This is a genomic window from Amycolatopsis sp. NPDC003731 (genome assembly GCF_053586895.1).
Genome location: NZ_JBSFNC010000005.1, coordinates 1 through 113,145, shown reverse-complemented (window position 1 = coordinate 113,145; position 113,145 = coordinate 1). Strand labels below are relative to the sequence as shown.

The following is a 113,145-nucleotide window of genomic DNA, read 5'->3' as shown; positions in this document are numbered from 1 at the left end:
GGGGATGCCAGAACTGTCGGACCCCTGTGCCAAGCTCGGCGGGTGGACGAATCACGTGGGCAGCGGCTGCTGAGGCGGGTGACCGCCGGCATCCCGTCGCGCGAGCACCCGGTCACGCACGTCGCGGACCTGCCGGGCCGCGCCGCGCGCTACGCAGAGTGGCCGTCGTGGGCGGATCCGGCGGTCGTCGCTGCGCTGCGTGACTGCGGCGTCTCGGCGCCCTGGGCGCACCAGGCGGAGGCGGCGGCGCACGCGTACGAGGGCCGGCACGTAGTGATTTCGACCGGAACGGCATCGGGGAAGTCGCTCGCCTACCAGCTGCCGGTGCTGTCGCGGCTGGCCGCGGGCGAGAAGGCGAACGCCCTGTACCTGTCGCCGACGAAGGCGCTGGGCGCGGACCAGCTGCGTTCGGTGTCCTCTTTGGACGTGCCGGGGGTGCGGGCGGCGTCGTTCGACGGGGACACGCCGATGGCCGAGCGCGACTGGGTGCGCGCGCACGCGAACTGGGTGTTCACCAACCCGGACATGCTGCACCGCGGGATCCTCTCGGCGCACGGCCGGTGGGCCACGTTCTTCCGGCGGCTCAGCTGCGTGGTCGTCGACGAGTGCCACAGCTATCGCGGCGTCTTCGGCTCGCACGTCGCCCTGCTGCTTCGCCGGCTTCGGCGGGTGGCCGAGCACTACGGCGCTTCGCCGGTCTTCGTGCTCGCTTCGGCGACGACGGCTTCGCCGGCTTCGTTCGCCTCGCGGCTGACGGGCGTGTCTTGTGTCGCCGTGACGGAGGACGCTTCGCCGCGCGGCGCCCGGACGGTCGCGCTGTGGGAGCCGCCGCTGCTGGAGGAGCTGACCGGGGAGAACGGGGCGCCGGTCCGGCGTTCGGCCGGGGCGGAGACGTCGCGGATCCTCGCCGACCTGGTGCTGGAAGGCGCGCGGTCGCTGGCGTTCATCCGGTCGCGGCGGGGCGCGGAACTGGCGGCGCTGGGGGCGCGCCGCATTCTGTCCGAAGTGGACCCGGTGTTGTCGGAAACCGTTGCGGCGTACCGGTCTGGTTACCTGCCGGAAGAGCGTCGCGCGCTGGAGGCGGCACTGTTGTCGGGCCGGCTGCTGGGCGTCGCGACGACGAACGCGCTGGAGCTGGGCGTCGACATCGCGGGCCTGGACGCGGTGGTGCTGGCCGGATACCCGGGCACGCTCGCCTCGTTCTGGCAGCAGGCCGGCCGGGCGGGTCGCTCCGGCGATTCGGCGCTGGTGGTGTTCGTCGCGCGGGACGACCCGCTCGACACCTACCTGGTGCACCACCCGGCGGCGCTGCTCTCGCGGCCGGTGGAGACGGCGGTGCTCGACCCCGCGAACCCGTACGTGCTGGCGCCGCAGCTCGCGTGCGCCGTCGCCGAACTGCCGCTGACGCTGCCCGAGCTGGAGGTCTTCGGCGGCGCGGCCGCCCAGGAGGTGCTGGCCGAGCTGGCGGAGCAGAAGCTGGTGCGGCGCCGGTCGAGCGGCTGGTACTGGACGTCGCGGGACCGGCCGCACGCCGAAGTCGGCATCCGCGGCACCGGCGGGGAGCAGATCGCGGTGGTCGAGGCGGACTCCGGCCGGATGCTCGGAACGGTCGACCCGGGGTCGGCCTGCTTCGCCGTGCACCCCGGCGCGGTGTACCTGCACCAGGGGTCGTCGTACGTCGTCGACGAGCTGGACCTGGACCAGGGGCTGGCACTGGTCCACGCGGAGAACCCGGACTGGACGACGACGCCGCGCGAGATCGTGGACATCTCGGTGCTGGGCACCCAGGAAAAGCAGGACTTCGGCGGGGTGAGCGTCTGCCTCGGCGAGGTGGCCGTGACGTCGCAAGTGGTCGGGTACCTGCGACGACGGCCGTCCGGGGAGGTCCTGGACCACACGCCGCTCGATCTGCCGGAGCAGAGCCTGCGGACCCGTGCGGTCTGGTACACGGTGTCGTCTTCGCTGCTCGGTTCCGGCGACTCGGCTGGTTCGGTTGGTTCCGCTGGTTCGGATGGCGAGGTGGGGACCGGGGGCCATCGGGTGGGGACCGAATCTGCGGGGCCGGTGGGGACCGGGGAGGAGACCCAGGCGAACGGTCGGGGGCCCGTTCGCGAGGGTGGCAGGACACCGGGGGGTGCCGGATTGGTTCCGGCACGGGTCCCCGGTGCCCTGCATGCCGCCGAGCACGCGGCGATCGGCCTGCTACCGCTGTTCGCTACGTGCGACCGGTGGGACATCGGCGGGGTGAGTACCGCGTGGCACGAAGACACCGGGGAGGCGACGGTGTTCGTGCATGACGGGCATCCCGGGGGTGCGGGATTTGCCGAACGCGGTTATGCCGCGATTGTCCCGTGGCTGGCCGCAACGCGGGAGGCGATCGTCTCCTGCGAGTGCCCGACGGGATGCCCGTCCTGCGTCCAGTCGCCGAAGTGCGGGAACGGCAACGAGCCGCTGGACAAGGCGGGGGCAGTGGCTGTGCTGGGCACCGTGCTCGGGGCGTTGCGTCAACACGGTGCCTAGAACGGCCACTTGGTGGTCCATGGAGTTGTGTCCTGCTCCGCCTCGGCCGGGCTGGGACCGGCCGGCGGCGGTGGTCCGGTTTCAGGCCGCGGTGGTCTGGACCAGCTGCGAGGCTTCGGCGCCGGCCAGCGCACGGACGAGCACGTCGTGCACCTCGGCGGCGTCCGGCAGCTGCCAGCCGCAGACCTCGGGCTTGACGCGCCAGTGCACGACACCGTGCTGGAACGGCGACGGCGGCAGCGGGATGTAGCTGTCCTTGCCGTGCCACTGGATCCCGGCGCGCGAGGCCAGCTCGGCCGGCACGTGGTCGGCGACGGTGGTCAGGAAGAGCCAGCGACCGTTCGGCAGCGCGATGATCGGCGCGGGGTGGCCGATGGCGCGGAGGAGGCGGCAGGCGCGCTTGCCGATTTCGTCGTCGACCTCGATGGCGTCGAGCACGGTGCCGGTGGCGACGAGCAGGCTGTGGGTGCGGTCGGAGAACCAGGTGGCGACTTCGTGGGCGTGGGTGCCGATCTGCTCACGCCAGGCGTCGATGGCCGGAACCGGACGGCGCCAGGTGAGGTCGTCGCCACCGGTGAGCGGGGCGGGGTCGACACCCGGGAGCACCGGCCAGCCGCGCCAAGCGAGACCGATCGCCTCCGCCCGCAGTTCGATGCGGAAGGCACCGCGCCAGCTGTCCGGCCAATTCGCGTCCAACATCAGTGTTTCCTGCCTTCAAGTTCCGGTTCTCCGCGACCCCGTGGTGTCGCACATCTCACTTAACGGCAAGTTGCACATTGCCCGGAACCCCCGCGCGACAACCGGTGGTTACGAGGCGATGAACGCCCAGTGATCCGTACGGCCCGACCGAACCCCCGGGCGCGGATGGACGGCGAACGGCGACCGCACACGGACCGTTCGTCGCGGCAAACCCCGGGATCCGCGGGGTTTGCCGCCGCTCGTCCGGGGCGGTGGAGACGCCGCTTCGGCCCAGGTGAGCAGCCGATTCGACCGCTCGCCGTGCACCAACGACCGCTGCCCGTGACAATCAGCCGCTCATCGCCCGCCCGCGCGGATCAGCCGGTCACCGCCCCATACCGACCGGTCGGCGTCCGCCGGGCGGCTCGGGTCGGGAGTGATTGCGCTGTCGCCGAGGTGCGACGGGGCTGAGGGGTGGGTACCTCGGTGAGCGGGGCTCGCGGGTGGGATCCGCTGTCGCGGGTGTCGCGGACGGGCGACAAGCGTCACCCGTGCGCGAGAGTTGTCGCGGGTGCGCGACGGGTGTCACGGATGGGCGACAGGCATCGCCGAGCACGGCAGGTGTCGCGGGTGTGCGACAGGCATCGCCGAGCACGGCAGGTGTCGCGGTTGCGCGACGGAAGTCGCGGACGGGCGACGGGTGTCGCAGGTGCGCGATGACGGGCTGCGTGCGGCAGCTCCCCCTGGGGTGGCGGATGGAGCGTGCCGCCGAGGCCGCGCGTCGGTTCAGCCGCGCACGAGGCGGAGGGCATGCCGCCGCGGCGCGCGTCGGGTTCAGCCGTGGGGTGGGCGGATGGGCGTGCTGCCGAGGTTGTCCGTCGAGATTGCCGGGGCTGAACGTGCTGGTTCGGCCGCCGGGCCTGCGCGGGCGTGGGCGGAGGGTCTTGGCAAGCCCGCGATCGCCGGGGTGCTTGCCTCGACCTCGACCAGTGCGTCGAGCTGTTGCCAGCGGCAGGTCCGGAGCGTCACTCGCATCCGGTCGGCCACCCATCTTGCGCGCTCGCATGCCCGGACCGGGCCTTCGCTCGCGTGGGAGGCCGCCGCCAGGGCACCCAGGTCGGCCGCTGACTCCGCTCGGTGGCGCGCCATCACCGTCGCCCCTAGCCACATCGCCAGCGTTGCCACGACGGTCAGGGCCGCCACCGCCATGGCCGTCCAGATGGTGGCCGCTCCTCTGTCGGGGGCCTGGCTGTCAGCCATTCGTCACCTCCGTGCCCGGTTCGGCCACCGCGTAGGCCGTTGCGTCGAGGTGGATGTCCGGGAGGAAGCCGGCCGCCGGGTGGGCCGTCACCTTGGCCGTTATCTCGTCGCCGATTTGCTCGAACGCCAGGTCCGCGCCCGGTGGGCCGATCCGGTGGACCGCGGCCGTTGCCTCCTGCGGCTGGCCTCTGGCCAGCAGGCGCGCCGCCTCGCGGGCCGCGTCCGTGCAGCGCAGCTGGCTTGTCAGCACGGCCAGCGCCGCGACCAGGAGGACCGTCACCACCGTCAGGCCGGCCAAGCCGAGTGCTGCCTCGACCGTCACCGAGCCCTCGTCCCTGTGCCTCATGACGGCACCGCCAAGGCCTTCATGACCAGGTTCGTCAGCCACGAGACGACCGAGTCCCCGGTCAGCAAGGAATAGAGGACGGCGGCGAAGGCCGCGACGGCGACCGTGACGATGGCGTACTCGACCGTCGTGGAACCGTCGTCCGAGCGGAAGCGGCGGCGGAACGCGCGCATGGGGTTTCCCTTCCTATGGGTTCGTGGTCAGAACAGCGGGCCGAGCCGTCCCGCGAGGCCGAGGACGACCGGCAGCACGCCCAGGCAGAAGAAGGCCGGCAGGAAACACAGACCGACCGGCAGGGCCAGCGTCACCCCGGCCTTCTCGGCCCGCTCCTCGGCTTCGGTGGCCAGCTCGTCGCGGAACCGCCCGGCGAGGTCGCCGGCCGCCGTGGCGAAGGCCGCGCCCGACCGGGACGTCCGGATCGCCGTGGCGGCCAGCTCGCCGAGACCCGGGACGGCCCGCACCGGCGCCCATGCCTCGTCCGGCCGGGAGCCGAGGGCGAGCAGGCCGGCCGTCGAGCTCAGCGCCGCCCTCGCCGCCGCGGGCGCCGCACCGGCCACGGCCTCCAGCGCCGAAGGCACCGGCAGCCCGGCGCGCAGGCAGGCGGCGAGGAGGTCGAGCGTTCCCGCCAGCCGCAGCTTGGCGGCGATGTCGACGGCCGGTGATCGTGGCCGCCGGCTGCGGCGGATCGCCCACCACCCGGTTGCCGTCACGATCGTGCCTGCCACCACTCCGGTGACCCCGCCGACCAGCACCGCTGTCGAGACTCCGCCCACTGCCACCGCGATGGGCGGTAGCGCGCGGTGCCCCTTGCGGACGGGCTTCGGGCCGTCGGTCAGCCGGGCGAAGCGCCGCGCGATGGTTTCGTCAGGCCAGCTCAGCAGGGCCCCGGCGAAGAAGAGGAGCGCGATCGCGGTCATCGGATTCGCACCCGTCCGGTCAGGGCCCGGCACCAGGCCGTGCCCGCCCAGAGCAGGAGGCACCCGGCGACCAGCAGCACCTGGCCCGGCGTGCTGCCGGTCAGCACGGGCAGCGGCGCCGCGCCCATGGCCTCCCCCAGCAGCACGCACAGGACCGGCAGCCCGGTGAGCACCGCCGCGCTCGCGCGGGGCCCGGCGAGCTTCGCGCGCATCCGTCGGGCGAACGCCACGCCCGCCTCGGCGTCGCGGCGGGCCGCGTCGAGGACGTCGGCCATCGGGAGGCCGTGGCGTTTGCCTAACGTCCAGGCCGCGGCCAGCTGCGGCAGCACCGGTGCGTGCAGCTCGGTGTCGAGCCGGGCCGCCGTCGCCAGGGCGCGGAGGTCGCCTGTTAGCGCCGGAACCACGTCCGCGGCGGCTTCTGCCGCCGTGACCGGGTGGGCGCCGGACCGGAGCTCGGCCACCATCGTCCGCAACGCGGTCGCGGTGTGGGTGGCCATCGCCAGGTCCGCGGTGGCCCGGCGGTGGGCTCGCCACTCTTGGCTCCACGCCAGCGTCAGCACGCCGGCGGCGATCGCGCCGCCCGCTCCCGCCAGCAAGCCGGCGAGGGCAGTCGGCAGCAGCCAGCGGACGGCGCGCCACCCGTGGAGCTTCCGGATGGTGGCCGCCGGCTCGATCATGACCTGGAACCGGCTCGGCGCCGCGGGCCAGCACACCAGAGCCGCTCCCACGCACAGCGGCAGCCACGGGGTGATCATCGCCGTCTCCTTCGATTGCGCGGGAAAGGGTTCAGCAGCAAGGAAATCCGCACCAGCAGAAGACTCAGCACGCGATCGCCCCCGATGTCGGAAAGAGGTGCCGATCGACTGTCCACCGCCCCGCGCGCCACACCGGCACGACCCGGGCCCGGCCGTGTTCGGCACGAAGGACACCGACCTCGGCGAGGCGACGGCGGCCACCCGGTTCGCGCCGCATGTGCAGCACCACGCGGATCGCGGCGACGAGCTGGCTGTGCACGGCGTCGCGGCCGAGGCCACCGAGCGCCGCCAGTGCCTCGATGCGGGCGGGCACCTCCGCCGGGGAGTTGGCGTGGATGGTGCAGGCGCCGCCGTCGTGGCCGGTGTTGAGCGCGGTGAGCAGTGCGCCGACTTCGGCGCCGCGGACTTCGCCGACCACGAGCCGGTCAGGGCGCATGCGCAGCGCCTGGCGCACGAGCTCGGGCAGGCCGACCGCGCCCGCACCCTCCACATTGGGCGGACGGGCGACGAGGCTGACGAACTGCGGGTGCGCGGGCTGCAGCTCGCCGGCGTCCTCGACGCAGACGATGCGTTCGCCCGGGTCGACGGCGCCGAGCAAGGCGGCCAGGAGCGTGGTTTTGCCCGCGCCCGTGCCGCCGGTGACGAGGAACGCCGCGCGCCTCGAGACGACGTTGCGGAGCAGCTTGGCTCCGGCCTCGTCGAACGCGCCGAGTTCGCCGAGGGCGGTGAGGTCGTGCGTCGCCGGGCGAAGGACGCGGAGGGACAGGCAGGTGCCGGCAGCCGCGATCGGTGGGAGCACGGCGTGCACGCGGATGCGGCCGTGGGGGCCAGTACCCGGAAGCCAGCCGTCCACGTAGGGCTGCGCGTCGTCGAGGCGGCGTCCGGCTGCGAGGGCGAGGCGCTGGGCCAAGCGGCGGACGGATTCTTCGCCTTTGAAGCGGATCCCGGTGCGGGTGAGGCCTTGCGGGCCGTCGGTCCAGACCTCGGCCGGGCCGGTGACGAGCACGTCGGTGGTCGCCGGGTCGTCGAGGAGCGGGGCGAGCGGGCCGGCCCCGACGAACTCGTCGCGGGCTTGGCGGGCCGCGTCGAGCACGGCGCTGTGGCCGAGGGCGCCGCCCGCTTCGGCGCGGACGGCGGTCGCGACGGCGACCGGATCGGCTCGGCGGCGGTCGCCCGCGAGGCGGTTGCGGACGCGGTCCACGAAGTCGGTGGTCATGGGGTTGCCCGTCTTGGTCGGTGCGTGGGTTGTGGGGTGGCCGGCGGGTGGTCGCGTGCTGCGGTGACGTGGGTACCGGGCGGTGGGTCGGCGCGCGGGGTGAGGCGCGGTGGTATGGCAGGGCGCCGGATCGCCGAGTGGCCGCCACGCGATGCGGTGACGCGGGTACCGGGCGGTGGGTCGGCGCGCAGGGTGAGGCGCGGTGGTGTGGAAGGGCGCCGGATCGCCGACTCGCCGCCGCGCAATGCGGTGACACGAGTGCCAGGCGGTGGGTCGGCGCGCGGTGGTGTCGCAGCGTGGTCCCCGCGCGCTGCGGTGACGCGGGTGCCTGGCGACAAGCGTGAGCAAGCCGGAGGCTTGGGCTCGGGCTGTAGCAGTGCTGAGAACGCTTCCGCTCTTGCCGGGGCTCGGGTCAGGAGGCTGATGACCGTTGGCAGCAACAGGTCCGACACCCTCGTCGGGGCGGTTTTGGTGCGGAGACCGGCCGCTGTGGGGGTCATCGGGCGGCCGCCTGGGCTTCGCGGCGGGCTGTCTGAAGGATCTGCGCGGCCGTTGTCGCCAGTGGGCCTCTTGGTTTCGTGGGGAACTCCGCGCGCTCCACGGCTCCCCAGAGGTTGCGCTCCGGGGGCATTGAGGCCATCAGGGGTGGGCCGATCAGGGTTTCCGTGGTCACGGACGGGTCCTTCGAGTGTCCACATGCCACGATGCCGATGCGTGCCGTCAGTTTCGACAGGCGTCCCAGGACCTTCTTCGCCGCCAGGCAGGCTCGGAACTCCATCGGCACCATCAGCAGGACCAGGTCGGCTCTCAGCGCCACCTCCTCGGCCGCCTCGTCGAGACTGCGCGGGAGGTCGCACACCACCGTCCGGCCCGCGCGTCGGCCTGCGGTCAGGATCGCCGACAACGACTCGACGTCCGGGCCTTTGCCTTCGAGGCCGGAGGCGAGCACCGGGAGGCTGCTGCCGCGGTGGCTTCGCTGTGGGAGGGCCGCCGCCAGTGAGGAGACCGATGCCCGGCCGCTCAGCTGGACGTCCGGCCAGCGTGTTCCGGGCGTCTTTTCCAAGCCGAGCAACACATCCAGGCCGCCGCTGAGGGGGTCGCAGTCCAGCAGCAACGCGCCTCCCGGGTCGCGGGCGGCCGTCAGGGCCAGGGTGGCCGCGAACACCGACGCACCCGCGCCGCCGCGGCCGCCAACCACGCCGAGGACCAGGCCGGGTTGCTCCGCCGGTGTTTCGACGACGTCCGCGAACGCGCCGACCAACGCGGTTTCCTCGTCGGGCAACGAGATCACGCGCTCCACGCCGCCGCGGAACGCGTGCTCCCACGTCTCCGGACCCGGGCTGCCCTTGCAGACCAGCAGGACCCCGCCGCGCGGGGGCAGGGCCGGTGGGTGCCGCACGGCTTCTTCGTCGAGGACCACCAGCGGCGCTCGGGCCCAGCGCCCGCTCGCCGCTGTCAGGTCCGGTGCGCTGTCGAGCTCGCAGCCCGCGACCGCGGCCACGCGCAGTATCTCGTCGAGCACGGTTTCGTCCGCGGCGATCACCAGCGGTCGTTCCCCCGTCATGCGTTCCTCCCCCGTCGTCGGTGCGGGCCGTGGGTGGCCCGGGTTCCACCGTCGCGGGCGGGGGTGGGGCGGCACAACGGGTCGGGCGGCCGGCTGTGGACAACCGGGGTGTTGTGGACAACTGCCGCCCTTGCGCCCCTTTCGAACCGGTTCCGTGGGTGGCGCGTGGCAGGATCGACGCATCTGCGGTGGAAATCAGCACGGATATCCGCACGCGAAGATTCCGTGCGCTTCGCGATCGATGATTCACAAGGCGATGGGAAATGCCGAAGGTAAGCGGAAGGCAAAAAGGTCTCGGCGCGAAAAGCGGAAACCGAACCGGGAAAGGCAATCGGGAGGTAAGAGGGCGGCCCCCGCCAGGGGGGAGGGACGGGGGCCGCCGTGGGTTCAGCCCCGGGGGGTCGGACTGAACCGGCCCGGTTGGACACCGGGCTCCCTCACTGTAACTCCGCCCGGCGCAGGTTCGCGCATCGGATGAGGCACACAGTTCGATAACGGCACAGCGCGCCCGAAGTGCCTGCCTGTCATGGATTTTCCGCCCGGCGCGACGCGCGCGTGGTGGATCAACGGGACGCCCCGCGATCAAGCTCCTATCCTGGGCGGGTGGCCGAACCGAGCAGCGCGCCGTCGCGCATCCGGAAGCCGGGCCCGGAGCACGCGGTGGCCGCGTTCTTCGACCTGGACAAGACGATCATCGCTTCGTCGAGCGCGCTGGCGTTCAGCAAGCCCCTCCTCAAAGAAGGGTTGATCAACCGTCGCGCGGCGTTGCGAAGCGCATACGCGCAGCTTGTGTTCTCACTCGCGGGTGCCGACGAGAACAAAACCGAGCGGCTGCGCGCCGAAGTTTCCGCGCTGTGCGCCGGCTGGGACGTCGCCCAGGTCTCGGCGATCGTGCGCGAGACGCTGCACGACGTCGTCGACCCGCTCGTGTACGCGGAGGCGGCGGAGCTGATCGCGCGTCACCGCGAAGACGGGCACGACGTGATCGTGCTGTCGGCGACCGGCGAAGAGGTCGTCGCGCCGGTGGCGGAGATGCTCGGCGCGACCCGGAGCGTGGCCACGCGGATGCAGATCGTCGACGGTCGCTACTCCGGCGAAGTCGACTTCTACTGCTACGGGGCCAACAAGGCCGTCGCCGCGAAGCAGCTCGCCGCTACGTACGGCTACGACCTCGCCGAGTGCTTCGCCTATACCGACTCGAGCACCGACATCCCGCTGCTCGAGGTCGTCGGGCACCCGCACGCGGTCAACCCGGACAAGCTCCTGCGGCGGGAGGCCCTCGAGCGCGGCTGGCCGATCCTGGCCTTCGACCGGCCGATGTCGCTGCGCACCCGGATCCCGACGCGATCGGCCGGAATGGTGGCCCTCGGCGTCGGCGCGGTGGCCGCCGGAGCGACCTGGTACGGCCTCAGCCGTCGCCGTCGGTCGCGCTAGCCGGACACCCGCCACCCACACGGCCGTACGGCCTCCACTTTGCTTGGCCCAGCCCCGAATTGTCCGTCGCGGAGGGTGTCCGTGTCACCCGATCCAGCCTCTGTACCGGTGCACCCGTCCGCGCACTTGAAGTGACCGGGCTCACGGCGTAGAAAGTAGGTGCGGACGTTCGGTCGGCCAGGGAACAGGTAGAAGAGAAGCCTGTTCCACCCCGGCAAACCTCCGTGCGCGGACTCCGGGTACCCACGCGCAGCGCGCCGCGGGAGGCTCGTCGTCTAGGGACTGCGTAGTGGGACGCCACACGCCGAGTCCATGTAGGTACGACCAGAGTTGCACGCTTGGTCGCCCGAGAAGTTCGCGCTTGCAGGCGGCGCCCGTGGCTTCGGCTACGGGCGCCGCCTCGTCTATTTGGGGGGGTCGGCCGGCGCAAGAGACGGGCGGGCCGGGGCATCACGCGTGATTGGGGAGTCGACACGCGTGATTGGGGGGTCGACACGCGTGATTGAAGGGTCGACACGGGCGGTGGGTTTGCTACCGATCCGGGTACGACTGGCGCGTTCGTGCGGTCGGCCGATGGACATCGCCGGATTCGGTGAGTAGCTTCCCGATACTGGCGCCTCCGAGTGGACTTCTCACGTCCGACGGCGCCCGCTACTTTCTGGGAGGCTGAGTCGTGACGACCCGAAATCGGAGGTTCCATGCGCTCGCCCTGCCCGTCGTGGGGGTGCTCGCCTTCACCGGTGTGGGTGTCGCGACCGCGGCGAGTGCACCGAGCGTGAGCGTGGACGCGCAGGCCGAGGCCGCGGCGACGCAGGCCCTGCGCGGGCTGACGCTCGAGCAGAAGGTCGGGCAGCTGTTCGTCACCTGGGTGAACGGCAAGACCGCCGACGAGGTCAACCCGAAGAACCAGGCCGACTTCGGCGTCGACACCCCCGCGCAGGTCGTCGCGAAGTACCACCTCGGCGGGGTCATCTACTTCAACAACGACTCGCGCGACAACTTCGACGATCCCGTGCAGGTCGCCAAGCTGTCCAACGGGCTCCAGAAGGCCGCCGTCACGAGCGGGGCGCACATCCCGCTGCAGATCGCCGCCGACCAGGAAGGCGGCACCGTCACGCGGATGGGCGCGCCGGCCACCGAGTTCCCGAACGCCATGGCCATCTCCGCCGGGCGGGACACGAACCGGGCGACGCAGGCCGCCACGATCCTCGGCCGGGAGCTGCGGGCCGTCGGCATCAACCAGGACTTCGCGCCCGATTCGGACGTCAACTCCAACCCCGTCAACCCGGTCATCGGCGTCCGGTCCTTCTCCGGGCAGCCCGGCCTGGCCGGAGACTTCGTCACGGCCGAGGTCAAGGGCTTCGAGAAGTCCGTCGCGGCGACGGCCAAGCACTTCCCCGGCCACGGCGCCGCGCCGACCGACAGCCACACCGGGCTGCCGCGCATCGACAGCACCGAGGCGCAGTGGCGGGCCACCGACGTGCCGCCGTTCAAGGCCGCCATCAAGGCCGGCGTCGACTCGATCATGACCGCGCACATCCAGTTCCCCAGCCTCGACCCGTCGCTCGAACCCGCGACGCTGTCGAAGCCGATCGTCACCGGGAAGCTGCGCGGCGAACTCGGCTACGACGGCGTCGTCATCACCGACTCGCTCGAAATGCAGGGCGTGCGCGAGCTGCACAGCGACGCCGAGATCCCCGTCCTCGCCTTGAAGGCCGGTGTCGACCAGCTGCTCATGCCGGTGCACCTCGACGTCGCCATCGACTCGGTCCTGGCCGCGGTGAAGTCCGGTGACATCCCGATGCGGCGGATCGACCAGAGCGTGCTGCGCGTGCTCAAGCTCAAGTTCAAGAGCGGCATCCTCTTCTCGCCGTTCGTCGACCCGAACCGGGTGATGAAGACCGTCGGCACGCCGTCGAACCTCGCGACCGCCCAGGACATCGCCGACCGCGGCATCACGGCCGTCGCGAACGACGCCGGTCTCCTGCCCCTGAAGCAGAAGCCCGCGACCACGCTCGTCACCGGCTGGGGCGTCTCCACGACCACGACCCTCGCGCAGAAGCTGACCGCACACGGCACGGCCGCGACGGCCTACCAGACCGGTCAGACGCCGACGGACGCCCAAATCGCGCAGGCCGTCGCCAAGGCACAGACCGCCGACCTCGTGGTCGTGCTGACGAACAACATCGCCACCTACCCCCTGCAGACCAAGCTGCTCGACGCGCTGCAGGCCACCGGGAAGCCGGTCGTCGCGGTCGCCGCGCAGATCCCGTACGACGCCGGCTACCCGAGCGCGGTGAAGACGTGGCTGGCCACCTACGGCTACATCGGGCCGACCCTGGAGGCGCTGGCCAAGGTCATCCTCGGCGAGACGGAACCGGTCGGGAAGCTGCCGGTCGACATCCCGGCGGGCGCCGACGTGCAGACCGTGAAGTACCCCTTCGGCCACGGGCTGACCTGGTGAACCTCAACCGGCGGCACTTCCTCGGCGCGAGCGCGCTCGCCGTCCCCGTGCTGGCGGGCGGCTCGGCCGTCGCCGGAGCCCAACCCGAAGCAGCGGAGACGGCCGGCCGGGTCCTCACCGGCGCGGAGCAGCTGGCCGCGCAGGGCTGGCGTCCCCTCAAGGGCCGCAAGCTGGGCGTGCTGTCGAACCCGACCGGCGTCCTGCTGAACGGCGACCACATCGTCGACTCGATGGTCGCCGCCGGCGTGAAACCGGTGGCGGCCTTCGGCCCGGAACACGGCTTCCGCGGCAGCGCGCAAGCCGGCGGCTCCGAAGGCGACTACACCGACCCTCGCACCGGCGTCCCGGTCTACGACGCGTACGGCGTCGACGCGGCGAAGCTGGCTTCGCTGTTCACCAAGGCGGGCGTCGACACGGTCGTCTTCGACATCGCCGACGTCGGCGCGCGCTTCTACACCTACATCTGGTCGCTCTACACCGCGATGGTGGCCGCGGCGCAGGTCAAAGCCGCCTTCGTCGTGCTCGACCGGCCGAACCCGCTCGGTGGCCGCGCGGCCGGGCCGGTGCTCGACCCGAAGTTCGCCTCCGGGATCGGGCGGCAGCCGATCGCGCAGCAGCACGGCATGACCGTCGGCGAGCTCGCCCGCTTCTTCGCCGGGGAGTTCCTGCCGGGTGAAGAGCTCAAGCTCGACGTCGTCCAGGTCCGCGGCTGGCAGCGCGACACGCTCTTCGCCCAAACCCGGCTGAACTGGGTGCTGCCGAGCCCGAACATGCCGACGCCGGACACCGCGTTCGTCTACCCGGGCACCGGGATGTTCGAGGGCACGGTGTTCTCCGAGGGCCGCGGCACGACCCGGCCGTTCGAGATCATCGGCGCGCCCGGGCTCGACTGGCGCTGGCGCGAGAAGCTCGAAGACGAGCAGCTGCCCGGAGCGAAGTTCCGCGAGACCTACTTCGTCCCGACGTTCAGCAAGTTCGTCAACCAGACGTGCGGCGGCGTGCAGCTGTCCGTCAGCGACCCACGTGCCTTCGACGCGATCCGGACCGCGGTCGCCATGCTCGTCACGGCGAAGGCCCTACACCCGGACGTGTTCGCCTGGCGGCCCGACAACTACATCGACAAGCTGTCCGGGTCCGACCGGCTCCGGACCATGATCGACGCCGGCGCGGGCGTCGACGAGGTCACCGGTGCCTGGCGGGCCGAGCTGGCCGGGTTCGACCGGAGACGCCGCCACTACCTGCTCTACCGCTGAGGGGGAGACTCGTGCGTGCTAGGAAGGTGCTCGTCGCGGCCACCGGCGTGCTGGTCGCGCTGACCACTCTGACCTCGGGAGCCAGCGCCATCACCAGCCACGATCCGGCGGCCGGCCGCTTCGACCGGCCGCAGCAGGGGTTCGCCCCGCCGTGGACGACGCTGCGCGACGGACGGCCCCAGGACGTCGGCCTCGACCCGGCGCCGGTGAAGGCCGCCGAGGACTTCCTGGCGAGCTGGACGAGGCCGGACGCGTCCGGGCACCCGCACTTCTCCGGGGCGGTCGGCCTCCTCGCGCACGACGGCGTCGTCGTCGACCGGTACGCGGTCGGCGGCGCGCTGCGGTACGCCGACGCGGCAGGCACCGAACTGCCCGCGGACCAGCAGGTCCCGATGAAGAACGACACGATCTTCGACATGGCGTCGATCTCGAAGCTGTTCACTTCGATCGCCGTCATGCAGCTGGTCGAACGCGGGCAGTTCACCATCGACACGCCGGTCAGCCGGTTCTTCCCGGAGTTCGCCACCGGCGACAAGGCCGCCATCACGGTCAAGATGCTGCTCACGCACGTCTCCGGGTTCGACGCCGACCCGATCCCGTCGCTCTGGGCGGGCTACCCGGACATCCCGTCACGCCGGCAGGCGGTGCTCGACAGCCCGCTGAAGAACAAGCCGGGCACGACGTACCTCTACTCGGACATCAACCTGCTCACGCTCGGCTTCATCGTCGAGAAGCTGACCGGGCAATCGCTCGACAAGGTCGTCCACGACCGGATCACCGCGCCGCTCGGCATGACCGACACCGGGTACAACCCGCCCGCCGCCAAGCTGGCCCGGATCGCCGCGACGGAGTTCCAGGCGAACCCGCCGCGCGGGATGGTGCGCGGCAGCGTGCACGACGAGAACGCGTGGTCGCTCGGCGGCGTCGCCGGGCACGCCGGCGTGTTCAGCACCGCCGGCGACATGGCCACGCTCGCCCAGGCGATCCTCAACGGCGGCAGCTACCGCGGGCACCGGATCCTGCGGCAGGACACCGTCCGGCAGCTGCTCACGAACTACAACCAGCAGTTCCCGGACGACTCGCACGGACTCGGCTTCGAGCTCGACCAGCCCTGGTACATGGGCGCGCTGGCGTCGCCGGTCACCGCCGGGCACACCGGCTACACGGGAACGACGCTGGTCATCGACCCGGAATCCCGGTCGTTCGCGATCCTGCTGACCAACCGGGTGCACCCGAGCCGGAACTGGGGCTCGATCAACACCGCCCGCCAGGTCTGGGCGACGTCGCTGGCCAGGGCCATGGCGGTGCGGCCGGTGGCCGGGAAGGACGCCTGGACGAGCACGCTCGGTAACGCCGCCGTCGCTACGCTCAGTACCCGGCCTTTCACCACGCATAGTGATCAAGCGCGCGTCTCGTTCGCTGCCTTCGTGGACACCGAAGGCGAGGGAGATCCACTTCAGCTGCAAGCGAGCACCGACGGCGTTAACTGGCAACCGATCGCCCTATCGGTTTCGGGACCGGGCGCACCCTCCGGAATCGTGACGTCGCTCTCCGGACACGGACACCGCGCCTGGTGGAAGGCGGTGGGCACACTGCCGCAGGGCGCGTCGGTGAGCCTCCGCTGGCGTTACAGCACCGACCCGAGTTACACGGGACGAGGAGTTTCGGTGGACGGTGTGAAAGTCACCGAGAGCGGCCGATCACTCCTCGACGGTGAACGAGACCCGGCCGTTTTCACTGCGGAGGGTTGGCAGTTGACCTCTCGGTGACCGGCCGGTCGCCGAACGTCCACCACAAGCCGGATTTTACCGTCCCCTTGCCGCTTGCACCGCGACACTAAGTTGCCAAGTCGTTAGCTTGACCTCGTTAACAAGGTCGACCTGGTTGGCGACTTTCTGGTCAGTGATTAATCGCAAATCCAGATCCGCAGACACGGACGGGTTGCGATCCGACCGAAGGGTGTGGGTAGCCTTGTCGCAGATGCCAACGGTTAGTAACTTTCCGACGGTGAGTGATACCGAATCCGTAGTCGGCACGGCACCGTCCGAGCCCGTATCGGTCCAGACGGCCGTGCGGGACGCCGACTCCAGCCCGCTGGTGCGGATCCGGTCCCTGCTCCCCGGCCTGGCCCGCGCCGAACAGCGCGTGGCCAAGGTGGTGCTGGAAGACCCCGCCTCGGTGGCGCGGCGCAGCATCACCGAGGTGGCCCTGGCCGCCAACACGAGCGAGACCACGGTGACCCGGTTCTGCAAGGCCGTCGGGGTCGGCGGGTACCCGCAGCTGCGCATCGCGCTGGCCGCGGACACCGCGCGCACCGAGGCGCGCACCACGCGCAACCTCGGCGGCGAGATCGGCCCGGAGGACGACCTGGCCGCCGTGATCGGCAAGGTCAGCTTCGCCGACGCCCGTGCCGTCGAGGAGACGGCCGACCAGCTCGAGGTCGCCACCCTCGAGCGGGTGATCGAGGTCGTCGCGAACGCCGGCCGCGTGGACGTCTACGGCGTGGGCGCCAGCGCCTTCGTCGCCGCCGACCTGCAGCAGAAGCTGCACCGCATCGGCCGCGTGTGCTTCGCGTGGTCGGACACGCACATCATGCTCACCTCGGCCGCGGTGCTGAGCCCCGGTGACGTCGCGATCGGCGTCTCGCACACCGGCGCGACCACCGACACCGTCGAGGCGCTGCGCGTGGCGCGCGAGCACGGCGCGATCACCATCGCCGTGACGAACTTCCCCCGCTCCCCGATCACCGAGGTCGCCGATCATGTTTTGACGACCGCGGCCCGGGAAACCACGTTCCGTTCGGGAGCGACGGCGAGCCGGATCGCCCAGCTCACCGTCATCGACTGCCTGTTCATCGGGGTCGCGCAGCGGCACATGGACGCGTCGGTCAGCGCACTGGACGCGACCAGGGACGCAGTCGGCTCGCACCGCTTGGGGGTCAGGCCGGACGGTCGTCGCCGTCCGCGGGAAACCGGCAAGTAATGACCGGAGAAACTGTGAGGCGCATGATGACCGTCCCCGTGCAGGCGGTGCACGTCGATTCGCCGACCGAGACCCGCAATCCCCGCACCAAGGACATCGACCTGATGTCCACCGCGGGGATCCTGGGCGCGATCAACGCCGAGGACCGCACGGTCCCCGGTGCCGTGGCCGCGGTGCTGCCCCAGGTGGCGCGCGCGGTGGACTACGCGGTGGACGCCCTGCGGGCCGGGGGCCGGGTGCACTACGTCGGCGCGGGCACGTCCGGGCGGCTGGCCACCTTGGACGCGGCCGAGCTGGTGCCGACGTTCAACGTGCCGGGCGACTGGTTCATCGCGCACCACGCCGGCGGTGAGCGCGCGCTGCGGCACGCCGTCGAAAACGCGGAGGACGACTCGGCGGCGGGGGCCGCCGAGATGGCCGCGATGGTGCAGCCCGGCGACTTCGTGCTGGGCCTGACGGCGTCGGGCAGGACGCCGTACGTGCTGGGTGCGCTGCTGGCGGCGTCCCGCCAGGGTGCCCGGACCGGGCTGGTCTCGGGCAACGCCAAGGCCGCGAAGCCGGCCGGGGTGGACGTGCTCATCGCCGTCGACACCGGTCCGGAGGCGATCGCCGGCTCGACCCGGATGAAGGCGGGCACGGCGCAGAAGATGATCCTGACGTCGTTCTCCACGGCGACGATGATCAAGCTGGGCCGGACCTACTCCAACCTGATGGTCAGCATGCGGGCGACGAACGCGAAGCTGCGCGGCCGGACCATCCGGATCCTGCAGGAAGCCACCGGCATGACGATGGCGGACTGCTCGGACGCGCTCACCGAGGCCGGGGGCGACCTCAAGGTGGCGCTGGTGCACGTGCTGTCCGGCGAGGACGTCAAGAGCGCCGCGAAGGCTTTGCACGCGTCCGGCGGGCACGTGCGCAAGGCGTTGGACAACTTGAGGGTGCGAGCGAGCTAGATCTTCACCTGTTCATCTGTCTAACCTCTCAGATGAGGAAGGGCAGGTGGCGATGGCGGGCACGGACGAGGACTCGCGGCGCAGGCTGTCGCGTCGCGAGTGGGTGTCGATCGGCGGGATGGGCGGAGTCATCCTGCTGCTGAACGTCGTGGGCTGGGGCGTGCTCACGGCGTTCGTCGCGCCGCACCACTACGCGCTGGGCACGTCCGGCGTGTTCGGGATCGGGCTGGGCGTCACGGCGTTCACGCTGGGCATGCGGCACGCGTTCGACGCCGACCACATCGCCGCGATCGACAACACGACCCGCAAGCTGATGAGCGACGGCCAGCGGCCGCTGTCGGTCGGGTTCTGGTTCTCCCTCGGGCACTCGACGATCGTGTTCGTGCTGTGCCTGCTGCTGTCGCTGGGCGTCCGCGCGCTGGCCGGGCAGGTCGAGGACGACTCGTCGGCGTTGCACCAGGCGACCGGCGTGATCGGGACGTCGGTGTCCGGCGTGTTCCTGTACGTGATCGCGATCCTCAACCTGGTGGTGCTCGTCGGGATCCTGCGGGTGTTCCGGCAGATGCGCCGCGGCGAGTTCGACGAGGCCGCGCTGGAGCACCAGCTGGACAACCGCGGTGTCATGAACCGCCTGCTGCGCGGGGCGACGAAGGCCGTGCGCAAGCCGTGGCACATCTACCCGGTCGGGCTGCTGTTCGGGCTGGGCTTCGACACGGCGACCGAAATCGGGCTGCTCGTGCTGGCCGCGGGCGCGGCGACGTTCGCGCTGCCCTGGTACGCGATCCTCGTGCTGCCGATCCTGTTCGCGGCCGGGATGAGCCTGTTCGACACCGTGGACGGCTGTTTCATGAACTTCGCCTACGGCTGGGCGTTCGCGAAGCCGGTGCGCAAGATCTTCTACAACATCACGGTGACGGCGTTGTCGGTCGCGGTGGCGCTGCTCATCGGGACGATCGAGCTGGTGTCGATCCTCGCCGAGAAGCTGGACATCACGTCCGGGCCGCTCGCCGCGATCGCCTCGGTGAACCTGGACTACGTCGGGTTCGGGATCGTCGGGCTGTTCGTGCTGACGTGGGCCGTCGCGCTGGCGGTGTGGCGGTTCGGGCGGATCGAAGAGAAGTGGTCGGCGAAGCTGTCCGGTTAGGAAGCGGCGTCCGAGATGCTCTTCGCTTCCCTCGCACCGGCTTCGAACGCTTCGCAGCAGAAGAGCAGCCATCCGCGTACGCCGTCGGGCGTCCCGCTCGCGAATCCCTCCGCCGCTTCGAGGTAACGCGGGACCCGGCGGAAGAACGCCACTTCGGGCACGCTCAACGACTTCGGGTCCAGGCCCGTCGCCACCATCGTCAGCCGGGCGGCGGCTCGCGCGACGACGCCGTCCGCGCTGCCGAACGGCTTGAGCGCCAGCAGTTCCCCGTGGACGACCGCCGTCAGGACCGGGCCTGGCACCGACGTCGCCCCGGTCACCAGCTGGGCCAGCAGCTCCAGCCGGCCGCCGCCGGAGTGCGGGCGCCCCAACGCGTCCAGGTCGTCGACGAGGTCCGCCGCGGCCAGGACGTGCAGGCGTGCCAAGGCTTGCAGCGGCGCCCGGCGCCACGTCGGCAGCAGCGACTCCAGGGTCTCCGCGACGCGCAGGGCACCGGCCAGCACCGGGTCGGCGACCGCGCCGTCGAGGGGCAGTTCCGGGTTCGCGCCTTCGATGCCGGCCGATGCGCGAGCTGCGCGCACGGACGCCTCCGCCGCCGTCGCCGCGCCGCCGCGGAGGTTCGCGGGCAGGCGGTGGACCGCGAACACCGCGTCCTGCGCGGACTTCGCCGCCGCCGCGACGCCTTCGAGGTCGAGGAGGGGCTTCAGGGGGTCGCTCATGCGTCGAGCACCTGTCCTTCGCGGGTGACCACGGGCGGCAGGACCGACCACGGGAAGTTGATCCAGCGGTCGGTGTGCCGCCAGACGTACTCGCACTTCACCGTCGAATGCGGCTTCTCGTAGACGACGGCCGAGCGGACCTCGGCGACGTGCTCGAGGCAGAAGTCGCGGACCAGCTTGAGCGTGGCGCCGGTGTCGGCGACGTCGTCGGCGATCAGCACCTTCTTGCTCGTCAGGTCGACGACGTTGGGCACCGGCGGCAGCATCACCGGCAGGTCGAGGCGCTGGTCGACGCCGGTGTAGAACTCGACGTTCATCACGTGGAGGTTCTTGACGTCGAGCGCGTAGCCGAGCGCGCCGGCCACGAACAGGCCGCCGCGGGCGATGGAGAGGATGAGGTCCGGCGCGAAGCCGTCTTCGGCGATGGTGTGAGCCAGTTCACGGCTCGCCGTGCCGAACAGCTCCCAGCTCAGCTCTTCCCGCTCTTCGCCCATCGAGCCCGTCCTTCCGTCGTGGTCCGCCGAGCATAGGCAACCCGGAAGTGGCCTCTGAAAATGATCAGAAATTGGCTATCCGGAGCAGCCACTGACCGATCTACCGTTTTCACGTGAGCGACTGGAACACCCGACCGACCCTGTCCGGCGAGCACGTCCGCCTGGAGCCGCTGTCCCCCGAGCACGCCAAGGGCCTCCTGGAAGCCGGCGCCGACCCGGGCATCTGGGCCTGGCTGAGCAGCCGGCAGCCGCAGGACCTCCCCGCGGCCGAGCGGCTGGTCGAGCAGGCGCTCGCCGACCCCGATCGCCGGGCGTTCGCGCAGATCGACGTCACCTCCGGCCGGGTCGCCGGGACGACGTCGTACTACCAGGTCGTCGAGCAGCACCGGATCCTGTCGATCGGCCACACGTGGATCGGCGCGGACTGGCAGCGCACCGGGCTGAACACCGAGTCGAAGCTGCTCCTGCTCACGCACGCGTTCGAAACCCTTGACGCACAACGGGTCGCGTGGGAGACGGACATACGGAACCTTCGCTCGCAACGCGCCATCGAACGGCTTGGCGCGCTTCGCGAAGGCGTCTTGCGCGCGCACCGGATCCGGCCCGACGGGTCGTCGCGCGACACCGTCCTCTACTCGATGCTCGCGCCGGAGTGGCCGGCCGCGAAGGCCCGGCTGAACGAACGCTTAGTCACCGCGGCTCGCCTGGCACGGTGAACCGGCCGGCCAACGTGGGTGCAACCTTTTACAAGGCGGACTAACGTCGCTAGCGTGCCGCTAGCCGTCATGTCGGCGCACTACAGGAGGCCTTGCAACCATGACCGAGCAGTCCCCAGCCCTGGACAACCTGCTCACCGAGAGCCGCACCTTCCCGCCCAGTGACGAATTCGCTGGCCAGGCCAATGCGAAGGCCGATCTCTACGCCGAGGCGGACGCCGACCGCGAAGCGTTCTGGGCCAAGCAGGCCGAGCGGCTCACGTGGGACACGAAGTGGACCACGGTACTGGACTGGACCAATGCGCCCTTCGCGAAGTGGTTCGTCGGCGGCAAGCTGAACGTCGCCTACAACTGCGTCGACCGGCACGTCGAGTCCGGCCACGGCGACCAGGTCGCGATCCACTGGGTCGGCGAGCCGGGCGACACCCGGGACATCACCTACGCCGAGCTGAAAACCGAAGTTTCCAAGGCTGCCAACGCACTCGCGTCGCTGGGCGTCACGGCCGGCGACGTCGTGGCGATCCAGCTGCAGATGGTGCCCGAGGCCATCTTCGCGATGCTCGCGTGCGCGAGGATCGGCGCGCTGCACAACGTCGTCTTCGGCGGCTTCTCGCCGACGGCGCTGCGGGCCCGCGTCGACGACGCCGCCGCGAAGATCGTGATCACCTCCGACGGCCAGTTCCGCCGCGGCAAGGCCGCGCCGATGAAGGCCAACGTCGACGAAGCGCTCGACGGCGCCGAGACCGTCGAGAAGGTCATCGTCGTCAAGCGCACCGGCGACAAGCTCGAGGGCGACGTTCCGTGGACCGACGGCCGCGACCTCTGGTGGCACGAGCTCGTCGACGGACAGTCCGAAGAGCACACTCCCGAGGCCTTCGACAGCGAGCACCCGCTGTTCATCCTCTACACGTCCGGGACGACCGGGAAGCCGAAGGGCATCCTGCACACCTCCGGCGGCTACCTGACGCAGACCGCGTACACGCACCACAACGTCTTCGACCACAAGGCCGGCGAGGACGTCTACTGGTGCACCGCGGACATCGGCTGGATCACCGGCCACAGCTACATCGTCTACGGCCCGCTTGCCAACCGCGTCACGCAGGTCGTCTACGAAGGCACGCCGAACACCCCGCACGAGGGCCGGCACTGGGAGATCGTCCAGAAGTACAAGGTCTCCCTCTACTACACCGCCCCGACGCTGATCCGCACGTTCATGAAGTGGGGCGCGGAGATCCCGGAGAAGTACGACCTATCGTCGCTGCGGGTGCTGGGTTCGGTCGGCGAGCCGATCAACCCGGAGGCGTGGATCTGGTACCGCGAGAACATCGGCGCGGGCAAGACGCCGATCGTCGACACGTGGTGGCAGACCGAAACCGGCGCGATCATGATCTCGCCGCTGCCGGGCGTCACCTCGACCAAGCCGGGCTCGGCGCAGAAGGCGCTACCGGGCATCTCCGCGAAGGTCGTCGACGACCAGGGCAACGAGGTCGGGCCCGGCGGTGGTGGGTACCTGGTGCTCGACAAGCCGTGGCCGTCGATGCTGCGGGGTGTCTGGGGTGACGAAGAGCGCTTCAAGGACACCTACTGGTCGCGCTTCAAGGAGCAGGGCTTCTACTTCGCCGGCGACGGCGCGAAGTACGACAACGACGGTGACGTCTGGCTGCTGGGGCGCGTCGACGACGTGATGAACGTGTCCGGCCACCGCATCTCGACCACCGAGGTCGAGTCGGCGCTGGTCTCGCACCCGACGGTGGCCGAGGCCGCGGTCGTCGGCGCGACCGACCCGACGACCGGCCAGGGCATCGTGGCGTTCGTGATCCTGCGCGGCAACGCCGTCGACGGCGGCGAGGAGGCCATCCAGGCGCTGCGCAACCACGTCGCGAAGGAGATCGGGCCGATCGCGAAGCCGCGGCAGATCATGGTCGTGCCGGAGCTGCCGAAGACGCGCTCGGGCAAGATCATGCGCCGCCTGCTGCGCGACGTCGCCGAGAACCGGCAGGTCGGTGACGTCACCACGCTGGCCGACTCGTCGGTGATGGACCTGATCTCGTCGGGCCTGAAGTCGGGCAAGTCGGAGGAGTGAGCTAGCGTTCTCGCCGTCAGAGCCCTTCCGGCTTCGCGCCGGGAGGGCTCTGTCATGACACCCCGTGTGGCACGAGTCGAACGCATGTTCTACGCTGTGCCGCGAACCACACCCCCTTCCCGGGCAAGGAGACGACACGACGATGACCGTGGATGTCCTGACGCACGACGAGGAAATGACTTCGGCTTCGGCCGAGGCTCCGGCTGCTCCGGCCGCTCCGGCTTCGGAGGTTTCCACCGACGAGGCGGCCGTCACCGAGTCCGCGTCCCCGGCCCCCTCGGAGGACTCGCCCGAGCCCGCCGCCGAGGAGGCCCCGAAGCCGAAGCGCGGCCGCCCGAAGGGCGCGGCGACGGCGTCGACGGCGAAGAAGACCCGCACGGTCGAACTGACCCTCACGGTCACCGGCACCGCCGACGGCGAGTGGCAGGCCGAGCTGAAGAACGGCTCGAAGTGGGTCGCGAAAGGCCTCGAGATCCCGGCCGCAGCGGTCTCGCGGGCGGCGAAGGAGCTGCACAGCGACCTGTCCGGCCCGATCGACGAGGTGATCAACCAGGCCCGCGAGGCGCAGGCCGCGAAGGTCGCCGCGCTGGAGGCCGAGCTCGAGAAGGCCAAGCAGGCCCTCGCCGAGCTGGACGCCTGAGCTTCACTCCAGGAGACGCCCGGTCCGCCTCGCGCGGGCCGGGCGTTTCCGCTTTCACGCACTCAACGCGCGTGATTGGAGGGACGACACGCGTGATTGAGGGGGCGACACGCGTGATTGGAGGGACGACACGGGCTCAGGCGATCGGCGGGCGGCCGGGCAGCGGGGACTTGAACTCGACCCACATCGCGTCCGTCAGCGCCTCGACGTGGTGGGTCACCCCGCGTGGGTGCACGACCGAATCACCCGGCTCGAGGACGGCCTCCACGCCCTCCACCGCACCTCGCAGGCGGCCCGAAAGGACGTAGACGATCGAGTCGTGGTCGTGCGCGTGTGGCGGTGAAGCAACCCCCGCCGGGTAGTGGATCAAGTAGGCCAGGCCGGTCGCCGCTCGCTCCAGCAGCCGGAAGCGGCCCTCGCCGCCCAGCAAGGGCAAGCCCTCCACCGTGACCAGCGGCTGCCACACCTGCTCTTCCATGCGCCCATCATGACCCAGCGCAGCTGAGAGTCCACACTGGACCGGCTTAGGTAAGGCATGTGTTATTTAGGCGGACCTGACAAAAAAGGCAAGTCTCGCCACGATTCCGCGTTCGTGTTTCACTGTTCTCGTGACCGAAACGATCGACGGTGACGCCGTGGAACACACGCACGAACCGCACCAGGGCGTGGGCGGGAAACTGAACTGGCTGCGGGCCGGGGTGCTCGGGGCGAACGACGGCATCGTGTCCGTCGCCGGCATCGTCGTCGGCGTGGCCGGGGCGACCACGGAAAGCACGACGATCCTCACCGCCGGAATCGCCGGGCTCGTCGCCGGCGCCTTTTCCATGGCCGGCGGGGAATACGTTTCCGTCAGCACCCAGCGCGACACCGAACAGGCGCTGCTCCGGCTCGAAAAGCAGGAACTCAAGACGATGCCGGAGGCCGAGGAACGCGAGCTCGCCGAGATCTACCAGGAAAAGGGGCTCTCGCCGGACCTCGCGAGCCAGGTCGCCCGCGAACTGACCGAAAAGGACGCCCTGCAGGCGCACGCGGAAGCCGAGCTCGGCATCGACCCGGACAACCTGACCAGCCCCTGGCAGGCCGCGTGGGCGTCGCTGCTCGCCTTCTCCATCGGCGCGCTGCTGCCGATCCTGTCCATCGCCTGGGCCGGCGTCTCCCTGCGGGTGTGGGCGTGCGCGGCCGCGGTCGTCGTCGGCCTGACGCTGACGGGGTACGTCAGCGCCAGGCTCGGCGACGCGAACGTGGGGCGCGCGATCGTCCGCAACGTCGGCGTCGGCGCCCTCACCATGGTCGTGACCTACTTCGTCGGCGTCGTCTTCGGGGTCACCGTGGGCTAGTGCACGCCCTTCATCAGCTTGCGGATGAACGGGATGCCCAGGAACAGCAGCACGCCGACCCCGATGGCGACCAAGCCGACCGTGCTGAAGTACGGCGCTTCGTCGTCGACCGAGTAGTACTCGGCCAGCTTGCCGGACATCGCCGTGCCGAACGAGATCGACAGGAAGTTCAGCGCCACCATCTGCGTCCGGAACGCCTCCGGCGCGAGCTTCGTCGACAGCGACAGCCCGACCGGGGACAGGCACAGCTCGGCGATCGTGAACACGAACAGGATGCCGACCATCGCGAGGATCGGGCTCGCGTTCTTGCCGCTGCCCACCATCGGCAGGAACAGCAGGAACGCCGCGCCCATCAGCACCGTGCCGAGGACGAACTTCATCGGCGTCGACGGCTGCCGCTCGCCGAGCTTCGTCCACAGGGCCGCCAGCACCGGGGCGAAGACGATGATGAACACCGGGTTGATCGAGTTTACCCAGGACACCGGCATCACCCAGCCGAACAGGTCCCGGTCCAGCCGCTGGTCGGTGTAGGCCGCGACGACCGTGAACTGCTGCTGGTACAGCGAGAAGAACACCGCGCTGGCGATGAACATCGGGATGAAGGAGAACACCCGGCTGCGCTCGACGGCGGTGATCTTGCCGCTGGTCAGGATGACCAGGAAGTAGATCACCGAGATCACGCCGACCACCCACACGACGACGTCGGCGAGGTTGCCCGGGTTGACGACACCGGTGACGACCAGGGTCACCACCGCGGCCACCAGCAGGACGGCGGCACCGACGGCCAGCGCGCGCTGCGACGACGGCAGCGGGTTCGGCACCTCCTTCGCCTTGTCACCGAGGTTCTTGCGGCCGAACGTGTACTGCGTCAGGCCGAGCGCCATGCCGATCGCGGCGAGGCCGAACCCGAGGTGGAAGCCGACCTCCGTCTGCGCCAGGCCGGTCAGCAGCGGGCCGACGAAGCCGCCGAGGTTGACGCCCATGTAGAAGATCGTGAAGCCCGCGTCGCGCCGTTCGTCGCCTTCGGCGTAGAGCGTGCCGACGATCGCCGTCGCGTTCGACTTCAGCCCGCCGCTGCCGACCGCGACGCACACAAGGCCGACGCCGATGCCGGCCAGTCCCGGCAGCAGCGCCAGGCTGATGTGCCCGATCATGATCAGCACGGCGCTGTAGAACAGCGTCCGCTCGGAGCCGAGGAGGCGGTCGGCCACCCACGCGCCGATGACGGCCGACAGGTAGACCAGGCCGCCGTACGCGCCGACGATGCCGAGCGCGGACTCCTGCGCCAGGCCCAGACCGCCCTGCTCGACCCGGTAGTAGAGGTAGATCGGCAGGATGCCGAGCATCCCGTAGTAGGAGAACCGCTCCCACATCTCGACGCCGAAGAGGTTCGCCAGTCCTCGTGGGTGCCCGAAGAACCTCGTGTCCTGCTGGACCTCGGTGGAGGTGCTCACAACTCGTCTTCCTTTGTCTAGGGACTTCGTTGTCGTTTCGCATGCTAAGAGCCCGGCTGGTTACCCACCACCGGCACCACGTGTGACAGCGGTCATGACAATGGGTGACAAAGGCTTGGTAAAGTTCGATCGAGGTGCGCCGGGAAGCCTGGTCGGCAACAGTGATCAGCGACCCCTGGAGCCGCCCCGATGACCCGCCCGTTCAGCGAATTCGCCCGGTACCTGCGCACGGAGACGACCGGCGGGCTGATCCTGCTCGGCGCGACGGCGGTCGCGCTGCTCTGGGCCAACTCGCCGCTGCGGGACAGCTACCACGCGCTGCGGGAGTTCCGGCTCGGTCCGGAATTCCTGCACCTCGACCTGACGATCGGCGACTGGGCCAAGGACGGCCTGCTCGCCCTGTTCTTCTTCGTCGCCGGGCTGGAGCTCAAGCGCGAGCTCGTCATCGGTGAGCTGTCCCGGTTCAAGCAGGCGATCCTGCCGGTCGTCGCCGCGCTCGGCGGCATGGTCGTGCCCGCGCTCGTCGCCCTGTCCGTCGGCTGGGGGACGCCGGGGATCGAACGGGCCTGGGCGATCCCGGTCGCCACGGACATCGCCTTCGCCCTCGGCGTGCTCGCGCTGACGGCGTCGAACCTGCCGTCGAGCGCGCGGGTCTTCCTGCTTTCCCTGGCCGTGGTGGACGACCTCGGCGCGATCATCGTCATCGCCGTGCTGTTCACGACGGGCTTCGACCTGGTCGCCGTGGCCGTGGCCGTCCTCGCGCTCGCCCTGTATGCGTTCCTGCAGCACCGCCGCGTCCGGACGCCGTGGCTGTACGTCCCGCTGGCGCTGATCACCTGGGTCGCGGTGCACTCGGCGGGTATCCACGCCACGATCGCCGGCGTCGCGCTGGGCCTGCTCACCCGCGTCCGCGCCGACGAGGGCGAGGCCGAAGCCCCCGCGCTGCGCCTCGAACACCGGCTCCAGCCGTGGTCGGCGGCCGTCGCCGTACCGGTGTTCGCGTTGTTCGCGGCCGGGATCTCGGTCAACGCCGACGCGCTCGGCGCGGTGTTCACCACGGCGTTGCCGCTCGCGGTGCTCGCCGGGCTGCTCGGCGGCAAGGTCGTCGGCATCCTCGGGGCCAGCCTGCTCGCCGTGAAGCTGCGGTTGGCGGAGAAGCCGCGCGGGATGGGCTGGCGGGACCTGGCCGCGTTGTCGGTGCTCGGCGGGGTCGGGTTCACGGTGAGCCTGCTGATCGCGGAGCTCGCGTTGCCGGGTGAGACGAGCGAGCTGGCGAAGGCGGCGGTGCTGATCGCGTCGGCGACGGCGTCCCTGCTGGCGGCGGCCTTGCTACTCCGCCGTAGCAAGGTTCACGCCGAAAACGCCGACACACTGTGACTCCGCCGCGCCCGGTTTCGGGACACATGGCACGATGACCCGGTGAGCAGCCCCAAACACGAACGCACCCCCGACGGCGTGGGGGCCGTGCCTTACCTCCCGCTGTCCTCCGCCTCCGACGTCCCCGGCGACCAGTCGATCGGCCGGCTGGTCGGCGACGCGACCCAGCACATCTCCACCCTGGTCAGGGCCGAGATGGAGCTCGCGAAGTCCGAGCTGGTCGGCGAGGTGAAGAAGGGCCTCAAGGGGGCCGTCTTCTTCCTGATCGCGCTGACGGTCTTCCTGTACAGCACGTTCTTCCTGTTCTTCTTCGCGGCCGAGGGGCTGGCCGAGTGGGTGCGGTACCGCTGGATCGCGTTCGGCATCGTGTTCGTCCTGATGCTGCTCGTCGCGGGCGCGGCCGGCTTCCTGGGCTACCGCAAGGTGAAGAAGTTCAAGGCACCGGAGCGGACCATCGCCAGCGTCAAGGAGACCGCCGCCGCGCTCAAGCCGCAGCGCGCGCCCGAAGCCGGCGTGACCACGCGCGACTGAGTCGTTGCACGCGTCCCCCGACCCGTCGATCGTCCGGCTCGACGGCCCGTGGGTCCACCGCGACGTGTCCGCGAACGGCATCCGCCTGCACGTCGCCGAACTCGGCGACGGGCCGGTCGTGGTGCTGCTGCACGGGTTCGCCGAGTTCTGGTGGACCTGGCACCACCAGCTGAGCGCCCTGGCCGACGCCGGGTTCCGCGCGGTCGCCGTCGACCTGCGCGGCTACGGCGACTCGGACAAGCCACCCCGCGGCTACGACGCCTGGACGCTGGCCGGTGACGTCGGCGGCCTGATCAAGTCGCTCGGGGCGCGCCGCGCCCACCTCGTCGGGCACGCCTGGGGCGGCATGCTGGCCTGGACGGTCGCGGCGCTGCACCCGCGGCTGGTGTCCTCGGTGACGGCGATCGGCGCGGCCCACCCGCTCGCCCTGCGCTCGGGCGCGGCCCGCCCGTGGCGCGGCCAGGGCCGGGCGGCCGGGCACCTCTTCCGCTTCCAGGTGCCGATGGCGCCGGAGAAGTGGCTGGTGAAGGACGACGCCCAGGCCGTCGCGGACCTGTTCAGCGGCTGGGCCGGCCGCCGCTGGCGGTCCACTTCGGACTTCACCGGCAGCGTCGAGGCGTTCCGGCAGGCGATGCTCGTGCCCGGGGTCGCGCACAGCGCGCTCGAGTACTACCGGTGGGCCTTCCGCGCCCAGTTCCGCGGCGAAGGCCGCCGGTTCACCGACGCGGTCGGCACCCGGATCGCGGTGCCGACGCTGCAGCTGCACGGCGCCGACGACACCTGCATCCTCCCTGAAACGGCGATGTCGTCGACGCGCTGGGCGGGCCCGCACGCCGAGCCGGAAATCTGGCCGGACGTCGGGCACTTCCCGCACCTCGAGGTGCCCGACCGCACGTCGGCGGCCCTGGCGGGCTTCCTCAAGCGAGACTGATGGCGTTCTTCGCCCGCTCCACCGACTCCTCCGAGGCCGGTCCTTCGGGGTTCTCGGTGGCCAGTGCCTGGTTCACCGCGACGAACGGCCGCATCCGCCGTTCGTAAGCCGCGAAGGCCTCTTCGCGAGTGGCCCGGCCGAGTTCCTGCGCGAGGACGTACGCGCCGACCAGGGCGAGGCTCGTCCCCTGTCCGGACAGCGCCGACGCGCAATATCCGGCGTCGCCGAGCAGCACGACCCGGTCCGAAAACCAGCGGTCGAGGTGGATCTGGGCCATGGCGTCGAAGTAGAAGACGTCCGCGGCGGCCATCGCTTCGAGGAGCTTCGGCACCTCCCAGCCGACCCCGCCGAGCCGCTCGGCGACCAGCCGCTTCTGCTCCGGAACGGTCATGCGCGGCAGTGGTTCCGAGCCGAAGCCGAGCGTGACGCGCAGTTCGGTGTTCTCCCGGACCGGGTAGACCACGCCCCCGGTGTGCTCGTGCCGGAACCAGATCTGCCAGTCCTCGAGACCGAGGAAGTTGGCCGTCGGGAAGATCGCCAGGTACTGCCCGAGGTGCCGGGTGAAGTCCGCTTCCGGGCCGAAGGCGAGCCGCCGCACCGCCGAGTGCAGGCCGTCCGCCCCGACGACCAGGTCGAACGTCCGGAAGCCGCCGCGCTCGAACTCGACGCGCACGCCGTGCGCCTCTTCGGTCAGGGCGGTGATCGAGTCGCCGAAGACGTACTCGACGCCGGGTGCCTCCATCAGCAGCGCTACGACGTCGTCGCGCAGGATCTCGAAGTCGGCGCTGTCGAGCCGTCCGCTGCTGAAGGTGTGCTCCTCGGAGCGGAGCAGCTCGTGGCCGTCGCCGTCCACCACGGACATGCCCCGCATCCGGGTCCGCAGCGCGCGCATCCGGTCGCCGAGACCCAGCTCGTCGACGACGTCGAGGGCGACCCCGCGCACGTCGATCGCCTGGCCGCCGGTGCGCGGGCCGGGTGCCCGCTCCACCACGGTCACCGACCAGCCGTCGCGGGCCAGGAACCGGGCCAGGGCACCGCCGGCGATCCCGCCACCCGAGATCAGGATGTTCCGCATGGTTTCCTCCAGAGTCGTACGCTTGTACGCTCCACTGTGGAGAAAGAGCAGTTCAAAGGCTATTTCTGTACTAGTACAGATGGCCGTCTGTACTAGTACAGGGGTCAGTCGTGAAGTACGTGGCCATCGCCGACGAACTTCGGGCGCGGATCGCCCGCGGCGAGCTCCCGCCGGGCGCGCGGGTGCCCTCGACCCGGCGGCTCGCGGCCGACCACGGCGTCGCGCTCGCGACCGCCGCGAAAGCCCTGGACCTGCTGAGCCAGGAGGGCGTGGTCCGCGCCGAGCCGCGGTCCGGCACGGTCGTCGCCGACCGCGACCGCCGCGGCGGTCAGCGCGGGCTGACGCGCGAGCAGCTCGTGCGGACCGCGATCACCATCGCCGACACCGAAGGCCTCGGCGCGCTGTCCATGCGCGGTGTCGCGGCCCGCCTCGGGGTCGCGGCGATGGCGCCGTACCGGTACGTGCGGGGCAAGGACGAGCTGGTGCTGCTGATGGCCGACGCGGCGTTCGGCGAGCGCGGCTACCCGGCCGAGCCGTCCGGCGACTGGCGTGAGCGGCTGCTGCTCGGCGGCCGCACCCTCTGGTCGCTGTTCAAGCGGCACCCGTGGCTGGCGCAGCTCGGGCCGATCACCCGGCCGCTGCCCCTGCGCAACCTCGCCGTGCACGGCGAATGGACCCTCGCGGCGCTGTCCGAGCTGGGCGTCGACGCCGCGACGCTGTGCAACCTGCACGTCCTGGTCTTCGGCCACGTCCAGGGCATGGCGGTCCACCTCGAGCGCGAGCAGAGCGCGCTGGCGTCGTCCGGCCTGACCGAGGACGACTGGATTGACCACCAGGGCCCGGCCGTGGCGGCGATGGCCGCCGGGCACCCGACGTTCGCCAGGATGCTCGCCGACCTCACCGAGACCGGTTACGACCTCGTCCTGGACGACATCTTCGAGCTGGGCATGCGGGCCCTGCTCGACGGCCTGGCGCTGCGCTTCGGGCGTTAGGCGGCGCAGGAGCCGGTGGACACGTTCGCCGACTGCGACGAAGCCGCGTCGACCTCGGCGCGGACCTGCTCGGCCGTCAGCGTGAAGCCGGTCTCCGGGTCCTCCACCGCCGCGCCGAAGACGACGCCGATGACCTTGCCGTCCGGGGTCACCATCGGGCCGCCGGAGTTGCCGCTGCGGATCTCGGCGCGGACGGTGAAGACGTCCCGCTGGACGGTGTTGGCCTCGTAGATGTCCGGGCCGCGCAGGTTGATCCGGCCGCGCACGCGGGCCGGCGTCGCCCGGTACGGGCCGTCGAGCGGGTAGCCGAGCACGATCGCGCTGTCGCCCGCCCGCGCCGTCTCCGGCGCGAACTGCAGCGGCTCGGCCTTCAGCCGCGGCACCGCGAGCACCGCGATGTCGACCTCCGGGTCGAAGTAGACGACGCGGGCCGGGTAATCGCCCTGGGTGGTCTCGATGCCGACGGTGTCGGTGCCGGCCACGACGTGCGCGTTCGTCATCACCCGCTGCGGCGCGACCACGAACCCGCTGCCTTCCAGCGACCGCGAGCACGAGCCGGCGGTGCCGCGGATCTTGACCACGCTGCCGTGCAGGTCCTGGACGATCCCGCTGCGCTGCAGGGCGGGATCCGGCGGCGAGGTGTCCGCCGTCGGGGCCTTCTGGAACGGGTCCACGATGGACGGGAAGCCGGACGCGTCGAGCAGCTTGCGCAGCTGGCTCGGGAAGCCCTGGGCGGCCTCCGGCATGGCCTCGTTGACCTTGCCGAGCACGACCGAGTTGTTGATCGCCTTGGCCAGCCCGGGCAGGCCGGACACGGTCGTCAGCGGGGTCGCGATCAACCACGCCACCACGAAGACGACGAGGGCCTGCACGACCGCGCCGAGCGTCTTGTCGATGCCGGAGAGCTTGTCCGGGTTGATCTTCTGCCGCAGCCGCCGGCCCACGTAGACGCCGATCGCCTCGCCGAAGGCGACCAGGAACACGACCGTGGCGACGGCGAAGGCGACCTTCCAGACGGGGTCGTCGAAGAACGAGACCACGACCGGTGCGAGCTTGATCCCGGCGACCGCCCCGAGCACGACGCCGACGAGCGACGGCAGCGCGATGATCACGCCCTGGAACGCACCGGACACGGCGGCCAGCAGGGCCAGCAGCAGCACCAGCACATCGACCCAGTTCACCGCGTCACTCCCCTGCCACCTGCTTTTTGGGGGTCCGGGTGGCGGAGCCCCCGGCCCGGGGCGGAGCCCCGGTAAGACGCTGCGCGTGGTACGCGGCCAGCGCCTCGTCGAGGTCCCGGACGTCGCCCGCGTCCCATTCGCGTTCCCAGCCCCCCAGGCTCAGGAGGACCGACAGCAGCCCGGCGGTGAACCCCCAGACGAACAAGCCGTTGACCTCGAAGGCCGGCCCCTTCCAGGGCATGCCCTTCTTCCGCACGGTGAACCGGTTGGCCGGGTCGACCAGGTCGGCGATGGCCACCCGCGCGACGGACGCCGTCTCGGCCGGGTCGACCGCGTGCACCGGCGACGGCTCGGCCCAGTGGGCCAGCACCGGCGTCACGGCGAACCCGGACACCGGGACGAACAGTTCCGGCAGCACCGCGACCGGCCGGACGCCCGAGGGGACCACGCCGGTTTCTTCTTCGGCCTCGCGCAGCGCGGTGCCGATCGGGCCGCCGTCGCCGTCCTCCGCGCCGCCGCCGGGGAAGGCGACCTGGCCGGCGTGCGAGCCCAGCGTGTCGGCGCGGCGTTGCAGGAGGACGTCCGGCTCGCCGTCGGCTTCGCGCTCGCCGAAGAGGATGAGCACCGCGGCCGCGCGCGTGTAGGTGTCCTCGGGCGGGCTGAACCGGGTGAACGTCTTCGAGTCGACCTCGGCGCTCACCTTGACCAGCGGCCGGAGCCACTCGGGAACCGACTCGGGTTCGACCAGTGGTCCGATCACGATGCCCCCTCGACTGCCACGCGCACCTGGTCAGTGTTCCCGAAGGTCGGTGGGTTCGCGATGAACCGGACCTCGCCGGTCGCGGTGACCAAGTAGGACGCCGGAAGCCGCGGCGGCACCTTCAGGGCGGTCCGGACCGGGCCGGTCTGCCCGTTCCCGTCGTACACCGACGGCAGGTGCACGCCGAGCTTCGCCAGCAGCTCCAGGCCGTCCTTCGCCGGGCTCTGCACCTGGACGCCGAGGACGCGCACGGCACCCGGCTGCTTCGCGTACTCCTGGAGCACGGGCAGCTCGGTCCGGCACGGCTCGCACCACGACGCCCACACGTTGACCAGTACCGGAGCCCCGGCGAGGGCCTTCCCGACGTCGACGCGCGCGCCGTCGCCCAGGCAGTCCGCCGTGACGCCGTCGAGCTGCTTCACCGGCTGTGCCGCCCCGGGCGCCGGGCACGGCTGGAGCGCCGCCGCGGACCGGGCGGGCCCGAGGTCCCCCGCCGGCTTCGCGGCGGTGTCGGCACCCCCGCGCGGCAGCAGCGCGACGAGCAAGGCCACCGCCAGGACGGCGGCGGCCAGTGCCCACTTGGTGACGCTCGTCACCGGGGCGCCGCCATGGCCAGGATGTGGTCCTTTTCTTCGCCTTTGACCAGCTTCGCGGCTTCCTCGAACCCGGTCGGCCCGGTGCCGTAGGACGGGCAGTCCTTGACCAGCGGGCAGGCGCCGCAGGCCGGCTTCTTGGCGTGGCAGACGCGCCGGCCGTGGAAGATCACCCGGTGCGAGAGCATCGTCCACTCCTTGCGGGGGATCAGCTCGCCGACCGCGTGCTCGACCTTGACCGGGTCCTCCTCCGCCGTCCAGCCCCAGCGCCGGACCAGCCGGCCGAAGTGGGTGTCGACGGTGATCCCCGGCACGTCGAAGGCGTTGCCGAGGACGACGTTGGCGGTCTTGCGGCCGACGCCGGGCAGGGTGACCAGGTCTTCGAGCTTGCCGGGGACCTCGCCGCCGAAGCGCTCGACCAGCGCCGCGCCGAGGCCCATCACGGAGTTGGCCTTCGCCCGGTAGAAGCCGGTGCTCCGGAGGTACTCCTCGAGCTCGGTGCGGTCGGCACCGGCGTAGTCGGCGGCGGTCCGGTAGCGCTTGAACAGCGCGGGCGTGACGAGGTTCACCCGGACGTCGGTGGTCTGCGCGGACAACACGACCGCGACCAGCAGTTCCAGTGGCGTGGTGAAGTCGAGCTCGCAGTGGGCGCCCGGATACACGTCGTCGAGGCAACGCTTCATCCGCCTGGCGCGTCTCACCAGAGCCAATCGGCTTTCACCAGCGCCCTCACGGGGGGCGTTCGTGGTGGCAGGTGGCACCCCGATAGCCTACGGGCGCCGTCGGACGAGCCGGTGACTGCACCGGTGGACGACCGACACGCCAGAGCACCACCTCGGCGCGTTTTCCGGCCGCCATGAGCGAGGATCTGGAGTAGATGCTTTCCATCGAGTGTTTCGGGGTCCGGTCATGACTGTCTGGTTCGTCATCCTGGTCCCCCTGGTGATCATGTTCTTCGCGCTGGGCATGGAGCGCGTCGAGAGCAGGCTGAAGCACGTCGCGGTGCAGGAGAACGAGGTCGAAGAGTTCCTCGAGCAGGCGCAGCCCAACGAGGTCAGGGCGCTCTACGGGCACGGCATCGGCCGTGCGCTGGAGCTGTTCCGGCTGCGTAGGCTGGGCGGACGGGCAGCCAGGCTACGCGCGCGCCGCGTGCGGAGTTAGGCTCCACGTTCGAACGAGATCGTTTCCGCCGTGCGCGAGTCCGGCGGGCGATCTCGCGAGTACGCCCTAGACTGACGCGCAAGTGATCGGCGTCACGCTCCTCCAGCCCAGGGGGAGCGTGATCGTTTCTCGACGAGGAGGCACCCGAGGTGGACGAAACCCTGGCCCGTGCGGGCATTTTCCAGGGTGTGGAGCCGGCAGCGGCGGAGGCGCTGGCCCAGACCTTGGAATCCGTGGAGTTCCCCCGCGGCCATGTCATCTTCAACGAGGGCGAACCCGGCGACAAGCTGTACATCATCCAGTCCGGCAAGGTGAAGATCGGCCGCAAGTCCCCGGACGGCCGCGAGAACCTGCTGGGCATCTTCGGCCCGTCCGACATGTTCGGCGAGCTGTCCATCTTCGACCCCGGCCCCCGGACGTCGAGCGCGACCACGGTCACCGAGGTCCGCGCGGTCACCATGGACCGCCCGGCCCTGCGCCAGTGGATCTCGACCCGCCCGGAGATCGCCGAGCAGCTGCTGCGCGTGGTCGCGCGCCGCCTGCGCCGGACGAACAACATGGTCGCGGAACTGATCTTCACCGACGTCCCCGGCCGCGTGGCGCGGGCGCTGCTGCAGCTCGCGCAGCGCTTCGGCAGCCAGGAGGCGGGCCTGCTGCGGGTCACGCACGACCTGACGCAGGAAGAGATCGCCCAGTACGTCGGCGCCTCGCGCGAGACCGTCAACAAGGCGCTCGCCGACTTCGCCCACCGCGGCTGGCTGCGGCTCGAGGGCAAGAGCGTGCTGATCCTGGACCCGGAGCGGCTGGCCCGCCGGGCTCGCTGAGCCACGCACGTCGAAGGCCCCTCGGTGCACCCGAGGGGCCTTCTGCGTTCACAACAAAGAGCCGGGCGCCACCCCCGACGTGGCGCACCGGCTCTTCGTTGTTTGCGCGGACCATCCCCCGACGATCCGCGCTCCCCGCCCTCCGGGCCAGGCCCCGACCCGAGTGCCGGAGGGAGCTGGGTTTTCTGTGCTGTTGTTCAACCATCACGGCCCATACCCACGAATTCAAGGCCATTCACTCTCAAGGACGCCGTCCGGGCCGTTTCGTTGCAGGAGTCCACGGAGAATATCGTGAGTGTTACCTGATCGAGACCTCTCGCGCCGGTCCCGGGATCCGGCGGTGACGAACCTGACCGTCAAATAACTGGTACCGACGTACCACTCTGCGGCATACTTGTACGCGTGTCCCAGTCTGTCTCGAACCACGAAAGCCGCACGTCCCTCGCCGACTACCGCACCGCGCTGACGACCCGGGCGGTCCGGTGGCCCGCCGTCGCGTCCGTGCTCGCCCGCCTGCCGATCGCGATGATCGGCATCTCGGCGCTGCTCTACGTCCAGCGCGAGACCGGTTCCTTCGCCGTCGCCGGGCTCGTCTCGGCCGGTTCACTCGTCGGGGTTTCGGTCGGTGCGGTCGTGCAGGGCAGGCTGATCGACCGGTTCGGGCCGACGCGGCCGCTGCTGACCGTCGCGGTCCTGCTGGCGCTGTCGATGAGCGGGCTGGTCACGGCGATCGAGTCGCACGCCGCGACGGCCGTGCTGGTCGCGCTGGGCGCCCTCACCGGGCTGACCGAGCCGATGGTCGGGTCGGCGTCGCGGGCGCTGTGGGGCCGGCTGCTCCCGCCGGGCGGCCCGCGCAACGCGGCCTTCTCGTACGAGGCGATCAGCATGGAGGTCTTCTTCATCCTCGGCCCCGGCGTCGCCGGGCTGCTGGTCATGGCGCCGTGGGCGGGCACCGGCCTGGTGCTCGGCGTCGCGCTGCAGTTCACCGGCGCGGTGCTGTTCGCCCTGAGCCCGGCCGTGCGCGCGTGGGGGCCCTCCTCGGGTTCGTCGGGGTCGCTGCTGGGCGCGCTGGCCAGCCCGGGCATGCGGACGCTGGCCATCGCCGCGCTCGGCTTCGGCGTGGTGATCGGGTTCGTCGAGGTCGCCGTGCCGGCCGCGGCCACCGAAGCGGGCCAGGCGTCCGTGGGCGGTCTGCTGCTTTCGGCGTGGTCGCTGAGCTCGGTCGCGTTCGGCGTCGCCTACAGCCTGCGGCCGTGGCCGCGGCAGCTCGGCCTGCGGCTGCCGGTGCTGCTCGGCGGGTTCGGTGCGCTGGTCGCGTTGCTCGCGTGGCCGTCCTCGCTGTGGGGCCTGGCGTTGATGATGCTGCTGGCGGGGGCGCTGATCACCCCGCAGTCGACGGCCCACTCGACGACGATCGAGGTGGTGGCGCCGTCCGGCACGGCGGCGGAGGCGTTCGGCTGGGTGCTCACGGCGGTGACGCTCGGGCTGGCGGCCGGCCAGTCGATCAGCGGGTACGTCGTCGAGCACGCCGGCCCGGGCGCGGCCTTCCTGGCGGCGAGCGTGGCGGGGCTGGCGCTCGCGCTGGTCGTGTGGCTGCTGCGCGGCACGGTCCGATCGGCCCGGCCCGCGCCGGTTCCGGCGCTGGTCAACGCGTAGTTCCGCCGTTTTTGTCGGTGCCCGCCGCTAGCTTGTGGGCATGGACGTCACCGCGCCTGCCCACCGCCTCTCGGCGGCCGTCTCGGCCGCGTCACGCCTCCTGCCGTCCCGCACCGGGCTGCGGCTGGAGGCGGACGCGGCCGGCCTGACGGTCGCCGGCGCGGCAGCGGACCTCGCCGTGCGCTTCGGCTGCCCGGCGACCACGCACACCGACGGCGCGGTCGTGGTCCCGGCCGCCCCGCTGGTGGAGACGCTGAAGGTGCTCGACGCGGAGCTGGTCCGCTTGGTCGTCGAGGGCACGCGCCTGGCGTTGCGGCTGGACAACGCCCGGTTCGCGCTACCCCTGCTGCCGTCGTCCGGTCCTGCTTCGGACCCACCCGCCCAGGTGTCCGAAGTGGACGGAGCAGCGTTCGCGTCGGCGTTGCGGATCGTCGCGGGCACGGCGGCGAAGGACGACCCGCTCCCGCTGTTCACCGGCGTCCGCGTGCAGGCGGCCGGGTCCGGCCTGACGTTGACGGCGTCGGACCGCTACCGGATGGCGGTGGCCCGGCTGCCACTGCGGTCGCCGGGCACCCTGGACGTCCTGGTCCCGGCGGCCCTTCTGGCGGAGGCGGCCCGGCAGGCCCGCGGGAGGGTGGGGCTGCACGTGAGCCCGGGCCGGTTCGGGGTGAGCTGGCCGGGAGGCCTGGTCGCGACGGCGGTCCTGGACGCGGGCTTCCTGTCGGAGGACTCGATCCCCTCGGGCGCGGTGGACACCACGGTGACGGTGGCGGCGGACGCCCTGGCGGCGGCGGTCCGCCGGGTGGGGGTGTACGCGGAGGACAGGCGGGTGCTGACGCTGGAGGTGGGCGACGCCCAGGTCCGGCTGGCGAGCGCACGGCAGGACACGGGCGAGGCGGAGGAGGTCCTGAAGGCGGAGGTCAGCGGCGGGCGGACGGCACCCTCCTTCCAGGCCCGCTACCTGCTGGACGCACTGGCGGCGTTCGGCAGCGAGCGGGTGGTGCTGTCGATCCAGCCGGGGATGCGGGCGTGCGTCCTGCGGGCCGCGGAGGCCGGGGAGGTGGAACTGACGTATTACCTGATGCCGATGCTCAGCCGATGAGTCCGGTCAGGTCGCGGAGGACGACGTCCGCCGCCGGCCCGGCGGTGAACTGGCCGATCGTCAGCACGGCGCTGCCGAAGCGCTGTTCGTAGGCCTGCCGCAGGTGCGGTGACGAGCGGCCGAGTGCCCACTCGACCGTCGAGGTGCTGGTGCGCAGGAAGTCGAGCGGCGAGGAGCCGAGCACGTACAGTTCGGCGCGGCGATCACCGCGTTCGAGGACGAGACCGACCAGGTCGGCGACGAGCATGCGCTTGCGCATCGTGTCGCGGCCCTTCCACTGGGCGGCCTTGAACTCGGCCACGCGGCGGTCCGTCTCGAGGTCGAATTTGCGGCCGCCGTCGTTGCCCGAGGCCAGCGACGGGCGCCGGACGATGCGTTCGCCCGGTTCGAGGATCTTCGGCAGCGCTCGGACGATCATCGCCGCGTGGATGAGGTCGTTGACGCGGCCGGCGTGCCGCCGCACCAGCAGCGCGCCCTCGAGCAGGTCGGCGGTGAAGCCCTCGGGGGCCAGCCGCTCCTCGACGGTGTCGCGGTCGGCGCCCTCCAGGCGGTCTTCGAGCCGGCTCACCCGGCGGGAAAGATCTTCCTGCCCGAAGAACTCGTGCAGGTCGATGAAGGACTTGATCGCCGGCCCGAGGTCGCTTTCGGGCGCGGGCCGTTCGCGTTCGGGGATCCCCGGTTCGTGCGGCAGCGGGCTCGTCGGGAAGCCGAGCCGCCGGAGCTGGCGGATCGCGTAGTGCGAGATGAAGTCCGTCCGCGGCACCCCGAGCGCACGCTCGAAGATCTGCCGCGGCGGCCACCGCTGCTCGCCGATGCCGACCCAGTGCGTGCGGATGGGCTCCGGCCCACCGCGGGCCGCCGCGCTCAGTACCTGGGCGCGGCTCAACCGGTACTGCTCGCCGTTGAGCACGAAGTCGATCGCACGGTCGTCGTCCACAGGCAGTGAGTCGCCCGGATGGCCGCTCCCGCTACAACCGGGGGCGGCCCGCCGCGCTCAGCTCGCCGATGCGGCCTTGACCGCCGCCTCCACCTCGGCGAACGACGGGTTCACCATCGCCTTCGAGCCCACGATCACCGTCGGGACCGTCTCGTTGCCGTTCGCCACCTCGCGGACCCGGGCGGCCGCCGACGGGTCCTCCCAGATGTTGATCGCGCGGACGTTGAAGCCGCTCTTCGACAGCGGCCGCTCCAGGGCCGCGCAGAAGCCGCAGCCCGGGCGCCAATAGAACTCGACCTCGACGTTGCTCATCCGTTCTCCTCCGACCGCAAGTAGTCCAGCTGCGCCTGCACGCTCCACTCGGCAGGCGCCCACAGCGCTTTGTCGACATCCGCGTACACGACCTCGACGACCTGGCGCGGCGTGGCGTCCGGCCCGAGCGTCTTCAAGGCCGAACGCACCTGGTCGAGCCGCTGTTCCCGGTGGGCGAGGTACTCGCGCGCGGTGGCCGGCAGGTCGGGCAGTTCCGGACCGTGCCCGGGCAGGCCGACCGTCCCGGCCGGCAGCTCGATCAGCTTGCGCAGCGAACGCAGGTAGTCGCCGAGGTCGTGCAGCACCGTCGTGCCGCGGCCGAGGATCGTGTCGCCGGTCAGGACCTGGCCGTCGAGGACCAGGGACACCGAGTCGTCGGTGTGCCCGGGCGTGTGCAGGACCCGGAGAGTGAGCCCGCCCGCCTCGAGCACCGAACCGTCCACAAAGGACGAAGCGCCGACGCACAACGCGGGGTCGAACGCCCGCACCGGGGCGCCGACGCGCTCGGCGAACCACGGCGCGCCCTCGGCGTGGTCCGGGTGGTGGTGCGTGAGCACGATCAGCTCCACCGGACCGACCGCGGCCAGCAGCTCGAGGTGCTCGAGGTCGCGGTAGCCCGGGTCGACGACCACGGCCGGGCTCGACGGCGTCGCGCGCAGCACCCAGCTGTTGGTGCCTTCGAGCGTCATCGACGACGGGTTGTTCTCCAGCAGCACGGAAGCCGTCTCGGAGACCTGGCGCAGCACGCCGTAGGCCGGGGCGCTCATCGCGGCTCCAGGACGACTCGGACGTGATCGTTCTCGCGGACCAGCGTCGGCGCGATCCGGACGATCTCGCGCGGCGCGTTCAGCACGTCATCGGCCGTGGCGAACTCCGCCAGCTCGCTCAGCGTCAGCCAGGTCGGCGGCATCAGCATCCGGCGGCCTTCGCGGGCGTCGGCGATGGCCTCTTCGGGACGCTGCCAGCCGGAGCTCGACGCCTCCGACGTCGCCCCGTCGGCCTCCTGGCCTTGGGGCAGCTTCGCGACGTAGAACCGGGTGTCGTAGCGGCGCGGCTCTTGCTCCGGCGTGATCCAGTGCGCCCACGGGCGCAGCAGGTCGGCCCGCAGCGTCAGGCCCGCGTCGGCGAGGAACCCGGCCAGCGACACTTCCCGCGTCTCGAGGGCCTGGCGGGCCGCCGCGTACGGCGTGACGTCGGTGAGCGCCTCCTCCGCGCCGCCCGCTAGGAGCACGCCGGACTCCTCGAACGTCTCGCGCACCGCCGCGCAGGTCAGCGCCCGCGCGAGGGCTTCGTCGCAGCCGAACCGCGAGGCCCACCACGACGGCTCGGGCCCGGCCCACGCCACCGACGTGTCGGCGTCGCGCCGGTCGACCCCGCCGCCGGGGAACACGGTCATCCCGCCCGCGAACGGCATGCCCTTGACCCGGTGCTGGAGGAAGACCTCGACGCCGTCGGCGCCGTCCCGGACCAGGATCACCGTGGCCGCGTCCTTCGGCGTCGCCGGCGGGCCGTCGGCGTTGGCGCGGGTGGCCACCCCCGCACCGACCGGGATGTCGAAGACAAACTCCTTTGGCTGCTCCACCTCGGCAACATACCTCCGCACCCCGACGTCCCGTCGCGCAGTTGTGGCACGCCGGACACGGAAAAGGCGGCACCTCCCATACGGGAAGTGCCGCCTTCTCGCGAACAGAGTCCTACGGGGCGGTCCAGCCGCGCTGGTCGCCGCCGGAGCGGGACGCGCCGTTGAGCCGCATCTTCGCCGCCTCGGCCCGCTCACGCTCGGCCAGCTCGGCGTGCAACTCGCGCAGCAGCGCGCGGTCGCGCTCGCTCAGGCTCGGGTCGTCCAGATCCAGTGCCGGCAGCTCGACGACCTCGTGCATCGACGGCTTGCCCGCGGCGATCTCGCGGCCCTTCTCCGGGTCCTCGGCCAGCGCCTGCCGCAGCTGCGCCACCTCGGCCGGGGTCAGGTCGGCGGTGCGTTCCGCCCGCGTCTCCGACCGCGCCTTGCGGGGCGGCTCGGGGGCGGGCGGCGACACGATCGGCACCACCGGGGCGACCGGCTCGGCCGGCGCCGTCGTGGTGGTGCTGCTCGACCGCATGCTGTGCCGGCTGCCCGACTCCGCGACCGGCTCCGACGTCACCGGGGCCGGCGGCTTCGCGGGCTCCGAGCGGTACGACGACGAGCTCGACGTCGTGCTCCCGGTCACCCACGCCGGCGACGCGGCCGCCGAAGCGGCCTGGTGGTACTCGGAGTGCGCGACGCCCGGACCGCTGACTTCGACGACCGAGTGGATCCCGGCCCGGCGCAGCGCCGTGTCGACGCGGAACGCGACGGCCGGCGGGTTGCCCTCCGGCCCCAGCTCCACGAGCACCACGCGCTGGGGCAACGCGCCCGGCACGCTGCCGGCCGGGGTGTTGCGCCACACCGCGTGCACCGAGCGGACGTCCGGCAGCACCTGCAGCGTCCGGTCGAGCGCCTCGGCGATGCCGAACTCCGGCGCGTTCTCGCCGGTGAACCGGTGCGTGTTGACCGGCTCGGCCTCATCGACCAGCAGGTCGTTCGCCAGCGTCGCGTCCGACCGGCTCATCTCGAGGACCAGCGCCAGTTCGCGCTGCTCGGCGGAGCTGACCGGGATCCGGCCCGCGATGAGCGTGCCGGTGGTCAGCTCGACCGCCTCGTCGATGTGGGCCCGGGCGATCAGCTCACGCGCTTCGGTGAGCGCGCTGTCGTCGATCCGGCCCGCCAGGGCCAGCAACAGGTTGTGCAGGCGCAGGGGCACCGAGAACCCGTCCATGGGCGGGCCGTCGTGGACCTCCACCATTGCCTTGCTCCCTCCCAGCTCGCTGGCGGGCGAGCGTTATGCGGCTACTAGCCGGGTCCCCGCCACGGCGCCCACGCAGACCAGCTCTGAGTCGGCCAGCGCGGCCCGGTGGTACCCCGGCAGGTCGAAGCGCGGCGGGATGACTTCGACGCTGGGCTCTTCGTCGCCCAGGACCCGCAGCACGCGCTGCAGTTCGCCGGTCAACCTCGGCAACCCCGACAGCGCGTTGATCAGCAGGACGCGCTTGGCGGTGCCCTGTCCGACCACACCGACGTGCCGCCAGCTCTGCCGCACTTCCCCCACGTCCGGGCGACCGCGCAACGTTGCGTGGATCAACACGGACACGGAGTCGACCGAGTTAACCCATTCGGGCGCACTCGACGTGAATGTGTACCGGTTCTCGGTGACGTCGTCTACCCCCAGCGTCGAACTGACCTGGTGCCAGTCGGCGCCGTGCGGGATGAGACCGGCCACGAGCAGCCGGTACTCCGTTTGGTCGAGGTCGATCCTGTGCTTAAGCAAAGACCTCGGCAGGGTCCGGGCGAGGGTGCCCATGGCGCCCTCGCCGAGCCAGTCGCGGAACCGCCACAGCAGCTGGTCGGGCAGCCGCCCGGCCAGCCGGAGCAGCAGTTCGTGGGTGGACTGCTCGATGTCCGGGTCCATCACTGCACCTCCACGATCAGTTCGACCTCCACCGGCGAGCCGATGGGCAGCTCCGCGACGCCGACGGCCGAGCGGGCGTGGATGCCCGCGTCGCCGAAGACCTCGCCGAGCAGTTCGGACGCGCCGTTGACGACCGCGGGCTGACCGGTGAAGCCCTCCGCGGAAGCCACGAAGCCGACAACCTTGACGATCCGCGCGACGTTGTCAATGCCGACCAGTGCGTGCACGGCCGCGAGCGCGTTGAGCGCCGACGTGCGGGCGTGGCCCTTCGCCTCTTCGGGGCTGATCTCCGCGCCGACCTTGCCGGTCGCGGCGAGCACGCCGTCGACGAAGGGCAGCTGGCCGGAGGTGTAGACGTGCTGCCCACTCCGGACGGCGGGCACGTACGCGGCCAGCGGGGCCGCGACGCCGGGCAGCTCGATGCCGAGCTCCTTCAGCCGTTCGCTCCAGCTCACCGGGTCAGCCCTTCGGACGCTTCAGGTAGGCGACGTGCTGCTCGCCGCTCGGGTTCGGCAGCACGGTGACCAGCTCCCAGCCGTCCTCGCCCCACTGGTCGAGGATCTGCTTCGTCGCGTGGATCAGCAGAGGGACGGTGGCGTACTCCCACTTGGTGGCGCTCATAGCCGGGAGCGTAGCCAAGCGGGCAACCGCACCGCGGGCCACCGCCGAATTAACGCCCGCGACGCGCCGGACTGTGGCCCATCTCACGCTCCGTGCCGCCGGCCCGGATGCCGCGAATGACTCATTCGCGACCTCGGAGGTCCCGAATGAGTCATTCGCGACGCTCGGGGGCGCGCGTCGCTAGCGTGGCGGGGTGGAGACGTGGCGGGTGATCGCGACGGCGCTGCTCGCGGCGGTCGGGCTGCCGCTGGTGCTCGTCGTGATGGCGAAGGTGCGCGACCGGACGCAGAGCTCCGGCCAGGTCGCGCTCGGCGGGGTGATCACCTTCACCCTGCTGGTGGTCGTGGGCGTGCTCACCCTGACCGTGCTGCCCGGCCTCCTGAGCTGGGCACTCGTCGCCGCCGTCGCCGCTGCGGCCGGCGTCATGCTGCTGGCCGGTTGAGCGCTGAATTAGGGTGCAGAAGTGACCATTTCCCATGCCGGCTGGACCGACGAGCTTGCCCGCGCCCGGCTGCACTTCGTCACCGGCAAGGGCGGGACGGGCAAGACGACGCTCGCCGCCGCGCTCGGCCTCGCGCTCGCCCGCGAAGGCCGTCGGGTGCTGCTCATCGAGGTCGAGGGCCGGCAGGGCATCGCCCAGCTCTTCGACACCGAGCCGTTGCCGTACGCCGAGCAGCGCATCGCGTCCGTCCCGGGTGGCGGCGAGCTGCGCGCGCTGCACATCGACGTCGAGGCCGCGCTGCTCGAATACTTCGAAATGTTCTACAACCTGGGCTTCGCCGGCCGGACGCTGCGGCGGATGGGCGCGATCGAGTTCGCCACCACCCTCGCCCCGGGCCTGCGGGACGTCCTGCTCACCGGGAAGATCAAGGAGTGCGTCGGCCGCACGGAGTCCGACGGGCGGCACACCTACGACGCCGTCGTCGTCGACTCGCCGCCGACCGGCCGGGTCGTCAAATTCCTCGACGTCACCAAGGCCCTGACCGACCTCGCGAAGACCGGCCCGATCCGCGGCCAGGCCGAGGGCGTGGTGCGGCTGCTGCACTCCGGCGAGACCGCGGTCCACCTGGCCACGCTGCTGGAGGAGATGCCGGTCCGCGAGACCGTCGAGGCCGTGGCCGAGCTGGACGGCGCCGACCTGCGCCCCGGCGCGGTGCTGGTCAACCGGGTCCGGCCGCCGCGGCTGCCCGCCCGGTCGGTGACCGCCGCCGCCGACGGGCGCGTCGACGCCTCCCGCGTCCGCGACGGGCTCGCTTCGGCCGGCCTGAAGCTGCCGGAAGACACTTTGGACGCGCTCGTGGAAGAGACTGTCGAACACGCCGTGCGGGTGGCCGCCGAGCAGCGGGCGCGCGAGCAGCTCGCCGAGGCCGACCTGCCGACCCTGGAGCTGCCGGACCTGACCGAAGGCGTCGACGTCGCGGCCCTCTACGACCTGGCCGAAGCCCTGACCGACCAGGGGGTGCGGTTGTGACCACCATCGACATCGACGCGCTGCTCGACGACCCGGAAAGCCGCGTGATCGTCTGCTGCGGCTCCGGCGGCGTCGGCAAGACGACCACGGCCGCGGCGCTCGCCCTGCGCGCGGCCGAGCGCGGCCGCCAGACCGTGGTGCTGACGATCGACCCCGCGCGGCGGCTGGCGCAGGCGCTCGGCCTGCGCGAACTCGGCAACCACCCGAAGCGGGTGCAGGTCGGGGGGTTCGAGCCGAAGGGCGAGCTCTGGGCGATGATGCTCGACATGCGCCGCACCTTCGACGACATGGTGCGCGTGCACGCCGGCCCGGAACGCGCCGAGCAGCTGCTCCAGAACCCCTTCTACCAGACGATTTCCACGTCGTTCTCCGGCACGCAGGAGTACATGGCGATGGAGAAGCTGGGCCAGCTCGCGGCCACCGGCGAGTGGGACCTGATCATCGTCGACACCCCGCCGAGCCGGTCGGCTCTGGACTTCCTCGACGCGCCGACCCGGCTCTCGAGCGCGCTGGACGGCCGGATGATCCGGCTGCTCACCGCTCCGGCGAAGGCGGGCGGCTGGGGTCTGCGCAAGGTCGTCAACGCCGGGTTCTCGATGTTCGCCAAGGCCGTGTCGACGATCATCGGCGGCCAGCTGCTCACCGACGCGTCGGCGTTCATGCAGGCCTTCGACAGCATGTTCGGCGGCTTCCGCGAGCGCGCCCGCAAGACGGCGGAGCTGCTGCGTTCGTCCGGGACGTCGTTCCTCGTCGTCGCCGCGCCGGAGCCGGACGCGCTGCGCGAGGCGTCCTACTTCGTGGAGCGGCTGTCCTCGGAGTCGATGCCGCTGGCCGGGCTGATCGCGAACCGGACGCACCCGGTGCTCGCGAAGCTGTCCGGCACGGAGGCACTGGCCGCGGCCGAGTCGCTGCAGAACGCCCCCTTGGCCGAGGCGGTGCTGCGGCTGCACGCCGACCGGGTCGGGCTGGCGGCCCGCGAGGAGCGGCTGCTGGCCCGGTTCACCCGGGCGCACCCGGAGGTGGCGCTGGCGAAGGTGCCGGCCCTGGCCGGCGACGTCCACGACCTCGACGGCCTGCGCGACATCGGCGTGAAGCTCGCGGGCTGAGCGGTACGGGCGGCGCGGCAGCAGGACCGCGCCACCCGCAGCCCGGCTCAGCCGACCGAGACGCGTTCCTCCGCGTCCCGCTTGGCCGCTTCGAGCAGGTCGGCCCAGCTCTCCACGTCGGGACGGCGGCGCAGCAGGGCCCGCCGTTCCCGTTCGGTCATGCCACCCCAGACGCCGAAGTTGATCCGGCCGTCGAGCGCTTCGGCGAGGCATTCCGTGCGGACCGGGCAGCCCATGCAGACGGCTTTCGCCCGGTTCTGCTCCGCACCCCGGACGAACAGGCCGTCCGGATCGGCGTCCCGGCAGGACGCGTTGATTCGCCAGCTCGACTGGTTGGTTTCCATACCCCCAGCTCCCTACCCTGGTGATCGACGCACCAGCGGGGAAAGGCACTGCGCTCCCTTGCCCCCGCGAGCGTGTCTCCCTCAGCTCACGTCGGTTACCCGGGCACCTCCCCGGTGCCGGTGCCGCCGTTCGGACCAGGCGAGCTCCCACCCGCGTTGATCCATCCGACGGCTTGTCTTCGTGAGACGTTGACGGACTGTAGGGGCCGTCGGTTCCCCCCGTCGAGACCCAGAATGCCTTCCGTTACCAGTTGTCACCGAAGGGGGGCTGTTTTGTCACTGATTTCACACCTTCGGAGACACGGCGTCACCGGCGCCTGATCCGTTCCGGGTAGCCTGGCCCTCGTGCGAAAAGCGGATGGTTTGTTCAAGCTCATCGGCCTCTGTCTGCTCGCGGGGGTGCTCGTCGCCGGCATGCTCTTCCCCGTCGTGGGGGCGGCCGGCGTCATGTCGAACCAGGCGAGCGAGACGGTGGAGAAGACTTCCTCCGACCTCGCGGACATCCCGCCGCCGCTGGTGACGACGGTCACCGACAGCACCGGCAAGCCCATCGCGACCCTCTATAGCCAGTACCGGCTGCCGATCACCGAGAACCAGATCAACGAGGCCATGAAGTGGGCCCTGGTTTCGGTCGAGGACAAGCGGTTCTACGAGCACCACGGGGTCGACTGGCAGGGCACGCTGCGCGCGGCCGTCAGCAACAGCACCGGCGCCGACACCCAGGGCGCCTCGACGCTGACCCAGCAGCTCACCAAGAACTACCTGATCAACGTCGTCTACCGGAACGACCCGATCGGCCAGAAGAAGGCCCAGGAGCAGTCGATCTCGCGCAAGCTCAAGGAAGCGCGGATCGCGATCAACCTCGAGACGAAGCTGAGCAAGCAGCAGATCCTGGCCAACTACCTCAACATCGTCGAATTCTCCCGGCAGATCTTCGGGATCGGCGCGGCGGCGCACGCGTACTTCGACACGACGCCGGAGAAGCTCACCGTGCCGCAGGCCGCACTGCTGGCCGGCCTGGTGAACAACCCGATCAACAACGACCCGTGGAACCACCCGGACAAGGCCACCGCGCGCCGCAACCTGGTGCTCGACCGGATGGTCGACAACAAGAAGCTGGCGAAGGCCGACGCGGACCGCTTCAAGGGTGAGCCGCTGGGCGTGGTCGCGGACGGCCCGAAGAAGCCGCCGGCCAACTGCATCGGCGCCGGCCCGGAGGCCGGGTTCTTCTGCCAGTACGTCGAGGACTACCTCCTCAAGGCCGGCGGGATGACGAAGGACCAGCTCTACTCCGGCGGCTACACGATCAAGAGCACGCTGGACGAGCGCGCCAACCACGAGGCGAAGGTCTCGGCGGAGGCGCAGGTCAAGAAGACCCAGCCGTACATCGCGAACACGCTGTCGCTGATCAAACCGGGCAAGGACCGGCACGAAGTGGTGGCGCTGGCGGCGAACCGCGACTACGGGCAGAACCAGGACGCCGGGCAGACGACGTATGCGCTGCCCGCGGGTGTCTACAACACCGGTGGTGCGGGGTCGACGTACAAGATCTTCACCACGGCGGCGGCGCTGGAGAAGGGCGTCGCCGGCATCTTCACACCGGTGCAGGTGCCCGAAAACTACATCTCGCACGTGTTCACCGGTGGCGCGAAGACCTGTCCGAAGACCGGCCCGCCGGCCAATTCGAACTGGTACTGCGTCGGCAACGCCGGTGACTACAGCCGCATCGCCGAGGGCGCGACGATCCAGACCGCGCTGGCGACGTCGCCGAACACCACGTTCGTCGAGCTCGAAGACCGGCTCGGCAGCACGGCCCCCGGCATCGACATGGCCAGGCGGCTGGGCATGCGCGACACGATGGCGAGCAACATCGGCGGCGGCACCGTCGACCCGAAGGCCGAATCGGAAGCGAAGCGGCTGAGCCAGGCCGAGTACTACGGCCCGCGCGGGGCCAACCCCGGCTTCGGCGCGTTCACGCTGGGCTTCAGCCCGCTGAGCGGCCTGGAGCTCGGCAACGTGGCGGCGACGATCCTCTCCGGCGGCGTCTGGTGCCCGCCGACGCCGATCAGCGCGGTCACCGACCGCAACGGGAAACCGGTGCCGATCAAGGAAGCGCCGTGCGAGCAGGCCGTGCCCGAGCCACTGGCGAACACGCTCGCGGTGGGCATGAGCAAGGACGACCAGCCGGGCGGCACGTCGTTCCAGGCGGCCAGCGGCGTCGGCTGGAACCGCCCGATGATCGGCAAGACGGGCACCACCCAGGGCAACGTCTCGGCGACGTTCGTCGGCGGCACCCCGCAGCTGGCGGGCGCGGCGATGACGTTCAAGTTCGGCGGCGGCCAGGGCGGTATCTGCGACGCCGGCCCGGGCAACGTCCGCGTGTGCCCGACCGGCACCATCTTCGGTGGCCGGTCACCGGCCCGGACGTGGTTCGGCGCGATGAAGAACATCATGGAGGGGCAGCCGACGATGGACCTGCCCCAACCGGATCCGAAGTACATGGGCGGCGGCGCCCGCTGAAAGCCGGAAGGCCCCGCGGACGTCGCGGGGCCCTCCGGCTTTCAGCTCTGCGGCATCTCCGACAGGATTTCCGTGTTCCACCACTGGTAGAGCTTGTCGAGGTCGTCGTTCGTGGTGACCTTCGTGGACAGCAGGATGCCCGCCACGAGGTTCTTCTTCTCCGTCCACACCAACTGGGCCGGGTCGCCCAGGAAGCAGGTCAGGTACTCGCCCGGGACCGGGTTGGGGACCTCCGCCCGGTAGTACGTGCCCCAGATCTTGGGGTACTTCTCCGGGCGGCACGCGCCTTGGGCGTCGTTGCGGGTGAGACCTTGGGTCTTCACGATGTTCTGAAAGAACGCGTCCATCGCCGCGGCGTCGGCGAAGCGGAGGAAGCGCGCACCGGTCGGCTCCGCGAACCAGACGTTGCCGATCCGGACGTCGCCGACCGTCGAACCGCCGCATTCGACCGCCGCCACCGCTCCGGCGGGCGCCGCCGCGTCGGTGCACGTCCGGTAGATCGGCGGCACCGCGGCGGCCAGGCGGTCGTCGTGCGCCGGCTTCGCTTCCGAAGACTTCGGGGATTCCGAAGTGGACGATTGCCCGGTCGAGGTTTCCGACGGCGGTGCCGACGTTTCGCCGGTGGTCGGGGGATCCGTCGGGCCGGGACCGCCCGTCTGGGTCGTCCGGTCCCGCGTGACGACGTACGTGATCACCAGCGCCACCACGACGACGCCCGCCAGCACCGCGCACAGCGCGATCCACCGGTTCCGCTGCGGCTTCGGGAGCTTCGCGGCCGGCCCGGTCACCCGCGGAGGCCCGGTGAACGGGCCCGGGCCCGGGTGCGGCGCGGTCGGGAGCGGCATCGGCCGTGGCGGGGTCGTCGGCGCCGGGGCGGCGTGCGCCACGAAGCCCGGCAACGTCTTCTGCCACGTCGGGATCGGCGGGGCCGGTGCGGTGAGGGCCGTTCGGACGGCGTCGGCGAACGCCCCCGCCGTCGGGTACCGGTCGGCCGGGTTCTTCGCCATGCCGCGCGCCAGCACGGCGTCGAGGGCCGGCGGGAGCCCCGGCCGCGCCCGCGAAAGCACCGGCGGCGGCGCGGTCAGGTGCGCGCCCATCTGCGCGGCCGCGCCCTCCGCCGGGAACGGGCGGTGGCCGGTGAGGCACTCGAAGAACACGCACGCCAGCGCGTAGACGTCGACGAGACCGGTGATCGGCGCGTCGCCGAAGCGTTCCGGCGCCATGTAGTCGAGGGTGCCGATCACGTTGCCGGTGCCGGTGATCGACGTCCCTTCCGCCGTCATCGACCGGGCGATGCCGAAGTCCACCAGGTACACGAAGTCCGCGCTCGTCACGAGCACGTTCGACGGCTTGACGTCGCGGTGCACGAGGCCGTCCACGTGAGCGGCGTCGAGCGCCCCCGCGACCTGCGTCACGATCCCGGCGGCCCGCGCGGGGTCGAGCGGCCCATCGGCCAGCACTTCCTTCAGGTCACGGCCTTCGACGAGCCGCATGTCGAGGTACAGGCGGCCGTCGATCTCGCCGTACGCGTGGATCGGGATCACGTGCGGCTCCCGCAGCCGCGCGACGATCTGCGACTCGCGCCGGAACCGCGCGCGGAAGGCTTCGTCGGTGACGAAGGGCTCGGACAACAGCTTCAGCGCGACGACGCGGTCGTGCGCGGTGTCGTACGCGCGGTGGACCTCGCCCATGCCGCCGCGGCCGAGCAGGCCTTCGATCCGGTACGGCCCGAACTGCTCCATCGTTCTCCCCAAGCCCCCCGGCCTGTTTCCCGTCTTCGGGCCGACGCAAATGCTAAGCGCCAGGTTCCCCGTAACGGCGGCGAAGTCATCCAACTGTTGAGCACGTATCCTGGAGTTTGTGAGCACGCTCAGTAACACACGCACGTCGGGGGCGACGGTGGCGCGCCTCGCCGCGGGGACGGTGGCGCTCGGCGCCGCGACCCTCGGTTACGCCGTCGGGATCGAACGGCGCCGCTGGACCCTCCGCACCGCCGAACTGCCGGTGCTGGCGCCCGGCTCGCGGCCGTTCACCATCCTGCACGTCTCGGACCTGCACATGCTGCCCGGTCACCACAGCAAGCAGCGCTGGGTCGCCGCGCTCGACGAGCTGAACCCGGACCTGGTCGTCAACACCGGCGACAACCTGTCGCACCGGACGGCCGTCCCGGCGGTGCTGCGCGCGCTGGGCCCGCTGCTCGACCGGCCGGGTGTGTTCGTCTTCGGCAGCAACGACTACTACGCGCCCAAGCCGAAGAACCCGGCCCGCTACCTGATGCCGCAGGGCAAGAAGAAGCGCATCCACGGCGTCCAGCTGCCGTGGCGCGACCTGCGCGCGGCGTTCGTCGAGCACGGCTGGACCGACCTCACGCACGTCCGCCGCACGATCGACGTCGGCGGGCAGCGGGTGTTCGCGGCCGGCGTCGACGACCCGCACCTGCGCCGCGACCGCTACGCCGACATCGCGGGCCCGGCCGACAGCGGCGCGGCCGTCCGCCTGGGCGTGACGCACTCGCCGGAGCCGCGGGTGCTCGACACGTTCGCCACGGACGGTTACGACCTCGTCCTGGCCGGCCACACCCACGGCGGCCAGCTCCGGCTGCCGGGTTACGGCGCGATCGTCACCAACTGTGACCTGGATCGCAGCCGGGCCCGCGGCGCCTCCCGGTGGGGGGCGCACATGTGGCTGCACGTCTCGGCCGGCTTGGGGACGTCGCCGTGGGCGCCGGCCCGGTTCGCCTGCCCGCCGGAGGCGAGCCTGTTGACGCTGGTCCCGCGCGGATCGGGGTCGTCCGAGCCGCATAAGTCGGCCCCCCGTAAAGCCCGCGACAGCGTCCGCTAGACTTCTCCACGACCCGTTAAGCAGTACCTCGGGGTGTGGCGCAGCTTGGTAGCGTGCCTCGTTCGGGTCGAGGAGGTCGTGGGTTCAAATCCCGCCACCCCGACGAGATGGTCCTTGGGGGCCGCGTGTTCGCGAATTGCGCGAACCTACGCGGCCCCCTCGGTATTTTCTGGGGGTCGAACCCCCAGACCCCCGCCAGGGGGCTTCGCCGCCCTGGACCCCCTGCGCGGCCGCGCGTTCTCGTTCACTTTCGCGTGGCCGTCACCTCGACCCAGCATTGGCTGAAATCCCCGTCACCGCCGCGCGTCCACATCCACGCCGAACGGGCCGCGCTGGCCAGCTGGTCGCGGTCGCGCGCGTACGCCGGGTCCGCGATCGCCGCGTCCAGCCGCGACTCCACGTACTTCGCCAGGTCGCGATAGCTCATGTCCTCGCGGTACTTCGCCCGCGAAGCCACCTCCGTGAACCCCGCCCGGACGCACTCCTCCGCGATGTGGCGGCCCGCGAACGGGTTGCCGCCCGCGCGGCGGCGCAGGAGGTAGTGGCCTCTCAGCGCGGCGTCGACGTTCGCCGTCTTCGGCCGCAGGCGTGCCTTGCTCCAGTCCGATGTGGACAACGCCAGCCTGCCGCCGGGGCGGAGTACCCGGCGCAACTCGGCCAGCGCGTCCGCCGGAGCGGCGAGGTGCTCGAACAGCGCGTGCGAGAACGCCACGTCCACGCTGCCGGAAGCGAACGGCAGGTCGTACGCCGACCCGACCACGAAGTCCACTGTGGACCTTCCGGCCCGGCGGGCCGCCTCCCGGGCGAGCACCACCTGGCCCGCGTCGCGGTCGACGCCGGTCACCCGGGACTCCGCGGCCAGGCCCAGGGTGATCGAGCCGGGACCGCAGCCCAGGTCGACCACCCACATGCCCGGCCGGAACAGGGGCTGGGCGAACGTCGCGCGCTCCGCCGCCGTGCGCGCCGCCATCATCGACACCGCGTCTCGCCCGTAGCCCGGCGCGTAACCCTCCAGCACCTCGCACACAGTACGGCCAGAAGGTGGCAGGATCGAGGGGTGAGCACGCAGTCAGCCAACCAATATCCGCCCGCGGTGGTCCCGGACCGGCTGTTCGACGACGCCGAAGCCGAAGCCCGCTGGCGGGCCCGCTTCCACGCCCCGCGCATCTCCGTGCCCGAGTGGGCCCGCGACGCCCCCGACGCATGCGTCTACGTCTCCAACGCCAGCGGCGTCTGGGAGGTCTACGCCTGGAACCGCGCGACGGACGAGCACCGCCGCGTCACCGACCGGCCCAACGGCACCCTGCACTCGACGCCGTCCCCGGACGGCGAGTGGATCTGGTGGTTCGACGACACCGACGGCGACGAGTTCGGCTCCTGGGTCCGCGAGCCGTTCGCGGCGACCGAGGGCAGCAAGCCGGAGAAGGCCGTCCCGGACGTCCACGACGGCTATCCGGCCGGCCTCGAGATCGGCACCCGGCTCGTCGCGGTCGGCGTCTCGACCGACGACGGCAGCGAGCTGTTCGCCCGGATCGGCGGCGAGACGCGCCGGTTCTACAGCCACCCGGACGACGCCGGCATCGCCTCCCTTTCCCGCGACGAGAGCCTGATCGCGATCTCGCACTCCGAGCACGGCGACTCGCGCCACCCCGCGCTGCGGGTGCTCGCGACCGACGGGTTCGAGGCCGTCGCGGAGAAGTGGGACGGCGAAGGCAAGGGCCTCTCCGCCCTCGAATTCTCGCCACTGCCCGGCGACCAGCGGCTGCTGGTGCTGCACGAGCGCCGCGGCCGCGAGGAGCTGCTCGTCTGGGACGTCCGGGCCGACACCGAGACGGAGATCGAACTGGACCTGCCCGGCGAGGTCGTCGCGGGCTGGTACCCGGACGCACGCGCCCTGCTCGTCGTCCACTTCCACGAGGGCCGCAGTTCGTTGTACCGCTACGACCTCGACACGGCCGAATTGTCCTCAGTGGACACTCCGGCCGGCCGGATCGGCGGCGCGGGCGTCCGCCCGGACGGCACGGTCGAGTACTCGTGGTCCAGTGCCGCCGAGCCGACCGCGGTCCGGGCCCGGACCACCGACGGCACCGACGCGATCCTCCTGGAACCGCCGGGTGAGCGGGCGCCGGGCTCGGAGCCGGTGACCGACGCGTTCGTCGAAGGCGTCGGCGGGCGGATCCACGCGCTCGTCTCCCGGCCTTCGGGCGCGCCGGACGGGCCGCTGCCCACGGTGTTCTCCCTGCACGGCGGCCCGCACGCGGCGGACGAGGACCGCTTCTCCGCCTACCGCGCGACCTGGCTCGACGCCGGGTTCGCCGTGGTCGAGGTCAACTACCGCGGCTCGACCGGCTACGGCTCGGCCTGGCGCGACGCCATCGAAGGCCGCCCTGGGCTGACCGAGCTCGAGGACGTCGCCGCGGTCCACGACTGGGCCGTCCAAACCGGACTCAGCGACCCGGCGAAGTGCGTCGTGAACGGCGCTTCGTGGGGCGGCTACCTGTCCCTGCTCGCGCTCGGCACGCAGCCGACGCGGTGGGCGGCGGGCGTCGCCGGGGTGCCGGTGGCGGACTACGTCGCCGCGTACGAGGACGAGATGGAGCAGCTGCGCTCGTTCGACCGGGCGCTCTTCGGCGGTTCGCCGGAGGACGTGCCCGCGGTGTACCGCGAGTGCTCGCCGATCACGTACGTCGACGCCGTGACGGCGCCGGTGCTCGTGCTGGCCGGCGACAACGACCCGCGCTGCCCGATCCGCCAGATCGAGAACTACCTCGACCGCCTCGGCGGCCGCGAGCTGCACCACGAGTTCTACCGCTACGACGCGGGCCACGGCTCGCTGGTGATCGCGGAGACGATCAAGCAGACCGCGATCGAGGTCCACTTCGCGCTGCGGGCCCTCGGCCTGCGCTGACGTCCTCGCCGGGAGGCCGGTCCGGTCTCCCGGCGAGGTCAGCGTTCGGAGTACAGGACGCCGCCGGAAGCCCAGTGGTCGGCGCCGATCTCGACCAGCGTCACCTGGACACCCTCGGGCTTGCCGCCGCAGGTGCGGACGAAGGCGTCGGTCAGCTCGCGGACCAAGGCGCTCTTCTGGGCCGGCGTGCGACCGGGGAACATGGCAACGCTGATCATCGGCATGAGTGGCAGCTTAAAGCCCCCGGTTCACCGCCTGAAGCTTGGTGACGGCGGCCGCGTCACCCTCGAAGACCAGGTGAACGGCGTCGCGGCCGAAGACGAACAGCAGCAGGTCGACCGGCTCCCCGACGACGGTCACCGGATCGGGCCCGGTCTTGACGGCGGCTTCGCGGCCGTCCTTCGTGCGCAGCGTCACGCCGACGGGTGACTTGCGGAGGTTCAGCTTGGCGGCCTGCTTCGCCGACTTCCAGGCGGCGGCGTCCCGGGTGGGGTCCGCGGGCCGCGGCGCCCAGCCGTCCTGCGCGCGCCGGACGTCCTCGTGGTGGACGAGGAATTCGGCGGTGTTGGTGAGCTCGTCGAGCGGGCCGATCGCGGTGGGCCAGAACTTCGACGGCCCCCGCCGCACCTGCTCGACCAGGTTCGCCCACGGCTTGGCGGCGTAGCGGTCCTGGACCTTCTGCGTGTACCCGGCGAGCGCGGGCACGACGATCCCGGGAGCGGCATCGGGCCGGTGCTCCCGCACGACGAGGTGCGCGGCGAGGTCCCGCGTGGTCCAGCCGTCGCACAAGGTCGGCGCGTCGGGCCCGAGTTCATCGAAGAGGGCGCTCAAGGCCCGGCGTTCGTCAGCAGCGACACCCATGTGGTCGACGTTACCCGCCGGTAGACGCCGTGGCGACGGGAAGAGACGCCTGGCACGTGTCGTTGCTCTTGAGGTGAGCCGACTCTTCAGCCCGATCACCGTCCGGGGACTGACGCTGCCCAACCGCGCTTGGGTGTCGCCGATGTGCCAGTACTCCGCCACCGACGGCCTGCCCGGCGACTGGCACCTCGTGCACCTCGGCCAGTTCGCCGCCGGCGGCGCGGGGCTGGTTCTGACCGAGGCGACCGCGGTGACGCCCGAAGGCCGGATCAGCCCGCAGGACACCGGGATCTGGACCGGCGCGCATACCGAGGCGTGGCGCCGGATCGTGGGCTTCGTCCACGGCCAGGACACCGCCATCGGCATCCAGCTCGCCCACGCCGGCCGCAAGGGCTCGACCCGGCGGCCGTGGGAAGGGCAGGGCAGCGTCCCGCCCGAAGAGGGCGGCTGGCAGAGCGTCGGAGCGGACGCTCAGCCCTTCGGGGGTTACGCTCCGGCGCGGCCGCTGAGCACCGACGAGGTCGCTGCGCTGCCGGAAGCCTTCGCGCAGGCGGCCCGGCGAGCCGTCGACGCCGGCTTCGACCTCATCGAGCTGCACTTCGCGCACGGGTATCTGGTGCACCAGTTCCTGTCGCCGCTGTCGAACACCCGCACCGACCGCTACGGCGGCGACTTCGACGGCCGCACCCGGCTCGCGCTGGAGATCGCGGACGCGGTGCGCGCGACCACGGACGTCCCGCTGTTCGCCCGCCTTTCGGCGACGGACTGGACCGAGGGCGGCTGGACCGTCGACGACTCCGTCCGCCTCGCGAAGCTGCTCGCCGAACGCGGCGTCGACTTCATCGACGCGTCGAGCGGCGGCAACACCCCGCACCCGGACATCCCGGTCGGCCCGGGCTACCAGGTGCCGTTCGCCGAGCGCATCCGCACCGACGCCGGCCTGCCGACCGGCGCGGTCGGCATGATCACCGACCCACACCAGGCGGAGCAGATCATCGCCGGCGACCAGGCGGACGCGGTGTTCCTCGCCCGAGCCCTGCTGCGCGACCCGCACTGGCCACTGCGCGCGGCGAACACACTCGGCGCGGACGTGCGGTGGCCTGTGCAATACGCCCGCGCCAAGTCCTGGCACTAGTGGTGGAAGGCGGTCGCCTTCGCCGGGTCCTTCGGGCGGCCGCCCAGCTCCTCCAGCTCCGGCAACACCCGCTTCAGGTCCGCCAGCAGCAGGTCCGCCAGGTCGTGCGTGAAGCCGTTGCGGACCACGATCCGCAGCACCGCCAGGTCCGTGCGGTTCTCCGGGAACGTATACGCCGGCACCAGCCAGCCGCGCTCGCGCAGCCTTCGGGACACGTCGAAGACGTCGAACCCCGTGTCCGGGCGGGTCGTGAATGCGAACACCGGCAGCTGGTCGCCGCGCGTCAGCAGCGAAAACGGGCCCAGTGACTCGATCCCCGAAGACAGGTGCAGGGCGACGTCACGGGAAGCCTGCTGGACCGCCTGGAAGCCGGAGCGACCCAGCCGGACGAACGTGTAGTACTGGGCCGCGACCTCGGCGCCCGGGCGGGAGAAGTTCAGCGCGAACGTCGGCATGTCGCCACCGAGGTAGTTCACGTTGAACACCAGCTCGGACGGCAGCGCGGCCTTGTCGCGCCAGAGCACCCAGCCGACGCCCGGGTACACCAGGCCGTACTTGTGGCCCGACGTGTTGATCGACGCCACGCGCGGCAGGCGGAAGTCCCACTCCAGGTCCGGGTCGAGGAACGGGGCGATCATCGCGCCCGAGGCGCCGTCGACGTGCACCGGGATGTCCCAGCCCGTGCGGTCGGCAAGGGCGTCCAGCGCCGCCGCGATCTCCGCGACCGGCTCGTAGCTGCCGTCGAACGTCGAGCCGAGGATGGCGACCACGCCGATCGTGTTCTCGTCACAGCGCGCCACCGCCTCGTCGGCCGTCAGGTGGTACCGGTCGCCCTCCATCGGGACCAGTCGTGGCTCGACTTCCCAGTACTCACAGAACTTTTCCCAGCAGACCTGGACGTTCGCCCCCATCACCAGGTTCGGCTTCCCGCTCCGGCCGAGGCGGGCCCAGCGCCGCTTCAGCGCCATCCCGGCGAGCATGCAGGCCTCCGACGAACCGGTCGTCGAGCAGCCCATGACGACCGCGGGATCCGGCGCGTGCCACAGGTCGGCGAGGATGTTCACGCAGCGCCGCTCGAGCTCGGCCGTCTGCGGGTACTCGTCCTTGTCGATCATGTTCTTGTCGACGCACTCGGCCATCAGCTCGCGCGCCTGCGGCTCCATCCACGTCGTGACGAACGTGGCGAGGTTGAGCCGCGCGTTGCCGTCCAGCATCAGCTCGTCGCGCACCAGCTGCAGCGCGGTGTCCGGCGGCAGCGGGTCTTCGCGCAGCTTGTCGTGCGGCATGACGAAACCCGCCGCCAGTGCCGGGTTCGTCCCGGCGTAGAACGGATTCGTCCCGCCCGCGCGGTCCGGGCGATCGGCGTTCCCCTGATGCAAGACCATGCCACCGAACGTACTGGCCCGCACCGACGAAAAAGGGCCGCTCCGTCCGGAACGGCCCTTTCGTGGCGGAAAATCAGGCCTGCTGGGCCTGCCACATCCAGTGCGCCTCTTCCAGCGCCCGGGTGATCTCGATCAGCAGGTCCTGCGTGACGAGGTCGCTCTTGTCGGTCTCGTCGATGCGCTGGCGCAGCCGCTCGATCAGCGCCGCGAGGATGTCGACGATCGCGGCGACCGTGGACTCGACCGACTGCCAGTTGTCCGGGTACTCGGGCACGCCCGAGCTCTCGACGACGGTCTTCGCCTTGCCGTTCGGCGAGATGCCGATGGCGTTGGCGCGCTCGGCGACCTCGTCGACGTACTGGCGCGCGGTGTTCACGAGCTCGTCGAGCTGCAGGTGCGCACTGCGGAAGTTCGACCCGACGACGTTCCAGTGCGCCTGCTTGGCGATGAGGGACAGGTCGACCAGGTCGACCAGCGTCGCCTGCAGGGCGTTGCCGGTGATCTCCTTGTCGGCCTCGGAAAGCGGGCTCTTGATCGGAGACTTGCTCATCTCTGGTTATCCCTTCCTCGGACTCGTGCGGGCTTGAGTGGTCAGACGGTGGCGGAGAGCGCGACCTCGATGTTGCCGCGGGTCGCGTTCGAGTACGGGCACACCTGGTGCGCCTGCTCGACCAGCTGGTCGGCCTGGGCCTGGTCGAGACCCGGCAGCGAGACGTTCAGCGCGACGCCGAGGCCGAACCCGACCTCCTGCTTGAGCACGCTGACCTCCGCGGTCACGGTCGAGCCGGTCAGCGGGACCTTGGCCTGGCGCGCGACCAGCTGCAGGGCGCTGTGGAAGCAGGCCGAGTAGCCGGCGGCGAAGAGCTGCTCGGGGTTGGTCTTGTCCCCGCCGGGGCCGCCCATCTCCTTCGGGATGGCCAGCGACTCGTCGATGACGCCGTCCGACGACGTCACTTCGCCGTTGCGGCCGTCGCCGCGCGCCGTCGCCACCGCGGTGTAGATCGCCTGACCCATGCTCAGCCTGCCTTCTGTCGCGGACGCTCCTCAGCGAGCGTCTCACTGGGCACAACATCCCGCATCCGCGGAACGGTGCCCCCACATGGCAGGCATCACGTCGTTTTATTACCCGGCCGCCACCGGGCGAAACGTCATGCGGTACGCGTCACGGCGAACTCGGCGACCTGCCGCCCGATCAGGCGAAGGGTGCGGACGCTCTTCTCGTCCGACGCGCCGCCGGCCTCGTCGAACTTGGTCTCGGCCGAGTTGATCGAGCCGCCCAGCGGGGTGGCCCAGCCGCGCAGGGCGTGCGTGATCGTGCGGAGCTGCTCGAGCGTGGTCACCGCGGCCTGCCAGCCGTAGGCGACGGCGGCGAGGCCGACCGCGCGGCCGTCCAGGTAGGGGCGGCGGTCCTCACGCAGGTCCTCGACGTAGTCCAGGGCGTTCTTGACCAGGCCGGACAGCGCGCCGTGGTAGCCCGGCGAGACGACGATGAGGCCGTCGGCCTCCCGAATGGCTTCCACCAGCCGGGTGGCGCGCTCGTCGCGTTCGGGGACGCCGGCGTCGTAGAACGGCAGCACCAGTTCCGGGCCGGTGAGCAGCCGGGTCCGGACGCCCGCCTCCGCCGCGCCGTCGAGCGCGATCTGCAGCGCACGTTCGGACTGCGAGCCCTCACGCAGAGAGCCGCCGATCCCGAGCACGTTGATCGTCCTGGCTGAAGTCACGTTTTCCAGGCTAACCCCTCCAGTTAACTGGAGGACCAGACTCTGGGACCGAGGTGCTGGTCACAACTGGACCGGCTACCTACTGGCAAGTAACGTCACCTCCAGCCCCGACGCTGATGGAGGAACCATGGCGATCCCGCTCCCGGTCCGCGCCCAGGCGGCCGCGTCCCAGCTCGCGTTCTGGCTGCCCGCACCGGTGCGGCGGGCGGTCGCGGGCCGGCCCGTCCGCATCGACGGCCAGGAGCTCGCGCTCGACGCCCGGCTCCTCCTCCGGCTCCAGAAGATCGCCAGGGCCGAGCTGGTGCGCGGGTCGGTCGAGCAGTCGCGGGCCCTGCTGGACGCGGGCCGGCACCTGGTCAGCGGCAAGCCGATCGAGCCGGTCTCGGTGCGTGAGATCGCCGTGCCGACGCCAGATACGAATCGATCAGCGGAGCGCAGCTCCTCCGTTGAGGGTGGCGGTGGGGGCATGGGCGGACTGCCGGCGACGTTGTACACGCCGGTCGGGCTGCCCGAGAAGTCACCGCTGCTGGTGTTCTTCCACGGCGGCGGCTGGGTGATCGGCACCCGCTCGAGCCACGACAACGCCGTCCGCTTCCTGGCCAAGCACGCCGGGGTCAGGGTGCTGTCGATCGAGTACCGCCTGGCCCCGGAGTTCCCGTTCCCGGCGGCGACGGAGGACGCGCTGGCGGCGTTCGAGTACGCGGTGGCGAAGGCGAGCGACCTGGGCGCGGACCCGGCCCGCGTCGCGGTGGGCGGCGACAGCGCGGGCGGCAACCTCGCGGCGGTGACGGCCCAGCAGGCGGTGCGCCGCGGCGGCCCGGTCCCGGCGTTCCAGCTGCTGATCTACCCGGCGACGGACTTCGCGCAGCGGTACCGCTCGCAGGACTTGTTCGCCGAGGACCTGTTCCTGACCGACGTGCACATGAAGTGGTTCGAGGGGCATTACGTGCCATCGGGCACGGATTTGACGGACCCGCGGTTGTCGCCGCTGCGCGCGGAGGATTTGAGCGGCCTGCCGCCGGCTCTCGTGGTGACGGCGGGGTTCGATCCGCTGCGCGACGAGGGTGAGGCGTACGCGGAGAAGCTGCGCGAGGCCGGGGTCGAGGTGGCGTTGCGGCGGCACGAGGACCTGATCCACGGGTTCATCAACTTCACCGGGGTGGGCACGCGGTTCCGGGAGGCGCTCGCGGAGACGGCCGGCGCGCTGCGGCAGGGACTGTCCAAAGTGCACTGACGCGGGGCCGCCGGCGGCGAGGGTTTCGCGCGGGCGGCGGGCCGGCTGGGCGCGGCGGGGCGACCGCACCGAGCTCAGCGGCGAACGGGCGGGCGTCGCGAATGAGTCATTGGGGACACCGCACGCCCCGAATGAGTCATTCGCAGCACCGGCGGCGAGGGTTTCGCGCGAGCGGTGGGCGGGCTGGGCGCGGCGAACAACCGCATCGAGCTCAGCGGCGAACGGGCGGGCGTCGCGAATGAGCCATTGGGGACACCGCACGCCCCGAATGAGTCATTCGCAGCACCGGCGGCGAGGGTTCCGCGCAGGCGGCGAGCGGGCCGGGCGCGGCGGGCAACCACAGCGAGCTCAGCGGCGAACGGGCGAACGTCGCGAATGAGCCATTGGGGACACCGCACGCCCCGAATGAGTCATTCGCAGCACCGGCGGCGAGGGTTCCGCGCGAGCGGCGGGCAGGCGGGGCGCGGCGAACAACCGCACCGAGCTCAGCGGCGGGCGGGCGAACGTCGCGAATGACTCATTGGCGACGTCGCACGCCCCGAATGAGTCATTCGCGGCACCGGCGGCGGGGGTTCCGCGCAGGCGGCGAGCGGGCGGGGCGCGGCGGGCAACCACAGCGAGCGAGCCGCGGCGGTGGAAACGACCCGGAGCCCGGCGCGGAGGAATGTCCGCGGCCGGGCTCCGGGCCCCCCTGTTTCCTGCGGTGGCTACGAACCCGGTACCGGCAGCGGTGGCAACGGCAGCGGCGGCACCGGCAGGCCGCCGAGCAGTCCGCCCAAGATCCCGGTGACGGCCGCCAGCAGGGCCTTGACCAGGTCGCTGACGATCTTCAGCGGTCCGGGCAGGTCCGGCAGCGAGGGGATCGGCAGCGGCAACGGGGGGAGCTGGCGCGCCTTCGCCGTCGGGTCGGCCAGGAGCCTGGTGGACTCGTCGGCGCGGCCCTTGGCGAGGCCCGCGAGCTGCCCCGTCTCGGTCTGGACCGTGTAGCGCTTGCCGGCCGCGATGTCCGCGAGGACCGGGCTCAGCCGGCCCAGGTCCGCCCGCGTGGCGCCGACGTCGCCCGCGTAAGCCACCTTGGTGAGGTCGTCACGCATCTGGAGCACCTGCGCGGCGAGGGCCTGGGTGCTGGAGGAACCCTTGCCCCCTTCCGGGCTCGCCGACGCGATCCCCGCCGTCGCGACCGCCAGCAGACTGCCGGCGGCTACCAGGGCGATGGATCGCCCGAACTTGGCTTTCATTCCTTACCTCCTGGCGTCGAGACCTGACGGGGTAAATCGATACCCCCCGTGTCGGAGATAAGCCACCCGATCACCGGTTCGGAAGGTTTAACACCCTTACGTGCCGGATCTGAATGGTGCGAACTGGCCCGCATTGGATTAACCGCGAAATCTTGCTTTTCCCCCTGAAGATCATCATGACCGATTCCGATGATCACCGCTGGTAGCGTCCGCCCACTATGGAACGGCCCGGTAACCCACCCGAGTGTAAACAGTGATCATTTAGCTTCATCACTCCGTCGGACCGCGTGTCTCGACTGCTCCAGACGGGGCGTCCCCCACGCTCGCATCGCCACCCACACGGTTTCCCTCCGAGGTGGACGCGGAAATGCGAAATCAATTCCGGAATTCAGAGCGGCAGGCCGGCGTCCAGGTGGGCGACGGCCCGATCGATGACCACGAGCGTGTCGGCCTCCGGGTCCGCCGCGGCGCCGAGGAACGCGGCCAGCACCACGCCGACCACCGCGCCGGCCCAGTTGCGGACCTCGAAGTCGTCCACGGCCCGGCCGGTGCGCCGCGCGGCCAGCCCGGCCAGCAGGTCGATGCCCTCGGCGAACTTGTCCATCACCGCGCTGCGCAGCTCCGGCTCGCGGAACACGAGCCGCTGCCGCTGGCGTTCCCGCTCCCACTCCCCGGCCGGCAGCTGCTCGCGGATGAAGCTCATCGTCGCCCGCAGCGCGCCGATCGGGCTCAGCTCCGGCGCCTGCGCGACCGCGGCCTCGATGAGCACCGGGTCGAACGGGTCGTAGAGCACGGTCGCCTCCTTCGTCGGGAAGTACCGGAAGAAGGTGCTGGGCGAAATCTCCGCCGCGGCCGCGATCTGGTCCACCGTCGTGGCGCTGTACCCCTGCTCCTCGAACAGCCGCAACGCGTGCCGTTGGATCGCGGCACGCGTCTTGGCCTTCTTCCGCTCGCGCAGTCCTACGGGCTCAGCCGGCGACGACGTCATGCTCCGATTCTCGCGGCTGCACTCCGGTCGCCGTCCGCCCGGGCAGGAACACCAGCGCGAGCAGCGCCCCGGCGAGCGTCAGGCCGGCACACACCCACAGCGTCGCGGCCATCCCGTCGGTGAACGCGGCGCGGGCGGACGCGGCCAGGCCGGGCTGGTGCAGCTGCTCCGCCACGGCGACCGCGCCCGAGGCACTGCCGCGCACCGCGTCGGCGACCGGCACCGGCAGGCCCGTGACGTCGACGCCGTCGCGGTAACCGCCGTTGAGCACCGTGCCCAGCACCGCGACCCCGATGGTGCCGCCGACCTGGCGCAACGCCTGGATCAGCGCCGAACCGGCGCCCGAGCGGCCTTCGGTGAGCGCGCCCATCGCCATCGTCATCAGCGGCGGCAGCGTGGCGCCGGTGCCCAGCCCGATGACGACTTCCCAGCCCGCGGTGGCGCCGTAGCCACCCGACGGCGTCGTCGTCGAACCCCAGGCCAGCCCACCCGCGAGCAGCGCGAACCCGCCCGCGACGACCGCGCGCACGCCCAGGACGGCGACCAGCCGCTCGGCGATCTTCGCCGCCACCAGCATCCCGCCGATCAGCGGCAGCAGCCGGACGCCGGTCTGCAGCGCGTCGGCCCCCTGCACCGCCTGGAACAGCTGCGGCAGCACGAACAACAGGCCCATCAGCGCGAAGGACGCCACGGTGGCCAGCACCGCACCCCAGACGAACCGCGGCTCGCGGAACAACGCGAGGTCGGTGAGCGGCGCGGCCACCCGCGTCTGCACCCGGCAGAACACCGCCAGCAGCGCGGCGCCCAGCGCGATCAGGCCGTACGTCACCGGGTTCGCCCAGCCGTGCTCGCCGGCGTGGACGAAGCCGTAGGTGAGCGCGACCAGCCCGGCCGTCGAGAGCGCGATGCCGGTGAAGTCGATCCGGCCGCCGCCGTCGCCCGGCGTGAGCGGCACGAGGAACAGCACCGCGGCGACGCCGACCGCGGTCAGCGGGACGTTGATGAGGAACACCGAGCCCCACGCGAAGTGGTCGAGCAGCCAGCCGCCGAGCAACGGCCCGAGCGGGATGCCGGCGAACATCGCCAGCACCCACGTCGTCAGCGCCTTCGCCCGCTCCTCCGGCGCGAACAGGATGTTCAGCAGCGAGAGCGAGAGCGGGATGAGGAAGGCGGCACCGACGCCGAGCCCGACGCGGGCGGCGATCAGCTCGCCCGGCGAACCCGCGTAGGCGCACCACAGCGAAGCCAGCCCGAACACCGCGAGCGCGCCGAGCAGCAGTTTCTTCGGCCCGAACCGGTCGCCGAGCAGGCCGGCCGGCAGCAGCAACGCGGCCAGCGCCAGCGTGTAGGCGTTGCCGAACCACTGCAGCTGCGTGGTCGTGGCGCCGAGGTCGACGGCCAGCGTGGGCACGGCCACGTTGAGCACGGTCAGGTCGAGTCCGATGGTCAGCAGGCTCACCGCGAGCGCGCCGAGCGCCCACCACCTGCGGGGATGTACGTGAGTCATAGTGACCCCCAATTGATAGTTGCTACCAAGTGAAAGTAGCTCTCATAATTTTCCGGCGCCAGGGGGCGCGGCGGCGGAAATATGTTGCACGCGCGTACCACCTTGGGTTCTCATCGAGGACGTGCCTCTGCAGCCCTACCGCCGGGTGCTCTCCGTCCCCCGCGTCCCCTCGACGATGGCCCTGATGTTCCTGGCGCGCCTCCCGATGACCATGAACGGCGTGCTGATGACGCTGTACATCGTCACCGGGCTCGGCCGCGGCTACGGCGCCGCCGGGCTGGTCGGCGGCTGCGTCACCCTGGGGATGGCCCTCGGCGCGCCGCTGCTCGGCCGCTGCTTCGACCGGTACGGGCTGCGTCCGGTCGTCGCGGTGTGCGGGATCGGCACCACGGTGTTCTGGGTCGCCGCGCCGCACCTGCCGTTCGAGGCGCTCGCCGTGGTCGCGGTCGCGGCCGGGATGCTTTCGGTGCCCGCCGGCTCACTGGCCCGGCAGGTGCTGGCCACGCTCGTACCGCTCGAGGAGCGCCGCGCGGCCTACTCGCTGGACACGATCTCGATCGAAGCGACGTTCATGATCGGCCCGGCGGCCGGCATCGCGGCCATCACGGCGTTCTCCCCGACCTGGACGCTGACCGCGCTCGGCCTCCTGTTCGGCGGCACGGCGTTCCTGATCTGGCTGGTCAACCCGCCGATCCGCGAGGGCGCCGGCCAGGCGGAGGAGCTCGGCCCGCGGCCGCCGCTCCGGAGCTGGCTCACCGGCCGGCTGGTGGGGACGCTCCTGATCGCGGGCGGCGCGCTGTTCGTGCTGGTCGGCACCGAATTGGCGACGCTGGCGGCCCTGCGCGCGAACGGCGAACTCGGCGTCACCGGGCTGGTCATCGCGGTGATGTGCGTGGCATCGATCGCCGGCGGCATCGTGCACGGCGTCGTGAAGCGGTCGCTCTCGCAGGGCGTGCTGATGCTCCTGCTCGCGCTGCTGGTGGTGCCGGTCGGCCTGGCGGACCACCCGTGGTGGCTGCTGATGCTGGCGCTGATCCCGACGAACCTGCTGTGCGCGCCGACGCTGGCGGCCACGACCGAGACGGTCTCCCGCCTCGCCCCGGCCCAGGTCCGCGGCGAGGCGATGGGCCTGCAGGACGCGTTCACCCGGCTCGGCCTGGCGGTGGGCGGCCCGGTGGTCGGCTTCGCGATCGACCATTCGAGCGCTGAGTGGGGCTTCGTGGCGGCGGGCGTCGGCGGCCTGGTGATCGCCTCGGGCGGCCTGCTGCGCCGCCGCGTCCCGGCCCCGGCCGCGGAACCGGAACTGGCCGAAAGCCGCCGCTAGCGAGCCTGCCGCGGTCAGCTGCAGGCGGCGCGGAGGGCGTCGAGCTTCTTGACGTTGCGTTGCACCCAGTTGGCCACGACGCCGGCGTCCTCGATGCGTTCCTTCTGCACCTCGACGTAGGACCCGGCCATGCCGAGCAGCGCGTTCTTGACGTTCTGGTCCTGAACGTCCGCAGCGAGCTCGCGCAGCCGCCTCTCCTTGTCCGCGGCCCGCGCCTTGAGCTTGTCCGGGTCGACCAGCGGGTTCAGGTCCGCGAGGCCGAGTGCCTCGGTGCAGACGCCCACCTTGCCGACGGTCTTCGACCCCTGGTCGACCGCGTTGCCGACCTCGGCGCACCCGCTCAACAGCAGTGCGCTCGCGGCCAGCAACGCGGCCGTCGTTCCACCCCTCGTCATGGCGCCAAGGTACCGTCAGCCCTTGACGCAGACCACCTGCTTGAGGTGCGCCACGACCTCGACCAGGTCCGTCTGCGCGCGGATCACCGTTTCGATGTCCTTGTACGCCGCCGGGATCTCGTCGACCACGCCGGAGTCCTTGCGGCACTCGACGCCGGCCGTCTGCGCCGCCAGGTCGTCCGCGGTGAACAGCTTCTTGGCCTTGTTGCGCGACATCCGCCGCCCGGCGCCGTGCGAAGCCGACTGGAACGACGAGTCGTTGCCCAGCCCGCGGACGATGTACGAACCGGTCCCCATGCTGCCCGGGATGATCCCGAGGTCACCCGATCCGGCGCGGATCGCGCCCTTCCGGGTGACGAGCAGCTCGACGCCGTCGTAGGTTTCCTCGGCGACGTAGTTGTGGTGGCACGAAATCGCGTCGTCGAAGGTCACCTGTGGGAGCTCGTCGCGCACCGCCTGCTTCACCAGCGCGACCATCGTGGCGCGGTTGCGCGCCGCGTAGTCCTGCGCCCAGAACAGGTCACGCCGGTAGGCCTGCATCTCCGGCGTGCCGGCGACGAACACCGCGAGGTCGGGGTCGGGCAGGTCGGCGTTGTGCGGCAGCTTCCGCGCGACGGCCATGTGCCGCTCGGCCAGCTCCTTGCCGATGTTGCGCGAACCCGAGTGCAGCATCAGCCAGACGCGGCCGTCGTCGTCGAGGCAGACCTCGATGAAGTGGTTGCCGCCGCCGAGGCTGCCGATCTGCCGCGCGGCGCGGTCGTGCAGGTCCTGGACGCCGGTGTGCAGCTCGCCGAACTGCTTCCAGAACGCGTCCCAGCCACCGACGCCGTGCACCTTCGCCGGGTTCACCGGCGTCTTGTGCAGCCCGAACCCGACCGGCACGGCGGATTCGATGCGGCGGCGCAGCTTCCCGAGGTCGTCGGGCAGGTCGGCGGCGGTGAGCGACGTCCGGACGGCGCTCATCCCGCACCCGATGTCGACGCCGACGGCGGCGGGCGAGACGGCGTCGCGCATGGCGATGACGCTGCCGACGGTGGCGCCCTTGCCGTAGTGGACGTCGGGCATCACGGCGACGCCGTGCACCCACGGCAGGTTCGCGACGTTGTGCAGCTGCCGCATGGCCTGGTCTTCGACCGACGCGGGGTCCGCCCACATCCGGATCGGGACGCGGGACCCAACGACCGCGGTGTACATGGTTCCTCCCCTTGAAAAGCGTTTCGCGGCGCTCAGGATCCCCCGAGCGCCGCGAAACGGCCAAGCGATTATTCAGCTGTCCACTGTGGTCAGATCTGCTGGGCCACCAGCTCCGCGATCTGCACGGCGTTGAGCGCCGCGCCCTTGCGCAGGTTGTCGTTCGAGATGAACAGCGCCAGCCCGCGGCCGCCCTCGACGCCCTGGTCCACCCGGATGCGGCCGACGTAGCTCGGGTCGTTGCCCGCCGCCTGCAGGGGGGTGGGGATCTCCGACAGCTCGACCCCGGCCGCGTGGGTCAGCAGCTCCGTCGCGCGCTCGACCGACAGCGGCCGCTCGAACTCCGCGTTCACCGAGATCGAGTGCCCCGAGAACACCGGCACGCGGACACAGGTGCACGAGACGCCGAGGCCCGGGATGCTCAGGATCTTGCGGCTCTCGTTGCGGAACTTCTTCTCCTCGTCCGTTTCCAGCTCGCCGTCGTCCACAATGGACCCGGCCATCGGGAGGACGTTGAACGCGATCGGGCGGACGTACTTCTCCGGCTGCGGGAACTCGATGGCCGCGCCGTCGTGGGTCAGCAGCGAAGCGTGCTCGGCCGCCGCCTTCACCTGGCCGGCGAGCTCGTCGACGCCGGCCAGGCCGCTGCCGGACACCGCCTGGTACGTCGACGCGACCAGCCGGACCAGCCCGGCCTCGTCGTGCAGCGGCTTCAGCACCGGCATCGCGGCCATCGTGGTGCAGTTGGGGTTCGCGATGATCCCCTTCCGCGCCTCCTTGATGGCTTCGGGGTTGACTTCGCTGACGACCAGCGGCACGTCCGGGTCCATCCGGAACGCCGAGGAGTTGTCGATCACCGTGACACCCGCCGCGGCGAACCGCGGGGCCTGCGCCTTCGACGTCGAGCCGCCCGCCGAGAACAGCGCGATGTCCAAACCGGACGGATCGGCCGTCTCGGCGTCCTCGACCGTGATTTCGGTGTCGCGCCAGGGAAGCTTCGAACCCGCCGAGCGCGCCGAAGCGAAGTAGCGCAGCTCGGCGATCGGGAACTCCCGCTCCGCCAGCAGCTTGCGCATCACCGCGCCGACCTGGCCGGTCGCGCCGACCACCCCGACCCGCAGCCCGTCCGCCATCAGCGACCACTCCCCGCGTAGACGACGGCTTCTTCGTCGCCGCCGAGTTCGAACGCCTCGTGGATCGCGCGCACGGCGTCGTCGAGCTGCGCGTCCCGGATCAGCACCGAGATGCGGATCTCCGAGGTGTTGATGATTTCGATGTTGACGCCGGCCTCGGCCAGCGCCTCGCAGAACGTCGCCGTGACACCGGGGTGCGAGCGCATCCCGGCGCCGACCAGCGACACCTTGCCGACGTGGTCGTCGTAGAGGACCGACTCGAAGCCGATCTCCTCCTTGACCTTCTCGAGTTCCTTGACGGCCTTGGCGCCGTTGGCCTTCGACAGCGTGAAGGTGATGTCGGTGCGGCCGGAGACGGTGCTGGACACGTTCTGCAGCACCATGTCGATGTCGATCTCGGCGTCGGCGATCACGCGGAAGATCCGGGCCGCGGCACCGGTGGTGTCCGGCACCCCGGTGACCGTGATCTTGGCTTCGGAGCGGTCGTGCGCCACACCGGTGATCAGGGCTTGTTCCACGGGGATCTCCTCGATAGAACCGGTCACCGTCGTGCCCGGCTTGTCGCTGTAGGAAGAACGGACTCGGATGGGGACGCCGTAGCGGCGGGCGTACTCGACCGACCGCAGGTGCAGGATCTTGGACCCGCTCGCGGCGAGCTCGAGCATTTCTTCGTAGGTGACGGTGTCGAGCTTCTTCGCGTCCGGCACCACCCGCGGGTCGGCGGTGTACACACCGTCCACATCGGAGTAGATCTCGCAGACGTCGGCGTTCAGCGCGGCGGCCAGCGCGACGGCGGTGGTGTCCGAGCCGCCGCGGCCCAGCGTGGTGATGTCCTTGGTGTCCTGCGCGACGCCCTGGAAGCCGGCGACCAGCGCGATGTAGCCCTGGTCCAGGGCTTCGGTGACGCGGCTCGGGGTGACGTCGATGATGCGCGCGTTGCCGTGCACCGACGTCGTGACGACGCCGGCCTGCGAACCGGTGAACGACCAGGCCTCGGCACCCTGGGCCGCGATCGCCATCGCGACCAGCGAGTTCGAGATGCGCTCACCGGCGGTGAGCAGCATGTCCATCTCCCGCTCCGGCGGCGCCGGGTTGACCTGCTGCGCCAGGTCGAGCAGCTCGTCGGTGGTGTCACCCATCGCCGAGCAGACGACGACGACGTCGTTGCCCGCCTTCTTCGTCGCGACGATCCGCTCCGCCACGCGCTTGATCCGGTCGGCACTTTCCAGCGACGATCCGCCGTACTTCTGGACCACGAGGGCCACGCCCGAACCTCCTCGCGGGCCGGGCGGCTCCCTGGTGGGCACCGGAGAGCCCCCGCGTCCCATGATTTGACCAGGAGCCTACCGGGGCTCGGGCGGCCCGCCACCCTCTTGACGTGGGGCGCACCCGTCCGGCGGCGGTCCGGGAAGTAAATCTTCCGCAACACCAACGAAATGTGCGGAGCCCTTCCGCCCGAGTGACGCACAGCACTCGTGGGTAGTGTCGTCGGCGTGCGGAAACCAGCTGTGACGAGCGTCCCGATCGCAACCCTGATGGCGGAACGGTGGAGCCCGCGGGCCTACGACTCCTCCGCGTCGGTCACCGACGAGCAGGTGCGGGCGCTGCTGGAGGCGGCCCGCTGGGCGCCGTCGTTCGGCAACACCCAGCCGGCCCGCTACCTAGTGGGCGTCCGCGGCACCCCCTCGTTCGACGCGATCTTGGGGGCGTTGAACTCGGGCAACCAGGCGTGGGCCCACCGGGCCGGCCTGCTGCTGATCGGCGTGATGGTGACGACGAACGAGAAGGGCGCGGTGCCGTACGCCGAGTACGGGCTGGGGCTGGCGTCGGAGAACCTGGTACTGCAGGCGGTGGAACTGGGGTTGATCGCGCACCAGATGGCGGGCTTCTCGCCGGAGGCCGTGCGGTCTTCGTTCGGCCTGCCGGAGGACGCCGTACCGAAGGTGGCGATCGCGGTGGGGTCGCCGGCGGCACCGGACGTCCTGGAGGAGGACTGGCGGATCGAGCGCGAGAAGGCGGACCGCGTGCGGCTGCCGCTGGAGGAGTTCGCGTTCACCGGCCAGTGGGGCGAGCCGGCGCTAGGGAGCTAGCAACCGACCGGAGTTTTAAAGGATCGACCCGATGTCTTGCATTCGGGGCTTCGGACTGCAAGAACCATCAGATCCCGGCAGTGAAACTAACACTCCTTGCGCTAACCTTTAAAAGTGCAGGTAGACGCGTTCCAGAAGTCCCCGGTCGGCCAGCTGATGCCAGTCAGCGGCGTCGATGGCCGAACCAAGCAGCCCTACCGCCACTTCGCGTTCGTACCCGCTCCGCTTCCCAGCGTAGTCGACCTCTCGCCAGGCACGTACAAGCTCATCAGCGAAGCCGACCGCGCGCTCGGCGCGCTGGACGCGCTCACTGACCGGCTGCCCAATCCCGATCTCCTGGTGAGGCCGTCGCTGACCAGGGAAGCCGTCAGCACCTCGGCGCTCGAAGGAACGTACGCGCCCTACGCCGACGTACTGGAAGCCCAGTACGTCGACAGCCACCAGCCAACGGCAGAAGTGCGGGAGGTGCGGAACTACGTCCAAGCGGCATTCGCCGGCCTCGACCTCATCAAGAAACTGCCGATCTGCCTGCAGGTGGTGTCCAGGCTCCAGCAGATCCTCGTGACCGGAACACGCGGCGACGCATACGACGCCGGGAGACTCCGCGAAAGACTCGTTTGCATCGGAGACCGGGGCCGGGGAATCGAACAGTCCAGGTTCGTCCCACCCCCCAACGGAGATCCGCTCCGCGACGGCGTGAGCGACTGGGAAAAATGGATAAACGCCGACCAGGAGATGCCGGTAATGGTCAAAGTGGCCCTCGGCCATTACCAGTTCGAAACGCTGCACCCGTTCAGCGACGGCAACGGCCGGATCGGCCGCCTGGTCATCACCTTGCAGCTCATCGAAGAGAACGTGCTCAAGCATCCCGTGCTGAACCTGTCCCCGTGGCTGGAACCCCGGCGCGAGGACTACATCGACCATCTGCTCACCGTGAGCAAAACGGGGAACTTCGATCCGTGGGTGCGCTTCTTCGCCGAAGCTGTGAAAGCGCGGGCACAGGCCGCCGCGGAAACCATCCGGAGCCTGATGGCGTTCTCCCGAGAGGTCATCGAAACGATGAAGGGGATCGGCGCCCGCGGCACCGTCCTCGAACTCGCCGTGAACCTCATCGGTTACCCGATGATGACCATTCCCAAAGTGCAGGCGGACTTGGGCGTGTCCTACCCGACCGCCGCCAACGCCATCGGAAAACTGGAGGAGGCAGGCTTCCTGCGCGAGATCACCGGAGGAAGCTACGGACGCCGGTACATCTGCGACCGCGTGTACGACGAACTCGCCGAGAGCTGAGCCGGCGCTATGACGCCCCGCCCACGCGGCGGATGACCTTGGCCAGGATCCCCGACACGACCATCCAGAAGATCGCCGCGATGCCGTAGTTCACCAGTACGCGCAGCTTCTCGTCACTCGGCGTGAACAGGTCGCTGAAGCCCAGCGCGAGGCTGTCCGCCCAGGACTTCACGAACGACACGATGCCGTTGTCCGGGTTGGCCGAGCCGACCGTGAAGATCACGTGGATCACCAGGAACGCGGCGAAGACCAGCCCGACCCAGCGGACGATCGAGGCCACCAGCGAGGCGACCTTGCCCCGGGTCTGGCGCCAGTCGACGGCCGCGCGGCGGGAGACGCGGGTCTCCTCCGACGACGACTCTGCGTGCTCACCCATGCCCGCAGTTTCGCACGGCACCCGGCCGATTGCTACCCACAAGTAACCGTGTGGGTAACAGTTCCACCACGGCCCGGCTTCCCTCCGCGCACGTTCGCTGGTTATGGTGGGGCCGTGGCGCGTGCTCTCCTGCTTCGCTGCCGCGACGGGGCCTGACCGGACCGGCTCCCCGTCGCGGGGCTTCGTGGTGCCGGTCGCACCCGTCGAGCTGGAGACACCCCAAATCCCATGAGCAAGATCCGCAAACCTTCTCGTCCCGCGCCCGCCGGCCAGCCCGCCTGGAACACCCAGCGCGGCACGTCCATGCCGGTGCACCGCTACCGCCCCTGGTACGACCTGGTCGAGAACATCGACCTGCCCGACCGCACCTGGCCCGAAAAGCGCATCGACCGCGCGCCGCTGTGGTGCGCGGTCGACCTGCGTGACGGCAACCAGGCCCTGATCGACCCGATGTCGCCCGCGCGGAAGCGCAAGTTCTTCGACCTGCTGGTCCGCATGGGCTACAAGGAGATCGAGGTCGGCTTCCCGGCCGCGTCCCAGACGGACTTCGACTTCGTCCGCGAGATCATCGAAGACCACGCCATCCCGGACGACGTCAGCATCCAGGTGCTGACCCAGTGCCGCCACGAGCTGATCGAGCGGACCTTCCAGGCCCTCGAAGGCGCGCCGCGCGCGATCGTCCACATCTACAACTCGACGTCGATCCTGCAGCGCCGCGTGGTCTTCCGCGAAGAGCGCGAAGGCATCAAGAAGATCGCCACGCAGGCCGCCGAACTGGTCGTCGAGCTGGCCGCGAAGCAGCCGGACACCGACTTCCGGTTCCAGTACTCGCCGGAGTCCTACACCGGCACCGAGCTGTCCTACGCGCTCGAGGTCTGCAACGCCGTCACCGAGATCTGGCAGCCGACGCCGGAGAAGCCGGTGATCCTGAACCTGCCGGCCACCGTCGAGATGGCCACCCCGAACGTCTACGCCGACTCGATCGAGTGGATGAGCCGGAACCTGGCCCGCCGCGACTCGGTGATCCTGTCGCTGCACCCGCACAACGACCGCGGCACCGGCATCGCCGCCGCCGAGCTGGGCTACCAGGCCGGCGCGGACCGGATCGAAGGCTGCCTCTTCGGCAACGGCGAGCGCACCGGCAACGTCGACCTGGTCGCGCTGGGCATGAACCTCTACAGCCAGGGCATCGACCCGCAGATCGACTTCTCCGACATGGACGAGATCAAGCGGACGGTCGAGTACTGCAACCAGCTGCCGGTGCCCGAGCGCTCGCCGTGGGGCGGCGACCTGGTGTTCACCGCGTTCTCCGGCAGCCACCAGGACGCGATCAACAAGGGCCTCGACGCGCTGAAGGACGCCGCGGACAAGGCGGGCGTACCGGTCGACGAGCACCCGTGGGAGGTCCCGTACCTGCCGATCGACCCGAAGGACGTCGGCCGCACGTACGAGGCCGTGATCCGGGTGAACTCGCAGTCCGGCAAGGGCGGCGTCGCTTACATCATGAAGGCCGAGCACCAGCTCGACCTGCCGCGCCGGCTGCAGATCGAGTTCTCGAAGGTCATCCAGCGCTACACCGACTCCGAGGGCGGCGAGGTCGACCCGACCACGATGTACAACGCCTTCTCGGCCGAGTACCTGGAGCTGAAGACGCCGCTGGAGCTGGTCCGCCAGCACGTCCGCGACAACGGCGACGGCGAGTACGACATCACCGCGACGGTCCGCGTGGAAGGTGACGAGCACGAGGTCACCGGCCGCGGCAACGGCCCGATCGCGGCGTTCTTCGACGCGCTGTCGACGGTCGGGTACGACCTGCGCCTCCTGGACTACAGCGAGCACACGCTCTCCCCGGGCGACGACGCGCGTGCGGCGTCGTACATCGAGTGCGCGATCTCCGACCGCGTGTTCTGGGGCATCGGCATCGACCCGTCGATCGTCACGGCGTCGCTGCGCGCGGTCGTCTCGGCGGTGAACCGCGCCAACCGGTGAAAGCCGAGCGGCTGGTCGCGCTGCTGTTCACGCTGCAACGGCGACGCAGCGCGACCGCCGCCGAGCTCGCTGCGGAGCTGGGTGTTTCGGAGCGGACGATGCACCGCGATCTGGCGGCGCTGCGCGAAGCGGGCGTTCCGCTGTGGACGGAGCAAGGGCGGCACGGCGGCTTCCGCCTGGTCGACGGCTGGCGCTCCGGGCTCGACGGCCTCACCGCGCGCGAGGCCGTCGCGCTCTTCGCGCTGGGAGTGCCTTCCGCGCTGGCGGGACTCGGCCTGGACACGGCGAGCAGCGCGGCGCGGGCCAAGGTGTCCGCGGGCATGCCGGCCGAGCTACAGGAACACGCGGCGTTGGTGGCGGGGCGGTTCCACCTGGACGCGCCGGGCTGGTTCGGTGCCGCCGACGAGCCGCCCGCCCTGGCCTCGGTCGTCGAGGCGGTCTGGGCGCAGCGCCGGCTCTCGATCACCTACCGGCGTAGCGACAAGGTGGCCGCCCGGGAGCTCGAGCCGCTGGGGCTCGTGCTGAAGGCGGGCGTTTGGTACCTGGTCGCACGGGTGGTCCCGGACGACGCGCTGCGGACGTACCGGGTCTCCCGGATCCTTCGCGCGGCCGCGGAGGGAACCACGTTCGACCGGCCACCGGACTTCGACCTGGCGGCCTGGTGGCGGGCGTCGTCGGCCACGTTCGAGCAGGTCGCACGGCCGTTGCGGGTGCGCGCCCGGCTGAACCGGACGGCGGTGCGCGAGCTGCGCCGCGTGTTCGGCGGCGAGCACCTCGCGGACACGGTGGTTTCCCTGGGCACGCCGGACGCCGACGGCTGGGCCGACGCCGAGCTCGCCCTGGAGGGGGCCGAGATCGGCGTCGGCCAGCTGGTCGCGCTCAGCCCGGGTGTCGAGGTCCTCGAGCCGGCGGAGGTGCGGGCGGCCCTGGCGGCGATCGGTGCGGAACTGGCCACCCGCAACGGTCAGCGATAGCCGGTGGTGTCCGCGGGCTTTCCGGCGTCCGCCACCTCCGTCATGTACCGCCACGCGTCCGGGCGGCTGCCGTCGATGTCGTCGACGCCGTACTCCTTCGCCAGCTGGCCGCTGTTCACCGTCTGGCCGCTCCACCGGTCCCGCGCCGGGTCCGCCGCCAGGGCCGCCACCGTTCGGCCGCAGAACGTCGGTGTCTCCGAGATCGCGAAGTGCGGCACCCGCGAGCAGGCGTCGCGCCAGTTCTCCTCCGTCACCCCGTAGTGCTCCAGCATCGCCTCCGACCGCAGGTAGCCCGGCGTGAAGCCGACCGCGGTCGCCCCGAAGGACGCCAGCTCGGCCGCCTCGCCGATTGCCAGCAGGTGCGCCGACGCCTTCGCCAGGTAGAACGGCAGCGACGTCCCCTCGCGGTACTTCGCGTTGTACTCCGCCGTCCCGTCGGTCAGCTCGACGACCAGCCCGCCCGGGCGGCCGATCAGCAGCGGGAGCAGGAAGTGGCTGGTGATCAGGTGCGCGTCGATGCCGAGGCGGATCATGCGCAGGCCCGCCGTCAGGTCGTGCTCCCACACCGGCTTGCCCCAGCCGAGGTGCTGGTCGCCGCCCCAGAGGCCGTCGACCAGGATGTCGAGGCGCTCGATCCGCTTGGCCAGCGCCTCGACCTCCTCCGGCACCAGGTGGTCGACGCGGATCGCTTCCGCCTCGCCACCCGCCCGCTCGACCAGCTCGGCCGTCTCCTCGATCGTTTCCGGGCGGTCCACTTCGGACCGTCCGGCGCGGGTCGTCCGGCCGGTCACGTACACGAAAGCGCCCGCGCGGCCGAGTTCGACGGCGATCGCCCGGCTCGCGCCGCGCGTCCCGCCCGCCACCAGGGCGACTTTTCCGGAAAGTGTGTTCATGCGCCCAGCCTCACGGCGAACCATGACAACTCCTGGCATGGTTTCCCCGAGTCTGTGGCGGAGCTGTCGGGTTGCTGTGAGTCCCCGTTGATCGGGAGTGCCCGGGGGCGGGCCGGCGGTTAATGGAGGTGTGGACGGATCGACGGCGGGACTGCTGGTGCTGTTCGTCGTCGCGCTCGTGCCGCTGCTGCCCACCGAGGTGACCATCCTCGGCATGGGCATCTCGGCGGCGCAGGGCGGGACGTCGCTGGCGCTGGTGATCGCCGTGGCGAGTGCCGGGTGCCTGGCGTCCGACCAGGCGCTCTACGCCCTCGGCCGGTTCGGTGGCCGGGCGGCGCTGGACCGGCTGAGCAGGCGGAAGAAGATCGCCGCCGGCCTCGGCCGGCTCGACGGGCGGCTGCAGCGCCATCCCCGGCCGGTGCTGGTGGTCGCCCGCTGGCTGCCGTCGGGCGGGACGCTGGGCGCCCTCCTCGCCGGATCACTCCGATGGCCGCCGGCGGAGTTCTTCGCCGCATCGGCCATCGGCGTCACACTCTGGACGTCTTACGTGGCCTTCCTCGGCTACGCCGGCGGCCGGATCGTCACCGAACCCGGGATCAGCCTGCTGCTCTCCCTGGCCGTGGCCCTGATCCTGGGTTCGGTGATCACCTACGGCGTGAAACGGTCGGCTAGAGCGCTTTGAGGATGTCCGCCGGTTCGGTCCGCGTGACGAAGTCCGGGTGGACGTCGATGTACCGGATCACCCGGTCGCGGCCGACCACGACGACCGCGGGGTGGACCAGCTCCCAGCTGCCGTTGACCTGCTCGAGGTCCGTCCCCAGCGTCTTCATCGCTTCGCGGACGACATCGGAAACCGGGTAGCTCAGCCCGAGCCCGCGCGCGACGGTGCTCCCGACGTCGGAAAGCACCGGGAACCCCAACCCGGGCACCGGGCCGTCCGGCCTCTGCGGGCTGATCGCCGCCAGGGCCGCACCACGCTTCTCCAGCTCGGGCAGCAGTTCCTCCTGGTAGGTGCGCAGCGTCAGGTTGCAGTACGGGCACCACTGGCCGCGGTAGAACACGAGCACCGCCGGCCCCTCGGCCACGAGCCCCGCCAAGCCGATCGGCGCGCCGTCGGCTCCCGGCAGGGTGAAGTCCTCGATCTTGGCGCCCACCTCGGCGAAGTCCGTCGCCACACGGCGGCGGTCCGCATCGAGGACCTCGGCGAGCTCCGGCGGCAGGGCACTCCGGAGCTGGTCGTTGAGCCCGGTCAGGGCCTGGTCGAGCGTCATGGATCCCCCTAATTAGTTGTACTGATCGGTACAGTGAGCCAAACTGTACTATTCGGTACATGGAGGCGCAAGCGGCTTCGACCCCGCGCGGCAAGCGCACGCGTGACGCGATCGTCGACGCGGCGGCGGGCCTGATGTACGTCGACGGCGTCGCGGGCACGAGCGTCGACAAGGTGCTGGCCGCGAGCGGCGCCGGGAAATCGCAGATGTACCACTACTTCAAGAACAAGGAACAGCTGGTCGCGGCCGTGATCGACCGGTACCTCGAGCAGATCCTCGGCAACCAGCCGGCCATCTTCACGCTGGCGTCCTGGGCCGACCTCGAGACGTGGACCGAGCAGCTGCTCGACGTCCACCGCCGCGCGGGCGGGCCGATCGCCTGCCCGCTGGGCAACCTCGCGGGCGAGGTGGGCGACAACCCGAAGCTGGCCCCGCTGGTCGACCAGGCCTACCGGACCTGGGAGTCCCATCTGGCGCGCGGGCTGAAAGCCTTGCAGGACAACGGAGAACTGGCCGCGGACGCCGACCCGGCGCGGCTGGCGCAGGCGGCGATGACGTCCGTCCAAGGTGGACTGCTGCTGGCCCACATCCGCCACGACCTCACGGCGCTGCAGGACGCGCTCGGCATCGCGCTCGCCTACCTGCGGGGCTTCAAGCGGTGAGCTGGGCGATCTCCGCGCGGAGTTCGTCGATCACCTTGGCCACCGCCGGACGCTGCAGCGCGCCCGTCCGGCACACCGCCTCCACCAGCCGGGCCGCGCGGATCCCGGCCAGCGGCCGGCTGACCAGGCCGCTGCCCCGGCGGGTGTCGATCGTGTACCGCGGCACCAGCGCGATGCCGTGCCCGGCCGCGACCAGCCGCTCGGTGATCCGGAAGTCGTTGATCCGCTGGACGACGACCGGCCGCACGCCGGTGCGGACGGTCAGCGAGCGCAGCACGTCGTCCACCGGGAAGCCGTGGTCGACGCCGATCCAGCGCTCGTCCGCCAGCTCGGCCAGTTCGACGCGGCGCCGGTTCGCCAGCCGGTGCCCCGTCGGCAGCGCGACGTCGAGCGGTTCGCGCAGCAACGGCACCACCTCGAGGCGGCTCGAGTCGAACTCCGGCGCGTGCTCGTCGCGGTGCGCCACGACGATGTCGTAGTCCGCGACCAGGCCGGGCACCTCCGGCGGCGTCATGTCGACGTCCCGGACGTCGACCTCCAGGCCGTCGTACCCGGCGACGCGCGACAGCAGCCCCGGCAGCAGCATCAGGCCGGCCGACTGGAAGATGGCGATCCGCACCCGCCCGCGCGGCGCGCTGCGGTAGGTGTCCAGTTCGGATTCGGCCCGTTCGAGCGCGGCGAGCACCTCATCGGCGCGGGCGACCAGCGCGCGGCCGGCGTCGGTCAGCCGCAGGCCCCGGCCCGCGGGCTCGGTGAGCGGCAGGCCGACTTCGCCCTGCAACGCGCGCAGCTGCTGCGAAACCGCGGACGGCGTGCAGTGCAAGGCACGCGCGGCCGCCGTCACGCTCCCGCGGTCGGCGAACTCCCGCAGCGTGCGCAACCGGCCCAGATCCACGCCGTCACTGTACTTGAAGCTCCGCTACAAGGTTCCTGCAGATATTCTCGCTGGTCCTTCACGGTCGGCGTTGACACAGTGGAGGCATGCCCGCTCGTGACCGTCTGCTCGCCGTGCTCGTCGCCGTCCTGTGGGGCCTGAACTTCCTGGCCATCCACGCGACGCTCGGGCAGTTCCCGCCGGTGTTCGCGGGCGCGCTGCGGTTCGCCGTGATCGCCGTGCCGACCATCCTGTTCGTGCCGTGGCCGAAGGTGAAGGTGCGGCACCTGCTCGGCTACGGCCTCGGGTTCGGCACCGGCCAGTTCGCGTTCCTGTTCATCGCGATGGACACCGGGATGCCGACCGGGCTCGCGTCGCTGGTGCTGCAGGCGTCGGCGCCGTTCACGGTGCTGCTCGGCGCGGTCTTCCTGCGCGAACGCGTCACCCCGCACCAGCTGGCGGGCATCGCGCTGGCGGTGGCGGGGATGGCCGCGATCGCGTGGCAGCAGTCCGGGCACGCGGCGCTGCTGCCGATGGTCCTGACTCTGCTGGCCGCGCTGAGCTGGGCATTCGGCAACCTGAGCACGCGCAAGGCCGAGCCGGACAACCCGCTGCACTTCACGCTGTGGATGTCGGTGGTGCCGCCGCTGCCGATGTTCGCGCTGTCGCTGGTCATGGAGGGCCCGGCCGCGCAGTGGCGTTCACTGACGACGCTCGGCACCCCGACCGGCCTGACCGCGCTCGCCGGGCTGACGTACGTGGTGCTGATCGGCACGGTCGTCGGCTCGGGCCTGTGGACGACGCTGATGCGCCGCAACCCGGCGGGCGTGGTGTCGCCGTTCTCGCTGCTGGTGCCGGTGGTCGGGCTGACGGCGTCGTTCCTGATCCTGGGCGAGCGCCCGACCTGGCTGGAGGTCGGTGCGGCGGCCGTCGTGATCGCCGGGGTGCTGCTGGGCTCGTTGCGGTTCGCGCCCAAGCGAGAACTCGTCGCGGTCTAGGCGGCGGTCTCTTCCTGCTTTTCCTCTTCCGGGTGGTTCCGGCCGAGACGCTTCTTCATGACGAAGAAGACGACCACGCCGATGAGGACGGCGGCCACCAGGCCGAACTTGGAGAACCGGCCGAGCCACTCTTCGGCCACCACACCGAGGTAGTAGACGGCGGCGGTGGTGCCCCCGGCCCAGACGATGCCCCCGGCGGCGTTCGCCAGCAGGAATTTCGGGTAGTGCATCCGCAGCGAACCGGCGAGCGGCCCGGCGAGGATCCGCAGGAACGCGATGAACCGCCCCAGGAAGACGGCCCACACACCGCGTTTGTTGAAGATCCGTTCGGCGTTGGCCAAGTGCGCGGGACCGAAATGCTTCGGGAATTTCCGGCCGGCCCAGGCGAACAGCCGTTGCCCACCGGTTTTCCCGATGAAGTACCCGATGCTGTCGCCGATGATGGCGCCGGCACTGGCCAGAATCCCGATCCAGAGCGGGCTCAGGTTGCTGTGCTGCGACGCGAGCAGGGCCGCGCTGACCAGCACGATCTCGCCGGGCAGCGGAATCCCGAGGCTCTCGATCATGATCACCGCACCGACGATCAGGTACACCGAGAGCGGCGGGATCGCCTCCAGCCATTGGTCGATGTGCACAGCTGTACCCCCTGGTACCCACGTCCGGATTTCGGTGTTCGCTTTCCGAAGGGTACCGGGGGCGTTCCGCAGAGCGCGGCATCCTCAGGTATGGCCGGGGGTACGACTTTGGTCGGGTCCTGCTTGCGGTCGAGGGGCGGCTTTGGCCGGGGTTGGCTTCGGTCGGGCTGGCTTCGATCGGGGTCCGCTTGGGCCGCAGGTCCAGCTTCGGCCGGGGCTGGCTTCGGCCGGGGCTGGCTTCGGCCGGGGCCGCCTGGGCCGCAGGCCCAGCCTGGGCCGCAGGCCCGGCTTCGACCGAGGGCTCGGCCCCCGTCCCGCCAAGCCCCACCGGCCACATCCCCCTGCCGAGCCGATACGCAGCCGCCTCAGCGGCCGTCACGCCGGGTCAAGCCACGCTTTCCCGCCTTGACGCGGCGTGACGGCCGTTGAACAATCCGGCGTCCGGGTCGGTGGAGGGGGCACAACGGGGCATCTCACGCAGCCGGAGTTGTCCACAGGCTCCACCCCCATGTGGACAACTCCGGTGGACAACCCGTGCAGGCACAGGAGACTCCAGTGAAATACGTGGTCCTCATCTACGGCAACCCCGCGTCACGCCAAGCGTGGGAAGGCATGACCGACGAGCAGCGGGCCGCCGGGCTGGCCTACTACCAGCAGCTCAACGACGACCTCGATGCCTCCGGCGAGCGGATCGTCTCCGAACGGCTCGCCTATCCGGAGCTGACCAAGCAGGTGGGTGTCACCGACGGGCCCTTCGCCGAGGCCAAGGAGTTCCTCGCCGGCTTCTACCTGCTCGACTGCGAGAGCGAAGAGCGCGCCCTCGAGATCGCCGCGAAGGTCCCGGAAGCGTCCTTCGGCAAGGTCGAGGTGCGGCCGGTGATGGGACTCCACGGACCGGAGCTGTGACCGACGTCGAACTCCTGCTCCGCGAGCTCGCGCCGCAGGTCCTCGCCGCGCTGGTCCGGCGGTACGGCGGGTTCGACACCTGTGAGGACGCCGTCCAGGAAGCCCTGCTCGCCGCGTCGCAGCAATGGCCGGCCGAGGGGATTCCGGATCACCCGAAGGGGTGGCTGATCACCGCCGCGTCCCGGCGGCGGATCGAGCAGTGGCGCAGCGACACCGCGCGGCGACGGCGTGAGGAGGCCGTCGCCCAGGCCGAGCCGCCCGGTCAGGAACCCGCCGGCGGGGTCGACGACACGCTGACCTTGCTGCTGCTCTGCTGCCACCCGTCGCTGAAACCGCCGTCGCAGGTCGCGCTCACCCTGCGGGCCGTCGGCGGGCTCAGCACCGCCGAGATCGCGCGGGCCTTCCTCGTTCCCGAGGCCACCATCGGCCAGCGGATCAGCCGCGCGAAACAGAAGCTGAAAGGCGAACGGCTCACCCACGACCAGCGCCCCGAGCGGCTGGCCGCCGTGCTGCAGGTGCTCTACCTGATCTTCACCGAGGGCCACACCGCCAGCTCGGGGGACACGCTGAGCCGCGTCGAGCTGACCACCGAGGCGATCCGGCTGGTCCGGCAGCTGCACGCGGAACTGCCGGACGACGGCGAAGTCACCGGGCTGCTGGCCCTGATGCTGCTCACCGAAGCCCGCCGGCCCGCGCGGGTCGACGCCACCGGCGCGCTCGTCCCGCTGGCCGAGCAGGATCGGTCGCGCTGGAACCGGGCGTTCATCGACGAAGGCGTCGCGCTGATCACCCAAGCGCTGGCCACCGCACCGGTCGGCCCCTACCAGCTGCAGGCCGCGATCGCCGCGGTCCACGACGAGGCCGCGACCAGCGAAGACACCGATTGGGCCGAGATCCTCACGCTGTACGACCTGCTGCGGGTCGTCGCGCCCGGTCCGATGGTGACGTTGAACCGGGTGGTCGCGTTCGCGCAGGTCCACGGCCCCGAGAAGGGGCTGGCCGAGCTGGGCGAAGCCGCGAAGCACCTCACGCGGCACCACCGGGTCGACGCCATCCGCGCCCACCTGCTCGAAACCGCCGGTGACCCGGCCGGAGCCCGCGAGGCCTACCTGGCCGCCGCCCGGCGGACGCTGAGCCTGCCGGAACAGGCGTACCTGCAGTCGCGGGCCAACAGGCTGGAGACGTGAGAACGGCCGGCCGGGACAAGGCCCGGCCGGCCGTTCGGCACGTCAGAGGATCTCGGCCGCGGTGCCGACGTCCGGCGGGCCCAGGTCGGGGTTGAGCGCCCCGGTGAGCTCCACCAGCTCCGGCTCCACCTCGTGCGGCTGGATGCGCCCGTCGCGGATGTCCTCCGCGTAGTGGCACGCCACCCGGTGCCCGCCGCCGATCTCGCGCAGCTGCGGGCGGTCGGTGTCGCACAGGCTCGCCTGCCGCCACGGGCAGCGCGTGTGGAACCGGCAGCCCGACGGCGGGTTGGCCGGCGACGGCAGGTCACCGGCGAGCAGGATCTGCTCGCGGGTGTCCTCGACCTGCGGGTCCGGCACCGGGATGGCCGACAGCAGCGCCCGCGTGTACGGGTGCAGCGGGTCCCGGTACAGCGAGTCCGCGTCGGTCTCCTCGACCAGCGCACCCAGGTACATCACGCCGATGCGGTCGGAGATGTGCCGCACCACCGCGAGGTCGTGCGCGATCACGACGTAGGTCAGGCCGAGCTGCTGCTGCAGGTCCTCCAGCAGGTTCACCACCTGGGCCTGCACCGAAACGTCCAATGCGGACACCGGCTCGTCGGCGACGATCAGGTCCGGCTCCACCGCCAGCGCCCGGGCGATGCCGATGCGCTGGCGCTGCCCGCCCGAAAACTCGTGCGGGTACTTCCGCAGCGACGTCTCCGGGAGGCCGACCGCGGCCAGCAGCTGCCGCAGCCGCCGCTGGGTGGCTTCCTTGTCCTTGTCGAGGCCGTGCGCGTGCATGCCCTCGAGCAGGATGGACTCGACCGACTGGCGCGGGTCCAAACTGGACATCGGGTCCTGGAAGATCATCTGCATCCGGCGCCGGGCCTTCCGCAGTTCCTCCCCCTTCAAGGCCGCGACGTCGGTGCCGTCGAACTTCACGGAACCGGCGGTGGGCTCGTTGAGCCGCAGGATCGCCCGGCCCAAAGTGGACTTGCCGCAGCCGGATTCGCCCACCAGACCGTAGGTTTCGCCGCGGCGGATGGCCAGGTCGACACCGTCGACCGCGAACACGTGCCCGACCGTCCGGTCGATCACGATGCCGCGCTTGATCGGGAAGTGCACCTTGAGGTCGGTCACCTCGAGCAGCACGTCACCAGCAGGACGGGTCATCGGGTTCCTCCTCCCGCGGCGACCGCGGGCCGCACGGGGTTGTGACAGCGCAGCAGCCCGCCCTGGTCGGGCACCAGCTGCGGCTGGACCTCGCGGCAGACCGGCAGCGCGTTGGGGCACCGCGGCGCGAACGCGCACCCGTGGTCCCACGGGATGTTGTCGGCCACCGAACCCCGGATGGGGATCAGCTTCTCGCCGCGGCCCGCGTCGAGCCGCGGGATCGAGGCGAGCAGGCCGTGCGTGTACGGGTGCCGAGGCTCGGCGAAGAGCTGGTGCCGCTGCGCCCGCTCGACGATCTTGCCGCCGTAGAGCACGTTGACCTCGTCGCACAGCCCGGCGACGACACCGAGGTCGTGCGTGATCATGATGAGCGCGGTGCCGGTGTCCTGCACCAGTTCCCGCAGCAGCGCCAGGATCTGCGCCTGGATGGTGACGTCGAGCGCGGTGGTCGGCTCGTCGGCGATGAGCAGCCGCGGCCGGCACGCCAGCGCGATCGCGATCAGCGCGCGCTGCCGCATTCCGCCGGAAAGCTGGTGCGGGTACTCGGAAAGCCGGCGCGACGGGTCGGGGATGCCGACCTTGTCGAGCAGGTCCACCGCTTCGACGGACGCCGCCTTGCGCGACATCCCGCGGTGGCGCTCCAGCACCTCGGTGATCTGCAGCCCGATCGGGATGACCGGGTTCAGCGAGGACAGCGGGTCCTGGAAGACCATGCCGAGGTCGCGGCCGCGGCGGTCGCGCATTTCCCGGTCGGACAGGGAAAGCAGGTCGGTGCCTTCGAAGCGCACCGAGCCGGTGACCTTGTTGCCGCGCTTGGCCAGCAGCCGCATGATCGCCAGCGACGTCACGGACTTGCCGCAGCCGGACTCGCCGACCAGGCCGACCGTCTGGCCCGGCTCGACGTCGAAGCTGACGCCTTCCACCGCGGTGAACGGCTGTTCGCCGCGCCGCTGGAACACGACCGAAAGGTCGCGGACTTCAAGGAGTGCCATGGGATCTCACCGCCTGTTCTTCGGGTCGAGGGCTTCGCGGAGGGACTCGCCGAGCAGCGTGAACCCGAGCGCGACGATGATGATCGCGATCGCCGGGTAGTACGCGAGCTCGGGCCGGACGTCGAGGAACTGCCGGGCACCCTTGCTCAGCATGATGCCCCACTCCGCCCGGTTCGGGTCCGGGTCGCCCAGACCGAGGAACGACAGCGCCGCGGCCTCCAGGATCGCGGTCGCCAGGGTCAGCGTGGCCTGCACGATGACCGGGCCCAGCGAGTTCGGCAGCATGTGCCGGAACACGATGGTGCCGCGCTTGACGCCCAGCGACGTCGCCGCGAGGACGTGGTCGCTGCCGCGCTGCACCAGCATCGAACCGCGCAGCAGCCGCGCGAAGATCGGCACCCCGATCAGCGAGACGGCGAGGATCACCGTCCACTGGCTCGGCTTGGCGAACAGGGCCGCGACCGAAATCGCCAGCAGCAGCGACGGCACCGACAGCATGACGTCGACCAGTCGCATGAGGACGGTGTCGACCCAGCCGCCGAACGCGCCGGCGAGCCCGCCGATGATGATGCCGAGGAGCACGCCGATCACCGTGGCCAGCACCCCGACGAGGAGGGTGTTCTGCGCGCCTACGATCAGCCGCGACAGCTCGTCGCGGCCGAAGTCGTCCACGCCGAGCGGGAAGCCCGGCTGGGAGCCGGGGATGATCCCCTGGCCGAGGGCGACCTTGTCCTGCAGGTAGCGCTCGAACGGGTCCTTGGGCGCGATGAGCGGCGCGAACACCGCCAGCAGCACGAACAGGCCGGTGATCACGCCACCGGTGATGGCGACCGGGCTGCGCAGCATCCGCCGCAGTGCTTCGCGGCCGAGGCTGTTCCCGCTCGCCGCGGCGAGCTTGTCGATCGGCTCTTTCTTCTTGTTCAGCAGAGTGTTCATCGCACACGCACCCTCGGGTCGATGATCCCGTACGAGACGTCGACCAGCATGTTCACCAGGACGTACACCAGCGCGCCGAAGAGCAGCAGCGCCTGGAGCCGCGGGTAGTCACGCCGTTCGATGCCTTCGGCCAGCAGGAATCCGAGGCCGCGGAAGTTGAACACCCGCTCGGTCAGCACCGCGCCGCCGAGCAGCGCGCCGGTCTGCAGGCCGATGGTGGTGACCACCGGGAGCAGGCCGTTGCGCAGCACGTGCCGCCGCCGGACGACGGGCTGCGTGAGGCCCTTGGAGTTGGCCGTGCGGATGAAGTCCTCGTTGAGCACTTCGAGCACCGACGCGCGGGTGATCCGGGTGACCACCGCGAGCGGGATGGTGGCGAGCGCGAACGCCGGGAGGATCAGGTGCCTGATCGCGTCCCAGACGGCGTCCCATTCGCTCGTCATGATGCCGTCGAGGACGGCGAAGTTGGTGACGGCGGTGGCGTCGAGCCCCGCGGTCTGCCGGCCCTGCGACGGCAGGCCCAGCGGCCCGGCCAGCAGGTCCTGCATCATGTAGCCGAGGAAGAACACCGGCACCGCGACGCCGACCAGCGTCAGCACGATGATCACGTTGTCAGCGACGCCACCGCGGTAGCGGGCCGAGAGGTAGCCGGCCGGGATGCCGATGACCACCGCGACGATCATCGCGGACAGGCCCAGCTCGATGGTGGCCGGCAGGAACGTGCCGATCTCCGACATCACCGGCTGGGTGGAGACCAGCGAGGCGCCGAAGTCGCCGGTGATGGCGCGGCCGAGGAACTTGAAGTACTGGATGATGACCGGCTGGTCGAGCCCCAGCACGTGGTTGAGGTTGGCGATCTTCTCCGGCGTTGCCTTGTCGCCGAGGAGGGCGGCCGCGGGCCCTCCGGGCAGCGACCGCAGCCAGGCGAAGACCAGGATGGACAGGATGAGCAGCGTCGGGATCGCTTGTAGCAGCCGACGCACGAGAAAACGGAGCACTTGCAGTCCTTAGGTGGCAGCCCGCTGAGTACGGAACATGGGGTGGGCGCGGTAGCACCCACCCCATGCCTCGCGGCGTTGAGCCGTCAGTTCACGGTGACGGTGTTGAACCGCTCGTCGGTCAGCGGACTGGCGACCAGACCCTTGACCTTCGGGCCGACCACGATGGCGGGCGGGCCGTAGGAGATCGGGATGGCCGGCAGGTAGTCCATGATCTGCTTGTTGACTTCCTGGTACGCCTTGGCGTGCGCGTCACCGGCGGGCGAAGCGTCCGCGGCGGCCAGCGCGTCGAACAGCTGCTGGTTCTCGAACCCGAACTCCGGCTTCTTGCGGCCGAAGAAGGTGCCGACGAAGTTCCCGGCGTCGTTGTAGTCACCGGTCCAGCCGAGCAGGTGGAGGTCCTGCTTGCCGAACTTCTGGACGTCGTCCTTGTAGCCGCCGTTCCACGGCTTGGCGACCGGCTCGATCTTGATGCCGATGGCCTTCAGGTCCTCGGAGATCGAGGTGAAGACGTCCGCCGGGTTCGGCATGTACGGCCGGGTGACCTCGGTCGGGTAGTAGAACTTCAGCGTCAGGTTCGTCGCACCCGCCTGCTGCAGGAGATCCTTGGCCTGCTGCTGGTTGAACGGGTACTTGGTGACCTCGTCGGTGTAGCCGGAGATCGTCTTGGGGACGAACTCGGTGGCCACCTCGGCGCCCTCGGGCAGCTTGCTCTTGACGAACTGCTCGCGGTTGATGCCGTAGGCCAGCGCCTTGCGGACGCGGACGTCCTTCAGCTTCTCACCGGCCGGGCCGGACTGGTTGATGCCCAGGTAGAGGACGTTGAACGGCGGGCGCACCAGCACCTGCTCGCCCTCGTTGCGCAGCAGGCCGTAGTCGGCCGGCGCCGGGTAGTCGTAGCCCTGGATGTCGCCGGCCTTGAGCGCCTGCTTGCGGGCGTTCTCGTCCGGGATCACCTTGAAGATGAGCTTGTCGAGCTTGGCCGTCTGGGTCGGGCTGGTGTCGTTCTTGGACAGGGTGATCTCACCCTTGCCCTGGTCCCAGCCGTCGAACTTGAACGGGCCGGTGCCGACCGGGTGCTTGTTGGCGTACTCGCTGTAGGTGAACGAGTCGCCGGACTGGGTGACCTCGTCGGCCTTGTACTGCTTCAGCGCGGTCGGGCTCTGCATCGAGAACGACGGCAGGGTGAAGGCCGCCGGGAAGGCACCCTTCGCCTTGTTCAGGTTCACGACCGCGGTCGCCGGGTCCTTGGCTTCGCAACTCTTGTAGACCGGGTCGCTGTAGTCGGTGCTCTCGTTCTTGGCGAACCCGCCGAAGACGTCGGCGTAGTAGATCATCTGGCTCTGGGCGGCGGCGCCCTTCATGTTGTACCAGCGGTCGAAGTTGAAGCAGACCGCGGTCGCGTCGAAGGCGGTGCCGTCCGAGAACTTCACGCCCTGCTTGAGGGAGAAGGTCCAGGTCTTGCCGTCGTTGCTGGGCTCCCACTTCTCGGCCAGCGAGGGCTCGAGGTCGGCGGTGCCCGGCTTGTTCTGGATCAGCGTGTCGAAGATCTGGCGCGTGATCCGGAAGGTCTCGCCCTCGTCGTTGAAGATCGGGTCGAACAACTTCGGGTTACCGGCCGCGCCGAAGATCATGGTGCCCCCGGAACCACCCCCTGCGCCCTCGTCACGCTTGGATTCCGCACAGGCGGACAGCGAAACCGCGAGCGCGCCGCTCAGCCCGATCAGGGCCACGCGGCGTGTTCGGGTCAGCCGCAATTGCTGCATCTGGCACCCCTTGGGAGATGTTCGGGTTCAAAGTCACCGTCCGGTCGGTCAGGAACTCGACGGACGATCGGTGTGCCCCGCGACACTAGCGGGAACTCGGCCCAGGCTTAAGTACGTGAGGTTACGATCGCGCTACGTGGGCGCCGATTTGACCGCAATGTGTCCATAAATAGCGACAGAATGTGACCGTTTGTGTGCTCTGGCTGCACGCGGTGCCCGATCACTAACTCATATGGCGGTACCGAGATTAGTCCGGTCGTGTTGCGACCGCTGGTCGACTTGATCGATCCGGAGTGCCGCGCGCACGGAGGGTGACCGGTCCGTCCCCTACAAAAGTCGGGTGCCGGCGGCCCCGGGGGTGCCGTCGACGGCGAACCAGCCGCGCTCGAACCGTTGCCACCGCGCCAATTCGGCCCGTGCGGCCGCGCCGTCCCTGGCGACGGTTCCGGCCAGCCGGGCAGCCTCCGGGCCGCCAGAGAGCCAGCAGAGGTGCGAAAGCAGGGGTCTTGCCGAAGTGCGGCCGCAGGAAACGCCCTCCAGCACGAGGACTTCCGGCACGGCCACCCGGACGAGCTCACCCGGCCGGGGCACCCCGGTGGTCCAGTCCATGCGGCGGTAGGCGCCGGGCCGGCCGGCCGCCAGGGGACGCAGGACGCCGTCGACCAGCCGGGGCCACCAGGCGACCGGGTCGTCCCAGGTCGCGAAGGCGTCGGTGCTCACCAGGGCCGTCCGGCAGCCGCGGGCGGTCAGCTCCTCGACGACCTGGGCGGCCAGCGTGGACTTGCCGGCGCCCGACGGGCCGTCGATGGCCAGCACCCGCACCCGGCCCAGCCGCGCGGGGGCGGCGAGCAGGGCCTCGATCAGCGCGTCACTTGCTGACGCGCTCGACCTCCGGAAGCCCTTTGACGTCGTCGGGAGCCGCCGTCTTCGCCTCCAGCTCGGCGATCCGGCTCTCCAGCGCGCGCCGGGTGTCCTCGAGCTCGCAGCGCAGCAGCGCGATCTCCTCGACCGACGTGCGCACCTCTTCCTCGAGGTGCCCGGTCTCGGTGGACAGGTGCAGCGACACCAGCGCCAGGACGACGCCGGCGAGGAGGAAGACGAAGTTCGACGGCGTTTCCACGCCGGTCAGCCGGGCCAGGAACTGCGCGGCCGCCGGGATGGCGGCGAGCACCACGACGCCGACGGCGACGACCAGCCACACGCCCGCGTACTTCTCCCGCAGCTTGCGCCGCCGCATCATCTCGATGACGACGAACAGCACCAAGCACGCGATGACGATGCTGAGGATGCGCCAACCCTGCATTCCCAAGCTCCTTAAGCCGAGTCCGAGGAGTCGACCGCGGGGCGGCGGCGGACCAGCGCGAGCAGCAGCGCGAGCCCGGCGCGGCCCAGGTAGACGGCCGACTTGACGGGCGAGTGGCTGGGCGTGCCGCCCGCGCGCTCGCGCATGATGACCGGGATCTCCTTGATGGTCAGCTCGGCCCGGATGGCCATGACCAGCGATTCGACCGTGTCGCCGAGGTACTCGGCCGGGTAGTAGCCGGCGAACAGCCGGATCGCGCGCGGCCCCATCGCCTTGAAGCCCGACGTGACGTCGGTGAGCCGGGTCTTCGCCAGCCGCGAGAACACGATCGACAGCGCGACCATGGCGTACTTGCGCGGCCCGCTGGCCTTGTACGCGCCCTTGCCGGCGAACCGCGAGCCGATCACGATGTCCGCGTCGTCGAGGCCGCGCAGCAGCGCCTCGAGCTCGTCCGGGTCGTGCTGGCCGTCCGCGTCCACCTGCACGACGACGTCGTACCCGCGGGCGGCGGCGTAGCGGAAACCGGTGCGCATGGCGCCGCCGACCCCGAGGTTGACGGCGAGGCGGGCCACCTCGGCGCCCGCGGCGCGGGCGAGCTTGGCGGTGTCGTCCACCGAGCCGTCGTCGACGACGAGCAGGTCACCGGTCGGGAGAGCCCGCTTCACCTGCTCGATGACCGACGCGACGCTCGCCGACTCGTTGAGGGCGGGCATCACGATGAGCACGCGGCGGCTGGTCACCGTGGTCGCCGGGGTCGTTGACACGCGATCACTTTATCCCTTCACTGCCCGTCACCGGGCGCGGACCCTGGTGCGGCACCGGCCGCGACGACGTCCTCTTGCCCGGCGATCTCGTAGACGGAGGCCCCGGCGTTGCGGTAGACCAGCTTGAACCCCGGCGTGGTGTCCAGGTGCTGCAGGCCCGGGTCGTTCCGCTGGTCGGGGACGGCGTTGCCCTGGCCGACGAAGGCGTAGCGGACCTTCAGCTCCCGCAGGATCTGCCGGGCTTTCGGGTCGTTCTCCAGCCGGTTCGCGTACGCGCTGACGTAGCCGACGTCGCTGGCGGGCGGGGCGCCGTAGTAGTTCCACTGCGTCGGGTGCACGCCCTGCAGCGCGTACATCCAGACCGACCCGTCGAGGCGGTCGTTCAGGACGCGCTCGCCGGGCACCGTGTGCTGGGCCAGCCAGGCGAACGCCGTCTCCTCGTCCGCGCTCACCGCGGGGAAGCCGCGGTAGGCGATGTTCACGTGCACGGAGTTGAGGTGCACGTACCCGCGGCTGAACCCGCCGATCACCGCCGCGAGCAGCACCACGCCGGCCAGGACGGGCGCGGCCGGGTGCAGCTTCGGCAGCCGGGGCCGGACCTTCGCGGCGAACCACGCCGACGCGGTGTGGACGAACTCGCCGAACCCGACCGCGCCGATCATCGGCAGCAGCGCGGCGAGCCGGTAGTTGTCGTTGTAGAACGGCCCGCTGAGCAGGTGGACCAGGCCGTTCTCCATGGAGACCGTCGCCGCGTACAGGCCGCCGAGGACGACGTACGCCGCGACCAGCCAGAGCATCCGCCGGTGCCGGACCAGCAGGAAGATGCCCGCGATGGCGGGCAGGCCGATCCACCACTGGGGGAAGCTCGCCATCGGCGAGAAGGTGACCGTCTGCCCGACCGCGCCGGTCATGGTCGCCGCGTTGGCCCAGACCGCGGACGTGACGCCGCCGGCGTTGTAGAGCGAAGGCAGCACCTGGGGCAGGCCGAGCCCGATGGCGAGCAGCGCGGCCGCCACCAGCGACGGCCAGGCCCGCCGCCAGTCGAGCGGCTCGAACCGGAAGAGCACGACGGCCAGGATGAGGACACAGTAGACAGCGAGAACGAACACGACACTCGTGTGCAGCGCGGCGAGGCCCGCGACGCCGACCCCGACGGCCAGCGGCCCGGTGGCCCCGCCCGGCTCGAGCAGCAGGCGGACCACGGCGAGCATGGCCGGGACCAGGGCGACGCCGGCCGCGTACGGCCAGACCGGGCCGTGCCAGAACAGGTCGTAGGGGAACGAGGTGAAGCAGGCCGAAGCGGCAGCGGCCGCCGCGGCCGTGACCGCCGGCATCCGCCACGCGCGGCACATCGCGGCCACGCCGAGCGGCACCGCGAAGGTGACGGCGATGGACGCGAAGTTCAGCAGCGGCATCACGGTCAGCCCGCCCTTGCCGAAGAGCAGGGCGAGCAGCGCGTGGTAGGTGTCCGGGTAGAAGTAGTGGGTCTCGTCCGGCAGGTTCGCGATGGTGCCGATGGTCGACGGGCGCGCGTCCCCGCGCTCGGCGATCCAGCGCACGAGGTTCGCGTGGAACGCGGCGTCCCAGTCCTGGTTGACGGTGCCCGGCGTGGGGATGCCGCGCAGCACGGTGCGCAGGCCGACCGCCATCCCGGCGGCGACGCCGAGGGCCGTGAAGGCGTGCCCGCGCCACGACCACCGCGGGCGCTCGGGCGGCTCGGCGTCCGGGCGGCGGCGCCGGGTGAACCGGGCCACGGCCCAGGTGATCGCGAAGCCGGCGGCCGACACCAGGAGCGTCCACAGTGTCACGGAGAGCGCGGTCCACCGGATGCCGGTGCCGCCCAGCAGCGGGATGCCGAGGGCCACGACCCCGAACGTGAGGACCGGCGCGGCGGCGCCCAGCGTCCAGCCGCGCAGGCCGATCGCGGCCCCGAATACGGCACCCGGAAGCCAGAATGCGGCCAGAACGAGCAGAAAACCCATTCTCCCACCCCATTTTCCGCCGTGATCCGGGCCGCACCCGCGGTGAACGCCGTTCTCCGACGGCGCGGCCACGCTACCGTGCACGTCAGCTGGCTGGTCACCCGCATCCTGGGCGGACCGCGGCCACCCATAGACTCCGGGCGTTGGCGGCTTTGTTGATCGGAGAAAGCATGCTGTCCGAAGCTGTCCGGCTGGCTGCGGGAATCCTGGTGGTGTTGCTCCCGGGATTTTCGATCCTCCTGGTCACCGGCGTACGCGAACGGTTGTGGCTCGCGGGCCTTTCGGCTCCGTTGACCACCGGGTTCGTGCTGCTCGTGTCGCTCTTCACGGGCGTCACCGGGCTGCGCTTCGGCCTGCTGACGACCGTCGTCGCGCTCGTGGCCGTCCTGCTCGTGCTCGGCGGGGTGCGCTGGCTGGTCCGCCGCCGTCGCGCGGCCGCCGAGCCGGTCGAGCCCGCCGAAGACCCGCGGCTGCGCACGCTGACCGGCCGGGCCGGGCTGGTGGCCCAGGTGCTGGGCGCGCTCATCGCCGTCGCCGGGGTCGGCCTCGGCGTCCGGATGTGGCACAAGGGCCTGGGGTCGTGGCAGACGCCGACCCAGGAGCACGACACCGTCACGCACGCCGTGCTGACCGCCTTCACGCACTTCACCGGCAAGGCGGCGCCGTGGCAGATCCTGCCGATCGACGTGGTGCACGACACGAACGTCCAGTTCTACCCGCCCGGCTTCACCGACATCAGCGCGCTGCTCACCGACGTCTTCGGGGACACGATGCTGTCCCTGAACCTGGCGACGGTCGTGTTCTCGGTGGTCGTGCTGCCGCTGTCGGTGGCGGCGCTGACCGCGGCGGTGCTCCGGCACGGCCGGCTCGGCCGCGGCTGGGTCGAGCTCGCGGCGGGCGTCGCCGCGCTGGTGTCCGTGCAGCTGTACCGCCCCGGCATCGCCTTCGCCCACGACGGCGGCGTCCTGCCGAACGCGGCCGCGATGACGCTGATGCCCGGGCTCGTCGCCGTGATGCTGGTGATCGGCAAGCGAAACTGGGGCCGCGCGGTGCTGGTGGGGGTCGCCGCCGCCGGGGCGTTCAACCTGCACCCGAGCGCGCTGACCTCGATCGCGCTGACGACGGTGGCGGCCATGATCGGCCTGCTGTTCACCAAGGCGGGCCGGCTCGCCTTCGTCCGCGCGCTGCTGCCGCTGGTGCTGGCGGGCGTGGTCGCGGTGGTCCTGATCATCCCGGACGTCCTGGCGCTGCTGCGGCTCGGCAACGGCTCGGTGGTCGACGCCCCGGCCAACATCCGCGGAACGCAGCTGGGCGCGTCGTTCGAGCTGGTCGCCCGGCTGCCGTACGGCGGGTACTTCGACCCGAGCGGCACGATGGGCCAGCTGGTGCTCGGCCTGCTGGGCCTGGCCGGCGTCGCCGCGGCGGTGCTGTCCCGGCGCGCGTGGCCCCTGCTGACGGCCTGGCTGTTCTGGGCGGCGGTCATGGTGAGCTTCCACTACTCGCCCAATTCGGGCTTCGGCGCGATGATCGGCCGCTACTACTACCGGGTGGCCAACCGCCTGGACACGCACGTCTACCTGCTGATCCCGGTGTTGGCGGGCGTCCTGTTCGTGGCGCTGGGGCTGTTCGTCGTCGCGGTGCAGAAGCGCAACCCGATCCCGCCGCGCTTCCGCCCGGCGGTGGCGTACGGGCTGATCGTGGTCCTGCTGGGTGCGCTGACGGTGACGTCGTTCCGCGGCTACATGAACACGGGCGCGCTGTCGCTGAGCCAGCGCTACGCGGCCCCGCAGTTCGTCCGCTACGACGCGGCGGACGACGCGGCGGCGAAGTGGCTGCACGAGCACGCGGCCCCGGGAGAGACGATCCTCAACAACGCGAACGACGGCTCGACGCTGTTGTACGTGGACTACGACCTGCCGATCCTCAACATCGTCCCGGACGGCCACAGCCCGATCCAGGACAACATCACCCTGCTGGCGATGTTCAACTACTACCCGGAGGACCCGGAGGTCCAGAGCATCCTGCGGGCGAAGAACGTCCGCTGGGTGTATGTGGACACGTCGGCGCCGACGGTCGGGACGGATGGGCACCACTGGACGGGCAAGCTGACGTACAGCCTGGCGCCGGGGCTGAGCCGGCTGGCCGGGTTGCCGGGGCTGACGAAGGAGTTCAGCTCGGGGACCGTGAGCGTGTATCGGCTGGATCTGCCCCAGACCCCGCCGCGCGGCTGAGGCCCCGGACGGCTTTCACACCCGTGCCGCGGCCGCCGCGCGGCTGAGCTCCTGCCGCAGCTCGCCCTGGGCGGCCGCCGGGCGCAAGGCGCCTTTCCACAACAAGGCCGGGGTGTGGACAAGGCGGCTCGGGCAGCTTTTCGCCGCAGGTTTCAGTCGGGTGCGACCGATAGGCTGAAGCGGGGATGGTCCCCCAGGGAGGGCGGGCCCTGCGGCGGCGGCGTCCTGCGGCGGCGGGGCCCTGCGGCGGCGGGGCCCTGCGGCGGCGGCGTCCTACGGCGGGGCCCTGCGGCGGCGTCCTGCGGCAGAGCCGGAGCGCCTTCCGCAGCTGCCTCACCGGCTCGAACGGCACGCGGACACCCAACCGGCACCCCCACCCAGACCTCCCCCGCCACCCCGATCCGAAGCCAGAACACGGCCGGTGGTGCCGGGTCAAGGCACGCTTTCCCGCCTTGACCCGGCACCACCGGCCGTAGTGACAATCGCGGCTTCGGGGTGGTGGGCACCCGAACCCCGCCCGAATCACCGGCACCTCCGGGCAGAGGGCCGGTGACACGCTGAAGGGCCCCTTCGCGGAGCGGGTGGCGGGTTCCCGTTTCCTCGAAGGAGCCCTTCAGACCCCCGGTGAAATGAACGTCGTGGGACGACATCGTCCGAGGGCATGTCTAGTCGATCCGGGTTGTTCGGTGTCCGCGCTCACGCACCGAACAACAACGCCGAACAACCACAGCCGCCCCGGTCAGGGGCACGGCGGGGCGTAGTCGAGGTCCGGGAAGCTTTCGCTCCACTCCGCCTCGCTGATCCGCGGTGACACCGCCGCGCAGATGCGCTCGGCCGCCCGGTCCGGGTCGCCCTCCCAGAACCGGACCGCGCCGTCCGCACCTCCTCCCGCCAGCGTATGGCCGTTCGGCGCGTACTGCGCGACGTAGACGCGGTCGCGCTGCTCGGGCAACACCGCGTACGGTGCCGCCGCCGCGACGTCCCACAGCCGGATCGTGCGGTCGTAGCTCCCCGAGGCCAGCGTTCGGCCGTCGCCGCTGAACGACACCGACATGACGACGTCCGCGTGGCCGTCCAGCACCACCGAGGGCGGTACGCGGTGCGGGTCCGTGACGTCCCAGAGGCGGACCATGCGGTCCGCGCTCGCCGTCGCGACGTGCTTGCCGTCGGGGCTGTAGGCGATCGAGAAGATCGTGTCCGTGTGGCCCGCCAGCTTCGCGAGCGGCCGCGGGGCTCCGGGCGCCGAGATGTCCCACAGCCGCGCCGTGTGGTCCCAGCCCGCCGTGGCGAGCGTCCGGCCGTCGGGGCTGAACGCGATCGTGTGGACGTCGTCGTCGTGGCCCTCCAGCTTGGCGATCTCCACCGGCCGGAGGCGGTCGGCCAGGTCCCACAGCCGGGCCGTGTGGCCGTCGCCCGCGGTGGCGAGCAGGCGGCCGTCCGGGCTGAACGCCACCGCGTCGATGTCGTCGTGGAGCCGGTTGAACACCACCGGTGGCCCCGGCCGGGCCGGGTCGGTGATGTCCCGCACCGTCATCGTGTGGTCCCAGCTGCCGGTGGCCAGGGTGCGGCCGTCCGGGCTGACGGCGACGCCGCAGACCGCGTCGCCGAACCCGCCGATCGTGGCCAGGTCCCGCGGCGCGCGCGGGTCGGTGAGGTCGTGCAGCCGCACCGTCTGGTCGTAACCGCCGGAGGCCAGCAGCTTGCCCCCGGCTCCGTACGCGACGTGGCACGCCTGGGCCGTGTGCGCGGGGATCGCGGGACCGGGCAGGTCCCAGAGCCGGGCGGACTGGTCGTCGCTGGCCGTCGCGAGGGTGCGGCCGTCGCGGGTGAACACCGCCGAGACGACCGCGCCGATGTGGCCGGACAGCGACTGCAGCTCGCGGGGCTGCCGCGGGTCGGCGACGTCCCACAGCCGGGCCGTGCGGTCGAAGCCGGTGGTCGCGAGGGTGCGCCCGTCCGCGGTGAACGCCACCGAGCGCACGGTCGCCTTGTGCGTGGTCAGCGACGCCAGCGGCCCCGGGTGGGCCGGGTCGGCGATGTCCCACAGCCGCGCGGTCTGGTCCTGGCTCGCCGTGGCGAGGACCGGCCGCCCCGGGCTGAAGGCGACCGAGTGCACGACGTCGGTGTGCCCGGCCACGACGCCGAGCTGCGTCCGCGAAGCGACGTCCCACACGCGCGCGGTCTTGTCCGCCGACGCCGAAGCGAGCAGCCGGCCGTCGCCGCTGAACGCGAGGTTGTTGACGTAGGAGGTGTGCCCGGTCAGCTCCCCCGACGGCCGCGGGTGCGCGGGGTCGGTCGTGTCGTAGAACCGGATCGTGCCCTTGACGTCGGCGGTCGCCAGCAGCGGCCCGGCCGGGCTGAAGGCCACGGCGTAGGCCTTGCCCTCGTGCCGCTCGATCGTCGTGCCGGGGCCCGGCCGCGCCGGGTCCGAGACGTCCCAGACGCGGACGGTGCCGTCGAAGCCCGCGGTGGCGACGGTCCGGCCGTCGGCCGCGAAGGCGACGTTGTTCACGTTGCCCTGGTGCCCGGCGAGCACGCCCAGCGGCACCGGGTGGTGCGGGTCGCGGGTGTCCCAGAGCCGGGCCGTGCCGTCCCAGCTGGCCGTGGCGATGACCTGCCCGTCCGGGCGGAGGGCGACGGTGTTGACCCGGCCGGTGTGCCCGGACAGGCGCGTCGCGTACGGCGAGCCGAACATGCCGAGCAGGCCGCTGCGCTCGTCGGCCCCGGGATCCAGGCGGTACGCGGCGAGCGCGAGCTGCGCGGCCAGCGCCGGGTTCGTGGCGCGCATGGCCAGCGCCTGGCCGGCCACCTTCTGGGCGAGCGCGTCGTTGCGCTGCTCGGTGGCCGTGGTCTCGGCGCGCACGGCGTAGACGGTGGCGGCCACGGCGAAGACCAGCAGCACCGCGAGCAGGGCGACCAGCTGCCGCAGCCGGCGGGTGCGGCGGCGGTCGCGTTCCTGTTCGGCGTGCTCGACGGCGAGGCTGGCGTCGAGGAACCGCCGTTCCCGCTGGGACAGCGCCGAGTCCTGGCGCGCGGCCCACTCCCGGGCGATCGCCAGCCGGGTGCCGCGGTAGAGCCAGCCGGGGTCGGAGCCGACGGCTTCCCAGGCGCCGGTCGCCTCGGTGAGCTGCCGGTGGACGCGCAGGCCTTCGCGGTCTTCGGTGAGCCACTCGCGCAGCCGCGGCCAGCCTCGGATGAGGGCTTCGTGGGCGATGTCGATGCCGGTGTCGTCGAGGGTGACCAGCCGGGCCGCGGCCAGCTCGCCGAGGACGACGGCGGTGTCCTCGTCGTCGGCGTCGAGCTCGGCCCGGCCGATGCGCCGCTTGGTGTCTTCGGTGCCTTCGCCGAGCGCGGTCATCCGGAGAAAGATCTGCCGCGCCAGCCGCTGCTGACGCGGTGACAGCTTCGCGAAGGTGCCTTCGGACGTCTGCGCGATGGCCCGCTCGATGCCGCCGGTCGACTCGTACCCGGCGAGGGTCAGCGTGGTGCCGCGGCGCCGCCGCCACGTCTCCAGCAGCGCGTGCGAAAGCAGGGGCAGCACGCCGGGCTGGCCGGTGGCGTCCGCGACGAGCCGGGAGACCAGGCCGGTTTCGACGCGGTAGCCGGCGTCGACGGCGGGCCGCGAGATCGCCTGCCGGAGCTCTTCGGTCGTCATCGGGCCGACCAGGATCTGGGCGTCCTGCATGGCCTCGGCGAGCTCGGCGTGCCGCGCGCAGTGGGTGTAGAAGTCGGTGCGGATGCCGAGGACGACCCGGGTGCGGCTGCCGGGTTCGGTGGTCGCGGTGACGAGCGCGCCGAGGAAGCGGGCCCGCTCCCGGTCGTCCTGGCAAAGGGTGAAGACCTCTTCGAACTGGTCGACGACCAGCACGACGTCCTCCTCCTCGCCGTCGGCCAGCTGGCGGGCGGCGAGGCCGAGGTTGCGCGGGTGTGCGGCGAAGTCGTCGAGCAGGGCGCCCGGGGCGACGCCGAGCGCGGCGGCGAACTTGACCGCGCACTCCTGCAGCGGGCGGTGCCCCGGCGTGAGCAGCACGGCCGGCCCCTTCACCGACGGCAGCAGACCGGCCCGCAGCAGGGACGATTTCCCCGAGCCGGACGCGCCGAGGACGGCGAGAAAACGTTGTCTCGCGAGTCGTTCGACAAGTTTTTCGACCAGTCGTTCCCGGCCGAAGAATCGACCGGCGTCGGCCGGGGTGAAAGCGGCCAGCCCGACGTACGGCGGAATTTCGCCGGATTCCGGCTCCGGCGGTGAATCGGCACCGCCCGCCCGCGACTCGTCGGCGACGGCGTGCCAGCGTTCCTCCCATTCCGCCGTCGTCCCGCCGCAGGCCCGGACGTAGGCCAAGGTGACCGCCAGGCTGGGGAGTTTCCGCCCGCCGGCGGCTTCCGACAGCGTCCCGGCCGAGTAGTGCGCCCGCCGTCCCAGCTCGCGGTAGGTCGGATTCCCGGCGCTCTCGCGCAACCGCCGGAGATCGGCGGCGAATTCGATCAGCAGATCGTCTCCGGGATCCAAGGGGCGCTCGGGACGCGGCAACCGGTCCTCCTGTTGTCCATTTTCCGATTGGCCCACCGTAGCCAATCCCGCGCGGTCACGGAGGCGAATCCAGCCGCCGGCGAACGGCTTCGGCGGGCACGCCCAGTTCGGCCAGCAGATCGGCCGCCGGATCCGGCGGTGACAGCGTTACGAGCACCCGCAGGAGCTGCGCCGGATCACGCGGCCGCAGTGTCCCGCGGATCGCCTCGTTGACGACCGCGCGCGCCCCGGACGTCAGCGCGCCCGGCGTCAGCTTCCCGCGCCGCACCGGGACATCGGGTGGGCGGAGGCCTTCGACCTCGATGCCGAGCGCCGCCAGGGCGGCCCGGTCGAGGCGGTCCAGGGCCGCGCGGGCCTCGGCCAGGCTCGTGCCGAGCGTGCGCGCGCTGCCGGCGTCGTGCAGCAGGCCCAGCAGCAGGTGTTCGGTGCCGAGCCGCCGGTCGCCGCGGCGGCGGGACTCCTCCAGGGCCGCCGTCACCACCGCGGCGAACGGGCTCTTGGCGATCAGCCGGTCCAGCACGAGGACCTCACTTCCCGTACTTGGCGTGCACGGACTGCCGGGCGACGCCGAGCGCGTCCCCGATCTGCTCCCACGACCAGCCCTGCTGCCGCGCGTGCGCGACGGCCGCCGCTTCGACCTGCTCGGCGAGCCGGTGCAGGGCACCCACCGCCCGCAACGCCACCGCCGGATCCGTTTCCGAGACGCGTCCCGAAAGCTCTTCCGCTTCCACGGTGTGTCAGTCTAGCCTGACATGGTCGTCAGTTTGAACTGACAATCGGGAGGGTGTCATGGATGTCGCGGTGATCGGAGCGGGCCCGGTGGGCCTGATGCTGGCGGCGGAGCTGCGGCTCGGCGGGGCCGAGGTGGTGGTGTTCGACCGGCGGGCCGCGCCGGACGAGCGGCCGCGGGCGAACGGGCTCGTCGGCCGGATCGTCGAGCAGCTCGACCACCGGGGGCTCCTGGACCGGTTCCGGGCCGAGACGGCGTTCGCCGGCCCCTTCCCCGGCTTCCCGTTCGGGCCGGTGCCGGTGAACGCGCCCGTACCCGGCCTGATGCTGCAGCAGCCGCGCATGGAGGCGCTGCTGACCGAACGCGCACGCGAACTCGGCGCCGAAATCCGGCGCGGGCACGAACTCGTCGACCTCGGGACCGTGCGCGGCCCGGACGGCGAACACCGCCTGGACGCGCGGTACGTCGTCGGCTGCGACGGCGCGCACAGCCGTGTCCGCAAGCTGGCCGGCATCGGATTTCCCGGCACCACCGACGGCGAGCTCCTGCGCCTCGGGCACTTCCGCGGGAACCTCCCGCTGTTCGGCTCCGGGCTGGCGCGCGGCTGGAACCGCCGTCCCGGCGGGCGCGTGCTGGTGACGTCGCTGGCGCCCGGCGTGGTGATCGCCGGCGTCCGCGAGGTCGCCCCCGAGCCGGTCGGAGAGCCGACCCTGGAGGAGTTCCGCGACGCCGTCCGCCGGGTCCTCGGGAGCGACCTGCCGCTCGGCGAACCGCTCTGGCTCTCGCGGACGGCGAGTTCGGCGCGGCTCGCCGAGCGGTACCGGGCCGGCCACGTGTTCCTGGCCGGCGACGCCGCCCACCTCTTCCCCGCCGGCGGGTCGTCGCTCAACGTCGGGCTGCTGGACGCGGTCAACCTCGGCTGGAAGCTCGCCGCCGTCGTCCGCGGTTCGGCGCCGGAAAGCCTTCTCGACAGCTACCACGCCGAACGGCACCCGGTCGCGGCGCGGACGTTGACGCAAACCCGCGTCCAGGCCCTCCTGGATCGCCTGACCGGCGAGGACGGCGACGCCCTGCGGACGCTCTTCGGCGAGCTGGCCGCGCTTCCCGAGGCGGCCCGGTACCTGGGCGGGCTCCTGCGGGACGCCGACGAGCTGCCGTACGTCCCCGACCTGCCGCTGACGGTCGGCGGCGAGCCGACCACAGTGGCGGAGATCATGCGGGCCGCGCGGACCGTGCTGTTCGACTTCGCCGACCGCGCCGACCTGCGGGAAGCCGCGGGGCCGGGCGTGAAGATCGTCACCGCCGCCTGCCCGGACGCCCCCGCCGACGCGCTGCTCGTGCGCCCGGACGGCGTCGTGACGTTCCGCGGCGGTGATCCGGCGGCCCTGCGGGAAGCATTGACGGCACCGGGGCGTTGACCCCGGTTGTGAGCTCACTGCCTGACGTGCCGCTGTCCGTGCTCGACCTGTCCCCCGTGTCGGAGGGGAACACCGTCGGCGAGACGCTGCGCAACACCCTGGACCTCGCCCGCGCCGCGGAACGGCTGGGCTACCACCGCTACTGGCTGGCCGAGCACCACAACATGCCCGGCATCGCCAGCTCGGCCACGGTCGTGCTGATCGGGCACGTCGCCGACGCCACCGAGCGCATCCGCGTCGGGTCGGGCGGCATCATGCTGCCCAACCACGCGCCACTGGTCGTCGCCGAGCAGTTCGGCACCCTGGAGGCGTTCCACCCCGGCCGGATCGACCTCGGCATCGGCCGCGCGCCCGGCACCGACCAGCGGACGGCGCTGGCGCTGCGCGGCCCGGGCGGGCTGTCCGCGGAGAACTTCCCGGAGCACCTGCAGGAACTGATCGGCTACTTCACCCACTCGGAGGCGCGCGGCGTCAACGCGGTGGTGGCGGAGGGCAACCAGCCGCCGGTGTGGCTGCTCGGTTCGAGTGGTTTCAGCGCCCAGCTGGCCGGACGGCTCGGGCTGCCGTTCTCCTTCGCGCACCACTTCGCCGCGGAGAACACGATCCCGGCCGTGCAGCTGTACCGCGAGAACTTCCGGCCCGGCGTGCTCGACGAGCCGTACGTGATGCTCGGCGTGTCCGTGGTCGCCGCCGAAACCGACGAGCGCGCCCGGTTCCTCGCCGGTCCGTCCGGGCTGACGTTCCTCAGCCTCCGCCGCGGCCGCCCGATCGCGCTGCCGACGCCGGAAGAGGCCGCGGAGTACCCGTACACCGAGATGGACCGCGCGTTCCTGGCCGAGCGCTTCGGGTCCAGCATCGTCGGCTCGCCGGAAACCGTCCAAAAGGGACTCGAGCAGCTCCTGGCCGACACCGGCGCGAACGAGCTGATGGTCACCACGATGGTCCACGGCCACGCCGACCGCATCCGCTCCTACGAACTCCTCGCCACCCTCAAGTCCTGACGTGCCGGAAGGGTCGGCACACGTGATTGAGAGGTCGACACGCGTGATTGAAGGGTCGACACGGCGGAGCCCGGGGTCCTGCGCCGTGTCGTCTTCCTGATCACGCGTGTCGACTCTCCAGACACGCGTGTCGACCCTTCAAGCACGCGGGAATTGACAAGCGGGGACGTATTGTCAAGGCGGGGCGCGAGCCGGGGGTAAGTTTCTTTTCCTTCCCTGACAACAAGATCGGGACCGTTTGTCAGCACCGGACAAGAAATGTGCGGTTACCAGCCCGTGACCCCGTGATCCTGCTCAAGTTCTTGTCTCCCAGCAAGGCCGTCGTTAGCGTACCGACCAGTAGGAAACGGCACGGTGCCCCCGAGACCGTGAATGACTGGGATTTGTTACCCCATTCGGACCATTTCCCCTTGGTCGACTCGGGTGTGTTCGGCGTGCCGCCGAAACCGCTGGAGGCACACGAATGGCCGAACGGACGACGACGGCGTCGTTCCCGGGGGCGGCCGCACTGCGGCAGACCGGCCGGCTCTACGGGCTCGGTTTCGACGTCGTCCGGCTGACCTTCCGCCGCCCGTTCCAGGTACGCGAGCTGATCCAGCAGTTCTGGTTCATCGCGAGCGTCTCGATCCTGCCGACGGCGCTGGTCTCGATCCCGTTCGGCGCGGTGATCGCGTTGCACATCGGGTCGCTGACCACGCAGATCGGCGCGCAGTCGTTCACCGGCGCGGCGAGCGTGCTGGCGATCATCCAGCAGGCCAGCCCGATCGTCACGGCCCTGCTCATCGCCGGCGCCGGCGGCAGCGCGATGTGCGCCGACCTCGGCTCCCGCACCATCCGCGAAGAGATCGACGCGATGGAGGTGCTCGGCGTCTCGCCGGTCCAGCGCCTGATCGTGCCGCGGGTGCTCGCCGCGATGGGCGTGGCGGTCTTCCTCAACGGCATGGTCAGCGTCGTCGGCGTGCTCGGCGGCTACTTCTTCAACGTGATCATGCAGCACGGCACCCCCGGCGCCTACCTCGCGAGCTTCTCGGCCCTGGCCCAGCTGCCGGACCTGTGGATCAGCGAGATCAAGGCCCTCATCTTCGGCTTCGTCGCCGGGGTGGTCGCCTCCTACCGCGGCCTCAACCCCAAGGGCGGCCCGAAGGGTGTCGGCGACGCGGTCAACCAGTCCGTGGTCATCACGTTCCTGCTGCTGTTCGTGCTGAACCTGATCCTCACCACCGTCTACCTGCAACTCGTCCCGCCCAAGGGGAGCTAGAAGTGACGACCACGGACCTCCCGAGAACGGCTCGGGTACGCGAGGCCGTCGACCGCCGGTTCGGCTTCCTCGACACGCTCGGCGACCAGATCCTCTTCTTCCTCCGCGCGATCGCCTGGACCCCGCGCGCCCTGCACCGCTACCTGCGCGAGGTCGTCCGCCTGCTGGCCGAGGTCAGCTTCGGCAGCGGCGCGCTGGCCGTCATCGGCGGCACGATCGGCGTGATGATCGGGATGACCGTCGCCACCGGCACGGTCGTCGGCCTCCAGGGCTACTCCGCGCTGAACCAGGTCGGGACGTCGGCGTTCGCCGGGTTCGTCTCCGCCTACTTCAACACGCGCGAGATCGCGCCGCTGGTCTCCGGCCTCGCCCTGAGCGCCACCGTCGGCTGCGGCTTCACCGCGCAGCTCGGCGCGATGCGGATCTCCGAGGAGATCGACGCCCTCGAGGTCATGGGCATCCCGAGCGTCCCGTACCTGGTGACGACCCGGGTGATCGCCGGCTTCCTCGCCGTCATCCCGCTCTACGCGATCGGGCTGCTGTCGAGCTACCTCGCTTCGCGGCAGGTCACCGTCTGGTTCTTCGGCCAGTCCGCCGGTACCTACGACCACTACTTCCTGCTGTTCCTGCCTCCCGGCGACGTGCTGTGGTCGTTCGGGAAGGTCCTGGTGTTCAGCGTCGTGGTGGTCCTGGCGCACTGCTACTACGGCTTCCGCGCGAGCGGCGGCCCGGCGGGTGTCGGGGTCGCGGTGGGCCGCGCGGTCCGGACCGCGATCGTCGCGATCAGCGTCCTCGACTTCTTCCTGTCCCTGGCGATCTGGGGCGCGACGACGACCGTGCAGGTGGCCGGATGAGACGCGAAACCCGCCACAAGGCCGGGGTCCGCACCGCGGGCGTGCTGTTCCTGGTCGTGATGGGCGTCCTCGTGACGCTGTCCATCAAGGTGTACGACAAGGACTTCGTCACCACCGTCCCGGTGACGCTCAAGGCGAGCCGGATCGGCAACCAGCTCTCCCCGGGCGGCCAGGTCAAGGCCCGTGGCGTGCTCGTCGGCGAGATCCGCGACGTCCGGGCGACGCCGCAGGGCGCCGAGATAGCGCTTGCACTCGAACCGGGCAAGGTGGACATGCTGCCCCGCAACGTCTCCGCGCTGCTCGTGCCGAAGACGCTGTTCGGCGAGCGGTACGTCCAGCTGTCCATCCCGGACGGCGAGCGGGCCCCGCACCTGGTCGCCGGCGACGTCATCGAGCAGGACCGTTCGGCCAACGCGGTCGAGCTGGAACGGGTCTTCGACAACCTGCTGCCGGTCCTGCAGGCGGTCCAGCCGCAGAAGCTGGCCACGACGCTGACCGCGGTTTCGACGGTCCTGGAGGGACGCGGCGAGCAGCTCGGGCGGACCATCGACACCGCCGCGGACTACCTCGAGGAGTTCAACCCCGACCTCCCGCAGCTGACCTCGGACGTCCGGGACCTCGCGACGGTTTCCCGCCTCTACGGCGACATCGCCCCGGATCTCCTCGACGTGCTCACCGACTCCGCCGTCACGCTCGGCACGGTCAAGGAGAAGCAGGCCGACCTGACCGGGGTGTACCAGCAGGTGACGTCGTCGTCGCAGGAGATCTCCACGTTCCTGGCCGCCAACCGGGACAACCTCATCTCCCTGGCCGCCGACAGCCGTGCGCCGCTGGAGATCGCGGCGAAGTACTCCCCCAGCTTCGCCTGCACGATCGGCTCGCTCAACGCACTGAGAGGCTCCATGGACAAGGTGCTCGGCGCGGGCACGAAAGAACCGGGCCTGCACGGCGAAGTCGCGGTCCTGCCCGACAGCGGCAAGTACCGGCCGGGCCGGGACGACCCGCGGTTCACCGGCGGCGGCGAGCCGCGGTGCTACCCGTCCGGCGTCTCTCCGACGATCGGCACCGCCGCGACGGCTCCCGGCACCGCGGCGCACCCGCTGCTCACCGGCGGCCAGGGCGACCTCGGGCTCCCGAACTCACCGCAGGAGGAGCAGCTGCTGTCGACGCTGCTCGCGCCGTCGGTCGGGGTGCCCGCGGCCGAGGTCCCGGCCTGGAGCAGCGTGCTCGTCGGGCCGCTCTACCGCGGCACGGAGGTGACGCTCAAGTGAGGAACATCGCCGGCCCGCTGATCAAGAGCCTCGTCTTCATCGCCGTCACGGCACTGGCCACGGCCCTGCTCGCCATCTCCATCACGAACTCCGGTGTCGGCGCCGACGAGCGCTACACGGCCAAGTTCCTCGACGCGACTTCGCTCAACGTCGGCGACGACGTGCGCATCTCCGGCGTCCGCGTCGGCCAGGTCGAGTCCCTCGACATCGGCGACCGCAACCGGGCCGTGGTCGCGTTCTCCCTCGACCAGGGCCGCCGGCTGCCCGCCGACGTCCACGCGGTCATCAAGTACCGCAACATGGTCGGCCAGCGGTACGTCGCCCTGGAGCGCGGGAACACCGGCACCCGGGAGCAGCTGCCCGTGGGCGCCGAGATCCCGCTGGACCGCACGACTCCCGCGCTCGACCTCACCGATCTGTTCAACGGCTTCAAACCGCTCTTCCAGGCGCTGTCACCGAACGACGTCAACGAGCTCTCCGGCGAGATCGTCCAGGTGCTGCAGGGCGAAGGCGGCACCGTCGAGAGCCTGCTGCAGCACACCGGTTCGCTGACCACCACCCTGGCCTCGCGCGACAAGGTGATCGGCGAGGTGATCGGGAACCTCAACACGGTCCTGACCACGGTCAACGGCAAGGGTGACGCGCTGGCGAACCTCGTGTCCACCCTGCGCCGGCTGGTCTCCGGGCTGGCCGGCGACCGGGCCGCGATCGGCGACGCCATCAGTGGGATCGGCGCGCTGACCGAGTCCACCGCCGGGCTGTTCGAGCAGGCCCGCCCGCCGCTGAAGGACAGCATCGACGGCCTGCGGAAGGTCGCGGGCACGCTGGCCGAGAACCAGTCCGATGTGGACAGTTTCCTGACCAATCTGCCCGTGAAGTTCGGCGAGATCGGCCGGACCGCCTCCTACGGATCGTGGATGAACTTCTTCCTCTGCGGCGCCACGCTCGAAGCCACGCCCCCGCGCGGAGTGCGGACCGACACGGCGAGGTGCGGATCGTGAAGTCCTTCAAGGAACGCAACCCGATCACCCTCGGCGTCGTGGGCAGTGTCGGGCTGGCCGCCCTGCTCACCCTCACCTTCAACTACGACAACCTGCCGATCGTCGGCGGCGGCACGACGTACGAGGCCGAGTTCTCCGAGGCCGCCGGCCTGCAGCCCGAGGACGAGGTCCGGATCGCCGGCATCAAGGTCGGCGAGGTCCGCACGGTCGCGCTGGCCGACGACCACGTCCTGATCTCCTTCCGGGTCAAGAACGCCTGGATCGGCGACCGCACGTCCGCCGAGATCAAGATCAAGACGTTGCTGGGCCGCAAGTTCCTCGCGCTGAACCCCACCGGCGACGACGTCCAGGACCCGGACCGGCCGATCCCGCGGACCCGGACGGTCACGCCCTACGACGTCACCGACGCCTTCAACGGCCTCGCCGACACCGTGGGCGCGATCGACACCAAGCAGCTCGCGGACAGTTTCACCACGCTGTCGGACACCTTCCGCAACTCCCCCGAGCACGTCCGCAGCGCCCTCGACGGATTGAGCCAGCTGTCGAAGACGGTGGCCGGCCGCGACAGCCAGATCGCCGAACTGCTCGCCAACGCCCGCAAGCTGACCACGACCCTGGCGAACTCGAACGACGACTTCGAGAAGCTGATCGGCGACGGCAACCTGCTGCTCACCGAGCTGAACAGCCGCCGCGACGCGATCCGGGACCTCCTGGACGGCTCGGCCCGGCTGGCCGATCAGCTCAGCGGGCTGGTGCGGGACAACTCCGACGCGCTCAAGCCCGCCCTGCAGTCGCTCGACCAGGTCACCGACCTGCTCAAGCGGCAGAACGACAACCTCACCAGGGGCCTGCAGCTGGCCGGCCCGTACTTCCGGGTGCTCACCAACACGACCGGCAACGGCCACTGGATCGACGCCTACCTCTGCGGGCTGCTGCCCGAGAACCACGACCCCTGCACCCCGCCGAAATCCCAGGGAGGAGCGAAGTGAGCGCGCTGACCACCACCCGCGCCGGCGTCCTGGCGAGCCGGTTCGTCGCCGCCGCCCTGCTGCTCGCCCTCGTCGTCTCGGCGGCGCTGTGGTGGGTGTTCTCCGGCTCCGGCCAGCACCACGTCACGGCGTTCTTCACCCGCGCGGTCGGCGTCTACCCCGGCTCCGACGTCCGCGTGCTCGGCGTCCGGATCGGCCAGGTCGACTCGGTGACCCCGCGCGGCGAGCAGGTGCAGGTCGACATGAGCGTCGACGGCTCGGTCGGCGTCGCCGAGGACACCACCCTCCTGGTGATCGCTCCCAGCGTCGTCGCCGACCGGTACCTGCAGTTCGGCAAGCCGGCCCGCGGCGGGCCGCGGCTGCCGGACGGCGCGACGATCCCGGTCCAGCGCACGGCCACCCCGGTCGAGCTCGACCAGCTCTACGCCAGCCTCGACACGATTTCCCAGGCTCTCGGCCCGAACGGCGCCAACTCCCAGGGCGCGCTGTCCGACCTGCTGAAGACCGGCGCGCAGACCCTGCAGGGCAACGGCCGCGCGTTCAACGACAGCGTCCGCAACTTCGCCCAGCTGGCCCGCACGCTGGCCGGCAACTCGAACGACCTGTTCGGCACGGTGACCGAGCTGCAGCAGTTCACCACCATGCTGGCCACCAACGACAGCCAGGTGAGCAACGTCAACCAGCAGCTGGCCCAGATCTCCGGCACCCTGGCCGCCAACAGCGGCGAGCTGGCCCAGGCGCTCGAAGGCCTCGGCCGCGCGCTCGGCGACGTCCAGGCGTTCATCCGGGACAACCGCGGCGCGCTCAAGGCCAATGTGGACAACCTGGTGACGACCACGCGGACCCTCGTCGAGCAGCGCGCGTCCCTGGCCGAAACGCTCGACGTCGCGCCGCTGGCGGTGACGAACGTGCTCCAGTCGGTCGACCCGGCCACCGGGCGGGTGCTCGGCCGCGGAAACCTGCTGGAGTACTACCCCCAGCCGCCGCTGCCGCTGCCGGTGACCGGTGACACCTACACGAACGGAGGCGGCCGGTGAAACGCGTACTCGCGGTCTTCGCCGTCGGGTGCCTGACGCTCGCGGGCTGCTCCTCCGGCGAGTTCAAGGGCGTCTACGACCTGCCGCTGCCGGGCGGCGCCGACGTCGGCGACCACCCGTACTCGGTGACCGTGCAGTTCGCCGACGTCCTCGACCTGGTGCCGCAGGCCGCGGTGAAGGTCGGCGACGTCCCGGTCGGCCGGGTGCGCGAAGTCCACCTCGGCGGGGACGGCTGGACGGCCGAAACGGTCCTGGAGGTCAACGGCGACGTCGTCCTGCCCGCGAACGCGGTCGCGCGGCTCCGCCAGTCCAGCCTCCTCGGCGAGAAGTTCGTCGAACTGGCCCCACCGGACGGTGACCCGAAGACCGCCGGCACCGGGCGGCTGGCGAACGGCGCCACGATCACCCTGGACCGCACCAACCGCAACCCCGAGTTCGAAGAGATCTTCGGCGCGCTTTCCCTGCTGCTCAACGGCGGCGGGATCGGGCAGCTGCAGACGATCAACCGGGAACTGTCGAAGGTGATGGACGGCAACGAAGACCAGATCCGGTCGTTCCTCTCCGGGGTGAACACCCTGATGACCGACCTGGACGCGCACCGGTCGGACATCACCGAAGCGCTCGACGGGCTGAACCGGCTCTCGGCGACCCTGGCCAACCGGCACGAGCAGCTCTCCGGCGCGCTGACCGACCTGACGCCGGGCCTGAAAACGCTCACCGACCAGCGCACCCAGCTCGTGTCGATGCTGCAGGCGCTGGACCGGCTCGGCACGGTGGCCACCGACGTGGTCGACCGCAGCCGCGCCGACATGGTGGCCGACCTGCGTGCGCTGGCACCGATCCTGCAGCAGCTGGCCGACGCCGGGAAGGACCTGCCGCAGTCGCTGCAGATGCTGCCGACGTTCCCGTTCCCGGACTCGGTGCTGGGCGCGATCAAGGGCGACTACGTCAACGCCTACGCCTCGATGATCCCGGCGCCCGGCGTGCCGCTGCCCCCGCTCGGCGAGGGTGTCCCGCCGGGGCTGCCCGTCTTCCCGCTGCCGAGCAGCACCACCCCGGTCGCCACCGGAGGCCGCTGATGCTGAGCACCAGAGTCCGCGTCCAGGTCGTCCTGTTCGTCGTGATCGCGCTGGCCACGACCGCGTTCGTCGGCGCGAACTACGCCGGGCTGGGCCGGCTGTTCGGGTCCGGCAGCTACACGGTGAAGCTCGAGCTCGCCGAAGGCGGCGGGCTGTTCACCAACGGCGAGGTGACCTACCGCGGCGTCGCCGTCGGCCGGGTCGGGGAGCTGCGGCTCACCGTCGCCGGCATGGAGGCGGACCTGCTGATCGACGACGACGCCCCGCCCATCCCGGCGGACTCGCGGGCCGTGGTCGCGAACCGCTCGGCGGTCGGCGAGCAGTACGTCGACCTGCAGCCACGTACGGCGAACGCGCCCTACCTCGACGGCAATTCGGTCATCCGGCGCGAGTCGACGACGCTGCCGCTGCCGGTGAACAGCCTGCTGACCGACCTGGACTCGTTCACCGCGTCGGTGCCGACCCAGGACCTGCGCACGGTGGTGAACGAGCTCGACGACGCCCTGCGCGGCGCGGGCCCGGACCTGCAGACGCTGATGGACTCGGCGACGACGTTCACCCAGGAGGCGAGCAACCACCTGCCGCAGACGTCGAAGCTGATCGGCGACGGCGCGACGGTGCTGCGGACGCAGATCGACTCCTCAGCGCAGTGGCGGTCGTTCAGCAGCAACGCCAAGGTGTTCGCCCAGCAGCTGGCGAGCTCCGACGGCGACCTGCGGCGGCTGATCGCGGCCGCCCCGCCGGCGGCGTCCGAGCTGGGCGGCCTGCTGAAGGAGAACGACCCGGGCCTGCCGATCCTGCTGGCCAACCTGCTGACCACGGCCCGGGTGTTCGGCACCCGCACCGCGGCGGAGGAGCAGCTGCTGTCGGACGTGCCCCGTGCGGTCGCGACGGTCGGGTCGGCGTTGAACGACCGCGGCGACCAGCTGCGGATGGGCCTGGTGCTGAACTTCAACGACCCGCCGCCGTGCACCCAGGGCTACGAGAAGACCCCGCGCCGGCCCAGCAACGACGTCTCGCCGATGCCGTTCAACACCGACGCGGCCTGCACGCTGCCCTACGGCGACCCGAGCTCGGTGCGCGGCTCGCAGAACGCGCCGCACCCGCCGGTCCCGGCCGCGGTGCTGCCGGGCGGGCTGACCAGCCCGCTGGGGCTCGGGACGCAGGCGACGGCGACGAGCCTCGAGGAGATGCTGTGGCTGCGGTGAAGGTGGCGTCGGTGGTGCTGGCCGCGTCGGCGGCCGTGTTCGCGGGTTGGTCGGGCTATTCGTGGTACTCGGCGGCCCACGCGTCGTCGGTGACGTACGGGACGGCCCGCGACGAGGCACTGACCGCCGGCCGCACGCTGGTGGCGGAGTTGAACACGCTGGACTACCACGACGTCGACGGCGGCCTGGGCAAGTGGCTGGCGGCCTCGACGGGCCCGTTGCACGACCAGGTGGCCCGCACGGACGAGACGACGAAGAAGACCCTGGCGGCGAACGCCACGGTGGCCACGGGCCGGGTGCTGGACGCCGGCCTGAGCGAACTGGACGAACACGCGGGCACGGCGAAGCTGCTGGCCTCGGTGGAGATCACGATGGCCAAGCAAGGAACGGCCCCGGCGGTCAAGCGCAACCGCTTCGCGGCGGCGCTGAGCCGGACGCCGGAGGGGTGGAAGCTGAGCGCGCTCGACCAGCTGCCGGTGGGTGCCCGATGAGCCGCACGAAGACGACCGCGGAGGGGTTGGCGGCGGAGACCGGGGCCGTTAACGCAAACACCGCCGAGAGCAGGCCCGGTGCCATCGGGCCCGGCGCAAGCGGGTCTGGCGCCACCGGGACCGGCGCATGCGAGTCTGGCGCGCGACCTGGACGAGCCGGAGCTGTTCGTGGAGCAGTTCGTCGTGGCGAGCTGGGACGAGCACCTGCGCCAGCACTACGAGCGTTCGACGGAGCT

109 protein-coding genes and 1 tRNA gene are annotated in these 113,145 nt (G+C 71.2%); 51 read left to right on the top strand and 59 right to left on the bottom strand.

Annotated features, from left to right (window positions below):
* Nucleotides 1-78 precede the first annotated feature (78 nt).
* Nucleotides 79-2,520, top strand: coding sequence for a DEAD/DEAH box helicase (locus ACWDN5_RS03930; protein ID WP_449674318.1), 2,442 nt, complete (start codon nt 79-81; stop codon nt 2,518-2,520).
* An 81-nt stretch (nt 2,521-2,601) separates the two neighbouring features.
* On the opposite strand, the gene ACWDN5_RS03925 is transcribed toward ACWDN5_RS03930, so the two are convergent.
* From ACWDN5_RS03925 to ssd, 8 genes are all read right to left on the bottom strand, one after another.
* A complete protein-coding gene (locus tag ACWDN5_RS03925; RefSeq protein WP_449674289.1) occupies nt 2,602-3,219 on the bottom strand; it encodes a bifunctional DNA primase/polymerase in 618 nt (205 codons plus the stop codon).
* 813 nt (nt 3,220-4,032) lie between these two features.
* Nucleotides 4,033-4,458: an Rv3654c family TadE-like protein gene (locus ACWDN5_RS03920; protein ID WP_449674287.1), complete on the bottom strand. Its 426-nt coding sequence runs from the start codon at nt 4,456-4,458 to the stop codon at nt 4,033-4,035.
* Entirely contained in the window at nt 4,451-4,780 is a 330-nt protein-coding gene (locus ACWDN5_RS03915; protein ID WP_310969676.1) for a TadE family type IV pilus minor pilin, read from the bottom strand. The genes ACWDN5_RS03920 and ACWDN5_RS03915 overlap by 8 nt, the downstream gene beginning before the upstream one ends.
* A 20-nt stretch (nt 4,781-4,800) precedes the next feature.
* Nucleotides 4,801-4,977 (bottom strand): DUF4244 domain-containing protein, encoded by a 177-nt coding sequence (locus ACWDN5_RS03910; RefSeq protein ID WP_310969148.1) that lies wholly within the window; start codon nt 4,975-4,977, stop codon nt 4,801-4,803.
* Nucleotides 4,978-5,004: 27 nt separating this feature from the next.
* Nucleotides 5,005-5,721 carry a type II secretion system F family protein gene (locus ACWDN5_RS03905; RefSeq protein ID WP_449674285.1) on the bottom strand — a complete coding sequence of 239 codons (717 nt, stop codon included), beginning with the start codon at nt 5,719-5,721 and terminating at the stop codon, nt 5,005-5,007.
* Nucleotides 5,718-6,476, bottom strand: coding sequence for a type II secretion system F family protein (locus ACWDN5_RS03900; RefSeq protein WP_449674283.1), 759 nt, complete (start codon nt 6,474-6,476; stop codon nt 5,718-5,720). Before ACWDN5_RS03900 ends, ACWDN5_RS03905 begins: the two co-directional genes overlap by 4 nt.
* Nucleotides 6,477-6,540: 64 nt before the next feature.
* Nucleotides 6,541-7,692: a TadA family conjugal transfer-associated ATPase gene (locus ACWDN5_RS03895; protein ID WP_449674281.1), complete on the bottom strand. Its 1,152-nt coding sequence runs from the start codon at nt 7,690-7,692 to the stop codon at nt 6,541-6,543.
* Nucleotides 7,693-8,188: 496 nt separating this feature from the next.
* Nucleotides 8,189-9,256, bottom strand: coding sequence for a septum site-determining protein Ssd (gene ssd, locus ACWDN5_RS03890; RefSeq protein WP_449674279.1), 1,068 nt, complete (start codon nt 9,254-9,256; stop codon nt 8,189-8,191).
* Nucleotides 9,257-9,859: 603 nt separating this feature from the next.
* Here ssd and ACWDN5_RS03885 point away from each other — a divergent pair.
* From ACWDN5_RS03885 to ACWDN5_RS03855, 7 genes are all read left to right on the top strand, one after another.
* A complete protein-coding gene (locus ACWDN5_RS03885) occupies nt 9,860-10,690 on the top strand; it encodes an HAD family hydrolase (RefSeq protein ID WP_310969158.1) in 831 nt (276 codons plus the stop codon).
* 724 nt (nt 10,691-11,414) lie between these two features.
* Nucleotides 11,415-13,154, top strand: a complete 1,740-nt coding sequence (locus ACWDN5_RS03880) for a glycoside hydrolase family 3 protein (protein WP_449674316.1) — start codon at nt 11,415-11,417, stop codon at nt 13,152-13,154.
* Nucleotides 13,151-14,407, top strand: a complete 1,257-nt coding sequence (locus ACWDN5_RS03875) for an exo-beta-N-acetylmuramidase NamZ family protein (protein WP_449674277.1) — start codon at nt 13,151-13,153, stop codon at nt 14,405-14,407. The genes ACWDN5_RS03880 and ACWDN5_RS03875 overlap by 4 nt, the downstream gene beginning before the upstream one ends.
* A gap of 47 nt (nt 14,408-14,454) precedes the next feature.
* Nucleotides 14,455-16,176 carry a serine hydrolase gene (locus tag ACWDN5_RS03870; protein ID WP_449674314.1) on the top strand — a complete coding sequence of 574 codons (1,722 nt, stop codon included), beginning with the start codon at nt 14,455-14,457 and terminating at the stop codon, nt 16,174-16,176.
* Nucleotides 16,177-16,414: 238 nt separating this feature from the next.
* On the top strand, nt 16,415-17,389 hold the full coding sequence (locus tag ACWDN5_RS03865; RefSeq protein WP_449674275.1) for a MurR/RpiR family transcriptional regulator: 975 nt from the start codon (nt 16,415-16,417) through the stop codon (nt 17,387-17,389).
* Between the two features lie 23 nt (nt 17,390-17,412).
* Nucleotides 17,413-18,342, top strand: coding sequence for an N-acetylmuramic acid 6-phosphate etherase (locus tag ACWDN5_RS03860; protein ID WP_449674273.1), 930 nt, complete (start codon nt 17,413-17,415; stop codon nt 18,340-18,342).
* A gap of 52 nt (nt 18,343-18,394) precedes the next feature.
* Nucleotides 18,395-19,486: a HoxN/HupN/NixA family nickel/cobalt transporter gene (locus ACWDN5_RS03855; protein ID WP_449674271.1), complete on the top strand. Its 1,092-nt coding sequence runs from the start codon at nt 18,395-18,397 to the stop codon at nt 19,484-19,486.
* Here the strand turns inward: ACWDN5_RS03855 and ACWDN5_RS03850 are convergent.
* On the bottom strand, nt 19,483-20,205 hold the full coding sequence (locus ACWDN5_RS03850; protein WP_449674269.1) for an oxidoreductase: 723 nt from the start codon (nt 20,203-20,205) through the stop codon (nt 19,483-19,485). The genes ACWDN5_RS03855 and ACWDN5_RS03850 overlap by 4 nt on opposite strands.
* The gene (locus ACWDN5_RS03845) at nt 20,202-20,699 is read right to left on the bottom strand and encodes a phosphoribosyltransferase (protein WP_310969167.1); all 498 of its coding nucleotides are present in this window, start codon (nt 20,697-20,699) and stop codon (nt 20,202-20,204) included. Before ACWDN5_RS03845 ends, ACWDN5_RS03850 begins: the two co-directional genes overlap by 4 nt.
* 113 nt (nt 20,700-20,812) lie before the next feature.
* Between ACWDN5_RS03845 and ACWDN5_RS03840 the strand changes: the two genes are divergently transcribed.
* The 3 genes from ACWDN5_RS03840 (at nt 20,813) to ACWDN5_RS03830 (ending at nt 24,138) form a co-directional block, all read left to right on the top strand.
* Complete coding sequence (locus ACWDN5_RS03840; protein WP_449674266.1) at nt 20,813-21,415, top strand: GNAT family N-acetyltransferase; 603 nt, start codon at nt 20,813-20,815, stop codon at nt 21,413-21,415.
* A gap of 100 nt (nt 21,416-21,515) precedes the next feature.
* Nucleotides 21,516-23,498 carry an acetate--CoA ligase gene (gene acs, locus ACWDN5_RS03835; protein WP_310969170.1) on the top strand — a complete coding sequence of 661 codons (1,983 nt, stop codon included), beginning with the start codon at nt 21,516-21,518 and terminating at the stop codon, nt 23,496-23,498.
* Nucleotides 23,499-23,640: 142 nt separating this feature from the next.
* Nucleotides 23,641-24,138 carry a DUF6319 family protein gene (locus tag ACWDN5_RS03830; protein ID WP_310969171.1) on the top strand — a complete coding sequence of 166 codons (498 nt, stop codon included), beginning with the start codon at nt 23,641-23,643 and terminating at the stop codon, nt 24,136-24,138.
* A 136-nt stretch (nt 24,139-24,274) separates the two neighbouring features.
* Here ACWDN5_RS03830 and ACWDN5_RS03825 read toward each other — a convergent pair whose 3' ends face one another.
* A complete protein-coding gene (locus tag ACWDN5_RS03825) occupies nt 24,275-24,616 on the bottom strand; it encodes a cupin domain-containing protein (RefSeq protein ID WP_310969173.1) in 342 nt (113 codons plus the stop codon).
* 130 nt (nt 24,617-24,746) lie between these two features.
* Between ACWDN5_RS03825 and ACWDN5_RS03820 the strand changes: the two genes are divergently transcribed.
* Nucleotides 24,747-25,475 (top strand): VIT1/CCC1 transporter family protein, encoded by a 729-nt coding sequence (locus ACWDN5_RS03820; protein WP_310969175.1) that lies wholly within the window; start codon nt 24,747-24,749, stop codon nt 25,473-25,475.
* Here ACWDN5_RS03820 and ACWDN5_RS03815 read toward each other — a convergent pair.
* Nucleotides 25,472-26,929, bottom strand: a complete 1,458-nt coding sequence (locus ACWDN5_RS03815; RefSeq protein WP_310969177.1) for a peptide MFS transporter — start codon at nt 26,927-26,929, stop codon at nt 25,472-25,474. The two genes, ACWDN5_RS03820 and ACWDN5_RS03815, sit on opposite strands and share 4 nt — an antisense overlap.
* Nucleotides 26,930-27,118: 189 nt before the next feature.
* Between ACWDN5_RS03815 and nhaA the strand changes: the two genes are divergently transcribed.
* The 3 genes from nhaA to ACWDN5_RS03800 are packed head-to-tail and all read left to right on the top strand — an operon-like array spanning nt 27,119 to nt 29,768.
* Nucleotides 27,119-28,306, top strand: a complete 1,188-nt coding sequence (gene nhaA / locus ACWDN5_RS03810) for a Na+/H+ antiporter NhaA (RefSeq protein ID WP_310969178.1) — start codon at nt 27,119-27,121, stop codon at nt 28,304-28,306.
* A gap of 42 nt (nt 28,307-28,348) precedes the next feature.
* Nucleotides 28,349-28,837, top strand: a complete 489-nt coding sequence (locus tag ACWDN5_RS03805) for a phage holin family protein (protein ID WP_310969179.1) — start codon at nt 28,349-28,351, stop codon at nt 28,835-28,837.
* Nucleotides 28,838-28,841: 4 nt separating this feature from the next.
* Nucleotides 28,842-29,768 carry an alpha/beta fold hydrolase gene (locus ACWDN5_RS03800; protein ID WP_310969180.1) on the top strand — a complete coding sequence of 309 codons (927 nt, stop codon included), beginning with the start codon at nt 28,842-28,844 and terminating at the stop codon, nt 29,766-29,768.
* On the opposite strand, the gene ACWDN5_RS03795 is transcribed toward ACWDN5_RS03800, so the two are convergent.
* Nucleotides 29,755-30,843 carry an FAD-dependent monooxygenase gene (locus ACWDN5_RS03795; protein WP_449674262.1) on the bottom strand — a complete coding sequence of 363 codons (1,089 nt, stop codon included), beginning with the start codon at nt 30,841-30,843 and terminating at the stop codon, nt 29,755-29,757. The genes ACWDN5_RS03800 and ACWDN5_RS03795 overlap by 14 nt on opposite strands.
* A gap of 110 nt (nt 30,844-30,953) precedes the next feature.
* Here ACWDN5_RS03795 and ACWDN5_RS03790 point away from each other — a divergent pair, with 110 nt between their 5' ends.
* Nucleotides 30,954-31,835, top strand: coding sequence for a GntR family transcriptional regulator (locus ACWDN5_RS03790; protein ID WP_449674260.1), 882 nt, complete (start codon nt 30,954-30,956; stop codon nt 31,833-31,835).
* On the opposite strand, the gene ACWDN5_RS03785 is transcribed toward ACWDN5_RS03790, so the two are convergent.
* The 4 genes from ACWDN5_RS03785 to nth are packed head-to-tail and all read right to left on the bottom strand — an operon-like array spanning nt 31,832 to nt 35,052.
* Complete coding sequence (locus ACWDN5_RS03785; RefSeq protein WP_310969184.1) at nt 31,832-33,016, bottom strand: MarP family serine protease; 1,185 nt, start codon at nt 33,014-33,016, stop codon at nt 31,832-31,834. The two genes, ACWDN5_RS03790 and ACWDN5_RS03785, sit on opposite strands and share 4 nt — an antisense overlap.
* A 4-nt stretch (nt 33,017-33,020) precedes the next feature.
* Nucleotides 33,021-33,776, bottom strand: coding sequence for an NUDIX hydrolase (locus ACWDN5_RS03780; RefSeq protein ID WP_449674257.1), 756 nt, complete (start codon nt 33,774-33,776; stop codon nt 33,021-33,023).
* Entirely contained in the window at nt 33,773-34,372 is a 600-nt protein-coding gene (locus ACWDN5_RS03775; protein WP_449674256.1) for a TlpA family protein disulfide reductase, read from the bottom strand. The genes ACWDN5_RS03780 and ACWDN5_RS03775 overlap by 4 nt, the downstream gene beginning before the upstream one ends.
* Nucleotides 34,369-35,052 carry an endonuclease III gene (nth, locus tag ACWDN5_RS03770; protein ID WP_449674254.1) on the bottom strand — a complete coding sequence of 228 codons (684 nt, stop codon included), beginning with the start codon at nt 35,050-35,052 and terminating at the stop codon, nt 34,369-34,371. Before nth ends, ACWDN5_RS03775 begins: the two co-directional genes overlap by 4 nt.
* Before the next feature lie 226 nt (nt 35,053-35,278).
* Here nth and ACWDN5_RS03765 point away from each other — a divergent pair, with 226 nt between their 5' ends.
* The 4 genes from ACWDN5_RS03765 (at nt 35,279) to ACWDN5_RS03750 (ending at nt 39,112) form a co-directional block, all read left to right on the top strand.
* A complete protein-coding gene (locus ACWDN5_RS03765; protein WP_003081722.1) occupies nt 35,279-35,530 on the top strand; it encodes a hypothetical protein in 252 nt (83 codons plus the stop codon).
* Between the two features lie 149 nt (nt 35,531-35,679).
* Entirely contained in the window at nt 35,680-36,354 is a 675-nt protein-coding gene (locus ACWDN5_RS03760; protein ID WP_003081747.1) for a Crp/Fnr family transcriptional regulator, read from the top strand.
* 402 nt (nt 36,355-36,756) lie between these two features.
* Complete coding sequence (locus ACWDN5_RS03755; protein ID WP_310969196.1) at nt 36,757-38,010, top strand: MFS transporter; 1,254 nt, start codon at nt 36,757-36,759, stop codon at nt 38,008-38,010.
* A gap of 40 nt (nt 38,011-38,050) precedes the next feature.
* The gene (locus ACWDN5_RS03750) at nt 38,051-39,112 is read left to right on the top strand and encodes a DNA polymerase III subunit beta (protein WP_310969198.1); all 1,062 of its coding nucleotides are present in this window, start codon (nt 38,051-38,053) and stop codon (nt 39,110-39,112) included.
* Here the strand turns inward: ACWDN5_RS03750 and ACWDN5_RS03745 are convergent.
* The 8 genes from ACWDN5_RS03745 to ACWDN5_RS03710 all read right to left on the bottom strand — a co-directional run bounded on the left by ACWDN5_RS03745 (nt 39,102) and on the right by ACWDN5_RS03710 (nt 44,467).
* Nucleotides 39,102-40,049 carry a hypothetical protein gene (locus ACWDN5_RS03745; protein ID WP_449674251.1) on the bottom strand — a complete coding sequence of 316 codons (948 nt, stop codon included), beginning with the start codon at nt 40,047-40,049 and terminating at the stop codon, nt 39,102-39,104. The genes ACWDN5_RS03750 and ACWDN5_RS03745 overlap by 11 nt on opposite strands.
* A 57-nt stretch (nt 40,050-40,106) precedes the next feature.
* The gene (locus tag ACWDN5_RS03740) at nt 40,107-40,361 is read right to left on the bottom strand and encodes a glutaredoxin family protein (RefSeq protein ID WP_310969201.1); all 255 of its coding nucleotides are present in this window, start codon (nt 40,359-40,361) and stop codon (nt 40,107-40,109) included.
* Nucleotides 40,358-41,128 (bottom strand): MBL fold metallo-hydrolase, encoded by a 771-nt coding sequence (locus tag ACWDN5_RS03735; RefSeq protein WP_449674249.1) that lies wholly within the window; start codon nt 41,126-41,128, stop codon nt 40,358-40,360. The genes ACWDN5_RS03740 and ACWDN5_RS03735 overlap by 4 nt, the downstream gene beginning before the upstream one ends.
* Nucleotides 41,125-41,943 (bottom strand): NUDIX hydrolase, encoded by an 819-nt coding sequence (locus ACWDN5_RS03730; protein ID WP_449674247.1) that lies wholly within the window; start codon nt 41,941-41,943, stop codon nt 41,125-41,127. Before ACWDN5_RS03730 ends, ACWDN5_RS03735 begins: the two co-directional genes overlap by 4 nt.
* A gap of 112 nt (nt 41,944-42,055) precedes the next feature.
* A complete protein-coding gene (locus tag ACWDN5_RS03725; protein WP_310969205.1) occupies nt 42,056-43,183 on the bottom strand; it encodes a hypothetical protein in 1,128 nt (375 codons plus the stop codon).
* 36 nt (nt 43,184-43,219) lie between these two features.
* Nucleotides 43,220-43,846, bottom strand: a complete 627-nt coding sequence (locus tag ACWDN5_RS03720) for a hypothetical protein (RefSeq protein ID WP_310969207.1) — start codon at nt 43,844-43,846, stop codon at nt 43,220-43,222.
* Complete coding sequence (locus ACWDN5_RS03715) at nt 43,846-44,301, bottom strand: RidA family protein (RefSeq protein WP_449674245.1); 456 nt, start codon at nt 44,299-44,301, stop codon at nt 43,846-43,848. Before ACWDN5_RS03715 ends, ACWDN5_RS03720 begins: the two co-directional genes overlap by 1 nt.
* Before the next feature lie 4 nt (nt 44,302-44,305).
* Entirely contained in the window at nt 44,306-44,467 is a 162-nt protein-coding gene (locus ACWDN5_RS03710) for a DUF4177 domain-containing protein (RefSeq protein WP_003068074.1), read from the bottom strand.
* 193 nt (nt 44,468-44,660) lie between these two features.
* Between ACWDN5_RS03710 and ACWDN5_RS03705 the strand changes: the two genes are divergently transcribed.
* Genes ACWDN5_RS03705 through ACWDN5_RS03695 form a run of 3 tightly spaced genes read left to right on the top strand, consistent with a single transcriptional unit; the run spans nt 44,661 to nt 47,044 of the window.
* Complete coding sequence (locus ACWDN5_RS03705) at nt 44,661-44,909, top strand: hypothetical protein (protein ID WP_449674243.1); 249 nt, start codon at nt 44,661-44,663, stop codon at nt 44,907-44,909.
* A gap of 21 nt (nt 44,910-44,930) precedes the next feature.
* Nucleotides 44,931-45,938: an ArsA-related P-loop ATPase gene (locus ACWDN5_RS03700; protein ID WP_310969214.1), complete on the top strand. Its 1,008-nt coding sequence runs from the start codon at nt 44,931-44,933 to the stop codon at nt 45,936-45,938.
* Nucleotides 45,935-47,044: an ArsA family ATPase gene (locus ACWDN5_RS03695; protein ID WP_449674241.1), complete on the top strand. Its 1,110-nt coding sequence runs from the start codon at nt 45,935-45,937 to the stop codon at nt 47,042-47,044. Before ACWDN5_RS03700 ends, ACWDN5_RS03695 begins: the two co-directional genes overlap by 4 nt.
* A 47-nt stretch (nt 47,045-47,091) precedes the next feature.
* Here the strand turns inward: ACWDN5_RS03695 and ACWDN5_RS03690 are convergent, their stop codons facing one another.
* Entirely contained in the window at nt 47,092-47,388 is a 297-nt protein-coding gene (locus ACWDN5_RS03690; protein ID WP_310969217.1) for a WhiB family transcriptional regulator, read from the bottom strand.
* A 345-nt stretch (nt 47,389-47,733) separates the two neighbouring features.
* Here ACWDN5_RS03690 and ACWDN5_RS03685 point away from each other — a divergent pair, with 345 nt between their 5' ends.
* Nucleotides 47,734-49,908, top strand: coding sequence for a transglycosylase domain-containing protein (locus ACWDN5_RS03685; protein WP_310969219.1), 2,175 nt, complete (start codon nt 47,734-47,736; stop codon nt 49,906-49,908).
* 41 nt (nt 49,909-49,949) lie between these two features.
* Here ACWDN5_RS03685 and ACWDN5_RS03680 read toward each other — a convergent pair whose 3' ends face one another.
* Nucleotides 49,950-51,650, bottom strand: coding sequence for a serine/threonine-protein kinase (locus tag ACWDN5_RS03680; RefSeq protein ID WP_449674238.1), 1,701 nt, complete (start codon nt 51,648-51,650; stop codon nt 49,950-49,952).
* A 157-nt stretch (nt 51,651-51,807) separates the two neighbouring features.
* Here ACWDN5_RS03680 and ACWDN5_RS03675 point away from each other — a divergent pair, with 157 nt between their 5' ends.
* Together ACWDN5_RS03675 and ACWDN5_RS03670 are read left to right on the top strand one after the other, a co-directional pair.
* The gene (locus ACWDN5_RS03675; protein ID WP_310969680.1) at nt 51,808-52,749 is read left to right on the top strand and encodes a metallophosphoesterase; all 942 of its coding nucleotides are present in this window, start codon (nt 51,808-51,810) and stop codon (nt 52,747-52,749) included.
* Nucleotides 52,750-52,778: 29 nt separating this feature from the next.
* Nucleotides 52,779-52,852 (top strand) — tRNA-Pro (locus ACWDN5_RS03670).
* Between the two features lie 141 nt (nt 52,853-52,993).
* Here the strand turns inward: ACWDN5_RS03670 and ACWDN5_RS03665 are convergent.
* The gene (locus ACWDN5_RS03665; protein ID WP_310969221.1) at nt 52,994-53,767 is read right to left on the bottom strand and encodes a methyltransferase domain-containing protein; all 774 of its coding nucleotides are present in this window, start codon (nt 53,765-53,767) and stop codon (nt 52,994-52,996) included.
* A 39-nt stretch (nt 53,768-53,806) separates the two neighbouring features.
* On the opposite strand from ACWDN5_RS03665, the gene ACWDN5_RS03660 reads away from it, so the two are divergent.
* Nucleotides 53,807-55,657 (top strand): prolyl oligopeptidase family serine peptidase, encoded by a 1,851-nt coding sequence (locus ACWDN5_RS03660; RefSeq protein WP_449674236.1) that lies wholly within the window; start codon nt 53,807-53,809, stop codon nt 55,655-55,657.
* Between the two features lie 38 nt (nt 55,658-55,695).
* Here ACWDN5_RS03660 and ACWDN5_RS03655 read toward each other — a convergent pair whose 3' ends face one another.
* Nucleotides 55,696-55,881 (bottom strand): tautomerase family protein, encoded by a 186-nt coding sequence (locus tag ACWDN5_RS03655; RefSeq protein WP_086840847.1) that lies wholly within the window; start codon nt 55,879-55,881, stop codon nt 55,696-55,698.
* 10 nt (nt 55,882-55,891) lie between these two features.
* A complete protein-coding gene (locus tag ACWDN5_RS03650) occupies nt 55,892-56,518 on the bottom strand; it encodes a TIGR03085 family metal-binding protein (protein WP_449674234.1) in 627 nt (208 codons plus the stop codon).
* A gap of 73 nt (nt 56,519-56,591) precedes the next feature.
* Here ACWDN5_RS03650 and ACWDN5_RS03645 point away from each other — a divergent pair, with 73 nt between their 5' ends.
* On the top strand, nt 56,592-57,653 hold the full coding sequence (locus ACWDN5_RS03645; RefSeq protein WP_449674232.1) for an NADH:flavin oxidoreductase/NADH oxidase: 1,062 nt from the start codon (nt 56,592-56,594) through the stop codon (nt 57,651-57,653).
* On the opposite strand, the gene ACWDN5_RS03640 is transcribed toward ACWDN5_RS03645, so the two are convergent.
* The 4 genes from ACWDN5_RS03640 to ACWDN5_RS03625 all read right to left on the bottom strand — a co-directional run bounded on the left by ACWDN5_RS03640 (nt 57,650) and on the right by ACWDN5_RS03625 (nt 60,735).
* Entirely contained in the window at nt 57,650-59,038 is a 1,389-nt protein-coding gene (locus ACWDN5_RS03640) for a glutamate decarboxylase (protein WP_310969227.1), read from the bottom strand. The two genes, ACWDN5_RS03645 and ACWDN5_RS03640, sit on opposite strands and share 4 nt — an antisense overlap.
* A 73-nt stretch (nt 59,039-59,111) precedes the next feature.
* Complete coding sequence (locus ACWDN5_RS03635; protein WP_176174268.1) at nt 59,112-59,588, bottom strand: Dps family protein; 477 nt, start codon at nt 59,586-59,588, stop codon at nt 59,112-59,114.
* 41 nt (nt 59,589-59,629) lie between these two features.
* Nucleotides 59,630-60,052 (bottom strand): organic hydroperoxide resistance protein, encoded by a 423-nt coding sequence (locus ACWDN5_RS03630; RefSeq protein WP_310969230.1) that lies wholly within the window; start codon nt 60,050-60,052, stop codon nt 59,630-59,632.
* Nucleotides 60,053-60,186: 134 nt separating this feature from the next.
* The gene (locus tag ACWDN5_RS03625; RefSeq protein WP_396136889.1) at nt 60,187-60,735 is read right to left on the bottom strand and encodes an NADPH-dependent FMN reductase; all 549 of its coding nucleotides are present in this window, start codon (nt 60,733-60,735) and stop codon (nt 60,187-60,189) included.
* A gap of 151 nt (nt 60,736-60,886) precedes the next feature.
* Between ACWDN5_RS03625 and ACWDN5_RS03620 the strand changes: the two genes are divergently transcribed.
* Nucleotides 60,887-61,993 (top strand): alpha/beta hydrolase, encoded by a 1,107-nt coding sequence (locus tag ACWDN5_RS03620; RefSeq protein WP_449674229.1) that lies wholly within the window; start codon nt 60,887-60,889, stop codon nt 61,991-61,993.
* A 707-nt stretch (nt 61,994-62,700) separates the two neighbouring features.
* On the opposite strand, the gene ACWDN5_RS03615 is transcribed toward ACWDN5_RS03620, so the two are convergent.
* The 4 genes from ACWDN5_RS03615 to ACWDN5_RS03600 all read right to left on the bottom strand — a co-directional run bounded on the left by ACWDN5_RS03615 (nt 62,701) and on the right by ACWDN5_RS03600 (nt 65,726).
* Nucleotides 62,701-63,231 (bottom strand): hypothetical protein, encoded by a 531-nt coding sequence (locus ACWDN5_RS03615; protein ID WP_310969235.1) that lies wholly within the window; start codon nt 63,229-63,231, stop codon nt 62,701-62,703.
* Nucleotides 63,228-63,428, bottom strand: coding sequence for a hypothetical protein (locus ACWDN5_RS03610; RefSeq protein ID WP_310969237.1), 201 nt, complete (start codon nt 63,426-63,428; stop codon nt 63,228-63,230). The genes ACWDN5_RS03615 and ACWDN5_RS03610 overlap by 4 nt, the downstream gene beginning before the upstream one ends.
* 191 nt (nt 63,429-63,619) lie before the next feature.
* Nucleotides 63,620-64,219, bottom strand: coding sequence for an acyl-CoA-like ligand-binding transcription factor (locus ACWDN5_RS03605; RefSeq protein WP_449674227.1), 600 nt, complete (start codon nt 64,217-64,219; stop codon nt 63,620-63,622).
* On the bottom strand, nt 64,200-65,726 hold the full coding sequence (locus tag ACWDN5_RS03600; protein WP_449674225.1) for a DHA2 family efflux MFS transporter permease subunit: 1,527 nt from the start codon (nt 65,724-65,726) through the stop codon (nt 64,200-64,202). Before ACWDN5_RS03600 ends, ACWDN5_RS03605 begins: the two co-directional genes overlap by 20 nt.
* Before the next feature lie 184 nt (nt 65,727-65,910).
* Between ACWDN5_RS03600 and ACWDN5_RS03595 the strand changes: the two genes are divergently transcribed.
* On the top strand, nt 65,911-67,050 hold the full coding sequence (locus ACWDN5_RS03595) for an MFS transporter (RefSeq protein ID WP_310969681.1): 1,140 nt from the start codon (nt 65,911-65,913) through the stop codon (nt 67,048-67,050).
* A gap of 14 nt (nt 67,051-67,064) precedes the next feature.
* Here ACWDN5_RS03595 and ACWDN5_RS03590 read toward each other — a convergent pair whose 3' ends face one another.
* From ACWDN5_RS03590 to ACWDN5_RS03575, 4 genes are all read right to left on the bottom strand, one after another.
* Nucleotides 67,065-67,445, bottom strand: a complete 381-nt coding sequence (locus tag ACWDN5_RS03590) for a hypothetical protein (RefSeq protein WP_310969243.1) — start codon at nt 67,443-67,445, stop codon at nt 67,065-67,067.
* Between the two features lie 15 nt (nt 67,446-67,460).
* Nucleotides 67,461-68,639: an RtcB family protein gene (locus ACWDN5_RS03585; RefSeq protein ID WP_310969245.1), complete on the bottom strand. Its 1,179-nt coding sequence runs from the start codon at nt 68,637-68,639 to the stop codon at nt 67,461-67,463.
* A gap of 89 nt (nt 68,640-68,728) precedes the next feature.
* The gene (locus ACWDN5_RS03580; RefSeq protein ID WP_449674222.1) at nt 68,729-69,769 is read right to left on the bottom strand and encodes an aspartate-semialdehyde dehydrogenase; all 1,041 of its coding nucleotides are present in this window, start codon (nt 69,767-69,769) and stop codon (nt 68,729-68,731) included.
* On the bottom strand, nt 69,769-71,034 hold the full coding sequence (locus ACWDN5_RS03575) for an aspartate kinase (RefSeq protein ID WP_449661734.1): 1,266 nt from the start codon (nt 71,032-71,034) through the stop codon (nt 69,769-69,771). The genes ACWDN5_RS03580 and ACWDN5_RS03575 overlap by 1 nt, the downstream gene beginning before the upstream one ends.
* 228 nt (nt 71,035-71,262) lie before the next feature.
* Between ACWDN5_RS03575 and ACWDN5_RS03570 the strand changes: the two genes are divergently transcribed.
* Nucleotides 71,263-71,859 carry a nitroreductase family protein gene (locus ACWDN5_RS03570; protein WP_449674220.1) on the top strand — a complete coding sequence of 199 codons (597 nt, stop codon included), beginning with the start codon at nt 71,263-71,265 and terminating at the stop codon, nt 71,857-71,859.
* 114 nt (nt 71,860-71,973) lie between these two features.
* Nucleotides 71,974-73,149, top strand: coding sequence for a Fic family protein (locus tag ACWDN5_RS03565; protein ID WP_449674218.1), 1,176 nt, complete (start codon nt 71,974-71,976; stop codon nt 73,147-73,149).
* Nucleotides 73,150-73,156: 7 nt separating this feature from the next.
* Here ACWDN5_RS03565 and ACWDN5_RS03560 read toward each other — a convergent pair whose 3' ends face one another.
* Nucleotides 73,157-73,525, bottom strand: coding sequence for a hypothetical protein (locus ACWDN5_RS03560; protein WP_310969250.1), 369 nt, complete (start codon nt 73,523-73,525; stop codon nt 73,157-73,159).
* Nucleotides 73,526-73,753: 228 nt separating this feature from the next.
* Here ACWDN5_RS03560 and leuA point away from each other — a divergent pair, with 228 nt between their 5' ends.
* Nucleotides 73,754-75,514, top strand: a complete 1,761-nt coding sequence (gene leuA / locus ACWDN5_RS03555; protein WP_310969252.1) for a 2-isopropylmalate synthase — start codon at nt 73,754-73,756, stop codon at nt 75,512-75,514.
* The gene (locus ACWDN5_RS03550) at nt 75,511-76,488 is read left to right on the top strand and encodes a helix-turn-helix transcriptional regulator (protein WP_449674216.1); all 978 of its coding nucleotides are present in this window, start codon (nt 75,511-75,513) and stop codon (nt 76,486-76,488) included. Before leuA ends, ACWDN5_RS03550 begins: the two co-directional genes overlap by 4 nt.
* On the opposite strand, the gene ACWDN5_RS03545 is transcribed toward ACWDN5_RS03550, so the two are convergent.
* Nucleotides 76,479-77,381 (bottom strand): SDR family oxidoreductase, encoded by a 903-nt coding sequence (locus ACWDN5_RS03545; RefSeq protein ID WP_449674214.1) that lies wholly within the window; start codon nt 77,379-77,381, stop codon nt 76,479-76,481. The two genes, ACWDN5_RS03550 and ACWDN5_RS03545, sit on opposite strands and share 10 nt — an antisense overlap.
* 130 nt (nt 77,382-77,511) lie before the next feature.
* On the opposite strand from ACWDN5_RS03545, the gene ACWDN5_RS03540 reads away from it, so the two are divergent.
* Nucleotides 77,512-78,063, top strand: a complete 552-nt coding sequence (locus tag ACWDN5_RS03540) for a DedA family protein (protein ID WP_310969257.1) — start codon at nt 77,512-77,514, stop codon at nt 78,061-78,063.
* Here ACWDN5_RS03540 and ACWDN5_RS03535 read toward each other — a convergent pair.
* Nucleotides 78,050-78,652: a peroxiredoxin-like family protein gene (locus tag ACWDN5_RS03535; RefSeq protein ID WP_310969259.1), complete on the bottom strand. Its 603-nt coding sequence runs from the start codon at nt 78,650-78,652 to the stop codon at nt 78,050-78,052. The genes ACWDN5_RS03540 and ACWDN5_RS03535 overlap by 14 nt on opposite strands.
* A 59-nt stretch (nt 78,653-78,711) precedes the next feature.
* On the opposite strand from ACWDN5_RS03535, the gene ACWDN5_RS03530 reads away from it, so the two are divergent.
* A complete protein-coding gene (locus tag ACWDN5_RS03530; protein WP_449674212.1) occupies nt 78,712-79,314 on the top strand; it encodes a TetR/AcrR family transcriptional regulator in 603 nt (200 codons plus the stop codon).
* Here ACWDN5_RS03530 and ACWDN5_RS03525 read toward each other — a convergent pair.
* Nucleotides 79,304-80,209 carry a LysR family transcriptional regulator gene (locus ACWDN5_RS03525; RefSeq protein WP_310969263.1) on the bottom strand — a complete coding sequence of 302 codons (906 nt, stop codon included), beginning with the start codon at nt 80,207-80,209 and terminating at the stop codon, nt 79,304-79,306. The two genes, ACWDN5_RS03530 and ACWDN5_RS03525, sit on opposite strands and share 11 nt — an antisense overlap.
* An 86-nt stretch (nt 80,210-80,295) precedes the next feature.
* Between ACWDN5_RS03525 and ACWDN5_RS03520 the strand changes: the two genes are divergently transcribed.
* Nucleotides 80,296-81,186 (top strand): EamA family transporter, encoded by an 891-nt coding sequence (locus tag ACWDN5_RS03520; protein ID WP_310969264.1) that lies wholly within the window; start codon nt 80,296-80,298, stop codon nt 81,184-81,186.
* Here ACWDN5_RS03520 and ACWDN5_RS03515 read toward each other — a convergent pair.
* Entirely contained in the window at nt 81,183-81,821 is a 639-nt protein-coding gene (locus tag ACWDN5_RS03515; protein ID WP_310969266.1) for a DedA family protein, read from the bottom strand. The two genes, ACWDN5_RS03520 and ACWDN5_RS03515, sit on opposite strands and share 4 nt — an antisense overlap.
* A 555-nt stretch (nt 81,822-82,376) precedes the next feature.
* Here ACWDN5_RS03515 and ACWDN5_RS03510 point away from each other — a divergent pair.
* Nucleotides 82,377-82,727, top strand: coding sequence for a YciI family protein (locus ACWDN5_RS03510; RefSeq protein ID WP_310969267.1), 351 nt, complete (start codon nt 82,377-82,379; stop codon nt 82,725-82,727).
* Nucleotides 82,724-83,914, top strand: coding sequence for an RNA polymerase sigma factor (locus ACWDN5_RS03505; RefSeq protein WP_449674209.1), 1,191 nt, complete (start codon nt 82,724-82,726; stop codon nt 83,912-83,914). Before ACWDN5_RS03510 ends, ACWDN5_RS03505 begins: the two co-directional genes overlap by 4 nt.
* 42 nt (nt 83,915-83,956) lie before the next feature.
* Here ACWDN5_RS03505 and ACWDN5_RS03500 read toward each other — a convergent pair whose 3' ends face one another.
* The 9 genes from ACWDN5_RS03500 to ACWDN5_RS03460 all read right to left on the bottom strand — a co-directional run bounded on the left by ACWDN5_RS03500 (nt 83,957) and on the right by ACWDN5_RS03460 (nt 93,810).
* Entirely contained in the window at nt 83,957-85,069 is a 1,113-nt protein-coding gene (locus tag ACWDN5_RS03500) for an ABC transporter ATP-binding protein (protein WP_449674207.1), read from the bottom strand.
* The gene (locus tag ACWDN5_RS03495) at nt 85,066-86,061 is read right to left on the bottom strand and encodes an ABC transporter ATP-binding protein (protein WP_310969272.1); all 996 of its coding nucleotides are present in this window, start codon (nt 86,059-86,061) and stop codon (nt 85,066-85,068) included. Before ACWDN5_RS03495 ends, ACWDN5_RS03500 begins: the two co-directional genes overlap by 4 nt.
* A 6-nt stretch (nt 86,062-86,067) precedes the next feature.
* Nucleotides 86,068-86,997 (bottom strand): ABC transporter permease, encoded by a 930-nt coding sequence (locus ACWDN5_RS03490; RefSeq protein ID WP_004559728.1) that lies wholly within the window; start codon nt 86,995-86,997, stop codon nt 86,068-86,070.
* Nucleotides 86,994-87,995, bottom strand: a complete 1,002-nt coding sequence (locus ACWDN5_RS03485) for an ABC transporter permease (RefSeq protein ID WP_310969273.1) — start codon at nt 87,993-87,995, stop codon at nt 86,994-86,996. Before ACWDN5_RS03485 ends, ACWDN5_RS03490 begins: the two co-directional genes overlap by 4 nt.
* Before the next feature lie 86 nt (nt 87,996-88,081).
* A complete protein-coding gene (locus tag ACWDN5_RS03480) occupies nt 88,082-89,761 on the bottom strand; it encodes an ABC transporter substrate-binding protein (RefSeq protein WP_310969274.1) in 1,680 nt (559 codons plus the stop codon).
* 327 nt (nt 89,762-90,088) lie between these two features.
* Complete coding sequence (locus ACWDN5_RS03475; RefSeq protein ID WP_396136890.1) at nt 90,089-90,577, bottom strand: uridine kinase family protein; 489 nt, start codon at nt 90,575-90,577, stop codon at nt 90,089-90,091.
* Nucleotides 90,578-90,629: 52 nt separating this feature from the next.
* Entirely contained in the window at nt 90,630-91,064 is a 435-nt protein-coding gene (locus ACWDN5_RS03470; protein WP_310969276.1) for a DUF2304 domain-containing protein, read from the bottom strand.
* A gap of 11 nt (nt 91,065-91,075) precedes the next feature.
* Nucleotides 91,076-91,777, bottom strand: a complete 702-nt coding sequence (locus ACWDN5_RS03465; protein WP_449674312.1) for a glycosyltransferase family 2 protein — start codon at nt 91,775-91,777, stop codon at nt 91,076-91,078.
* A gap of 68 nt (nt 91,778-91,845) precedes the next feature.
* Nucleotides 91,846-93,810, bottom strand: a complete 1,965-nt coding sequence (locus tag ACWDN5_RS03460) for a DUF6541 family protein (RefSeq protein ID WP_449674203.1) — start codon at nt 93,808-93,810, stop codon at nt 91,846-91,848.
* 170 nt (nt 93,811-93,980) lie between these two features.
* On the opposite strand from ACWDN5_RS03460, the gene ACWDN5_RS03455 reads away from it, so the two are divergent.
* Nucleotides 93,981-96,041 carry a DUF6541 family protein gene (locus ACWDN5_RS03455; RefSeq protein ID WP_449674201.1) on the top strand — a complete coding sequence of 687 codons (2,061 nt, stop codon included), beginning with the start codon at nt 93,981-93,983 and terminating at the stop codon, nt 96,039-96,041.
* Between the two features lie 739 nt (nt 96,042-96,780).
* Here ACWDN5_RS03455 and ACWDN5_RS03450 read toward each other — a convergent pair.
* From ACWDN5_RS03450 to ACWDN5_RS03440, 3 genes are read right to left on the bottom strand one after another with little or no spacing between them, the layout of a single operon-like run.
* Nucleotides 96,781-100,572, bottom strand: coding sequence for an nSTAND1 domain-containing NTPase (locus tag ACWDN5_RS03450; RefSeq protein ID WP_449674199.1), 3,792 nt, complete (start codon nt 100,570-100,572; stop codon nt 96,781-96,783).
* A 55-nt stretch (nt 100,573-100,627) separates the two neighbouring features.
* A complete protein-coding gene (locus ACWDN5_RS03445) occupies nt 100,628-101,092 on the bottom strand; it encodes a Clp protease N-terminal domain-containing protein (protein ID WP_449674197.1) in 465 nt (154 codons plus the stop codon).
* A gap of 7 nt (nt 101,093-101,099) precedes the next feature.
* Nucleotides 101,100-101,303, bottom strand: coding sequence for a helix-turn-helix domain-containing protein (locus tag ACWDN5_RS03440; protein ID WP_310974595.1), 204 nt, complete (start codon nt 101,301-101,303; stop codon nt 101,100-101,102).
* 58 nt (nt 101,304-101,361) lie between these two features.
* Here ACWDN5_RS03440 and ACWDN5_RS03435 point away from each other — a divergent pair, with 58 nt between their 5' ends.
* From ACWDN5_RS03435 to ACWDN5_RS03385, 11 genes are all read left to right on the top strand, one after another.
* Nucleotides 101,362-102,720, top strand: coding sequence for an FAD-dependent monooxygenase (locus ACWDN5_RS03435; RefSeq protein WP_449674195.1), 1,359 nt, complete (start codon nt 101,362-101,364; stop codon nt 102,718-102,720).
* 8 nt (nt 102,721-102,728) lie between these two features.
* Nucleotides 102,729-103,721, top strand: coding sequence for an LLM class flavin-dependent oxidoreductase (locus ACWDN5_RS03430; RefSeq protein ID WP_310974597.1), 993 nt, complete (start codon nt 102,729-102,731; stop codon nt 103,719-103,721).
* Between the two features lie 463 nt (nt 103,722-104,184).
* Nucleotides 104,185-104,979 carry an MlaE family ABC transporter permease gene (locus tag ACWDN5_RS03425; RefSeq protein ID WP_086843216.1) on the top strand — a complete coding sequence of 265 codons (795 nt, stop codon included), beginning with the start codon at nt 104,185-104,187 and terminating at the stop codon, nt 104,977-104,979.
* 2 nt (nt 104,980-104,981) lie between these two features.
* Nucleotides 104,982-105,833, top strand: a complete 852-nt coding sequence (locus tag ACWDN5_RS03420) for an MlaE family ABC transporter permease (protein ID WP_310974598.1) — start codon at nt 104,982-104,984, stop codon at nt 105,831-105,833.
* The gene (locus ACWDN5_RS03415; RefSeq protein ID WP_449674192.1) at nt 105,830-107,104 is read left to right on the top strand and encodes an MCE family protein; all 1,275 of its coding nucleotides are present in this window, start codon (nt 105,830-105,832) and stop codon (nt 107,102-107,104) included. The genes ACWDN5_RS03420 and ACWDN5_RS03415 overlap by 4 nt, the downstream gene beginning before the upstream one ends.
* Nucleotides 107,101-108,105 (top strand): MCE family protein, encoded by a 1,005-nt coding sequence (locus tag ACWDN5_RS03410; protein ID WP_310974600.1) that lies wholly within the window; start codon nt 107,101-107,103, stop codon nt 108,103-108,105. Before ACWDN5_RS03415 ends, ACWDN5_RS03410 begins: the two co-directional genes overlap by 4 nt.
* A complete protein-coding gene (locus ACWDN5_RS03405) occupies nt 108,102-109,094 on the top strand; it encodes an MCE family protein (protein ID WP_449674189.1) in 993 nt (330 codons plus the stop codon). Before ACWDN5_RS03410 ends, ACWDN5_RS03405 begins: the two co-directional genes overlap by 4 nt.
* Nucleotides 109,091-110,131, top strand: coding sequence for an MCE family protein (locus ACWDN5_RS03400; RefSeq protein ID WP_310974602.1), 1,041 nt, complete (start codon nt 109,091-109,093; stop codon nt 110,129-110,131). Before ACWDN5_RS03405 ends, ACWDN5_RS03400 begins: the two co-directional genes overlap by 4 nt.
* Nucleotides 110,128-111,210, top strand: a complete 1,083-nt coding sequence (locus ACWDN5_RS03395; RefSeq protein ID WP_449674187.1) for an MCE family protein — start codon at nt 110,128-110,130, stop codon at nt 111,208-111,210. The genes ACWDN5_RS03400 and ACWDN5_RS03395 overlap by 4 nt, the downstream gene beginning before the upstream one ends.
* Nucleotides 111,210-112,418 (top strand): MCE family protein, encoded by a 1,209-nt coding sequence (locus tag ACWDN5_RS03390; RefSeq protein ID WP_449674185.1) that lies wholly within the window; start codon nt 111,210-111,212, stop codon nt 112,416-112,418. The genes ACWDN5_RS03395 and ACWDN5_RS03390 overlap by 1 nt, the downstream gene beginning before the upstream one ends.
* Nucleotides 112,406-112,909 (top strand): hypothetical protein, encoded by a 504-nt coding sequence (locus ACWDN5_RS03385; RefSeq protein WP_449674183.1) that lies wholly within the window; start codon nt 112,406-112,408, stop codon nt 112,907-112,909. The genes ACWDN5_RS03390 and ACWDN5_RS03385 overlap by 13 nt, the downstream gene beginning before the upstream one ends.
* The last annotated feature ends 236 nt before the right edge of the window (nt 112,910-113,145 follow it).

Coding starts and splice junctions, on each gene's coding strand:
- ACWDN5_RS03925 (WP_449674289.1), bottom strand. CDS start 3,219: ATGTTGGACGCGAATTGGCCGGACAGCTGGCGCGGTGCCTTCCGCATC.
- ACWDN5_RS03920 (WP_449674287.1), bottom strand. CDS start 4,458: ATGGCTGACAGCCAGGCCCCCGACAGAGGAGCGGCCACCATCTGGACG.
- ACWDN5_RS03910 (WP_310969148.1), bottom strand. CDS start 4,977: ATGCGCGCGTTCCGCCGCCGCTTCCGCTCGGACGACGGTTCCACGACG.
- ACWDN5_RS03905 (WP_449674285.1), bottom strand. CDS start 5,721: ATGACCGCGATCGCGCTCCTCTTCTTCGCCGGGGCCCTGCTGAGCTGG.
- ACWDN5_RS03900 (WP_449674283.1), bottom strand. CDS start 6,476: ATGATCACCCCGTGGCTGCCGCTGTGCGTGGGAGCGGCTCTGGTGTGC.
- ACWDN5_RS03895 (WP_449674281.1), bottom strand. CDS start 7,692: ATGACCACCGACTTCGTGGACCGCGTCCGCAACCGCCTCGCGGGCGAC.
- ssd (WP_449674279.1), bottom strand. CDS start 9,256: ATGACGGGGGAACGACCGCTGGTGATCGCCGCGGACGAAACCGTGCTC.
- ACWDN5_RS03860 (WP_449674273.1), top strand. CDS start 17,413: ATGATGACCGTCCCCGTGCAGGCGGTGCACGTCGATTCGCCGACCGAG.
- ACWDN5_RS03855 (WP_449674271.1), top strand. CDS start 18,395: ATGGCGGGCACGGACGAGGACTCGCGGCGCAGGCTGTCGCGTCGCGAG.
- ACWDN5_RS03850 (WP_449674269.1), bottom strand. CDS start 20,205: ATGAGCGACCCCCTGAAGCCCCTCCTCGACCTCGAAGGCGTCGCGGCG.
- ACWDN5_RS03845 (WP_310969167.1), bottom strand. CDS start 20,699: ATGGGCGAAGAGCGGGAAGAGCTGAGCTGGGAGCTGTTCGGCACGGCG.
- acs (WP_310969170.1), top strand. CDS start 21,516: ATGACCGAGCAGTCCCCAGCCCTGGACAACCTGCTCACCGAGAGCCGC.
- ACWDN5_RS03830 (WP_310969171.1), top strand. CDS start 23,641: ATGACCGTGGATGTCCTGACGCACGACGAGGAAATGACTTCGGCTTCG.
- ACWDN5_RS03825 (WP_310969173.1), bottom strand. CDS start 24,616: ATGGAAGAGCAGGTGTGGCAGCCGCTGGTCACGGTGGAGGGCTTGCCC.
- nhaA (WP_310969178.1), top strand. CDS start 27,119: ATGACCCGCCCGTTCAGCGAATTCGCCCGGTACCTGCGCACGGAGACG.
- ACWDN5_RS03795 (WP_449674262.1), bottom strand. CDS start 30,843: ATGCGGAACATCCTGATCTCGGGTGGCGGGATCGCCGGCGGTGCCCTG.
- nth (WP_449674254.1), bottom strand. CDS start 35,052: ATGAAGCGTTGCCTCGACGACGTGTATCCGGGCGCCCACTGCGAGCTC.
- ACWDN5_RS03765 (WP_003081722.1), top strand. CDS start 35,279: ATGACTGTCTGGTTCGTCATCCTGGTCCCCCTGGTGATCATGTTCTTC.
- ACWDN5_RS03750 (WP_310969198.1), top strand. CDS start 38,051: ATGGACGTCACCGCGCCTGCCCACCGCCTCTCGGCGGCCGTCTCGGCC.
- ACWDN5_RS03740 (WP_310969201.1), bottom strand. CDS start 40,361: ATGAGCAACGTCGAGGTCGAGTTCTATTGGCGCCCGGGCTGCGGCTTC.
- ACWDN5_RS03735 (WP_449674249.1), bottom strand. CDS start 41,128: ATGAGCGCCCCGGCCTACGGCGTGCTGCGCCAGGTCTCCGAGACGGCT.
- ACWDN5_RS03725 (WP_310969205.1), bottom strand. CDS start 43,183: ATGGTGGAGGTCCACGACGGCCCGCCCATGGACGGGTTCTCGGTGCCC.
- ACWDN5_RS03720 (WP_310969207.1), bottom strand. CDS start 43,846: ATGGACCCGGACATCGAGCAGTCCACCCACGAACTGCTGCTCCGGCTG.
- ACWDN5_RS03710 (WP_003068074.1), bottom strand. CDS start 44,467: ATGAGCGCCACCAAGTGGGAGTACGCCACCGTCCCTCTGCTGATCCAC.
- ACWDN5_RS03690 (WP_310969217.1), bottom strand. CDS start 47,388: ATGGAAACCAACCAGTCGAGCTGGCGAATCAACGCGTCCTGCCGGGAC.
- ACWDN5_RS03680 (WP_449674238.1), bottom strand. CDS start 51,650: ATGGAGCAGTTCGGGCCGTACCGGATCGAAGGCCTGCTCGGCCGCGGC.
- ACWDN5_RS03655 (WP_086840847.1), bottom strand. CDS start 55,881: ATGCCGATGATCAGCGTTGCCATGTTCCCCGGTCGCACGCCGGCCCAG.
- ACWDN5_RS03650 (WP_449674234.1), bottom strand. CDS start 56,518: ATGGGTGTCGCTGCTGACGAACGCCGGGCCTTGAGCGCCCTCTTCGAT.
- ACWDN5_RS03640 (WP_310969227.1), bottom strand. CDS start 59,038: ATGGTCTTGCATCAGGGGAACGCCGATCGCCCGGACCGCGCGGGCGGG.
- ACWDN5_RS03635 (WP_176174268.1), bottom strand. CDS start 59,588: ATGAGCAAGTCTCCGATCAAGAGCCCGCTTTCCGAGGCCGACAAGGAG.
- ACWDN5_RS03630 (WP_310969230.1), bottom strand. CDS start 60,052: ATGGGTCAGGCGATCTACACCGCGGTGGCGACGGCGCGCGGCGACGGC.
- ACWDN5_RS03620 (WP_449674229.1), top strand. CDS start 60,887: ATGGCGATCCCGCTCCCGGTCCGCGCCCAGGCGGCCGCGTCCCAGCTC.
- ACWDN5_RS03615 (WP_310969235.1), bottom strand. CDS start 63,231: ATGAAAGCCAAGTTCGGGCGATCCATCGCCCTGGTAGCCGCCGGCAGT.
- ACWDN5_RS03605 (WP_449674227.1), bottom strand. CDS start 64,219: ATGACGTCGTCGCCGGCTGAGCCCGTAGGACTGCGCGAGCGGAAGAAG.
- ACWDN5_RS03600 (WP_449674225.1), bottom strand. CDS start 65,726: ATGACTCACGTACATCCCCGCAGGTGGTGGGCGCTCGGCGCGCTCGCG.
- ACWDN5_RS03595 (WP_310969681.1), top strand. CDS start 65,911: ATGTTCCTGGCGCGCCTCCCGATGACCATGAACGGCGTGCTGATGACG.
- ACWDN5_RS03590 (WP_310969243.1), bottom strand. CDS start 67,445: ATGACGAGGGGTGGAACGACGGCCGCGTTGCTGGCCGCGAGCGCACTG.
- ACWDN5_RS03585 (WP_310969245.1), bottom strand. CDS start 68,639: ATGTACACCGCGGTCGTTGGGTCCCGCGTCCCGATCCGGATGTGGGCG.
- ACWDN5_RS03580 (WP_449674222.1), bottom strand. CDS start 69,769: ATGGCGGACGGGCTGCGGGTCGGGGTGGTCGGCGCGACCGGCCAGGTC.
- ACWDN5_RS03560 (WP_310969250.1), bottom strand. CDS start 73,525: ATGGGTGAGCACGCAGAGTCGTCGTCGGAGGAGACCCGCGTCTCCCGC.
- leuA (WP_310969252.1), top strand. CDS start 73,754: ATGAGCAAGATCCGCAAACCTTCTCGTCCCGCGCCCGCCGGCCAGCCC.
- ACWDN5_RS03545 (WP_449674214.1), bottom strand. CDS start 77,381: ATGAACACACTTTCCGGAAAAGTCGCCCTGGTGGCGGGCGGGACGCGC.
- ACWDN5_RS03535 (WP_310969259.1), bottom strand. CDS start 78,652: ATGACGCTCGACCAGGCCCTGACCGGGCTCAACGACCAGCTCCGGAGT.
- ACWDN5_RS03530 (WP_449674212.1), top strand. CDS start 78,712: ATGGAGGCGCAAGCGGCTTCGACCCCGCGCGGCAAGCGCACGCGTGAC.
- ACWDN5_RS03520 (WP_310969264.1), top strand. CDS start 80,296: ATGCCCGCTCGTGACCGTCTGCTCGCCGTGCTCGTCGCCGTCCTGTGG.
- ACWDN5_RS03500 (WP_449674207.1), bottom strand. CDS start 85,069: ATGACCCGTCCTGCTGGTGACGTGCTGCTCGAGGTGACCGACCTCAAG.
- ACWDN5_RS03495 (WP_310969272.1), bottom strand. CDS start 86,061: ATGGCACTCCTTGAAGTCCGCGACCTTTCGGTCGTGTTCCAGCGGCGC.
- ACWDN5_RS03490 (WP_004559728.1), bottom strand. CDS start 86,997: ATGAACACTCTGCTGAACAAGAAGAAAGAGCCGATCGACAAGCTCGCC.
- ACWDN5_RS03480 (WP_310969274.1), bottom strand. CDS start 89,761: ATGCAGCAATTGCGGCTGACCCGAACACGCCGCGTGGCCCTGATCGGG.
- ACWDN5_RS03470 (WP_310969276.1), bottom strand. CDS start 91,064: ATGCAGGGTTGGCGCATCCTCAGCATCGTCATCGCGTGCTTGGTGCTG.
- ACWDN5_RS03465 (WP_449674312.1), bottom strand. CDS start 91,777: ATGCCCGCCCTCAACGAGTCGGCGAGCGTCGCGTCGGTCATCGAGCAG.
- ACWDN5_RS03460 (WP_449674203.1), bottom strand. CDS start 93,810: ATGGGTTTTCTGCTCGTTCTGGCCGCATTCTGGCTTCCGGGTGCCGTA.
- ACWDN5_RS03455 (WP_449674201.1), top strand. CDS start 93,981: ATGCTGTCCGAAGCTGTCCGGCTGGCTGCGGGAATCCTGGTGGTGTTG.
- ACWDN5_RS03435 (WP_449674195.1), top strand. CDS start 101,362: ATGGATGTCGCGGTGATCGGAGCGGGCCCGGTGGGCCTGATGCTGGCG.
- ACWDN5_RS03425 (WP_086843216.1), top strand. CDS start 104,185: ATGGCCGAACGGACGACGACGGCGTCGTTCCCGGGGGCGGCCGCACTG.
- ACWDN5_RS03415 (WP_449674192.1), top strand. CDS start 105,830: ATGAGACGCGAAACCCGCCACAAGGCCGGGGTCCGCACCGCGGGCGTG.
- ACWDN5_RS03390 (WP_449674185.1), top strand. CDS start 111,210: ATGCTGAGCACCAGAGTCCGCGTCCAGGTCGTCCTGTTCGTCGTGATC.